Consider the following 111,649-nt stretch of genomic DNA (forward strand, 5'->3'; position numbering starts at 1 on the left):
TTTGCTCCCCACGCTTTCGCGCCTCAGCGTCAGTTACAGGCCAGAGAGCCGCCTTCGCCACTGGTGTTCCTCCACATCTCTACGCATTTCACCGCTACACGTGGAATTCCGCTCTCCTCTCCTGCACTCAAGTCCCCCAGTTTCCAATGACCCTCCACGGTTGAGCCGTGGGCTTTCACATCAGACTTAAAGGACCGCCTGCGCGCGCTTTACGCCCAATAATTCCGGACAACGCTCGCCCCCTACGTATTACCGCGGCTGCTGGCACGTAGTTAGCCGGGGCTTTCTCGTGAGGTACCGTCACCGCGCCGCCTTATTCAAACGGCGCTCCTTCGTCCCTCACAACAGAGCTTTACGACCCGAAGGCCTTCTTCGCTCACGCGGCGTCGCTCCGTCAGACTTTCGTCCATTGCGGAAGATTCCCTACTGCTGCCTCCCGTAGGAGTCTGGGCCGTGTCTCAGTCCCAGTGTGGCCGGTCACCCTCTCAGGCCGGCTACGCATCGTCGCCTTGGTGAGCCGTTACCTCACCAACTAGCTAATGCGCCGCGGGCCCATCCGCAAGTGGCAGCCGAAGCCGCCTTTCAACCAAAGACCATGCGGTCTTTGGTGTTATCCGGTATTAGCTCCGGTTTCCCGGAGTTATCCCGGTCTTGCGGGCAGGTTGCCCACGTGTTACTCACCCGTCCGCCGCTGACCAAACAAGAGCAAGCTCTCGTCCGGTCCGCTCGACTTGCATGTATTAGGCACGCCGCCAGCGTTCGTCCTGAGCCAGGATCAAACTCTCCAAAAGAAAGTTGATTGGCTTGCGCTTCGTTTCGTTCAGTTTTCAAGGAACGAGATTAGTCGATATAAATTGCTTTCTCTTGCAAGAACCAGTTCATCGAACTTATCTCTCGCAAGCAGCTTCTTTATATTAGCATAACATCTTTCCGATGTCAACCACTTTTTTCTTTCTCATCACCGCCGAACATCTTGTTCAGCAGCGACGCTATTTAATATACCACCCTAATCTCCAAAATGCAATACCTTTTTTTAAAATTTTTTTTGGTTTTTTTAAACTGTACTCTTCTCAAAAGTCCCCACTTCCCATTATCTTAATACGTAATCCTTCTCCTTGGCAACCTCTCTAATCCTCCACACAACGATATTCGTTGCGAACCCTTTTCTTGATCCCACCATCAATAGTCATTACACAAGAAAGCAAAATCGACAGTCCCACTTCTTCCCCGTATTATAAAAAAACGTTTAGAGATAGGCTCCTTCCTACCTTCTATAACTGAAACATCAAGCGGGGTTGTGTATGCCTCATTGTTGTTACCAAAAACCATAAAGGACAGTACCTGATCTTTCTTACACCATAACTGATCAGTTTTGTTCAAAATGAATGAATACGCCCACCGGCGGACGCATACATTTCAATATAATATGTTGTTTTCAAGGAGGCATCTAGACTTTGATCCGCATTTTAGCTTTACCGTCCGGTTTGAGCCCGTCTTACTCGTCTTCCCTTTCGAAAAACGAGCAGGCGATCCTAAACGCTCTTATTTCTTCGCCCGTGCTGTACACATATCCAAATGAACAACAGCTGCGATTTGAAATTGCGCTGCGTGCTAACATCGTCCAAGCTGCAGTCGACTTAGCAAAGAGCCGGGCGCGGTTTGCCATTTTTCGTTTTTCACGCTGCAACAGCGAGTTTTGGGAGCGGGACGAGCGAGGTGGTTTTCAGCTGCGACCGGGCATCCCTCCTTCAGAGGCCATCAAAGACATTTTCGTTAACAGTGAACGATACGCCTTTGAATGTGCAACTGCCATCGTCATCGTCTTTTACAAAGCCGTGCTCGATACGATTGACGTATCAGCGTTTAATCGCCTGTTCGCCGATCTACTCCTGTATGACTGGCATACTGACCGCGATCTTGGCATCCATACAAAAAAGGGAGAACACTTTCTCCCTGGGGACTGTCTTTATTTTAAAAACCCGGAGTTCGATCCGACGACGCCGCAATGGCAGGGGGAAAATACGATTTACTTGGGCAACGGCTTGTTTTACGGGCATGGCATCGGCATTCACCCAAAAGAGGTCATTATCGATGCACTCAATCGGAAGCGAAAACCGGGAGCGACGAAATCCGCCTATCTTCTCCCCCAAATTACGCAAGTCAACTTCACGTATTTGTCCCAATTCGCCCGCCCGTTGAACGAATTCCGCTTGCCGCTCCGCCCATCGTTTATCATCGGAACGTTAGGGTCCGCTACTTTCTTGTATCGTTAGCGGCCCTTTTTCGTTTTTCTCCCACAAATACAAGCCAATTCCTGTTAAAATAAAAATACCGCCGATCCATTGAAACAGGCGGATCTGTTCGTCAAACAGCCAATACGCCAAGGCTGAAGCGCCAATAGGTTCCAATAAAATGGCCATCGACACGGTCGATGCGCTCACCCATTTGACTGCCCAGTTCATTACGGAATGGCCGAACAGTGTCGGGATGATGGCTAAAGCAAGAAAACAAAGCCAGTCGGTCGGTTGGTACGCTGTTAGGGAAAAGCGGGATAGTACGGTATACAAATACAATGTCGCAGCGCTGATGCCATAGACGATATATGTATACGTCATAAGCGACAATCGCTGGCGCAATTCTTGACCGAATAGCCAGTACGCTGTCACCATCGCGCACGCCAATAATGCCAACACGTCCCCATACAGCGCTTCTCCACTGGCGCGAAAGTCGCCCCAGCTGATGAGGATGCTTCCGACAATGGCCAAAAGAGCGCTCCCGATCGCACCGATCGTTAGCCGTTCACGGAAAAAGATCGCTCCTCCAGCAAAAGCAAACAGCGGCTGCAACGTCACAAGCACGACTGAGCTCGCAACAGAGGTATAGTCGAGCGATTCAAACCAAAGAATAAAATGAAACGCAAGTAGCACGCCGGAACAAACGGAAAACAACCAGTCGCGCCGGGAGATGCGCTTTAGTTCATCGATATGACGGAGACAAAACGGCGTCATGATCACGACGGCGAAAAAGAGCCGATAAAAGGCAATAACCGCCGATGGCGCTTGTGACCATTTGACGAAAATGGCCGATGTCGACACAGCGAGCGCACCGATCAATAAGGCGACATACGCCTTTGCCGAACTTGGCGGTTTCATCTCTCCATCTCCTTGCCAACTGTTTTCTTACATTATATCACGAACGAGGTGAGAAAAATGGTGTTCGATCCGTTCCTCAAATTAGGGATTTCAGCCATCCTCGGGTTGATTATCGGGCTGGAACGGGAATTGAAACGAAAACCAGTCGGTTTAAAAACGTGCCTTGTCATTTCGATTTCCAGCTGCTTGTTGACGATCGTTTCGATTGAATCAGCGTACATCTTCCCATCGAAAGACCATATTACGATGGATCCGCTCCGTCTGGCCGCCCAAATCGTATCCGGGGTCGGTTTTTTAGGAGCTGGCGTGATTTTACGCCGCGGTAACGACAGCATCACCGGATTGACGACGGCTGCGATCATTTGGGGGGCCGCGGGCATCGGGGTGGCCGTCGGCGCAGGCTTTTATTGGGAATCAGCGTTCGGTGTGGCGCTGCTCATTGTCAGTGTCGAACTCATTCCATTTTTAATTAATTTTTTCGGACCGAAGCAGCTGCGTGAAAAAGAAGTGATGCTGCAAATTACGGTCGCCGATGAAAACAATATTACGAAAGTGATTGATCATTTAAAACAGCAGCACATCAATATTAAAACGATGCGCATTAAAGATGTGGAAGAAAACCAGCATTTATTGAAACTAAGGGCTGTCGTCGACCAACGACGCTCGACCGCTGACATTTATTACACCATCCGCTCCATTGACGCGATCGTTCATGTCGATATTGAAAGCGGCTGATAAAAAAAGATTGCCAACAGCCATTCATCTAGATATAATAGGAACTGGACAAATCATCCATATTCTTTTGGGGCATTAGCTCAGTTGGGAGAGCGTCGTGCTGGCAGCGCGAAGGTCACCGGTTCGAGCCCGGTATGCTCCATTCACCAACCCCTTGCGTGGCAAGGGGTTTTTGTTTGACCGGGAAAGGTCTCACACCGAAACGCTTCGTCGACGAATCCGCGGCCGTAATCTCCCAACGAACGGCGGGCGGCAAAGTCACATGCGAGAGACGCCCGCCGTTCCCTTCATCCCATGGAGATCGTCTTTCAGGATGGTTCTTTATATTTTTTTAAGCGCTCCTCGAGCTCCCGGCGCGCTTGTTCGATGTCAAAGTCGTCATCTTCCGGCTGGCTGTAGTCCATGTTCAGCCAATCCGGCACGATCTCTGTGCGGATCGGCTTCCGCATCGTTCGACTGCTCTCCGTTGAAGAAGAGGTAGACCGTTGGTTCAGCCGCTGCTTTCGAAACGCAAGCCGTGCCGCACGCACTTCGTCGACCGTTCGATACCCTTTTTCCATCCAGTCGCGCAAGATCGTCTCGACGTACACCCACCGTTTCGCCCCGTTTTCCACCGCAATTTTTAACGCTTCTAAGACTAATTCCTCGGACGTGTCATCCACCCACATATTGATTTTTTCCCGCAAATATCCTCCGATCACCCCAAATCCGTTTTGCTCATAGAAACGAACAATCTCCTTGTAGGCGCGCACGCGCTCGTCATCTTCTTTCTCTTCTCTGTTCCTCTCTGATGTGATCTCTGTCGTATTCTCTGGTATCGGGCTGTTCACATTGAGCACCCCGATTGACCAATTTGACCAGCTGGACGGATCAGTTTGAACAGATGATCGGGCGATTTCGCCCGTCGGCCGCCCGTTTTGGGCAGATGGACGGTGGATTTCATCCATCGACCGCTCATTTTGGACAGACGGCCGAACCCATTCATCGACGGATCGTTCAGTGAAAACCGGCAAATCGCCCACTTCATCTGCTGGCCGCTCATGTTGAACCGATGAATGGGCAATTTCATCCGCCAGCTGCCCGATGGGAACGGGTGGGCAGGCCATTTGCTCTGTCGCCCATCTATTTTGAATCGACGGATCCTCCGATTTCCCTTTCATCCATCCATATTGAACTGATCGATCAGCCAATTCATCACTCAGTTGTCCATGTTGAGGAGGTGGATCGGCCGTTTCACCTGCCATTTGTTCGTTTTGGAAAGATGAACAAGCGATGTCGCCCTCTGTCCGTTGATTTGGCATCGTCAGAACGATCGGCATGCCATCAAAAGACGCCCCACGGTCGTCTCGAGCGATGGAAGCGGCATCGGAACCTAGCCCCTTGCCGTCTTGAACGGTTGACGTGCCTCCTTGAGACATCGGCATGCAATCTGGAACAGTTGAATCGCCATCGTGGGACATCGACGCACCATAAGAAACAGTTGCAAGGCGATCGAGAACGGTTGAACCGCTGTCCCCCGCTGGGCCGCCATTCGCCCCCGGTGGCTGTTCCTTTTGCCTGACTAGTATTTTTTGCGTCCATTCGGCCAGTTGGTTGTAATCGATCCGATACCATTTCGTTTTATCGATTTTGGAGCGGTTAAAATTCGCCGAAACGATGATCCCGAGCTTTTCGAGCTTTGTGATGATCCGGCGAATCGTGCTTTCCGACCAAAACGGGAATTGCTTCTGCCAATCTCCATACGTGTTGTACACCCATTTGTAGCCGTCACGAACGTTTTCACTTTTCTCAAGCCAATAGTGCAATTGCTGCACGATAATGCTTTCGTTCAATCCGATCGCCACAGCGAGCTGTGGTAAAATGATTAACGGCTCGTCGTCTAAAAGCAATTTGGTCATCGTCCCTCTCCCCCTTCATAAACGATGAATGAAGAACTCGTTCGCAGCGAAATTGCTTTATGATTGCTCCCTTTCTTTGATAAACTTTATTTCGAATGTCATCAAATCACCTAATGGCGCGACAGCAGCGATTTTAGCCCGATTTCACGCTGAAAAACGCCAAAAATACGCCAAAAACGGTTGAATATGCGTTCAAAGAGCAAATCGACATGTTCCGTTGCTTTCATCGCGTCTTTGCTGAAACAGCAACACCTTTTCGATCGGAGGGAGAGCTTTGAAACAAACTGCGATTTTGTTTTTTTGCCTGATGATTCTATTTCCCGCTTCCGTTTTCGCCCATCCAGGTACATTGGATGAATTGGGCGGGCATTTCCGCAACAGTGACTGCACCTACTTGTTGCACGAACCGACCGCATTGGCGAAGCAGGCGAAAACGAAAGAAGAGCTGGTCAAGCTCATTCAAAAATATAACGGCAATGAACGGTGCAAAAGGAACCTCACTCCGGAACGGATTGACTTAGACGGCCATACGCTCGGGGGAAAAGAGGACAATGCTTCGCTGCGGCTTGGCCGGACATACAAAGCGGCATTGGTGAAGTGCATTGACGGAGACACGGCCAAATTCCGTGTGAACGGCCACGTGTATACGACGCGCTTTTTGTTCATCGACACCCCAGAAAGCACCATCGAAGTCGAACCATACGGAAAAGAGGCGAGCCAGTTTACGTGTTCCCGACTGAAAAAAGGGGACATTGTGCTTGAAACAGATGGAAATACGTTGTTTGACAAATACCAACGGCTGCTCGCCTGGGTATGGGTCGACGACCGCCTGTTGCAAGAAGAGCTCGCTAAAGCCGGGCTAGTCGAGGACTTTTATGACTATGGCGATTACAAATACGAACAACGCATCCGCAAAGCATACGAGGAAGCCAGACAAAATGGCGTCGGCATATACAGTGGGCACTCTGCCGAGGAGAAGCCGAAAGTCGATTCGAAAACGAAAGCAGAGCCGGCGCAAACCAATCCGCAGACCGAAGAGGAGACGAACGAAGCCGATCGTGAACGTAACCGTGAGCAAGAAGAACGAACTTCGGAACCATCAAGCGGCCTCGTCCTTTATACATTGCTCGGCGCAGCGGCGGCTGCAGGGGTGTATTGGCTCATCCGCCAGCTGAAATGACGACCGCCAACACCAAAAAGACCTGTCCGACACGGACAGGTCTTTTTTCATCGAAAGCAAGTTGCCGGTTTTGCTTCAAAAGTTGCTCGTTCCCGCCTTGGCTTTGAAAACAGCTTCCTTAATGATTTCCGTAAACAAATGTTTCCCTGTTGTTTCTTGTCATTGCTTCGGAAGCAATTCTTCAACACCGGTCTCATTGGCCATTCGCTCCGGCTCCATCCCGAGCCGACGGAAGCCGTATTTTTCGAGGCGCATGATTTGCTCATCGGTCAATTCTGTGTACGCAATGACCGACGGTGTGCCAGACGATTTGTAAATCAAGTTGCCGGTCACCGGGCATTGAAACGCGTCGGCGACAAACCCCTCCCCGTCTTGAATCGTAAACAGCCGGATGGGCATCACATTCATGTTATTCCCTCTTTCCATACATCGTCATGATTATAAGTGCCCGATCCATCACCATTTTATACGAGCCGTTTGCCGACGATGACTAAATCGCGCTCAATGCCGTCAAGCTCAGCAACGCGCGGAAAATAGCCCCACCGTTCAAACCCGAAGCGAGAGAACAGCCGCAAACTCGGTTCGTTATGGGCAAAAATAAAACCGAGCAGCGTCTTCATCCCAAGCGCCGGCGCCTTGTCGATCGCCCGCTTGAGCAGCTTCGTCCCAAGCCCTTGACCGCGGTGCGATTCGGCAATATAAATGCTCACTTCGGCCGTATGGCGGTACGCCGGGCGGCCATAAAACGATTGGAAACTAAGCCAGGCGCAAATGACACCGTCATCTTCGACTACCCAGAGCGGCCGATGGTGCGGGTCGTGCGCTTCAAACCACGCTCTCCGGCTTTCCACTGACACCGGCTCCAAGTCCGCCGTCACCATCCGGCTCGGAATCGTTTCATTATAAATGCGGACGATTTGCGGCAAATCCGCCGCCGTTGCATCACGAATCAACCATCGCTCCATTTGGCATCCCCCTTTTTCCATCAGCCTTTCATTTCAAAAATCAGAAACATCACTATGTACAGCGAAAGAACACGAAACGCCAGCTCGTTTTGTATCATGTCGCTTGCGGCGTTTCTCAGCCCGTGTTCCCAAATGACGCGCACTCCTATTTTATCAGAAATGGGGGATGTTCGCGCCTTCTTCATATGTTCACCTGTGCCTCGCTTGTTATTGACGGCGCGCCCGCACCGCAAAGCGACTGTCCCCCGCCCAATCACCCGTGTCCCCCATTTAGGACGGCTGGCCGTTTCTTTCTCCAAGACGCAGCCCGCTCTCCCACGAAGGCCCCGCCTTCCTCCGACAAAGGCAAAAAAACGGCGTGAGTTCGGTCATCCCAGACTCACGCCGTTTTGTGTTTACCAAAACGGCAACGCCCATCTGCAAAACAACACAACCGTCTTCTCTTACGTCACCCCAATGAAGCGACAACGTCGAATGACGAAGGCATGAACATTTCTTCCTCTAACGCAGCGACAAAGCGGCGTCCAACGATCGGCGAGCATCCCCGCCTATCGAAGTCAAGACGCGAGCACTCGTCACTCGCTTGCGGAAGCGCCTTTTTTCTTCCACTTCATCAAGGTCTCATAAACGATCGGGACAATGATCAGGGTCAAAAGTGTAGAGCTCGTCAATCCACCGATGACGGTCACACCGAGTCCTTTCGAAATCAACGCCCCGCCTTCCATTCCAAACGCAAGCGGAAGCAACGCGCCGACGGTCGCAATGGCCGTCATTAAAATCGGGCGCAAGCGCGTTCCGGCCGCTTCCAAAAGCGCCTCGCGCGTCGACAATCCGTCGCGTTCTTTATGAATGACGCGGTCGATTAAGACGATCGCATTCGTCACCACAATCCCAATCAACATCAACATGCCGATCAGCGCCGATATGCTGATGGTTTCGTCAGCAATAAACAGAGCCAGCAGCGCACCAATGACGGTAAACGGCAGCGAGAACAAAATCGTAAACGGCGCCAGCCCGCCACCAAACGTGACGACAAGCACAAAATATACGATCGCTACGGCAGCGAGCATCGCCAATCCGAGCTGGGTGAACGCCTCTTCGATATCTTCGGTGACTCCTCCCATGTGGACATCGACATTGGACGGAACGCGCAGCTTGTCGATGGCCTTTTGCACGTCTGCCGACACAGCGGCGACGTCTTTCGTTTTCACTTCCGCCGACACGCTCGCGTATACCCGGCCGTCATAGCGCTGAACCTCACTGTACGTATGTCCTTTTTTCAACTCGGCCACATCTTCAATCAGCACTTGAATACCGATCGGCGACACGATCGTTTTCTTCATCAAATCACGAATATCGTCGTATTGCTCTTTTTCCGTTGCAATGTAGACGTTGAGATCTTCACCATCTTGCTTAACCGTCGCAATCGCTTGGCGCTCGCCATTCTCGGACAACGCTGCGGCGATTTGTGCAGCAGTCAGCCCGAATTCACTTAATTTTTTCTGGTCGGCGACAAGCGTATATTCTTCAAACCGGGCGGACATGCTTGTTTTCACATTGGTCAACTCATCATGATCGCGCAAAATGTCCGCTACTTTCTCAACAATCGGCTCGATTTCTTCCATTTGATCCCCGTACACGTTAAGCTCAATCACATTGGATGTCCCGGTGCCCGAAACGTCCTGGCTTTGCCATTCCCCTTTGTCTCCGCGCTCATCAAGCGCCTTCATCACTTTTTCCTTCTCTTCGGCAAAGTTTTTCACATCGGGGTCATACTCGACATAAAACAGCGCTGCATTGTCCTGACCCGGGTTCATCGGGTTGCCCCCGCCGACAGACAGTTGAATGTTCTTTACTCCGTCGCGCTTCTCGAAAAACGCCTCCACTTCTTTAGCAATGCGTTCCACTTGATCCACCGTTTGCCCCGGAGCAGGACTGTACGTAGCAACAATCATTTTTTGCTCATCAGATGGCAAGAAGCTGACCCCAACATACGGGACGAGGAACAAACTTGCAACAAGCAGCAACACGGCTGCGCCGCTCACGATGAGTTTATGATCCAACGACCAACGGAGCACCGTTTTATACCAAGACGCCAAGAGGCTTTTTCTTTCCTTTGCCCGGACGCGTTTCGCTGCCACGCCATTGCGGAACAGCCAGTGAGCCAACGCCGGAACAACGGTAACCGCAACAATTAGCGAGGCGAGTAACGCAAACACAATCGTTAGCGCAAACGGCAAAAACAGCTCGCCAACCATCCCTTTGACCAATCCGAGCGGCAAAAAGACGGCCACCGTTACAATCGTCGACGACGCGATCGGGATAAACATTTCTTTCGTTGCCGAGACGATCAGTTCTTTTCCAGTGAGCGGTTCATCCGGCAATGTCATGCGCCGGTAAATGTTTTCCACAACAACGATCGAATCGTCAATGACGCGGCCGATCGCCACCGTCATGGCGCCAAGCGTCATGAGATTGAGCGTAATATCCATCTCATACAGCAGCAAAATCGCAATCAACAGCGACAGCGGAATCGACACGACGGAAATCAACGTCGTGCGGATGTTGCGCAAAAACAGGAAAATGACAATGACCGCAAACAGTGCGCCAAACACTGCTTTGTCCACCATCGTGTTCACCGAATCTTCAATCGGCTGCCCTTGGTCAAACACAGTGATAATGCGCAACCCGTCATAGCGCTTCTCGAGATCTTTGATTTTTTCCTTGACGGCGTTGACGACAGTGACCGTATTAGCGTCTTGCGCTTTCACGATTTGCACGCCGATTGACGGTTCACCGTTCGTCCGCGAAATCGATTCTGCTTTAGCGACGACTTCCACTTCAGCCAGATCGCTCAACGAAACAGAAGGAATCGAAGGAGATGTACCTGCTTGGCCAGAAGCGGCGCCTTGCGTTTGGGCCGCTGCTCCTTGACCTGCCGCCATTCCTTGCATCTGACCGGCCGCTCCCATTCCTTCGCCGCCTGCCATCGGTGACTGCGCTGCTCCATTAGCAGGGGCGATCGGAATGCGGAGCGCTTTTAAGTCATCGACCGTGACGATGCGTCCGTCGATGACGACCGATTTTTCCGTATCTCCAAACGTGTACAGACCGAGCGGAAGTGAAACAGCGGAAGCTTGAATGACGTTGATGACCGATTGTTCAGTCAGCCCATACTGCTTCAACTTCTGTTCATCGAATCGAATGTTCACTTCTTGCATTTGCTGGCCAGCGACTTCAACCGAATCAACGCCGTCGATGCCCTCCAATTCCGGGACGACATGACGCTCAACCGTTTCTGTCAGCTCAGCTAACGATTCGTCCGGATTGGTCACGCTTAATGAGATGACCGGAAAAGCGGAAAAGCTAATCCGGGAAACGTCCGGCTCCTGCGCCCCATCAGGCAGCTTCAAATGACTAAGCGCCTCTTTCACTTCATTTTGCGCTTTTTCCATATCTTTGTCGAACTCATATTCAATTTGTACAAACGATGCATGTTGAAAGGAAGAGGAACGGACAACCGTGACACCGTCCAAATGTTCGACCCGCTGTTCAATCGGCTCCGTCACCTTCTTGGCCACTTCTTCCGGCGTAGCCCCCGGATAGACCGTCGAGACGGAAATGAACGGAACGTTAATGTTCGGGATCGTTTCGAGTTTCATGTTCATTCCCGAATACAACCCCGCCACAGCAACAATAATCGTCAAAATCCAAATGGCGAGCTTATTATTGAGCGAAAACTGAATGACTTTCCTCACGCGCTTCTCCCCTTTAAATCCATGATCATATTGGTTCCACTTTCCTATGACTATACGGTCACAAGTTATATACTAATTGACCAAATGGTCATTTGTCAAAATTGGAAACCCACCTCATCTGATTGCTGAACATCGATCCGACATGCTGCTATGTATTCGAGCCCATTTCTAGGTCAACCATCCCGTCTTTTCTTCATTCAGGTTCCACCTTATCACACACCTCCCATCTTTTGTTATGCTCTAGCGACATATTTTTAGTTACGACTCAAGACGTATTTTGGATTCAACTGTGTAAAAAAGACATGGATGATCTTGTTTCTGCGGTTGGCTTTTGTTTTTTGACCGTTAAAATTGCGTGAACAGCCACGCGGCGAATACATCCGGTTGGGACAATCCGGCAATCGCCACGTAGATAAGCAAAACAAAGGATATAAGAAAAGCAAGATGGAGGATATGTGCAGTTACCGTATGGAGCTTGAAAAAGTGTCAGGCTCATGCTCCTTTTTCACTTGATTAGATGACTCATCGGCAGGAAATAAAAAGTCCTTGAAAGAGCGCCCGCTCCATCAAGTCCCCAAACCATTTCCTAACTATGTTGGTTTAATAGCTTCTTTTCATTGTTTGACTACATGTTCTATCCATTCTAATTACAGATGTGAATCCAATAGCGGGAAAATCAAATTCCGTATGTAATTGAACAAAGTCTTCTTTCTCTTTTTCGGATGCATTCGTACTCCTAAAAACAAGCAAAGCGTTCTAAGACATCCTTTCATTGCTTCATGGATAAAATTAACTAACGCTTGTTACGGCGACCCCATGTCTTGATGAAACGTTCCAACTAAAAAGTCAGCTATTCCTCAAAAGCTGATGATGATTCATTGATTCTCCCCTTATATTGATGTTTCTCCTTTATTTAGTTGAATGGCCTGTTGGAATAACTCTACCTTTTTCGTCTTTTTTAGCACAATATTTGCTCAATATTAACTCTGGTTTCGACGGGACATTTATTATGAGAAAAAAGAGTTAACGAAGCGTATGCAATTACAACAGGAAGTGCAACAAAAAGATACATGGGAGCCCCTTGATTAGTTATACAATGCCTTTGGATTTTAGTTATTCGGGCCATCGAATAAAAAATGGAAGGATCTACGAGGTCCTTCCCGAGAATTTTACACTGATGAGAAAAACATAGTCAGATTTGTGATTTTGAACTGAAATAATTGGAAAAAGACAGTTCAAAATAATGTGCTATATAAATTGAAATAAAGGTTTTCTCCCGTTCCACGGCGAATAAATACAAAGAGAAAATAGGGGAACGGAGAGAAAATATGATGCCAAATCACAAAGACGAGATCGAAAAGTTGTCCACTGCCATGAAAGAAGCAAAAAGTAAACGAGCATATGAACGCTACCAAGCGATTTATCTTCATTTGCAGGGATATACCAAAGGAGAAATCGCAACGATTATTGGTCGATCCAAGAAAACTATTTATAACTATATTCATGCCTACGCCCAGCGCGGTCTTGATGGACTGGAGATGAAATACTCACCTGGCGCCCCACGTCGATTGACCCCTGAGCAGGAAAAAGAGCTGGCTTTGATCATTGAACATCAGCTCCCCGTAGATGTGGGATTCGAAGCAAAATATAATTGGACGCTTGCGATAATCGCTGAACTCATTCAACAAAAGTGGGGGCCAACATACACGCTTCGCGGAACAAGTGACATTCTGCATCGGTTAGGGCTAAGCTATACGAAACCGACCTATACACTAGCCAATGCCGATGAAGAGAAACAAAAAGAATTCGTCGAAATCACCTTCCCTGAAGTAAAAAAAAACTGGTAGATGGGAACATCGCCCATGTCCTCTTTCAAGATGAGTCGATGATTCGTGATTACCAAGCGATTCAAAAAACATGGTTTGTCAAAGGAAAACAACGAATCATTCCGACGTTTGGAAAACATCAAGGGCTGAAGCTGATTGGCACGTTGAACTACGAAACAGGGGAAGTGTTTTGCATCGAAGAAGAATGCTATGACGCGGAAACATTTCTTCGATTTCTTCAACTTGTGTTAGAACGCTATCCCACAGGCAAAATAGTGATGATTTTAGATAACGCTCGAATTCACCATGCCAAACTCATTCAGCCATTTTTAAAAGAACACGAAGATCGGTTAGAGCTCGTCTTTTTGCCACCATACAGTCCGCAATTGAACTTGATTGAAGGGCTATGGAAATGGCTGAAATCAGACGTGATTTACAACGTGTTCTATTCGAGTGTGCAAGAAATTAGAAAGAATGTCCAAGCCTTTATTCAGCGAATCAACCAGAAACCAGAACAAACGATCGATCGTTTGTGTGTTCAGTTGTAAATCTTTAATTCAACTTATATAGTTACATTCTCATTTTTAATCTTAGCTTTTGTAAGATGTCTTTTTCAACATAATATACACCTTGACCGTCGGTATGACTTCCATACATCATTTGCCCATTAAAACACCAACAAAAATCCGCCCTCATTCAATGAGAGGGCGGTTCATTCGGGTGGAAATCGACACAAAGGCCCCGACGTCTTTTATGACAAGAAGGCGGTAAACGGTGGGGGAACGATTGCTGTCTTGCATCTACACAGGACCGAAACAAAGGCTGTCTTGGCTCATTCGGTTAGTGGGCGGCTTCTCCCTTTTCCTCCAGTTCGGCCACCGGCACGTCCCGACGCTCATTGAGCCGGCCGTCGCGCAAATGGACAGTTGCCATTTGGTTTTCTTCGTCATACCCGTCAATCCAAACCGATACCCCGTTGTAATACACAGGAATATCGGCAGGTGATGAAACGATTTGTTTTACACGGTTCATGTCCATAACCCACTATCCCCTTTCACTGACGTTTCGTTTCCTAGTATGGAAAAGAACAGGAATGTTTATGCAAAAACCGTCCACACTAAAGAAGGAATCAACCAAAAGAGGGATAGATGATGAAAATGAGGAACTTGCTTGTTTCCTATTGGCGGATGTCAACCGTTCTCCGTCTGTTCGCTATCGCGAGCGCCATTATCGTCTTGTTTGGTGCACTGATGCATGTGATTGAGCCGGAGACATTCCGCACCATCTTTGATGGCATTTGGTGGGCGAGCGTGACGACAACGACGATCGGCTATGGGGATATCGTTCCGAAAACGCTCGCGGGAAAGCTTGCTGCGATAGTGCTTATCGCCCTCGGCACTGGAATCATCGCTGCTTATTTCGCTTCGATATCGGCAGCAGCAGCTTCTCGGGAAACGGCGCATACGAACGGGCAGCTTCCATATACAGAGCGGGGACACGTCATTATTGTCGGTTGGAATGAGCGGGCACGCGAAATGCTGCTTCGCTTCGCTAGACAAGATTCGCTGCCCCGCTTTGTCCTGATCGACGCTACTGTACCGTCCCATCCGCTTCCACACATTCCTTTTCATTTTATTAAAGGGTCGGCACACGATGATGCGGTGCTCGAAAAGGCCAATATTGGCCATGCCCAGTTTGTGATCATTACCGCCGACCCGCATAAAGCAGAAGAGGACGCCGATACAGATACGATCGTCGCGCTGCTCGCTGCCAAGAGCCTCAACCCGTCGGTGTATGCCATCGTGGAAATATTGACCGCCCGCAATGTCCAAAACGCTTTTCGCGCCGGAGCGGATGAAGTGGTTCAAACGAACTTGCTGGCGAGCACTGCGATGGCGGCCAGCCTTCGCTCACCGGGAGTCGCCGGCGCCATCGAGAGAATGCTCGGTCGATTTGGCGAACAAACCTTGCGCCTTCTCACCCCCACCGAGCAACAAATCGGCCAGCCGTTCACCACCGTCCAGCAGCTGCTGCTTGAGCAAAATATCACGCTGCTTGGCGTCATCCGCGGGGACAATGGGAACCTTTCCATTTTGCCGCAGCGCCCGATCGAAGAACATGATCGCCTGTTCGTGTTTGTTCCTTAATCGAGCAGGAGGCGTTCCAGATCTTGAACGAGCGCTTTGCCGACGGAAATATATTGCTCCGGAACGGTCGCATCCGGGTCTTGCGGTTCGGAAAACTGGTTGAATGCCGCTCCCACATTGCCAACATCAGCAAAATCGTCAATGCCGCGCTGATATTTATGCGCAAGCAAAAACGGACGCCCGAGCTCGACCGTTGTGCCATGTGAATCGAGCTGTCCATCAACTGCTTGAAACGGCACGCGCAAAAATTGGTAACCTACATGGTCAGCGATTTTATAGTCAAAATAGCCATGATCGTAATCCCAGCCGCCGCCAATCACATAACCGAGCGGCTTTAATTTTTGCTCTAAATCATAAAGTTGAAACTGCTTTCCTTCTAACCGTGATGGAATTTCAATCATGCACAACCCCTCCTTTCCTTTTATCGTTTCCCGTTTAGCGGCAATTATTTGCCCATCCCAGACTCTGGCACTTGGCGAAAAATGGACTGATGAGATGCAAACAAAGCCATGCAGAAACGATGGACTGTCTTTCAATGGCAACATGCCGCCGCGGAAGGAATTCATCGTTTACCATTTCTGCCATTCGCCTTCAACGAGCGTCAAAGTCATGAACAAAAAACGCCTCTTCCCCCGACTAAAGGAGAAGAGGCGTTGTTCGTTTCGATTCACTCTGGAAAATGCGGCCGAAACCGGCCGTACATGTCGAGAAAAAGCGGCTTGACCATCCTTTTGTTATTTCAACCGTTTCTCCAGTTCGTCTTTCAGCTCTTCGTAACCCGGTTTGCCTAAGAGGGCGAACATGTTTTTCTTGTACGCCTCAACACCTGGCTGGTCAAACGGGTTCACCCCGAGCAAATAGCCGCTCATAGCGCATGCCTTTTCAAAGAAGTAAACGAGATAGCCAAACGTGTATTCATCAAGCTTCGGCAAGGTGACAACCAAATTCGGCACGCCGCCGTCCGTATGGGCGAGAAGCGTCCCTTCGAACGCTTTCGTGTTGACGAAATCGACCGTTTGGCCGGCTAAATAGTTCAGCCCGTCTAAGTCGCTTTCTTCCGCTTCGATGACCAATTCATGGCGCGGCTCTTCAAGTTTCAGCACCGTTTCAAACAAATCACGGCGACCTTCTTGAATGTATTGACCGAGCGAATGCAAGTCGGTCGAGAAGTCAGCCGAAGCCGGATAAATGCCTTTTTGGTCTTTCCCTTCGCTTTCGCCGAACAGCTGCTTCCACCATTCAGCGAAATAGTGCAAGGCTGGTTCGTAGTTGACGAGCAACTCGATCGTTTTTCCTTTGTTGTACAAAATGTTGCGAATGGCCGCATATTGGTAAGCAGCGTTTTCTTCGAGCTCCGAGCGGCTGAAGTCTTCGCGCGCCTTCGCTGCCCCTTCCATCATGGCGTCGATGTCAGCACCGCTGGCAGCGATCGGCAGCAATCCAACCGCCGTCAACACTGAATAGCGACCGCCGATGTCATCCGGAATCACAAACGTTTCGTATCCTTCCTCGTCAGCGAGCGTCCGCAGTGCGCCGCGTGCACGGTCGGTCGTTGCGTAAATGCGGCGGCGTGCTTCTTCTTTGCCGTATTTGTCTTCAAGCAGCTTGCGGAAAATACGGAAAGCGATCGCCGGCTCAGTCGTCGTTCCTGATTTAGAAATGACGTTGATCGAGAAGTCTTTTCCTTCAAGGAAATCAATGACATCTTTCATATACGTCGAGCTAATGTTGTTGCCGACAAAGATGATTTGCGGTGTGGACCGCTTCTCTTTCGGCAAGGCATTGTAAAACGAATGATGCAGCATCTCAATCGCCGCACGCGCCCCAAGATACGAGCCGCCGATACCGATGACAAGAAGGACATCAGAGTCTGATTGAATTTTTTTCGCCGCTTGCTTGATGCGCGCAAATTCTTCTTTATCATAGTTGACCGGCCAGTCTAACCATCCTAAAAAGTCATTGCCGACTCCAGTTTTTTCATGGAGCGAATGGTGTGCGACTTTCACCGCATCGCGCAAGTATGTAAGTTCGTGTTCACCAAAAAAAGCGAGCGCTTTGGAATAGTCGAAACGAATATGGGTCATTCAATTCTTCCTCCCATTCAATAATCATTGCCTTCTTTCACTTTAGCGGAACGGACAAGGGAAATCAAGCGATGCTCTCGAGTGAAAACGGATTCAATTCCGACAATTTTTTGCCGATCTATACGGCTTTCTTCGGCAGCCAACGTGCGATGGTCGGGGCCGCTACATTTGACATGTGGCTGCCATCAAAAAAGCCGACCCAGCATTCAAGTCGCCGGCCGGCTTTGAAGGTTTCTTATAAAGACGCACGCAAAATGGCGAGCACATCATCACGATTTAACGTTTTGAAACGGCCAAACTCACCAAACGCCATCGCTTTATCCGCCATCAGCTCGAGATTTTCCTCGCCAATGCCATAATCAGCCAAGCGAGACGGCGCCCCGAGGCTTGACCAAAACGCGCGCAACCGCTCGATGCCTTCAAGCGCCACGTCGCGCTCCGTTTTGCCCGTCGGATCGACGTCAAAGACGCGCACCGCCAGTTGGGCGAAACGGCTGACATTTTCATCAAGCACATGTTTCATCCAGTTCGGGAACAAAATGGCCAATCCCCCGGCGTGCGGGATATCGTATACAGCAGAGACCGCATGCTCGATATCATGCGTCGCCCAATCACCGCGCACGCCCATTTGCAGAAAGCCGTTTAAGGCGATCGTGCCCGAGTACATGATCGTCTCGCGCAGCTCGTAGTTCTCTAAGTCGTCTACCAATTTTGGCGCCGCCTCAATGACCGTTTTTAACACTGCCTCGCACATCCGGTCTTGCAGCGGCGTGTTCGGCGTATGATGGAAATATTGCTCAAACACATGGGACATCATATCGACGATGCCGTAAACGGTATGGTCTTTCGGCACCGTCATCGTGTACGTCGGATCCAAAATCGAAAATTGCGGGAATGTCACCGGGCTGCCCCAGCCGTATTTTTCTTTCGTCTCCCAATTGGTGATCACCGATCCGGCGTTCATTTCCGATCCGGTCGCCGCCAGCGTCAGGACCGTCCCAAACGGCAACGCCTCAGTGACAGTCGCTTTTTTCGTAATGAACTCCCACGGATCGCCATCAAACTTCGCGCCGGCTGCAATCGCTTTCGTACAGTCGATCACACTGCCGCCGCCAACGGCAAGCAAAAATTCAATTCCTTCCCGTCTGCAAATGTCTACCCCTTTTTTGACGGTCGAAAGGCGCGGGTTCGGTTCGACGCCTGGCAGTTCAACGACTTCGGCGCCAATGTCCGTCAATAGGCTCATGACTTCATCATATAGTCCGTTTCGTTTAATGCTGCCGCCCCCATAGACAAGCAGCACTTTTTTGCCATATTTCGGCACTTCTTCTTTGAGCTGCTCAATTTGTCCTCTCCCAAAAATGAGTTTGGTCGGATTGCGAAACGTAAAATTTTGCATTATGTATCTTCCTCCTTTTGCTTCTTATTATGGGGACAGACGTCGTTGTTGTAAAGCCGGACGCTTCGACGGCAAATCATGCATATTTTCTGCGGCTATGATTCATCCTATAAGTGACTGAAGGAAATTTTTCAAAGGAGGTATACAGGATGGGAACATGGCAACGCATTGCCTTGTTGTTGACAATCATTGGTGCGATCAATTGGGGACTGATTGGATTTTTTCAATTTGATTTAGTTGCCGCCATTTTCGGTGGACAAGATTCGGCTTGGTCACGCATTATTTACAGCCTTGTCGGTCTCGCCGGCTTGGTCAACTTAGCGTTGTTGTTCAAGCCGGCTGAAGAGCTTGAGCGCACCGAACCAAACCCGACACGCACATGACGGGAGACACTCACCGCCTGGCGGTGGGTGTCTTATTTTTTCGGTAAATCTTCCTTCTTGGATTGCTCAATCCATTCACGCAACTTTTCTTTTAACGGACGAAAGCCAGGTTCAAACGACATTTTCATGCGCGTCTGGCGCTTTTGCTTCTCTCTACCTGGCTCAAGCGCCTTTAAGGACAGGCTCGCTCGCCCTGCCTTATAGTCGACATCGAGCACTTTGACGGTCACTTCGTCACCGACATGGACATAATCGCGCACATTTTTTACAAAGCGGTGCGAAATTTCTGAAATATGAATGAGCCCTTGCATGCCGCCCTCAAGCTGGACGAACGCGCCATATGGCTGGATGCCTGTCACCTTCCCTTTCACAATCGCTCCTCGTTTCATCGTTGGCAAGCAAAACACTCCTATTGGCTAGTTTCATCTACGTTTCTGTATTATAACATAACCGGAAGGGAAAACCCAAAAAAAGATGTCCTGCCCATGGCAGAACATCGTCGATTACAAGCGTTCCAAAAACCGTTTCATCCGCTTAATTGCTTCCTGCAGCTGCTCAAGCGACGAAGCGTACGAACAGCGAATATAGCCTTCTCCGCTTGTACCAAAGACATTGCCAGGGACAACGGCCACTTTTTCTTCCAAAAGCAACCGCTCGGCAAACTGTTCGGACGTCAAGCCGGTATGGCGAATGGATGGAAACGCGTAAAACGCGCCTCCCGGCAAGTGGCACGGCAACCCGATTTCATTGAGCGAGGCGACGAAATAATTGCGCCGCCGCCGGTAGCTGTTGCGCATTTGTTCGACCTCGTGCTCCCCGTTGCGGAGCGCTTCAAGGGCGCCGTATTGCGCCATCGTCGGCGCACACATCATCGCATATTGGTGGATTTTCAACATCGCCTGCAAAAGCTCTTCCGGCGCTGCCGCAAAACCGAGCCGCCAACCGGTCATCGCAAATCCTTTGGAGAAGCCCGAAATCAAAATCGTCCGTTCGCGCATGCCGGGAACAGCAGCCATGCTTGTATGCTCACCTTCATACGTGAGCTCGGCGTAAATTTCGTCGGCAATGACCAGCAAATCATGCTTCTCCGCCAAGCGGGCGAGCGCTTTGAGTTCCGCTGGGCTAAGCACCGTTCCGGTCGGATTGTTCGGCGAACAAATGATCACGGCCTTCGTCCGCTCAGTGATCGCTCGTTCGATGTGCGCCGGCATGAGCTGAAACCCGTCGGCGCCAGACGCATGGACGATCACTGGCGTCCCGCCGGCGAGCACAACAAGCGGTTCATAAGCGACAAAACTCGGTTCCACCACGATCACTTCATCACCTGGATTGACAATCGCCCTTAGCGCCAAATCAATCGCTTGGCTCGCCCCAACCGTCACTAAAATTTCTGTCTCCGGACGGTATTCCACATGAAACTTGCGGCGCAAATAGGCGGCGATTTCTTGGCGCAGCTCGAGCAAACCGGCGTTGGCTGTATAGGACGTATAGCCTTGCTCGAGCGACAAAATGCTTGCCTCGCGGATGCTCCACGATGTGACAAAGTCCGGTTCGCCGACACCGAGGGAAATGACACCGTCAAGGCTCGAAGCGAGATCGAAAAACCGGCGGATGCCGGATGGCTTTAAGCTGGCAACCGTTTCTGACACATACATTTTTTTCGTTTGCGGATTCATGGTGCCACCACGATGCGACGATCTTGATCTCCTTTGTCGAATATCGTGCCGTCATGTTTATATTTTTTCAAAATGAAATGGGTGGTCGTCGAAATGACGGAATCAAGCGTTGACAGTTTTTCCGAAACAAACTGGGCGACTTCCGCCATCGACCGCCCTTCAATGACGACCGACAAATCATAGGCGCCGGACATTAAATACACCGATTTGACTTCCGGGAAACGGTAAATGCGCTCTGCCACCTCATCAAAGCCGACGCCGCGCTTCGGGGTGACTTTCACATCGATCATCGCCGTCACCCCTTCGTGGCCATCGACCTTCCGCCAATCGACAAGCGTCGTATACTGGACAATCACGTTCGCCTCTTCTAATTTGTGGACGAGCGCCTCTGTTTCTTCCACCGGCAAATCAATCATTTTCGCCAGCACATCGATCGGAGTCCGCGCATCTTTTTCCAATATTTCGATAATTTCCAGTTCTTTATCGCTCAGTTTCACGGAACATCCCTCCCTTTAAACCGTTTCGCTAAACCGACAGCCCGGCTGACCGTCGTCATGCCGGGAATGAACAAGATGCCATCCGTTTCAGCTCGAGCAGCCGATTAGCAAGTTTTAGGCAGTCGCGAAAAGGAATTGTTTTGTCAAACGCGAATTCATATATAGACTGAATGCAAGCAGCGAGCGTGTGGGCATCATCCGTATGATATACGGCCTGAAGCACGTCAATCGCTTCTATCTCGTACGCGTCATTTCCGTAGCCGAACGGATCCCAGGCGCCAATGGTCTCAAGAAGCAGCCGGTTCAATTGTTGTCCGTCCATGCGCCGCCATCCACCTTCTTTCTTGATTGGGATATACCAATTATAAGCCATCGACCTGAAAAAAAGAAGGGAGAAGATACGATGTTTTCATTTGACCAAGTCATCGACCGCCGGGGCACGCAGTCGGTGAAATGGGATGATGTTGAGCGTTTGTTCGGCCATAAAGATGTGTGGCCGATGTGGGTCGCCGACATGGATTTTCCGGCTCCCAAAACCGTACAAGAAGCGCTGCAAGCGCGAATAGAACACGGAATTTTTGGCTACACCGTCATTCCTGATTCGTTGAAAGAAGCGGTGGGCGAATGGCTCAAACGTCGCCACGAGTGGGAAATCGATCCGGCCTGGCTTGTGTTTGCCCACGGTGTCGTGCCGGCGGTCGCCGCTGCCATTGAGGCGTTTTCAGAGCCTGGAGACCGCGTCGTTGTCTTTTCCCCCGTTTACCGGCCGCTGTTTGATCTCGTCCGCCGCCATGATCGCACGCTCGTGCTTAGCCCCCTTCGCTTGACTGAAGACAATTATGTCATCGACTGGGACGACTTGGAGCGGAAACTGCCCGGAGCAAAATTGCTCATCCTCTGCCACCCGCATAACCCCAGTGGCAAGGTGTGGACAAAAGAAGAACTCGAACGGCTTGGGGAGCTATGTTTCAACCATGGCGTCTTCGTCCTTTCCGACGAAATTCACGCCGATTTGACGTTCCCACCCTATCGGCATATTCCGTTCGCCTCCCTCCATCCGGAGTTGGCGGCGCAAAGCGCCACGTTCCGTGCGCCGACGAAAACGTTCAACCTCGCCGGCTTGCAGGCGGCCGAAGCGATCATTCCCGATGAGTCACGGCGTCGGGCGTTCCGCCGCGTCCAACAGCGGCAAGGGTTTTTCACGCTCAATGCATTTGCCATTGCCGGAGCGGAAGCGGCTTACCGCCATGGCGAGGCATGGCTTGACGCCTTGCTTGCGTATTTGCAGCAAAACATCGACACAACCATCGCCCATCTCGCAGCGGAACTGCCCATTCTTCGCCCCATCCGCCCGCAGGCGACCTATCTCGTCTGGATCGACGGCCGTGGTCTCGGCCTGTCCGAAGCCGAACTCAAAAAACAGCTTCTCGAAAAAGGAAAAATCGCCGTTGAGTTCGGCAGCAAATTCGGGGCGGAAGGGAGCGGCTTCCTCCGTCTGAACGTCGCCTGCCCGCGCTCGACGCTAGAAGAAGGACTGCGTCGGTTGGTTCTCGCGCTGCGCTAGATCATGCCCATCCATCGGCATGAGGTGGGAGTCTTAAACGCCACGTGTCGTTTGTCGCTCCTCAATAAAAAAGGTGTCCCGTTGCTTATGTTGGGACACCTTTTTATGATCTCAAACCGCGATGCCTCCCCCGGAAGTGCAGGAGAGAGCGTTCAAGATGACTTGATTTTCCCGCAGGCGATGCGCTCGTCGGCATCTCCCGCCGGTTGGGTCATGCCGTCGTCTTTCTTGGCATGAATAACGATTGACGTTCCGTCCTTCGTCAACAACGACCCTTTTTCTCCTTCTTTTAACGTCACGTTCGGCGCCGTCAGTTCGACGTTGACCGTGCCGTCCTCTTTGACAATAATGTTTGGCAAATCACCGGCATGCGCGCCTTCTGGGTGGAGAAGTCCGTGCTTTTTCCCGTCAGGGTTGTAATGTCCGCCAGCCGATTGAAAATCGGGCGGCTCGCAACTTCCTTTTTCATGAATATGAATGGCATGCTCTCCTGGCGGAAGCCCTTCTAAGTCAAGCTTCAGCCGGACTCCCTCCGCTTGTTCCGTCAGTTCAATCGTGCCAATCGGATCACTGTCGGCATTGATCATCTCCACCGTCCGACTCATACCGCTCTGTTGGCCGCAGCCAGCTAAAACGAGCGCCACAGCCAAAAGAATCCCATATTTTCCCTGCAACACAAAACTCCCCCCAGCATGGCAGATGTTACCCGCCAGTATTGCCGAAGGGAGCCCATTTTATACATCCGACCTCGGCCCGGACTCGTCCTTGTTGCCATACAGCTCTTGCTCGAGCCGTTCCGCTTCTTTCTCTTGACGACGCGAAATGACAATGATGAGCCGCATCGTGAACACCGCAATGAGCAAAAACACGGTCATTGAAATGACCGCGGGAATATACTCCCTCTTATCTTCCGGAAAGTATAAAAATAGATTCAGCACCCATGGCCACATCGTTAGACAACCTTTCTGACTCAAAATCGTCCATCCTCATTATAGCACAAAAAAGCTGCCACCAATACAGCAGCTATAAAGCGAATTTTTTCCGCAGCTGGGTGAAATCGATCCGCTCCCCAATCGTCGGCGGCTTTGTCTTCGCCAAATATTTTTTATCGTTTTCAATGAGCCGGAAAATCGTATACGCGGTAAATGCGTCATCGAGCGCACAATGGGCTTTTCCAATCCCTTCGTTTCCGTACTCTTGCACAGCCTTGCGCAACGCCGTTTGATTTTTGTTGCCGAAAAAGCGTTTATACTCCATGGCCAAATCGCGGTGCTCTCCGGTAAATGGAAATTCCACTCGCGCCGACTGGCAGTTTTCCCGGAGCACTTTCATATCCATGTTTCCCCACGTTACAACCGTCGTCGGGCGCTCGCGGTCATATTGCCGAAGCAAGGAAACGAGCTCATAAAAACTCATTCCGCTGTCAATTTGCTCTTGGGTGATATTGAGAAACGACTTGCACCGGTCGGTGAGTTGCGGAAAACGGAGCGGTTTCACATAAGAGGAAAATTGGCTCACGATTTGCTCGTCAACGACCGCTACAAGGCCAACTTCAATAATTTCCGGAGAAAACCCGTTCGGGGTCGTTTTTGTTTCCGGCATCGTAAATTCAAAATCGAGAAACAAATATTGCGGGACGTCCATCATCGCTTCCCTCCTTTCCGCACAGCCACAGTCCGTCTTACTATTATTATATCACGGGAAAGCGATTGTTTATTTCTTTTTTCAGAAAATGGCGAAAAAGAGGCGGATGTCGGAAAAAACTTGACTGCTTTAAGAGAAAGAAGGACATCCCGCTATTTTGATTTTGTCTCCTCACTTTGCACGTTTTGCTAGTTTTTCTCTCTGTTTTGCCAAATCATCACGAACCGTCCCTTCCCATGGCCGAACCCCGGAGTAGTATGCGGCACGGCTAATCAAATGAGCCGACACCGGGGATGTTAAAAAAATAAAGACAATGGCCAGCAACAAACGGGAATTGAAATGGTGGTGCTTCAACCAAAAGTAAAATAACGTCCCCGTTAAGATGAAGATCATTCCAAGGGTAGTGCTTTTGCCAATGGCATGGCTTCTCATATAAACGTCGGGAAGGCGGAGGGCGCCGATGGCGGAGATCAACGTTAATAGCGCACCAGCCATGACGAGCAATACGATCAACCCATCAATGATTTCCGTCACGTTCAATCACCACCCCTTTTTGCAAAAACTTGGCAAACGCCGCCGTGCCAAGAAACGCCAAAATTCCGATCAACAAAATAATTTCTAAAAACACACTCGTCTCTAACACGATTGAAAGCACCGCCACAATGCCTGCAAGACAAATCCCGATCGCATCAAGCGCAATAACCCGATCCGCCACGGTCGGTCCCTTGACGACCCGATAGAGGAAACAAACAATGGCGAGCGACAAAAGAGCGAGCGCGATATAGAACATCACGGTCATCGACTCACCTCCAAAATCGTTTTTTCAAACGATGTCTTGATTTGCCGGATGACTTCGTCCACATCCGGCGCATCAATCGCATGAATATAAATCTCTTTCTTGTCATCAGAGACGTCGACTACAAATGTCCCGGGCGTCAATGTAATCAAGCTGGATAACAATGTAATTTCCCAGTCTTTTTTCACTTCAAGCGGAAAGGCGAAAATGCAAGGCTTTATGTTCAACGACGGAGAAAGGACAATTTTTAAAACCGCCCAGTTGGCCAACAACAATTCTTTGATGAAAATGAGCGCCAACTTCCCGATCACAAACAACGGTACGACATAAAACCGCGTCGAGAAATATCTTCGCAGCGCAAAAATGATGCCTAAACCAAGGAGATATCCAATGACAAACGATGACCCGCTAAATGAATCAGCAAGAAACATCCAAACGAACGCCAATAGAACGTTGAGCAGCAATTGCTGTGCCATTTGCCTCTACTCCTTCAGAACGGACTCAATATACAGCGACGGATCTGCCAACGTCGCCGCCGCTTGGGCGATGTATGGACGAACAAATTCGGCCCCGATCCCGTATAAAACGGCCAAGGCAAGAAGCGCGACAATCGGCACATACAGCGGGGCGACTCGTTTTTGCTCATATCCGCGCGCTTCTCCCCAACAAGATTGAATAAAAATTTTCATGACCGAATAAAGCACGAGTAAACTGGACAATAACACAATCAGTGCGAACAGAAGCTGTCCTTTTTCAAACGCCGCCCGAATAATCAGCGCTTTTCCGATAAACCCGCTAAACGGAGGAATGCCGCTAAGCGCAAGAGCGGTAAGGAATACGGCCCAGCCAAGCAACGGATACGAACCAAGCAGCCCGCTAAACCGTCCGAGTTGATTCGTTCCTGCGACATACGCGATCGCACCGACAATAAAAAAGAGCGCAGTTTTCATCACCATGTCTTGCAGCAAGTAAAAGATCGTGCCTTCCATACTTTCTTTTGTCATTAAAGAAATGCCAAACGCCATCACACCGATAGCCGCGACAATGTTATAAATGGCAATTTGCCGCATATCGCGGTAAGCCACCGCACCAATGACGCCAAGCACAATGGTCGCCATCGCCAACCACGCTAAGATGGTATGAGTATAACCGATATCTTGGCGGAAAATCAGCGAAAAAGTACGCAAAATCGAATACACACCGACTTTCGTCAACAAGCCGCCGAACAACGCAAGCACGGCCGATGGCGGAGCAGAATAGGCTCCTGGCATCCAAACATAAAACGGAAACAACGCCCCTTTTAACCCAAATACAATGAGAAAAAGCAAACAAATGACCGTCAACACGGCTGTGTTTTCCGCTCCAGAAATCCGTACGGCTAAGTGCGCCATATTCAATGTGCCGGTCACAGCGTACAAATAGCCGACGGCGATGACAAACAACGCGGAAGAAAACACATTGATGATCATGTATTTCATCGTTTCCTGGAGCTGGATTTTGGTGCCGCCGTGAACGAGCAGTGCATACGATGACATGAGCATCACTTCATAAAACACGAATAAGTTAAAAATATCCCCTGTACTAAACGCCCCGTTCACTCCGACAATGAGGAACTGAAAAAAAACATAGTAGTACATGGACGCCTGCTTCGAGTCAATCGTGTAAAAGGAATACAATAGACCAGCAAGCGCGATCACGCTCGTCGTCAACACTAACAGCGCCGAAAGCATGTCGGAGACGAGCGTAATCCCAAACGGCGCCGGCCAGTTTCCGACGTCGAGCTTTTGCACCCCTTCATGATCGACAAGGCGCACAAGCCAAGCGCCCGCAGCGATGAGCGCCCCCGCTGAAACGAGGGAAATCACCTTTTGCGCCTTCAACGATTTCACACAAAAAATCAAGATAACCGCCGTCGTCAATGGAATGGCAATCGGAAAAATTACTGCATTAGTCATGGTCTTCCTTTCCCCTCATTTGTTCAATGTTGTCCGTTCCAATCTCCTGATAAGAACGATACGCCAAAACGAGCAAAAAAGCCGTGACACCAAAGCTAATGACAATCGCCGTCAAAATAAGCGCCTGCGGAACGGGGTCGACATATTGTTCCGCCTGCACACCAAGCAACGGCGGTGCTCCTTTTTTCAATCCTCCCATCGTCAATAAAAGCAAATGCGCTCCGTGGCTTAACAATCCTGTGCCGATAATGATCCGAAGCAAACTTTTGCTCAACATTAAGTACGTGGCACCGGCAAACAAACAGCCGATGACGATAATCATGACGACTTCCATTTATTCTTCCTCTCCTATCGTTTCGATAATCGTCATGGTGACCCCGACAACGACGAAATAGACTCCTAAGTCAAACAAGACGGCCGTATGGAGCGAAACATCTCCAAGCAACGGCAGCATGACATGGCCGTGAGCATGCGTTAAAAATGGGACATCGAATACAAGGCCGCCAAGCCCCGTTCCTAAGGCAAACAGCAGTCCGATGCCAATGAGCGTCCGATAAGAAATAGGGATCATCGATCGGACCGTTTTGATGTCAAACGCCAACAGCAACAAAATGATGGCACCGGCGGTAACGAGGCCGGCGATGAATCCGCCGCCCGGATAATAGTGGCCGGCGAAAAAAAGCTGAATCCCGAACAAAATGATGATAAACGTGACAACGGCCGTCACCGTCCGCAAAATGAGTTCATTCATACTTGCCGTTCTCCCCTTTCGGAGCTTTCAGCTTCACTAAGGCGTAAATGCCGAGCGCCGCGATCGCCAGCACACAAATTTCAAATAGCGTATCAAATCCGCGGAAGTCGACTAAGATCACGTTAACAATATTTTTTCCAGCCGCTTTTTCATACGCGTTTTCGATATGGTATTGGGCAATCGACGCAAAGTTTTTCTCGCTGTACGCCAACAGGGCGATCACGCTGACCAATGCGCCGACGCCAAGCGAAATGAGGGCGTTCCCAAGACGGAAACGGACGCCTTTCTCATGGCGGCTAAGCTTCGGCAAGTGATAGAAACAAAGCAAAAACAGAGCGACGGAAATCGTTTCAATGACAAGTTGGGTTAATGCCAAGTCAGGCGCCCGGAAGAGCACAAAGAAAAGCGAGACCGTATAGCCGACCGAACCTAAAGCGATAATGGCGACAAGGCGTGATTTGGCCACTAAAGTCGTCACCGTTCCGACCAAAGCTGCCAACACCAACATCAGTTCATGGACGCCCACGTCCGCTAAATGGCTTAACGAAAACTCCCCATCCACTTTCAGAACGATCGTCACAATAAGCAACGCGAGCATCGCGGACAAAATATACAAGAAATACGTCCGAACATACCCGGTCATGTAACGGCTTGTCAAGGAATGAGACCGCTCTTCCATCTGCCGCACAACCGTGTCATATAAGTGATTCAATGAAAGGCGCTGCGAAAACGCACCGTACACGCGCTTCCATGAATCAAACGTCCGATACAGCAACACGCCAAGGACAATCACTCCGATGGTCATCCATACTTCGATCGTCCATCCGTGCCAATGGCTAATGTGCACAGAAAGCCCTTCCTGGCGGAACACACCGTTGACAATGGCATCGGCCGCCGGAGCAATCACCGCATTGGACAACACATTCGGAAACAGTCCGAAGCCAATGACAAGGACAGCCAAAACGACCGGCGCCACAAGCATCCCCACCGGAGCTTCATGCGGCTGTTTCGGCCATTCGGAAGGCTTCGGGGCGCCAAGAAACGTTTTCCCAACAAAAAGAAGACTATATAAAAAGGTAAACACGCTTCCTACCCAAGCGAGCACCGGAAATAAGATCCCCCAGACATCAAGCGAAAACCAATGGGCGTTCGCCACTTGCACCATCGCAGCAAAAAACATTTCTTTGCTTAAAAATCCGTTAAACGGAGGAACACCCGCCATCGACAACGAACCAATGACCGCAATTGTAAATGTGATGGGCATGAAGCTAAGCAAGCCGCCAAGACGCCGGATATCTCGCGTCCCGGTCTCATGATCGACAATGCCGGCAGTCATAAACAAACTTCCTTTGAACGTCGCATGGTTGATCAAGTGAAACACCGCTGCAACCACGGCTGCCATATACAAGCGGCGATCACTCGGATCACCATGAAAGGCCAGCGCCCCAGCGCCGAGCAACGACATAATCAACCCGAGCTGGCTCACCGTCGAATAGGCGAGCAACCCTTTCAAGTCTGTCTGGCGGGCGGCATGAAATGACGCCCAACAAAGCGTCGCCATTCCAATGCCCATCACAAGCCAAACCCATAGCGAAGAAACAGCAAAAATCGGGGTGAAACGAGCCACTAAATAAATGCCGGCTTTCACCATCGTCGCCGAATGTAAATACGCACTGACTGGGGTGGGCGCTTCCATCGCGTCCGGAAGCCAAATGTAAAATGGAAACTGCGCGGATTTGGTGAACGCGCCAAGCAAAATCAAGAGCATCGCTGGCAAGAATAACGGATGTTGCGGCCACGCATCCGCCATATCGATCCAGTCACGAATGCTGTACGACCCTCCGCTCATGACCGAAAGCAATAAAAATCCACCAAGCAGAGACAGCCCGCCAAGCACGGTGATGAGCATGGATTTTTGGGCCCCGTATCGGGAACGTTCACGCTCATTCCAGTAGCCAATCAGCAAAAAGGATGAAAACGATGTCAATTCCCAAAACAGATAGAGCGCCATGGCGTTGTCTGAAAGAACGACGCCAAGCATCGCTCCCATAAACAAAAGCAAATACACGTAAAAGTGACCAAGTTTTTCCTTTTCCTTTGGCAAATAATAAATCGAATACAACACGACAAGAGAGCCGATCCCTGTGATTAACAGCGAAAAGAGCAAGCCTAACCCATCCATATAGACTTGAAAATCCATTCCGAGAGACGGAATCCAAGGGATCGTTTGTCCGTAGGGTTCAAGAGGGAGATGTTGAATAAAATACACAAACAATAAGACCGGAAGAGGGAGCACAAACCATCCAGTATGAATCGAACGCACATATTTATACAAAAACGGAATGAATAAAGCGAAAATCAGTGGTGAAACAATTGCTAAGTTTAACATAAACCATCCTCCTTCCCTAACTAACCAACTGTCATGTTTCCTTTTCCCCCTCGCATCGCCCCGCTTATCCTACTTCGTATTGTATCATAAACTCCCGCCTCTGTCGGCACAACGGTCTGCTGGAAATCAAGTCAGACTCTCGCCGCCTACGTATGTACGAAAAATTCCCCAAAAAGTTTCACCTTTCGCTGCCAATCCCATTGTTTCTATGGCACCGGCTTGCAGCGCAGCGAGTATATAAGTATTGACACTCCACACGCCTAAAGACGCGGGATTCTTGGATCGTTTGCTTATTGCTTTATTCAGCTCGGGATGATCCAACAGCCAATTGGTAAATTGGGTGTTGATCTCAGTCATCTGCTCGTATATCTCCTGTTTCGATTTGGTTGGCTTGTGAAGCTCCATCCAATTTTAAGGTGATCGCAGGCATCTTTTTACCTCCTGATGTTTATGATAGCATTAGGCTCGCTTTCATTCCGCCCCTAAAGGAGTGGGCTTTCTCGCTCGCGGGTCTGTAATCACGTAGGAAAGGAGGAGCCATCGAATGTTTTATTTCCCGCACCCGTCGGCATGGGCAAGGCAGTATCCGCCAATCGACCCTTCTATCTTCTCCCAATCGGCCGTCACCGCCCAGACACTCATGAACGATGTTGGAGTCATTTTAAAAAGGCTGGCCGAATCGCGTCCATTTGCCGCCTCGGTCATGTCCGCCGCCCAAGAAGGGAAAACCGAAGAAGTGAACCGCCTCATTCGTTCACTCGGCATCCGCTCACAAACCGAAGTGTATTTCAATCCCGACGGCATCCGTCTGACGCTGTCGCCCCCTCCTGGAGCTCCTCGATGTTGCCAGCTCGTCATCGGCTTGCGTTGGAATGTGTTTCCGCCTTTGCGCCGATAGCCTTCGCCATCGCGGCGGCAAGCGAAATAGGAGGAAATGGTTGGCGAGCCGTCGCTTTTCGCCTTCATCACTTTGGCCGCCGTTGGACGATGAGCGGCCACACTCGATGCGACAACACCGCTTCCACCCGGGCGCTGGAAGCGGGCTGTCGTTGGCGTCTTGCCGCTCCAGAAGCCTTTTTCACACAAAAACAGTTCTTGCTGATGACGTCGTGAACAAAAAAAGACGGCGATCGTCCCATCCCCGTCCAATGTCTTGGCGAACTCGCCGGCCTCTTCCGTTTCCATTGCGCATCCAATTGCGTGCGTCGATAGAAGATATCACCGAAAATGATCGTGACAACGAAATCAACATCATCAGCTTAACCGCCTTGTAGTCTAAAAAGCGCAGCATTTGTTCTTCAAACATGTAAACGAAAGAGGTCCGATCCATCCGTGCTCCTTCACGCATTGTCGTTTTCATCAAACGGCTGCCGCTTGCCGATTTCCGCCGGGGTGCGCAAATCGTAGCCGTCGTCATTTTTGCTTGTATGAATGATGTCTTCGTTTGCCCCCATTTTGCTCGCCCATCTTATCTCCTCATCAGGCATAAACCGCTCCATCGCGATCCCTCCTTTCGTTTTCCTTGCTCTCATCGCCCTTGATCCGTTTATGTCGCTCCTTCTCGCAACATGGCAGCTTGAGGACAGCGCTTTTGTTTAGCATGCCCCGCGGCGAATCACATCATCCGTCGAAAAAAGAGGATTGACAGTCAACCGTTTGTTCGATATGATTTTGTTAACTTAAAAACAAAAGGAGGTTTACATATGGACGGACAACAGACTTCCCTTCGCCCGCTCGATATGACGCTCGCCGCCATGTTCGTCGCCTTGATGGCAATCGGTGCAAACATCACGTCATGGGTGCCGTTTCTTGTTGTCGGCGGCGTGCCGATCACGTTGCAAACGTTCTTTTGCGTGCTTGCCGGTGCCGTATTAGGGCGGCGGCTCGGTGCGGTCGCAATGACTGTGTATATGCTCGTCGGCCTTGCGGGCGTACCGGTGTTCGCCGGCCTCAACGGCGGATTATCGATGATGTTCAAACCGACATTTGGCTTTATTCTTTCATTTATCGCCTCCGCTTATGCGACCGGTTGGATCATCAATCGCGGCCCGCAGCCGGCGTCAACCGCCCGCTTTATCACCGCAGCGCTCATCGGCATGGTGATCAACTATGTCATCGGCACGAACTGGATGTATATGGCGTATCAATTATGGGCCGAAGCACCGGAAGGGTTGTCGTATCAAATGGTGTGGGGGTGGATGCTCGCTCCGCTGCCGAAAGATATTGTGTTATCAGTCGTCGCCGGTTTGATCGCCCCACGTCTTTGTCGGGCGATTGGCCGATCCGTTTCCGCAAGCCGGCCCGCCGCATAAAAAAACGCGCCTGTTTATAGCAGGCGCATCTCTCGTTAGAAAAACAAATTGAACACTTGGTATAGAAAAGCAGCAATTAACGCCGAAATCGGCAATGTGATGATCCATGTGAGCACAATCCGGCGGGCGACGCCCCATTTGACTCCTTTCACCCGCTGAGCGGCACCAACCCCCATAATCGCCGAGGAAATGACGTGCGTCGTACTAACCGGCAGATGGAACGTGGTTGCTGAAAAAATGATGAGTGCGGATGATAAGTCGGCTGCTGCCCCGTTAATCGGGCGGATTTTCATGATCTTTCCGCCGACCGTTTTAATGATTTTCCATCCACCGACGGCTGTCCCAAGCCCCATCGCTGTAGCAGCGGAAATGCGCACCCACTCAGGGATGTCGGTCGTCGCGTGATATCCGCCGGCGATCAATGCCATCGTAATGATCCCCATCGCTTTTTGGGCGTCGTTCGTCCCATGCGTATACGCCTGCAATGAGGCGGTTACGATTTGAAACAGCCGAAAACCTCTCGTCGTGCTGTATAAGTTCGCGTTTTTAAAGATAATGCGAAAAATCGTCATAACGACAAAGCCGACTGCTAACGCCAAGAACGGCGAAAAGATGAGCGATTGTAAAATTTTCAAAAATCCGCTGTAGTTTAAAATCCCAAACCCAGCCGCGGAAATCGCCGCTCCGGCAATCGAACCGATCAGCGCGTGCGAGGAGCTGCTCGGAATGCCGTAATACCAAGTAATCAAGTTCCAAGCGATCGCTGACGTGAGGGCGGCTAAAATAATGACCGGTCCGTTTTCTAAGGCAAATGGATCGACGATGTCTTTCGTAATCGTTTTGGCCACGCCCGTAAATGTCAAGGCACCAATGAAGTTCATCGTAGCAGCTAAAAAGATCGCGCGGCGCGGCGTGAGCGCTCTTGTCGATACAGAAGTGGCGATGGCGTTGGCTGTGTCATGGAAGCCGTTAATAAAGTCAAACGCCAGCGCAAAAACGACAATTAATACCGTCAAGACAAGGATCATATCCATGAAAACAACGTCCCCTTTTATGCGTTGCGCATGATGATCGTTTCAAGCGTATTGGCGACATCTTCACAGCTATCGGCAATCTCTTCAAGCATTTCATAAAGCTCTTTATATTGGATGAGCTTAATCGGATCTTTTTGCGTCACAAACAAGTTTTTGATCGAAGCGCGCAAAATTTCGTCACATTTTGTTTCATAGTCTTTAATCTTAATGGCGTGTTGACGCATATCGAGCAATTTTTTATGCGAAAGCAGCTCTAAGGCATGCACAATTTCGATCGTGCTTTGATAAATGTAGTCGAAAAACTTCACCATATGTTCGTCAATATCCGTAAACGAGAACATTTCGAACCGAGCCGAACATTGCTCAAAGCCATCAAGTACATCGTCCATTTTCATTGCTAATTGGTGGATGTCTTCCCGCTCAATCGGCGTAATAAACGTTTTGTTTAAATGAACGACGAGTTCATGGATGTATGAATCGCCTTTCCGTTCATACTCCTTCATGACGCGGGCGAATTCTTTCAAGTCGCTCACACTTTGAATTTTATACTCAACAAAATATTGAGCCGCTTCCTTTACATTTTCGGAGATCGTGAACAACATGTCGAAGAAAACGTCCTTTTTTGGCGAAAAAATCATACCGGACACCCTCCATTGTTGGAATCAAAAAAAAATCACCGCTACCTATTTTAACAATTTCAACTTCATTTACAATAAGCAAATAAGAAACTTTACACGAAATTTACATTCCCTTTACGTTTTGTTCGCCTCTTTGTACTATGTAGCGTGCCAAAAGAAAGCTGGAGCTATGCAACTTCGCTCCAGCTCTTCAACCGCTTATTCAAATCGTTCGACAAACGCCGTCAGCGTTCGCACCATTACACCCGTCGCCCCGGCTGGGCCGAGATCACCGTCTTTCTTCGTGGTCGCCGTGCCGGCAATATCTAAATGCACCCACGGTGTGTCTTCAGCAAATTCGCCGATGAACGCCCCGCCCATAATCGCGTGCCCTTCACGTCCTGGAGAATTGTTTAAATCAGCAATTTTGCTGCTTCGCACCCGCTCGCGGTCTTTTTCCGTAATCGGCAGCCGCCAAATGAATTCCCCGGTCTCCATGGATGCTTCCAGCAGCTGTTCAAACAGCGCTTCGTTGTTCGTCATCGCACCGGTTTTATCCGTGCCAAGCGCAACGATCACTCCGCCGGTCAACGTAGCAACATCAATCAAATAACGAGCGCCATGCTGTTTCGCGTAGGTGATCGCATCGGCCAAAATGAGCCGTCCTTCAGCATCCGTGTTTCTCACTTCAATCGTTTTTCCGGAAAGCGATGTAATGACGTCATCCGGCTTAAACGCCTCAGCACTAATCATGTTGTCGGTTGCCGGAATGACGGCGAGCACGTTTTGCTCCGGACGGAGTTCGCCGATCGCTTCCATGGCACCGAGCACCGCGGCGGCGCCGCCCATATCTGTTTTCATGTCGATCATGCTGTCGCGCGGCTTCAGGCAATATCCTCCCGTATCAAATGTCACCCCTTTGCCGACGAGGCCGATCACGTTCTCCCATTGCTCTTTTCCTTGGTATTTTAGAACGATCAGCTTGGGCGGCTGCTTTGACCCTTGATTGACCGCCAATAGCGCGCCCATACCGAGCCGCTCCATCTCTTCTTTTTCCAAAATTTCATAGTCAAAATCGTACCGTTTCGCCAACTCCACGGCATAATCAGCCAAATCGGATGCCGTCAGCAAATTGCCCGGCGTATTGACGAGCGTGCGCGCTGAGTTGGTCGCCTTCCCGTACACGGAGCCGACAAATAAGCTTGCCTCGATTTCTGCCGCATCGGCCGCCGTATATACGGTGAGCGATTCAAGCGCATAGTCTGGTTCCGACTTTTTCTGCTTATAGCCTGGGAACTCATATGTCGCCAAATAGTACGCCTCAGCTAACGCATGCGCCGCCTCGTTCGGATCGACCGTTTCTGTCGTAAATGTGTCAAGAGCGATCGCGGCCTCGGTCCGTTTCGCCTGCTTCCATGTGCGAAACAGCTTGCCGAACACTTCACGAAGCCGTTCAAACGTCAGTTCTTCTTTTTTGCCAAAACCAACAAAATACAGCCGCTTGACTCCGGTCGGCAACATCGTATGAATGGTGGCAATGCGCCCCCGTTTGGCGGAAATGTCGCCTTCTTTCCGCAGGTTGGACAACTGTCCACCGAGACGGGAATCGTACTCGCCGGCAAGCCCAGACCACGAATCTTTCCCCTCAAACAATCCAATAGCCAACGCCTCGTGCACCACTTCTGCCGATGACCATGGTTTTACCGTAAACATTCTTTCATCCCTTTCATGGTGATTCATTCCATTTCTCATTATAGCGAAACATGGCGATTATTTCGATTGTCTAATGGATTTTCCCTCTTTTCTTTTACTAGAAAAACGGAAGGGAAAATGATGAGACAAGGCGAATGAGTAAAAAAACGATGGATGAAGAAAGGACTAGCGCCCATGAGAATCGTTTCTCTTTGCCCGAGCAATACGGAAATGCTCGCCTACCTTGGCCGGCTCGATGATGTCATCGCCGTTGACCAGTCTTCCGACTGGCCGCCCGCAGTAAAGCAGCTGCCAACCGTCGGGCCGGATTTGCGCATCGATATGGATGAAGTCGAGGCGCTCAAACCGGATCTCGTCGTCGCCTCCTTAAGCGTGCCTGGGATGGAGCGCAACGTCGAGGAACTCGCGCGCCGCCGCCTTCCCCATCTCGTGCTGGCACCCCATTCGCTTGACGACATTGCCTCTGATCTCCTTCGATTGGGGGAAGCGCTCGGTGAAAAACAAAAAGCGGCTGAACTGGCTCGCCGCTACCATGAATGTCTGAACGAGTACCGCGAACGGGCAGCCGCTGTCACCGAACCGGCCCGCCTGTATTGGGAATGGTGGCCGCGCCCATTGTTTACCCCAGGCGGTGCCAACTGGCTGAGCGAGCTCAGCGAACTCGCCGGCGGACGCAATATTTTCGCCGACTGTGCCAAAGCGAGCGTCCAGACGGAATGGGACGAAGTCGTCGCCCGCAACCCGTCGCACATTTTGCTTGTGTGGGTCGGCGTGCAAACAAAAAAAATGAACGCAAATGCCGTGACCAAGCGCCCAAACGCAGAACAAACCGAGGCGGTCCGCACCGGACGCATCCATCTGCTCGAGGAGGCGCTTTATTGCCGGCCGTCGCCACGCCTGCTTGTCGGATTAAAAAAATTAGCGCCGCTGTTGCATCCGGCGCTGTTCCCTCCCGCTGACGACAGCGACCCGCTCTTCGATCGCTGACGGGCGGGAGCCCCTCTATTAACTTTTCGACTCTAAGTATTGCTGGCGGAACACTTGCATCGTTTCATCCTCATTCAGCCGCGTCAACTCTTCCTCGGACAACGTGCCGTTTCCTTTTTGCACAATGTAAACTTTCACTTTCTTTTTTCCCCAATATTTATATACATCTTCGACCGTTTCATAGTATAAGTCAATGCGGTGGCCTTTGATCGCCCCGCCTTTATCGGCTACAACACCGAAGCCATAACCAGGGATAAACAAAATCGTGCCAATCGGAAAAATGCTTAAATCCGCCGCAATCGTTGAATAAAGGTCACGTTTCACACGCACTCCCGAGTACGTAATGCCGTACTCAGGATGATCAGGGGTTTTCCCGGTCGATTCGACGCCGGCCGTATAGCCGGTGGCTATGACTTCAACCGACGGATATTTCGACCAGTCAAACTGTTCCTCAAGCCGCGGGGCGGATCCGTTGTTGCTTTTGGCGCTTCCTTTCACTCCCCGATCCGGTTCATGATCTGCTGGTGAACCAATAAGCAAGGGACGGAGAACTGTGTTTGCTTCAACCCCGGAAATGGATTGAAATGTAGAGAGCAACGCCATGATGAACAACAGCGTCATCGCGATTCGGCGTGCCATTTGCCTAAAACAATCCAATGTCCTCAACTCCTCCCACATCTCTATTTATCTCCATCCAAAATCGAAATATTCATTGCAAGAAACACAAAAAACGAAAAACTGTTTTTTCAGAAACATCCGTTTCCGATTTTTGTTTCTCTCCTCGCATCATAAAGGCTTTATTCACCGAAACATTCGCCTATCCATTGAGCACGAAAACGGCCATGGGCGCATACGTTAAGCAAAAATAAAAACGCCCCCGCTTGCGCGGAGGCGCTTTAAAACATTTGATATCCTTTTGCCCTTAACGTCCGAATCGCCCACCCAGCACAAAGAGCGCCGGCAAAGCCGCTAGACAAAATCAACAAATCGGCGGCTGCCAATGAAGTGATTTTCCGGCCGAGTGCTGCGAACGAATCAGACGGTGCGGTCAAATAACGAGTCCAAGGCACATCGTCAATAATGAAGATCGCGACGATCGGAAAACAAACGGCCATAATCCATGTCATGCGCAGCAACATATTTAACAAAAACCCAATGCCAAAAAATAAGACGAAAAATAAAAGCATAGAAATCAGCACAACCGGCAAACTCATTTGCATCCGCCCTCAAACCTCCCTTACACTCTTTTTCAGTGTACTGGATGGGCGGATGACAGTCAATGTCAATGCTTGTCGTCTTCTTCTGGCTCACTTCCTGTTCCTTGGCAACCGTAGCACGTCTCCGAGCCGCCTAGTAAGAGCTGGACGTACCCGTGTCCCTCACAATACGGGCAAGCGTTAATCGTAACCGTTCTTCTCATTGATGTCCCCTCCACTTCTTTTCTGTTAATATATCAAAATTTTCTGTAAAAACAAACAACGATTCTCCCTTATTTTTGTTCATGTAAGCGAATACATCTGCATCTTACTTTTGTTTTCTTGATTATTCTTTATATTTTGATGATTTAAAATAAAGGCGGTATTTCGTGTACCCGAATGGATCACCTGGGTTTAAGCCATCATGGGGGGAAAGAGAGGCCAACGGTTCCAACGCCAACAAATAGCGAATCAGCCCTGATGTCGCTGGATCGTTGCTAAGCGCCTCTTTACTTAAAAACGCTGCTGCATGCAGCTCATCTTTCTGCACGGTAATGTCTTTCGAGCGCGGACGAAGAAGAAAAATGGCCATATTGTCACTGATTTCTTCATTGATGACACCGGTGCGCAAGCCGAGAAAGGCGACCGGTTCGGCGTCGATCCCTGTTTCTTCCTTCACTTCCCGGACAGCTGCTTCATCAAGCATTTCCCCCGGCTGGACAAACCCGGCCGGCAGCGACCATTTTCCTTTCAGTCCGCTATATTTTTTCTTAACGACAAGCCACTCCCCTGCTTCATTGATGACGAGCCCGGCTGCCGCAATCCATACGTTTCCGCGTTTGTTGTTCATTGTCCTCATCCTTTTTCCATATCGTTTGACACGATTTGTATTTCGACAAAGAAGCGGCCGTTCCCTGTTTTTTGCCATAACAAAAAAGCTTCCGCCATCGCGGAAGCTTTCGTGACCGATTAGAAAAATTTAAATTTCCCTTTTTTCATGACAAGCGACGAACCGCCGATTAAATACAAGGCGCGGTTGTCAATCACTTTTTTCATGAAGCTAGCCTTCGTTCCCCACAATTTTTTGCCGAATACAACACCGATCGCATCATCATGGCCAAGCGAGCAGACCGTCCCTTTAATATCGGGTTTGAACGACTCGAGTTCCCCTTGACCGCGGATGAGCACGGCCAAGTTTTTCGCACACAGCTGGCCTTCTTGCATTGCGATTTGAGCCGTTGGCGGATACGGACGGTTCGTTTCTTCATTAATGATGAGCGCACAGTCACCAACGACGAAAATGTCTTCATAACCAGGAGCGCGCAAGAACGGGTCGACTTTAATGCGCGAGCGCATCGTTTCAAACCCGGATTGTTCAAGAACGCTGCTGCCGCGGACGCCAGCGGCCCAAACGACGGTACCCGCTTTAATTTCCTCGACTTCGTCACCTTTGGCGACAATGATTCCATCCGGTGTGCACTCTTTAATCGCCGTGCCGATTTTAAATTCGACCCCTTTGCGTTCAAGCTGGCTGACCGCGTATTCAACAAGCTCCGGATCAAAGCCTGGCAACGCCGTCGGCGCCGCTTCAACGCAAATGATGCGCACTTTGTTCGGATCAATGTCATACTCGCGGCACAACTCCGGAATCCGGTTGACGAGTTCGCCTAAAAACTCGATGCCGGTGAACCCTGCCCCGCCGACAACGATCGTCAGCCGCTCGTCTTTCTTTTCCTCTTCCACATTGTACGTCGCAAATTGATACTCAATATGTTCGCGAATTTGCCGCGCTGCATTGACATTGGCGATCGAAAATGCGTATTCTTTCAATCCTTTAATGCCGAACGTTTCCGATTCAAACCCAAGGGCGATGACAAGGTAATCGTACTCCAATTCGCCATTTTCGAGCAGCACTTTCTTTTCATTCGGAGCGATTTTTGTGACAGTGTCTTTAATAAATTTTACTTTGTTTCGGTCGATGACATCAGCGATCGGATAGCGGACGCGGTCATGGTGCAACGTCCCAGCCGATGCTTCATGAAGCCAAGTTGTCTCATAATGATAGTCATGCTTGTTCACTAACGTAATATTCGCCTCGTTCACCCCGATAAGCTTTTGCAGGCGAACCGTAGTCATGAGTCCGCCATAACCGGCCCCTAAAATGACGACATTTGGTTTTCTCACCTGAATCACTTCCACCCTTTTTAATTTTTTTCCACGCGTTTCTTATAGCTTTTGCTGCTATCCCCGTTTTTATTGAACGAAGTTTGTGAAAATATTCACGTTATTCTACAAAAAAATGTCGATAGACTGTCACAAAAAATTAACAATCTCTCCACAACAATATTAGTTCTTTTTGCTCCTCTTTTCAAGCCTTTTTTTCGACTGCATCAACAAAAAAATTGAACGTTATAACCGCCTACATTTATGGTAAGATAAACTTGTAGTGCCATTATTTTATGCAGGGAGGAATGTCGGTGAGAGAAGATCGGAACGTGTATGATGTAACGGTGATCGGCGGCGGGCCGACTGGGATGTTTGCTGCGTTTTACGGCGGCTTACGCCAAATGAACGTGAAGATCATCGAAAGCCTTCCTCAGTTAGGTGGGCAACTGGCCGCTTTATATCCGGAAAAATACATATACGACATCGCTGGATTCCCAAAAGTGCGCGCCCAAGAACTCGTTGATCAACTGAAAGAACAGCTAAGCAGATTTTCGCCCACCATTTGCTTGAACCAGTCAGTGGAAATGCTGGAAAAACAAGAAGACGGAACGTTCAAACTCACAACAGACAAAGAGATCCACTATTCGAAAACCGTCATTATCACCGCTGGAAACGGAGCTTTTCAGCCGCGTCGGCTCGAGATTGATAGCGCTTCCCAATATGAAGGGAAAAACTTGCATTATTTTATTAGCGACTTACAACAGTTTGCTGGGAAGCGTGTGCTCGTCTGCGGCGGGGGTGACTCGGCAGTCGACTGGTCGCTCATGCTCGAACCGATCGCTGCAAGCGTCACGATCGTTCATCGCCGCGATAAATTCCGCGCCCATGAACACAGCGTCGAGCAGCTGATGAATTCGCGCGTACAAGTGAAAACACCGTACGTGCCCGCTGAATTAATCGGCGATGAACAAGGCATCCGCCAAGTCGTCCTCGAACATGTGAAAGAAGGAGCGAAAGAAACGATCGATGTTGACGCCGTTATTGTCAACTACGGTTTTATTTCCTCGCTCGGTCCGATCAAAAACTGGGGGCTTGACATCGAAAAAAATTCGATCAAAGTCAACTCGCGGATGGAGACGAACATCCCGGGCGTATATGCAGCCGGCGACATTTGCACATATGACGGAAAAATTAAACTGATCGCCTGCGGCTTCGGCGAAGCACCGATCGCCATCAGCAGCGCCAAAACGTATATCGACCCGACGGCACGGATGCAGCCGGCACACTCGTCGTCCCTTTTTTAAGCAAAGAGCGTCCCGAATGGGACGCTTTTTCGTTCATGCACGTTCGCCTTCGTTGGCGGCCGCCTCTTGTTCGCCGTCCTTTCTAGCCACAAGAGCGGGCAACTTCTCTGTCTCCTTGTTTACGGCCTTTTCCTTCCATGCCATTTGGAACTCTCCCATAGACCGCTTTCGCCAACTGAGTGAATCGGCTTGCTTCCGACAGACGAAATCAATAATGGTGAGAAACCGGTTTGTCGCCTCGATATTGTCAACCGTTTAACATTGCTCCGGCGTGCCGGCGTTTGTGGCCGTGCGGAATGACGAGCCGCAGCCGCATGTTGCAATGGCGTTCGGGTTATTGATCGTAAACCCGCCGCCAAGGAGCGACTGTTTGTAGTCAATGACCGTGCCGCGCAAAATGGGGGCGCTGTCGCGGTCGATCAAAATTTTAATCCCGTGCTGTTCCAATTCGATGTCATCATCGTTCCGCTCGTGCGCAAACCCCATGCCGTACGACAGCCCGCTGCAGCCACCGCCATGGACGCCGACGCGCAAATAGGCGTTTTCCTCTTCCTGCTCTTTCATCATGTCTTTAATTTGAAACGCTGCCGCTTCCGTCAGCGTAATGATCGCTTCGGTCATACCGATCCCTCCTTACTTATAGTATATCGTTTTGTCTTTCGGATGCTCAACCGTTCTGCCCGCCTCGGTAATAATACACACCGGTGCACACCGTTTCGGCTGGGCCGGTCATGCGCACTTTTCCGTCGTGTCCCCAGGTGATCGTCAAATCCCCGCCAGCTAAGTGAACGACCGTTTCCACCCCACGCGCCGTTTTGCCGTTTAACACAGAAGCAACAACCGCCGCACATGCCCCGGTGCCGCACGCCTGCGTGACGCCTGAGCCGCGCTCCCAAACGCGAAAGTGAAGCTCTCGCTCACTGACTACTTCGACAAATTCGACGTTCACCCCTTCTGGAAAACGGGCATCCTTTTCGACGACTGGGCCGAGTGTAGTCACTGGTGCCTTTTCAATATCATCCACATAAAAAATGACGTGCGGGTTGCCCATCGATACAGCCGTAATTTCATACTCACGACCGTCAATCGCAAACGACTCGGCAACGACTTGCTCCGCTTCCGGTCCGGTCATTGGAATGGCGCTCCGCCGAAGGCGCGGCTCGCCCATATCGATCGTCACGCTCGTCACCTCGCCGTTTTCCACGGTCACTTCAGCCTCGACGAGCCCGGAAAGCGTTTCGATTAAAAACGAGCGGTCACGGACGATGCCATGCTCGTAGGCGTATTTCGCCACACAGCGCAAGCCGTTGCCACAGTTCTTTCCTTCCGAGCCATCGCTGTTAAAAATGCGCATTTTCACTGGCGCTTGCTCCGATGGGCAAATGAGAATGAGGCCATCGGAACCGATGCCGGTGTGGACATCGGCCACAGAGCGGGCGATCGCCGGCAGGTCTTCTTCCGGAAGCGTTTCACGGAACAGATCGACGTATATATAACTATTCCCCAACCCATGCATTTTCGTAAACGAAAACGAGTACACGGTATGCCCCTCCTCATGATTTTCACTTTCTTATGTATAACAATACCGCCCCTTGGACAAAATGGGAATATCCCCCGTTTTTTCATATACATTGAAGAGGATGCCACCTTGTGGGCATCCTCCTTTTTACGTTAAAACATCGGGTTTTCCTCAAGATGCCGATAAATATTTTCCACAAGCTGCTCTGGCGTCTCACCGCTGACAAACTCGCCGTTCACGAGCGCAAACAACGTATCGGCGCAACGCGTGCAATAGCTTAAGCAGCTGTATTCGATAATATCCAAATTCGGATCTTTTTCGAGTATTTCCATCGCTTTCTGCGATCCGCTTGCTAAGTTGCTGATGCAAAACTCGATGATTGGTAAGATCATGGGTGTGTTCACCTTCCTGATTCCCATCGTAGCGGTTTTTCGCCACGGCGTCAACGAACATGCTCGCTAGGCGGTTGGACAGAAAAATTGTTGTTCTTTTGTCACAATTTCGCTATACTTTTTTATGGCATTGGCGGCTTGAGAAACTGAACAAAAGGGGACTTTAGCCATGAAACATCTCGTACTGCTTGGCGGGGGATACGGCAATATGCGCATTTTGCAACGCCTTCTCCCGGATGGAGTGCCAAACGACATTCATATTATCCTCATTGATCGCGTTCCATACCATTGTTTAAAAACAGAATATTACGCTTTAGCCGCAGGGACCATCAGCGACCACCATATTCGCGTCCCATTTCCGGAACATTCACAACTTACATACCAGTTTGGCGAAGTCGTCTCGATCGACCTCGACAAACAGCTCGTCCATCTGAAGGATGGAAACTCCATCCGTTACGACGAACTTGTTATCGGGTTGGGCTGTGAAGATAAATACCACGGGGTGCCGGGCGCTGAGGCATACACGTACAGCATTCAGTCCATCGACAAGGCGCGCGCTGCCTATGAAGCGCTGAACAACTTACCGCCAAAAGCAACGGTCGGCATCGTCGGCGCCGGCTTAAGCGGCGTTGAGTTGGCAAGCGAACTGGCGGAAAGCCGCCCGGACTTGCACGTGAAGTTGTTTGACCGCGGGGAACGCATTTTGCCGATGTTCCCAAAACGGTTGAGCGATTACGTTGAACGATGGTTTGTCGAACACCACGTCGAAATCGTCCGCCATTCGAATGTCACGAAAGTCGAGCCGGGCGTCTTGTACAATCATGATGAGCCGGTGCCTTGCGACGTCATCGTCTGGACGGCCGGCATTCAGCCAAACCGCGTCGTCCGCGAACTGAACGTGGAAAAAGATAAACAAGGCCGCGTCGTACTGACAAAACAGCATTACATCCCTGGCTATGAAAACGTATACGTCGTCGGCGACTGTGCGAGCTTGCCGCATTCGCCAAGCGCCCAACTCGCTGAAGCACAAGCGGAGCAAATCGTTCAAGTGATGCAAAAACGGTGGAACGACGAAGAGCCGCCGAGCGAATTCCCGCCGATCAAATTAAAAGGCATTCTCGGTTCACTCGGCAAAAAGCATGGCTTTGGCCTTGTCGCTGACCGCCCGCTTACCGGCCGGGTGCCGCGCCTGTTAAAGTCAGGCGTTCTTTGGATGTATAAATACCATAACGGCTATTAAGCCATCTTACAGAGCTAGTGATGGAATGGCAAATGCGGCACAAAAACAGTGTTTCTCTACATTCAGAAAACTGGATGTTTGCCACAAACACCTTTCATGGAAATAATCATTGTTTGCTGATCTGCCAGGCGGCCGTCTAACCGGGAAGGCAGCGGGGAATCCCCCGCTGCATGGCCTTGCCGCTATGATGAACGATAGCCGTACTTCTCCATTTCAGCATAAATGGCTTTCAATCGCGGATTGCCTTCTGCCACAACCGTTCCCTCAACAACAACGACCGGGTACACCCAGTCCTCCTCGACGATCGTTTGCGCCAACGAGCGTTTCGCTTCATCGTCAGCCGGCGGATGGAAAATATCAACATACACCATGTGAAACGGCTGATCCGGGTATTTGCGGCGCAGCGCAGCCTCCAGCCATTCGTACGTCTCTTTCGACGACGGCAGCTGCACGCACGACGGGCAAATCACCTCGGCGCCATACACACAAATTTCAACCGGTTTGAACGCCATCATTGTCACCCTTTACGAAAGTAAAATTTATCATTAGATTTTTTCGGATACCATGATTATAATAAAAAGTAAGGAAAGGAGTCGATGGAAATGACGGACCAAGAAATTAAAGAACAAGTGCAAGAAGTTTTAGATAAACTCCGCCCGTTCCTGCTTCGCGACGGCGGTGACTGCGAACTTGTCGATGTGGAAGACGGCGTTGTAAAACTCCGCCTTCTCGGCGCATGCGGCAGCTGCCCAAGCTCGACGATCACATTAAAAGCAGGAATCGAGCGCGCCTTGTTTGAAGAAGTGCCAGGCGTCGTTGAGGTCGAGCAAGTGTTTTAATCTCAAAAAAATCCGAACAGCCCACCGCTGTTCGGATTTTTTTACGCCTCAAGCGCCAGTTTGTACACGCGGCTACCGTGCGGTTCGATAGCGAGCCATGTGACTTCGCAGGCAGGGAAATGCGGGCGCAGCTGCCGTTCAAGCTGTTCGCCTTTTCCCGGTTCAGCGAACACAAGCACCGTCGGTCCCGCCCCGCTTAACGCGGCGCCAATCGCCTCGTATTCCTCAGCCAGCGCATGGGCCCGCTCCAATTCCGGGACAAGTGATTTTCGGTATGGCTGGTGAAACAAATCGGCTGCCATCATGCGACCCGCTAGTTTCCAGTTTTTCGTCAACAACGCGGCGACAAGAACATTGCTGATGGCGCTCGCCTCGACCGCTTGCTGCCTCATCCATTGTTCAGGCAACTGCCCGCGCGCTTTTTTTGTTTCCAATTCATACGCCGGGATAATGGCGACAAGTTCAATAGCCAATTCCGGAACATGAACGACGTCCACACCCGCTTCGCGGTAGCAACCGATGACCAATCCGCCGTATAGCGAGGCACCGACATTGTCGGGATGGCCTTCATAACGAGTGGCTAGTTCCATTTTTTGTTCGCGCGTCAATCCTAATTCAAGCAGCGCATCAGCAAGCTCAATACCAGCGACGACCGCTGCCGCACTGCTTCCGAGCCCCCGCGTAAACGGAATATCGCTGTATACATCCACCTCACAGCTCGGCAGCTGACGGCCATGCGCTTTCGCCGTCTCATTGGCCACTTTGTATACTAAATTGTCCGTCCCGCGCGGAATGTCGCTTACTTCCGCTGTTTTTGGCGTAAACGACCACGTTCTCGCCAGGCGGACGTCAAGCGTTAAGTAACGGGAGACGGCGAGCCCAACCGAATCGAAGCCGGGCCCTAAGTTCGCCGTACTTCCCGGAACGACGATTTTTAACATCTCATCTTCTTTCATGTATGAACAACCCCTTGCAAATGCTCCAGCACGACTTGTTCATCGTTCGGCAGCACGATCGGTTCAATCGCTGCGGTATCGAGGGCGACGGCCGGGTCTTTCAAGCCGTTGCCGGTGAGAACCGCGACAACGAGGCTGCCGCGCTCGATTTCATTCCGCTCGCGCTGTTTGATCACTCCGGCGATGGCGGCGCATGACGCCGGCTCGGCAAAAATGCCTTCTGTCCGCGCGAGCCGTTTGTAAGCTGCTAAAATTTCCTCATCGCTCACTTCATCGATTTTTCCACGCGATTCGTTCGCCGCTTGGACCGCTTTCTGCCAGCTCGCCGGGTTGCCGATGCGAATTGCCGTCGCAATCGTTTCCGGCTGTTCAATCACTTGATTGCGGACAATTGCCGCTGCTCCTTCCGCTTCAAAACCGCGCATTTGCGGCAGTCCCGTTCCTTTTGCTTCATGATACTCCTTAAACCCTTTCCAATAGGCCGTAATGTTGCCCGCATTGCCAACCGGGATGGCGAGCACGTCCGGCGCGCGTCCAAGCTGGTCGCACACTTCAAACGCTGCCGTTTTTTGCCCTTCAATGCGGTACGGGTTGACCGAGTTCACCAGCGTGATCGGCGCTGTTTCACTCAGCCGACGCACCATACTGAGCGCTTCGTCAAAGTTGCCTTCAATCGCAAAAATCTCCGCTCCGTACATGGCGGCTTGTGCTAGTTTGCCGAGCGCGATTTTCCCATTCGGGATGACGACAAGGCAGCGCATCCCGGCGCGTGCGGCATACGCGGCGGCGGAAGCGGACGTATTGCCGGTCGATGCACAAATGATCGTATGGCTTCCTTCCTCTTTCGCCTTCGCCACCGCCATCACCATGCCGCGGTCTTTAAACGAACCGGTCGGGTTCGCTCCTTCCACCTTGACGTATAACGTAATGCCGAGCTCTTCCGACAGACGCGGCAGCGGGATGAGCGGCGTATTCCCTTCGCAAAGTGATAGTCTTGGCGTTGCTTCTGTCAGCGGCAAAAAGTCACCGTAGGTGTCAAGCAGCCCTTTCCATGCCATTACCGTTTCTCTCCTTCCACCCGATACGAGCTTTGCACCCGCTCGACGATTTCTAAATCGCTTAACTGCTGTAAAATGTCTTCATAGTCTTGCTGCGAGGCGTCGTGTGTCACAATCACGATTTCCGCCAAGCCGTTTTCTTTCAACGGCAATTGCAAAATTTTCTCGAAGCTCACCCCGCGCTCGGAAAACAGCGTCGTAATTTTGGCAAACGCGCCGACTTGGTCTTTGACATGAATGCGCAAGAAGTATTTCGAGAAAATTTCCGCCGGTGCTTTCAACTGTTTTTCATATTGCGGCGCGACGGCATAATGGCCGTTGACGCCAAGGCGCATGTTTTTCATTACCGCCACCAAGTCAGAGACGACTGCCGTCGCCGTCGGCAAGCTGCCAGCCCCCGGTCCGTAAAACATCGTTTCCCCGACTGCCTCTCCGTACACATAGACAGCGTTATATTCATTATGGACGGAAGCGAGTGGATGAGAATCAGGAAGAAACGTCGGTTGGACGCTCACTTCCACCTTGTTGCCATTACGCTGGGCGATGCCGATGAGCTTCATCGTATAACCGAGCCGCTTCCCATAATTTAAATCTTCTTCCGTTACATGAGTAATGCCCTTAACTTGCACATCGTCCAAGTCGATGTCCATCGAAAAGCCAAGGCGGGCTAAAATCGCCATTTTCCGTGCCGCATCAAGCCCTTCGACGTCCGATGTCGGGTCGGCTTCGGCGAACCCGAGCGCCTGCGCTTCCGCCAGCACTTCCTGATAGGAAGCACCGTTTTGCGACATTTTCGTTAAAATGTAGTTGGTCGTTCCGTTGACAATTCCCATCATCTTCGTGATTCGGTCCGACGCCAACCCGTCGACCAAGCTGCGCAAAATCGGAATGCCGCCGGCGACGCTCGCTTCGTAAAACAAATCGCAATGGTGTTCAGCTGCCACCCGAAGCAATTCCGAACCGTAAACAGCCATTAAATCTTTGTTCGCCGTCACCACATGTTTTCCTTGGCGCAGCGCCCGCAACAACAGTTCCTTTGTCTCCTCAATGCCGCCCATCACTTCAATAATGACATCAATATCCGGATCATCAATTACATCCGCAGCGCTCGTCGTCAACAACGCCGAATCGACGGCAACCTCGCGCGGTTTCTGCACGTCACGAACGAGGATTTTTTTCACCTTCACCGGACAACCGACTTGGTGAATCAATTTTTCTTGGTGGTTTTCAATAATTTTGACTACACCGCTTCCGACCGTTCCTAATCCTAATAATCCAACAAAAATTGGCTTTTCCATCCTTACCGCCCCTTCTGTTTACGTACAGTAGACATCTGTATTTTTATAGTAGACATTATAAAAGACGATCTGCCATTTGGCAATGAAAATTTTTACGATGGCTGATTCACCGGCGTCAATGGCGACCGTCCTTCAAGAACGGCAATGATGTTGTCGCGCGCCAGCGTCATCATAGCGCGTCGCGTTTCGTACGTCGCGCTGCCAATATGCGGCAAAGCGACGACGTTTGGAAGCGAAACGAGCGGATGATCGGCCGCAACCGGTTCTTTTTCAAATACGTCCAATCCGGCCGCGGCGATCTCCCCACGAACGAGCGCCTCATACAGCGCTTGTTCATCGACGACCGCGCCGCGCGCCGCGTTAATGAAAATGGCCGACGGTTTCATTTGCCGAAACGCCTCGCGGTTAAACAAATGACGCGTCTCCGGGGTGAGCGGCGTCAAGCAGACGACAAAATCACTTTCCGTCAACAAATCGAAAAACGGGCGGTAGACCGCGCCAAGCTTCTCTTCCGCCTCCGGACGGCGGGAACGATTGTGATAAAGCACGTTCATATCAAACCCTTTCGCCCGCTTGGCCACCGCTTGTCCGATGTTCCCCATGCCGACAATGCCGATCGTTTTATGATGAACATCGGCGCCAGCAAGCAAAAACGGACTCCAGCTTTTCCATTTTCCTTCTTTCAAAAAATCAGCTGCTTCTACAAGCCGCCGGGCGGTCGCCAATAACAGCGCAAACGTCAAATCTGCTGTGGTATCGGTTAACACATCGGGTGTATTGCAAACGACAATGCCGCGCTGGGTGGCCGCTGGCACGTCAATATTGTCATAGCCGACCCCCATATTGGCGACCACTTTGAGCGCCGAGCCAGCAGACAACACACCTTCGTCGATCGGATCGGACACCATCGGCAAGATGGCCGTCGCCCGTTTCGTTTTTTCCACGAGCACGTCGCGCGGCACAGCCACGTCTTCATGCGGCCACATCTCTACTTCTGCGATGGCCAAAAGCGGTGCAACAACGTCTTCTGGCAGTTTTCGCGTAATAAAGACGTACGGTTTTGTCATCAAGCAGCCCCCCATATGATTTTTTCTAAATCTTATCACAACTTCTACCAAAAAAAAATGAGAAGTTGTCCCGGCTGCGACCGGCAGGAAAGCATCGCGGTTCGCTTTGGCTCAAAAAAAAAACGGGAATGTCTTCCCGTTTCTACGCCGACGGCAGCCACTCGATCACCGGCAAGCGCACGCGTTCTGAGATGCCGGCGATCTCAGCGAACGAAGCCAAAAACCGTTCATACTCATGCGACCCATCAAGCAAACGATGCAGCTCGCCTTCATAGCGCACCTGCTCATTCCTATCCACAGCGGTATAATACGATTCCACGCACTCAAAATACGGAAGCGGAAACAACAGACGGGCGTAAATCAATCGCCAAGCAAACGGCGACAGCGGTGATAAATGTCCGTAATCTTGGAAAAACTGGCGCACCGCCCGTTGGCATCCAAGCCCGCGCTGATGGTACAAATGGCGAACCCATTCGGCTAAATCGCGGGCGCAATGGTCGTACACCCAATCAATCGGCAGCTTCGCCTCTGCCCCTTCGACCCAACCGGCTTGCGGCAGCCGCTCATGACAAAACGCCGCATAATCGATGCGGAGCGGTTCCTCATCGAGCTCCGTATCTGCCACGTATTGTATGGCGTTTTCCGCCAAGCCTAAATAATACGGGAACGATTCGATAAATAGCCGGTCAAAGGGCGACGCCGGCCCCGTTGCCAGCATGTTCGCCCAAAACGCCTCCATTTGGTCGATCCGCTTCGCCCATAGTTCCCGCCATTGGCCGATGCGCCGGCAAGCGGTGATCGGCAGCGGACAAGAGCGCCCGTATTCATGGATCACCGCCAACTCGCGGCCGAGCGAACGAAAGCGAGCGGTCGGAAGCGGCGCCCGAACAAGTGCCATCGGCTTTCCATCCCAAGTGGCGATATACGTTCCGGACGTCGTTTTGACTAGCTCCCCTACGCTGCCCACTCCTTTCGTCCGCAAATAACGGCTCATTTGTTGGCGCTCTTCCATCTCTGCTTCGCTCCGCCCGTCAGCTGGAACGATCAGAAAGCGCTCCCGTTTATGCCAAACCGCTGTATGTGTCCCTCTTCGTTCTAGCCGCTCGACGCGCATCCCGTACTGTTCATACACCCATTTTTCCATCGCCGCACCTCCGTCACGATGGGGTTCATGATCGTCTTTGGGCCAAACGCCATCGCTCGTCAACCGTTCCAACCATCCTCACGCTTTCTCACCACATCTTTTTGTCACACGCCGGCCAAGCAGAGAACTCCGATGATGGTGCGACAAACCGTCTCCCCTTCCTTTTTTGGCGAAAGGGGCTATTGTTTATATATGCAGGCCGATGAGCATTTTTCTTTATATGATGGACTGTTTTATGACATGATACATATATATAAGAAACGACTTTTAAAAAGAAATAGGTGACTTACATGAGTGAATTCATTATGAACAATTTAGAACAAATCGCCCGCCGCTGGTTGGAGGAGCGGGGGGTAACCGTGGAAAAAATAGCGGAACTTGTTTATTATTTGCAATCGAAATACCATCCGGATTTAACGATGGACGAATGCGTCGAAAACGTCAATCGCGTCATCTCGAAACGTGAAGTGCAAAACGCCATTTTAACCGGCATTCAGCTTGATAAGCTCGCTGAGAACGGCCAGCTGGATGAACCGCTGCAATCGATCATCCGCCGCGATGAAGGGCTGTATGGCGTCGATGAAATTTTGGCCCTTTCCATCGTGAACGTCTACGGCTCCATCGGGTTTACGAACTACGGATATATCGACAAACAAAAGCCCGGCATTTTGCAATACTTAAATGACAAATCGAACGGTCAATGCCATACGTTTTTGGATGACATCGTCGGCGCGATCGCCGCGGCAGCGTCAAGCCGTTTAGCGCACCGGGCCGCCAATGCTGAATAAAAAAGCACCGCTCCCCTGTCTTTAGGAGGGCGGCGCTTTTTTTACAACCGTTCAAGCCACTCACAAAGCGAATCGGCCGTATATGTCGGCTGTTGTTCATAACGGGCGAGCATCTCCTTCGTTGTGACGCCTGTATGGACCAAAAGCGTATCGATGCCCGCATTCATGCCGGCTAAAATATCCGTTTCGTAATAGTCGCCGATCATCAGAACCTCTTCTTTCGGAACACCAAGCACTTTGAGCGCCTGTTCCATGATGATTTTTTCCGGCTTGCCAATAAACGTCGGCTTCACTTGCGTCGAAACGGTGACGACTGACGTAATGGCTCCATTGCCTGGCAATAGCCCGCGCTCCGTCGGCAAGGCGATGTCACCGTTTGTCGAAATGAACATCGCGCCGTTGCGGACAGCAAGGCAAGCGACGGCAAGCTTTTCGTATGTAATTTGCCGATCGATGCCGATCACGACGACAGTCGCGTCCTCACCAGCAAAACGAAACCCTTTTTCCGCCAAAGCCGTACGGATGCCTTCCTCGCCGATCACGTAAACAGACGCGTCCGGGTTTCGCTCAAAAATGTAGTTCGCTGTCGCCTGGCTGGTCGTAAAAACGTGCTTCTCTTCCGCCGGCACGCCGAATGTGCGCAACTTTTCCGCCACTTGCGCCGGCGTGCGCGACGAGTTGTTGGTCACAAACAAATACGGAATGCCGCGGCGGTGGAGTTCATTGACAAACTCGCGCGCTTCGGCAATGCATTCCGTGCCGCGGTACATCGTCCCGTCTAAATCGATCAAATAGCCGCTATATCGTTTCAATGTATTCGCTCCCCTTCTTCTGCCATGATGTCAATCGTTCGTTCTCTGCTTCTCGATGAGCTTCAACGGTTCGAAAAACCATTTTCCACCATCCTTGAAACCGTTCCTTGGCCGAATGTCAGCCAACGACGAATCCGGCGCTGAAACGCGCCCCCAAGGTGGATCGTATTGAGTCTTCATCCCATTGTGTGACGATGCGATCGATCAATTACGAAACGCCGACACGGGACCGAGCTCATTTTCGAGATAATCGCGCACCGCCTTCGGATACGCTTCAAGCGCCGACAAGTGTGCATCGATGCTGGCGCGCAGTTTCGCATGATCAACGTTTGTATATTCATGAACGAGCATTTTCCGCTCAGCAATGAACGCTTTCAACTGTTCGGCGTCCGCTGGCGCAATCACTTGCTCGTCGGCTAAAATGTCGATAATGTCATTATAGCTGCCGGGGTCGCGCATAATAAAGCCGTCAATCATCGCATTGCCAACATCCAAAATCGCTTCAATGATGACATGGGCGATCCGTTCAAGCGCCAATCGTTCAAACGGCTCATCCCAACTATCCCGCATTTTGTAATAAGCCAACATTTGCTCCATGCAACCAAGTCGTTCTTCCATTTTTTTTCGATCGACAAAATACATGGGTGATCCCTCCTTTTTTTCTTACGCACATCCCCTCCCCTTTTCGCCGTCCGTCTGTTATGATGGATAGAGACGAAACCATAGGGGGGCTCAAAATATGGGCGAACGGTTCTACTTGTACGACGACACCGTCAATGCGGCGGTTCGTTTTGTCAGCTTTGTCGGCGAACGGCAGCGGTTCGATTTGGCCTTGATGGAAACCGATCGTTTTTATGGCAAATATGTCGTGCTCGATTTGCAAAGCAACCGCTTTGCTATTCTCGGCCGCGACGATTTAGAGGAGCCTGGTTATTTAGAACACGCCTACCAGCTGGACGAACAGGACGCCAACGACTTGCGCGCCTTTTTGGCCGAATGTCTTTCATAACCTTCCTCTGTTTTGGGCATCTTATGAAACAACCCGGCACCAAGGAAGGTGAGACGAATGGCGGAACGGGAAACCTATGCCGATTTTTCCGTCGTCGAAAAACAGCGCAATTTTTTAACAGCTGAAGAATTCCCGGAAGGGCCGTATGGCTCACCGCGTCGCGACGACGCTCCAGTCGAGAATAAAAGCACGCCTTGGAAAGAAGGGCAACGGTATTACAGCGCCTTTAACTATGAGTTTAAGTCGTTCCACCAAAACATTCCAAGGCGCGACCCGGCGGCCCACCCGCCGCACGACGATCCGCGCAAAAGCGAACAATTTCCGTACAACGAAGGCGAATGAGCAGGCAGCCGCTCCAAGTGGGCGGCTGCTTTGTATGTTTGCTGACCGTCAGCCGCCGCTCCGGCCTCAGCCTGCACTCCGTTCGGAACCATCTTTGTTGCCCAGCACCGTTGCGCTGCAATCCGGCCACACCATTACCGCTTCACTTTGCGCAACACAAAATAGGCGCAGCCGAAATTGCAATATTCATACAAATACTCCGACAGTGTGCTAATTTTTGTATCGTATGTCGCCTTTTGGTTATGGTCATCGAAAAAGCCGCGCAAGCGAAGCTGATTGTATCCCCAGTCGCCGACAATGTAGTCATACTTTCCTAAAATATCCGCATAACGGGCGCGAAACGCTTCCTCGTTAAAGCCATTTTTTACGTTTTCAACCAGTTCGTAACAATGGTTGTTAATGCAAATCACCGCTCTCACCTTGCCTTTCCACTTTCATCATAAACGATGCACCGCACCCAATCAATGACGGTTATGAAACAGAAGACCGTGTGCCACTCTAAAAGCGAAGGGGGTGCTGACGATGAAACGATCATGGTTGGCCGTTGCATTCGGAACGGCTGTCGCCCTAGCCGGCTGCGCACAGACGGCTCAGGACGAAAATACCAACGTCTACAAGCGGAGCGGCAATACGATCAATGTCACCGACCGCAACGAATTGTATAATGAAAAAGGAGTACCAAATGGCGATGACACGCCGCTAAACAACTTTGGCTACGTCCGTCATCAAAAAAGCCCGACCCTCGGTGATGTGAACGGCTATAATAACATGCCGTCATTCAACCGCGAGCAAGCGGCCGATATCATTAGCAAGTTGTGCACGCAGCTGCCGAACATCAAGGACGTCGCTACGCTAGTCACGGATGAGGAAGTGCTTGTCGTCTATGACGCTGATACAAACAACCGGGAACAAACAGCCGATCAAGTGAAAAAGACGGCGCTTTCTGTCGTTCCCCGTTACTACCATGTGTATGTCGCCGACAATCCTCAGCTGATGAAGGATATTGAGCGTTTTGGACGCCTTGATTCAAATGCGCGCAACATCGATCAACTTCTTGACGCGACCATCCAGCAAATGTTGAAATATCCGCAAGGGAAAAAACTGAACGACGGGGAAAATGAAAACGGCGAAATGATCAATGAAACAAACGACGAGCTCGATCGCGACTTCCGCGACGGCACACCGCGGCCGACGCCGAAAGGACGCTAGGGCAAAGAAAACGGTCTGCCTTCTTGACGAAGAGGCACGACCGTTTTTCATTTGCGTAGCTGCTATTATGCCTTCAGTTGCCGCGCCTTTGCTGCTTCGTTCACCTGCTCGTCAGCATGGTACGATGAACGAACGAGCGGGCCGGCCTCGCAATGGCTGAATCCTTTGCTTAACGCGATTTCTTTTAGCTCTTGGAATTCATCAGGATGGTAATATTTGACGACTTTCAAATGTTTTTTCGTCGGCTGCAAATATTGACCGATCGTCAAAATATCGACATGGTTGGCGCGCAAATCGTCCATCGCCTCAATAATTTCCTCTTTCGTTTCCCCAAGACCGATCATGATGCTTGATTTCGTCGGAATATCCGGCTGCAGTTCTTTCGCGCGCCGCAAAAATTCAAGCGAACGCTCGTACGTCGCGCGGGCGCGCACCCGCGGCGTCAGGCGGCGCACCGTTTCGATGTTATGGTTTAAAATATCAGGACGGGCGTCCATTAACGTTTTTAAGTTTTCGTACACCCCACCCATATCAGACGGCAACACTTCAATCGTCGTAAACGGGTTTTTCCGGCGGATGGCACGCACCGTTTCCGCAAATACCGCCGCTCCCCCATCTTTCAAATCATCGCGAGCCACAGCGGTGACAACGACATGTTTTAAGTTCATGATGCGCACGGATTCGGCGACGCGTTCCGGTTCTTGCCAGTCCAGCTCGGTCGGCAGCCCCGTTTTAACGGCGCAAAAGCGGCAGGCGCGCGTACAGACGCTGCCTAAAATCATAAACGTCGCGGTCCGCCGTACTGCCCAACATTCATGAATGTTCGGGCATTTCGCTTCCTCGCATACAGTATGTAAACGGTTTTCCCGCATCAACTTCTTCAATCCGGTATAATGTTCGTTCGTATTCAGCTTGATTTTTAACCAATCTGGCTTGCGGACATGTTCTTCCTTCGTCGCCATTGTTCTCACTCCAGTTATGCATGATTGTTCAGTTCTCATTATAATGAAAAGCGCGGGAAAACACAAAAAATAAGACGTTTTTCCCTTTTCTACTTTTTAACATTTATGAATTTCCCTTTTCTCCCCCAAACTAAACATATGAAACGGGCGAAAAGGGGGGATCCACGTGCACCGATGGCTTGTCGCCATATGGGTGGCGACGATTGTTTTCATTGCCGCCGGTGCGGCTTCCGCGGCCGAAAATGAGGACGCCGTATACGAACGGCGCATGGAGTTGTATAAAAAGGCGGAAGCCGTTTCGCTCATTCCGTGGTATTACTTTGCGGCCATCGACCAATATGAACGGAACATCCGTCAAGTGCGCCGCGACTTGCCAAAGCCAACCGGTGTCCTCGGCATTTATATCAAACCGGAACTATGGGCCGGTCCACTCAATAAAAATCCGCTCGATACAAACCCATTCACGATTTCCCAGTTCGGTGGGTTAGGAGTCGACGGGAACGGCGATGGTGTGGCGCGGGCGGATGACGACGAGGATGTGATCATGGCGATAGCCCGTTATTTGCAGACGTACGGCATCGACCATCGCCATATAAAAATCGCGCTTTGGAATTATTACCAACGCGCGAAAGCTGTTGATTTGATTTTAGGGAAGGCAAGAATTTACAAAAAGTATCAAACACTGAAATTGGACGACCATGTGTTTCCATTGCCGTTGCGGGCGAATTACAGCTATCGCGATACATGGGGCGATGCACGCGGCTGGGGAGGGCGTCGCATCCACGAAGGAACCGACATTTTCGCCGGCTACGGCGTGCCGGTGCGTTCGACATGCTACGGCATTGTGGAGCTGAAAGGATGGAACAAATACGGCGGTTGGCGCGTCGGCATCCGCGACATTAACAACACGTACCATTATTTCGCCCATTTAAACGGCTTCGCCGCCGGGCTTCACGAAGGGCAAATCGTGGAACCGGGAACCATCATCGGCTCGGTCGGCAGCTCCGGCTACGGCCCGCCGGGCACGGCTGGAAAATTTCCGCCCCACCTCCACTACGGCATGTATAAAGACAACGGCTACACGGAGTGGTCGTTTGACCCGTATCCGCATTTAAAAGCATGGGAGCGGGCGGAGCGTCAGCGGCAAAAACGCCGCTGACATCCCCCGCCATGCACAGGGAACCTTCCTTCCACTGCCATAAAAAAAGATGTCCGCATAGCGGCCGGTCGCATTCGCCCCCACACGGCCTTCGACCGCCATATAAGAAAGGGTGTCTCGTTGCTTTTGAGACACCCTCTTTCGTCTGATCGCCCTTTGCCATCAATGTCCGCCTAAATACGCTTGTTTTACTTGTTCGCTCGCCTGCAGCTCGCTCGCCGTTCCCGATAGGACAACGCGGCCCGATTCGATGACATAGGCGCGATCCGCAATGGAGAGCGCCATATGGGCGTTTTGCTCGACAAGCAAAATCGTCGTTCCAGATTGATTAATTTCTTCGATAATGCGGAAAATCGTTTTAACGAGCAACGGCGCAAGCCCCATGGACGGCTCATCTAAAAGCAGCAGCTTCGGACGTGCCATGAGCGCGCGGCCGATTGCAAGCATTTGCTGCTCGCCGCCCGAGAGCGTTCCAGCCAGCTGCTTGCGCCGTTCTTCGAGGCGCGGGAACAGCTCAAACACTTTGGCAAAATCTTGTTGAATGCCTTCTTTATCTTTGCGCAAAAATGCGCCAAGCTCCAAGTTTTCTTCCACTGTCATGTTCGCGAACACGCGCCGCCCTTCCGGCACATGGGAAATGCCTTGCTTGACGATCGTCTGCGCCGCTTTGCCGGCAATGGATGCTCCCTCATAGACAATATCGCCGTGCTTTGGCTTCAATAAGCCGGAAATCGTTTTTAGGAGCGTTGTTTTCCCGGCGCCGTTTGCACCAATCAAGGTGACGATTTCCCCGCTGTTTACTTCCAGTGATACGCCTTTTAACGCATGAATATTGCCGTAAAACACATCAATTTGCTCAACTTTCAGCATCGTCACGACACCTCCTCGCCAAGGTAAGCCTCGATTACTTTCGGGTTGTTGCGCACATCTTCTGGCGTGCCGTGAGCGATCAACTGGCCATGATCAAGCACGTAAATGCGTTCGCATATGCCCATCACCAGCGACATATCATGCTCAATCAACAAAATCGTCAACGCAAACTGTTCACGAATAAAGGCGATCAAATTCATCAGTTCTTTCGTTTCCTGCGGGTTCATACCGGCAGCGGGCTCGTCAAGCAACAAGAGCTTTGGTTGCGCTGCGAGCGCCCGAGCGATCTCCAACCGGCGCTGCTGGCCGTATGGCAAGTTTTTCGCCTGCTCGTGCATAACCTCGTCCAAGTTGAAAATTTTCAAAAACTCGATCGCCTTTTCCTCCATTTCTCTTTCTCCGCGAATATGAGACGGAAGCCGGAGGATGGAGCTCATCATCGAATGGCGGGCATGCGTATGATAAGCAACTTTCACGTTGTCAAGCACCGACAGCTCGCCGAATAGACGAATGTTTTGGAACGTCCGGCTGATCCCTTTGCGCGTAATTTTATATGGCGGCAAGCCGTTCAACGTTTCGCCGTCTAGTATAATCCGCCCTTCCGTTGGCACATATACTCCGGTCAATAAGTTAAACAGCGTCGTTTTCCCAGCGCCGTTCGGACCGATAAGCCCGATGAGTTCCCCATGATACAGCTCCATGTCCACACCAGAGAGCGCTTTGAGCCCGCCAAACTGGATGCCGATCCCTTCTGCTTTAAGCAACGGTGTTCTTGCTGCCATGGTTCATTCCTCCTTGCGCCGTCTTCCGCCATTTCAAGAGCGAAGTCAGTTCTTTCTTGCCCATCAGCCCAGTTGGACGGTACAGCATGACAAAAATCAAGACAAGGCTGTAAATGATCATCCGTGTTTCCGGATAGTTTTGCAAAAACGTCGAAACGATCGTCAACAAAACCGCCGAGATGGTTGCGCCAGACAAGCTGCCGAGCCCGCCGAGCACGACAAAAATCAAAATATCAAACGATTTTAAAAAGCCAAAGTTCGATGGCTGAATAATGTAAAAGTGATGGGCGTACAAAGCCCCGGCAATGCCGGCGAAAAACGAACCGATCGCAAACGCTGCGACTTTGTAATACGTCGTGTTGATCCCCATCGCATCGGCAGCGATTTCATCCTCACGGATTGAGATGCACGCCCGCCCATGCGTCGAATTCGTAAAATTGGCGATGACAATGATCGTGATCAACAAGCACGCGAACACCCACGGCCATGTCGTCATATGGGTCACTGTCATGCCGCTCGCTCCGCCCACATAGTCGATGTTCAACAAAACGATGCGGACAATTTCGCCAAACCCAAGCGTCGCGATGGCCAAATAATCGCCTTTTAAGCGCAAGCTTGGCACACCGATGATAAGACCAGCGAGCATCGCCGCCACCCCGGCTACCAATACCCCGACGGCAAACGGCAGCTGCAGCTTCATCGTCATAATCGCGGAGGCGTAAGCGCCGACAGCGAAAAAGCCGGCATGACCAATCGAAAATTGTCCGGTAATTCCGATAATTAAATGGAGACTGGCCGCCAAAATCACGTTAATCGCCATAAAAAAGAGGGTGTTCACATAAAAGATGTTTAACGTTCCGCTTGTAATCAGCCACTGGACAACGGCGAAAAAGGCGAACGCCAATATGATGGAAACCCAAAACCCACGTGTCCGCTTCCAAGTTGCCATGTTCCATACCATCCTTTACACTTTTTCTCGTACGTTTTTCCCAAACAATCCGGCCGGCCGGAAAATGAGGATGAGAATTAAAATGATGAACGCCACCCCGTCACGCCAAAGCGAATAGCCAAGCCCGCTGACGAGCGATTCGATAACGCCAAGCAAAAGCCCTCCTACCATCGCGCCCGGAATGATGCCGATCCCTCCCAACACGGCGGCGACAAACGCCTTCAAGCCTGGGAGAATGCCCATCAGCGGGTCGATCTTCGTATAATAAATGCCAAAAATGACGCCGGCTGCCCCGGCGAGCGCCGAGCCGATGGCAAACGTGGCCGAAATCGTATTGTCGACGTTAATCCCCATCAATCGAGCCGCTTCCGCATCATGCGAGACGGCGCGCATCGCTTTCCCGATTTTCGTTCGGTGAACGATGAATTGAAGAAGGATCATTAAGACGAGGGACGTGCCGAGGATGAATAGCGACTGGCTGCTAATGACGACGCCAAACAGCTCCAAGTTCTGCTTTGGAAGCAGCGTACCCGGATACGCTTCCGGCTGTGCCCCGCGCAAATAAATCATCACGTACTCGATCAAAAGCGAGACACCGATGGCCGTAATGAGCACAGCAATGCGCGTCGCATTCCGCAGCGGCTTGTAGGCGATCCGCTCAATCGTCATCCCAAGCACCGCGCAAACTGCCATCGCCAACAACAGCGCTGGAAAAAAGCCGACACCAAGCATCGTCACAGCGTAAAAACCAACGAATGAACCAATCATAAAGACGTCGCCATGGGCGAAGTTAATGAGCCGGACGATGCCATACACCATCGTATATCCAAGAGCGATCAGCGCATAAATGCTGCCTAACGAAATGCCGTTCACTAGCTGTTGAATGAGTTCCATGATTGCACGCTCCTTAACGAAAACTCGTCGTTTGCCAAAAGAAATGCTGGACAGGAAGACGTCCCCCAGGGGGACGCCCTCCCCCGCCCATGCACTCCATCCAGCCTTTCATTACGGGTTCACTTTTGTTTTGAATTGTTGCTGCCCATCTTTGTATTCCAAAATGACTGCCGATTTGATCGGATCGTGATTTTCATTGATCGTGAATATACCAGTCACCAACTGCAAATCTTTCGTTTGTGCCAGCGCGTCTTTAATTTTCACCGGATCGGCGCTGCCAGCCCGTTTGATGGCATCCGCCAGGAAGTAAGCCGTATCGTAGCCAAGCGCGTTAAAGGCATCCGGCGCTTTATTGTATTTCGCTTCGAACGCTTTGACGAACTCTTGAATTTTCGGATCCGGGTCACCGGATGAATAATGGTTGGTAATATACGTATTGTTCAACGCATCTTTGCCGGCGATCTCAATCAACTTCGGCGAATCCCAGCCGTCGCCGCCCATGATCGGCACGTTCAAACCAAGCTCACGCGCTTGTTTCACGATGAGGCCGACCTCTTCATAATAGCCCGGCAAGAACAAAAATTCCGGATTGGCCGCTTTAATGTTCGTCAGCGTGGCGCGGAAGTCCGTATCTTTCGCCACATACGCTTCTTCGGCAACAATTTTGCCGCCGCCGGCTGTAAACGTTTCTTTAAATGACGCAGCCAGCCCTTTCGAGTAATCGCTCGCGCTGTCGATCAAAATCGCCGCACTTTTCACTTTCAAGTCATCCAATGCGAATTTTGCCGCCACCGTTCCTTGGAACGGGTCGATAAAGCATGTCCGGAAAATGAAATCATTCACTTTTCCGTCTTTGGTAGTAATCGTCGGGTTCGTACCGGACGGCGTAATCACCGGCACTTTATTGTCATTGGCGATTTGCACTTGAGCGAGTGTGTTCGTACTCGTTGCCGAGCCGACAATCGCAACGACTTTATCTTGGCTGATCAACTTGATCGCGCCGTTCGTCGCTTCGGCTGCTTCCGATTTGTTATCGACTTTGACAAGTTCTAACTTTTTGCCATTGATTCCTTCTTTGTTGATTTCATCAAACGCCAGCTCGACCCCTTCAGCGATCGACTGTCCGTACGAAGCGACCCCGCCGGACAGCTCGAGGTTGGCGCCGATTTTAATGACATCCCCACCTCCACCGCCGCTGCCGCCGGTCGAGCCGCTGCTTTGTTCGTTGCCGCCGCAGCCGGCCATGAGACCCGCTGTCAGCATGAGCGAGAAAAAGACACCTGCTACTTTTTTCTTTTTCACTCGTTTTCCCCCCATTGTTCATAATGTTCTGTCATCGGAGTGCGCAGTTTAACGGTATCGGCGAAAAACCCTCTGCATGCGCACTTGTAGTCGTGAAGGAGCGGTTGCATGAGAAACCACCCTTCTTTTGAACCATTACTTTTGACCCCCCGACTATCACATCCCCTCTACCAATTACATAAATAATAAAACTATTTTCAATTTAATATAATATTACAAAATTTATTCTCTCTCGTCTAGCTCTTTTCTTTTTGAAAATGAAAAAGCTGTTTCGCTCTGAACAAATAGTGGCGAAACAGCTGAATAATAATTCACGGGAATAACACTTTCTTCGTATAATTTTTCCATGTTTCTCCCAAAAACATTCCCCGTTCTAGCGCTTCGGAAGCTGAAGGGAAGGGCCCACAGGGCCGCCGCCTTTGTTGTAAAACTGCGGTACTTCTCCTGGGATAAAGCGCATCACAAGCGGCAAATCGGTCGTCACGGTGGACACTTTCGAAGCAAATGGAATGATTACTTGAATATCGACAGCAACATGGATATCTACTTCAATAAAAAAGTTGTTAATATCATACGCATGAATTTGTTTCTTCACTTCGGAATCCACATTTCCAACGATTTGAAACTGGACAGGAATGCGCGGGCCGAGATTTGCTAATAACGCATTGTTTGTCACTTGTCCGAGCGGAATGTAGTAAATGATACCGCGGCTGTCTCCTTGCACCGCCTCAACTTCAGGGAGCACCATGCGTTCAATCTGCCCTTCCGTCGCCGCCTTTAAACTTTTCATCACATGATCGTCCGTTTCTTCTAAAATGCGATTGATAACTTCGGTGTTGAAATCAACAGACACGATTTTTCCGTTACGATCTTGTTGAAGGGTGACAATTTGTTGAAATTCGGGATTTTCTTTGCTGAACTGTTGCTCAAGCGCATTATTGATCACTAAGTTGGCAATCCGCTTCGTTTCGGTTTCTGCTATTTTCATCAGCACGGGCTTAATGCCTTTATTCACAATCCAAAGGCTTGCCGCTGTCGAAAACATAAAAAAAACGAATGTCAATAAAAGCACGTAGCGGAACGGAAGCGGACCTTTTCGCAATAATCGGGGGCGCGCCAAAATAGAAATCCCTCCTTTACAAGCTATATGTATGCTTGTAAGGAGGGATTTTTTCACCGCATTTTCAACAACGCGTCTTTTCCTTTCATTCCCGGTTTAATGCCAAGCTGTTCAGCAGCAATGGTCACCGACTCAAGCGGTGCTTCAAGCAGCTGCTCAATCGTGCGCACCCCAACCGCCCGGCCGGCGATAATGCCGCGGTCGCGCAACTTTTCGTTCAATAAAGCGACATCGAGCGCTCCGCACATAATATAGCCTTTGTCGCTCGCCACCGCCAGCAAATTCGTCTTCGGCAGCTTCACAGATACGGCAATAAACGGATATCCGTCAATGATGATCGGCGTCACTTCCACCATTGCCGCAGTCACACTCCTTTCCATACTTCAATGTATGAAGCATGGAAAAAGAAGTGCCTGCCTACTGCGCTAATTTCCAAGCCAGCACGTCGCGCAAAAACTCCGGCATGTAGTACGTTTTTTCCTCGGCCCGTTGGATTTGCGGGTAAAAATGGCCAATCGCAAACATATCGGTCGTCGCCACTTCATACCACCGCTCCGGGTCGAGCGGTTCGCCGTTAATCGTGATGCGTCGGATATGCCATTGTCCATCTTCTTCAAGTTCCGTCTCGATGTCCACTCCGTCGTACACCATTTCCCCCATCACTTCGCCGCGGAAGCCAAATCCTTTAAACCGTAAATGTTTCATCCGCTCTGTATTCGCCTCAAGCATGATTTCTTTGAGCTCCGCTCCGCGCAGCTTCACTTTGCACGGGTTGAGCGGGTGCGGGCAGATGCGGTGCAAATGCTTTTTCGTCACCAGCCCTTTCGAAAGCGGCTCAAGCAACACGCCGGCGTTGACCATCCCGATTTCGGCCTGGCACCATTCGCGCAAAGCGGAAGCAAGCAGTTGAGCGAACGGTGACGGAGCGAACCAGTTGAGCGGCAAATCTTCTTTAAGTTCGGTCACTCGTTCGGCCTCAAGCCGTGCCAAGCTCTCTTGTTCGAGGCGGCGAAGATGTCGCTCTGCCTCTTCGGAACGGGACAACGTCTCCACATCGACCACCGTGGCGGACGCCTGAGCCAAACGTTGCCCTTCCACCTCGAGCTTGACGACGCCGACATATTGTCCGTATTTTCCCGCCGCGCAAAGAAGCGCGCCGTTGACTCGCTTCCCTTCCGGAAACAGGTGATGGGTGTGGGAGCCTAAAATCAAATCGATCCCTGGTATCTCGGCCGCCATCCTTTCATCTTCATGCACGCCAAGATGAGAGAGCACGACAACGCAGTCCGCCTGTCGTTTCACTTCAGCTACCGCCGCCTTCAATATCTCAAACGGCGAGGCGATGTTCCAGCCGAGCTGTTCGTAAAAGTTCGTAAATGGAGCGGTCACGCCGACAAGCCCGATGCGAAACGTTTCCGCTGCCCGCACCACCGTGTACGGAAGCGCCCACGGAGGCCGTGAACCGTCGCGGCGGAACAAATTGGCGACAACAACGGGAAACTGCGCCCGTTCGTACAGCGTATCGAGCTCGTGGTAATCAAGCGTGATCCCTTCGTTGTTGCCGATCGTCACTGCGTCATACCCGAGCTCGTTGAGCAGCTCGACGTTCGCTTTTCCTCGCGTCGCCTCGGTGATCGGATGAACACGGTCGAGAAAATCGCCAACATCAAATAAAAGCATCGCTTCGTTGCGCGCGCGATGCTCCTTCCTCCGTTCAGACAAAAAGCGGGCGATTTGCGGCCAATGCTCGAAATGACTATGCACATCGTTCGTATGGTAAATATAGATCGTTTGCTTCAATACGCTCCCCTCCTCAGCTACGACAAACTTTCAATCACAAGACGAAGGCCAAGTAACACGAGCACCATTCGCAGCACAACGACAAGCGTCCGGCTTTGCATTCGCTTATTGATCCACGCCCCCGTCTTGGCGCCGATCCATATTCCCGGAATAAGGGCTAGGGCAAATCCCCACTGCACGTTGCCCAACGCCATATGGGTTGTCGAACCGACAAGTGATGACAAAAAAATCAGCAACATGGACGTCGCCACCGCCACATGCGGCGGAAAGCGGAAGAGAACGATCATCGCTGGCACCATGAGCGAGCCGCCACCGATCCCAAACAAGCCGCCGAAAAACCCGACAGCCACGGCAATGGCAATCGCTTTGGCTGGATCATAGCTGTACACAGCCGTTTCCCCGTTCCGTCCGGTATACGTGCGCACCACTTTCCGCCTCCACCACGGTGGACGGGCTGTTTCCTTGTTTTCTGGAGCGGACACGGTCAACTCCGACCCGCTTTCCCTAGCCGCCGCCCCCTCTTCTGACGCCTGCGCCTTCGTTTTCTTTTGGCTTAGTGACAAAAAAAGCGACATGGCCATTAAAAACAGCCCAAAATACAACGAAAAACGATCAACGCTCAACGTATTGTTCACCCACGCGCCAATCACCGTTCCTGGGATACTGCCGAGGCAAAACAGCAGCCCGCTTTGGTAATCAACCATTTTATCCTTCATATACGACAATGTCGATGATAAGCCATTAAAAATAATGACGACGAGCGACGTGCCAACCGCCACTTGCGGCGTCACCGCCGACAGCCAGCCGAGGGAGCCGAAAAACAGAAGCGCCGGCACGATGATTACCCCACCGCCAAGGCCGGCCAAGCTCCCGACTGTTCCGGCGACAAAACCGATCAACAGAAGCAATGCGTAAGCCATCTTGCCTCCCCCTCTTCAAAACAAATCAAGCTGTCGCGGCGCAAGACCGGTATATTCAATGCCGAGCAGGCGAATGAGCTGCTTGGCATTATCGGCGGCATCCCCGCCGGAATTGTTGTTAAACAACACATAAATATGTGTCGTCTTCTCCTTCAATGCCTGGATATGGTTCACCCATTCGCTTAGCTCGCGCTCATTATAGCGGTACAAATAGCGAACCGCCCGCCAATTGTCTCCGGCCGTCGCTTTATTCCAGCCGTGCACGTTGCGGCCGTGCAGGCGGATGAGCGTCTTTTCCCGATCGGTCGGATGCAAGACGGTCGGCACCGATCCTTCCCCCGCTTGCGGCTCATCGCAAATGCTGTGAATCCAGCCTTCCTCTTCCATAAAACGGAGCGTTTTATCGTAAAACCGGGGCGAAAACCACGACTGATGCCGAAATTCTAAAGCGACAGGCACCGCTCCCATCCTCGCCTTGACCCAGCGCAAATAGGTGACATGCTCGCGCCGGCAATCGAACCACGGCGGAAACTGAAACAGCACCATCGCCAGTTTTCCCGCCTCTTGAAACGGCGCAATCGACTCCAAAAATGCAGCAAACATCTCTTCCTTATTCGCATATGGAATCGGCCCCCGCTCATGCCCGGTCATCCCTTGATACGCTTTAACGATAAATTGAAACGACGGCGGCGTTTCCCGAATCCATTTTTCCACATTCGCCCGCGGTTGAATGGCGTAAAAGTACGAATCGACCTCGACCGTCGGAAAATGGGCCGCATATTCCGGCAGTTTGTCCTTCGCAGCAAGGCCCGGCGGATACAAGCTGTCATGATCGCCCCAGCCGGTCAGTCCAATATAAATCATGGCCATCACCAGTTTATTCAGCTTTCAGATATTTTAACTATACCATAAGCAGGTCGGCCATGAAATCAAAACGACTATTGGCACGTTGCTCTAAGGGGAAATGGCCTGTGACGCGGCAAGCAACGTTATTCTTGCGTCAAGTAATTGAAATGTTTATCCGTGATATAGGTGAGATCAATATCAAAATTCATCTTATCTAAGATCGGTTGAATGTACTCGATTAAATGTGTGCCAACCCCAAAATAATCAGGGAACTTCGTAATATAAAACGAATGATTATTATCACAATCGGGCTTATGTTCAACTAACCCTTCGATGACCTCAAGGATTCGGTCCACCATATGTTGTTCTAATGTTTTCTCTGAAATGATGACCGTGTGGATATAATTCTCCGCGCCTTCAAATGAATCCTCATCCTCGATTCCCTTTAAAATGGGAAAATCATCGAAAACACTAGGTCTCCTGTAATCCAAAATCAATAACATACAAACCGTTTCACCATCTTGGTCATCTAAACGAAACAACTCCAGATCTCGCAACTTCAACATTCTGATCAATTTCCACATTCCTATCATCTCTTTCACGTTCCACTCTCTTTTTCATCGTTATATTTTCAAAATAATGAAACATCACCAATCCGATTATAGATCATAACAAAATATTCATAAATAACCATTCCTTCACAAATCTGAAATGGACGATCATCGTTATGGACGCTTTTAGCACGGATAGAGCATGCCAGCATAACAATGACCGCTGACAACCAACTCCATGTGACTCAAAAAGATGAGACACTGGAGTTGGATCAGCGGTCCCCGAAAAAAAATGAAGGGTGCAGCGCTTGATTGTGGGCGCTGCACCCTTCTTATAATCAGGATTATCCAATGCGTCCTTCCATGCCAAACTTGATTGCTCATATAGCCCCTCACCAATATATATGTTAACCTAAGGGACAAGGGGCTGCCCCAAAACGCGCTCGCATTTTCGGTGAGCCCCAGACTTTTTACATGTGCTTTTACTTGACAGGCACTTCCTCTCGATCATTCTCATTCCATTGTATCGGTGTTAATCTCTTCTATCATCTCTTCTTCTTAACCCTAATAATCCTGCTAAACCAAGCAACCCAATCCAACCCCAATCTGTATCGTCATCGTCATTATCATCAGCAACGTCTTCATTTTGAGCCATGTGAACGATTTTGTTTGTATTGTTATCGACGTCCATGTTGTTATTTTGAGCATAAACAGCTACCCCACAAAGCATCAATGTAACTGATAGAACACAAAGGGAATGAAGAATCTTTTTTAACACAGGTTTTCCCTCCTTTTCATAATGGTTAACTTTGGTATGTGCAATCAAAAGAACAATTATTTCATTCTGTAGATACAAGGAGGCAAATTTAGGGGAACTTTTTCAAAACACAAATGCGTGCCTTCATGAACAAAAAGTAAAAGCTTGCGTTACGCAAGCTTTTAGCTAAACATATGAACACCCTTTTTTAACAGTTCGAATTTTTCACATTGAGCGGCGGCGGAACGAGCCAACCTTTTTCTTTGTTCATTCTAAGCAGTTTCGCACCATATTGCGCTTTTTTCATGTGAAATTGCCCATACATTAAAGCAATATCTTCCCTGATGCACTGCCCCATAATCGTGCTGCATGCCACTAACCCCTCTGCAATATCTTTACTCAGCATCGCGGCAATTTCCGGGTCAGTAAATCTCGCTCCTGCCGGAATATCTTCCAAGCATGCTTTTGGCCGTTCCGGAGGAGATGGCGGAAGTGCTACTCCATTTTCTTTTAACAAAGCTTCCGTTTCTTGGATTTCCGGTTTTAGAACGTTTTCGATGCTATCTTTATAAATGCTAGTTTAAGAATGTACAAAAGTGATTGGATAAGAATGTACAATTTTGATTTTAACATGCATACTGATTTCGAGGTGAAATGGTGTGCATGTAAATTTGAAAATCACAACAGAGATTGAAATTCATAGTTTATCAGATTTGCCAAAATTTAAAACCCTTATGGAGAGTTTGGGAATGAAAATTAATAAGAGTCAATTAGCACGAGATCTCAATGTAGATAGGAGGACGATTGATAAATATTTGAATGGTCTTATCCCAAAAAAGACACGAAAAAGAGGGTCTAAGATTGATAAATACTACGATGTGATTTCTCAATTGCTTTCAAAAGAATCGAAACAAATTTTTTATTATAAACGGGTTCTTTGGCAGTACTTGAAAGACAATCACGGCTTAGAATGTTCCCAATCAGCCTTTCGGGCCTATATTTCTCGGAAACCAGAGTTTCAAGCATATTTTTCTGAGGGTAAACGGACAAAACCGGTTGGTCAGGTCGTTCGTTATGAAACGGAACCTGGAGAACAAGCGCAATTTGATTGGAAAGAAAATATTCGATACGTAACGAAAGAAGGGGAAATATTAAACGTTAATATAGGGGTATTTCTTCTGTCTCATTCACGATTTCGAACTTTTTTATTAACACTTTCAAAATCGCAGAGTGTGTTGATGTCCTTTTTGATGGAGACGTTTGAAAAGATTGGAGGCGTGCCGAAAACCATTGTCTTTGACAATATGAAGACCGTCATGGATGAAGCGAGAACGGAGTATTCGAAAGGGGTGGTCAATGAACGGTTTGATCAATTTGCCAAAGATTGCGGATTTGACATTCATCCGTGTAAAGCCGGTAGGCCTTATACCAAAGGGAAAGTGGAAGCCACGATGAAGCTAATCGATGAAATTCATGCCTATCAAGGTCAATTTTCATATGAGGAACTTCAGAATTTTGTTCAATCCCTTTGTGAACGGATCAATCATAGCTATCATCAAGGAACGGGAAAAATCCCTATCTTAGCCTTTGAACAAGAAAAGAATCTCTTACAACCCCTGCCAAGGAATGAAATAAGAGATTCTTACAAAATCAAACATACACTTGTAAAAGTCAATTCAGCGGGAATGGTTACCTATAAAGGGAATCAATATTCCGTCCCTGCTGAATACAAAGGAAAAACAGTTGGATTACAAGTGTATGATGACCATATTTACGTTTATTATAACATGCATTTGATTACTCAACATAGGATTAGTTCAATAAAACTGAATTATAAACAAGAACATTACATCGAAACCTTGTCGAGGGGATTACCTCATCACCCGGATATTGATGAGCTAGCCAAGAAGAATTTACTTGCGATTCATGAGGTGTATAAAAATGAATAGTAGTTATCAACAATTAATTCAAAACTTAGAGTATCTCAAGTTAAAACAAATGATTTGTCACCTGAATGAAACCATTGATTTTAGTACGAAAAATCAGCTGTCGTTCGTTGATACACTAGTAAAATTAACGAATTATGAAATTGATATGCGTGAAAGAAATATGATTAACTCGATGGTTAAGGTGGGGGCTTTCCCTCACCTAAAGGAATTAAAAGATTTCGATTTTGACTTTCAGCCTTCAATCAATAAACAACAGATTCTAGATTTTACGACATTACGGTTTATTGAAGAGAATGAAAATATTGTTTTTTTAGGTCCAAGTGGCGTTGGAAAAACCCACTTGGCGACTGCGATTGGAATCGCAGCTGCCAAAAAGCGGACAAGTACGTATTTCATTAAATGTCACGAACTGATTTTACAATTGAAGAAAGCGAAAATGGAAAATCGTTTAGACAATCGTTTAAAACATTATGGAAAATACAAGCTATTAATCATTGATGAGATTGGCTATTTGCCGATTGACAGAGAAGATGCAAAATTGTTTTTCCAGTTGATTGATTTACGGTATGAAAAGAAAAGCACGATATTTACTACCAATGCCAATTTTAAGGATTGGGGGGAGGTATTTCAAGATTCAAAGCTAGCCAATGCCATCCTAGATCGTATTTTACATCACGCGACCGTGATTAATATTGTAGGGGATTCATATCGAATAAAAAATCACTTAGAAAGAGAAAAAGAAAACGAGTAAAAATGTACATTCTTAAACAGTCAAAAGTGTACATGTTTATCTTGACATTTACAATCTTCAATAAAATGTTTTAAATCCTCATCACCTGTATGGTTGAGTAACGTTTGATATCCGGACAATAATCCTTTAGCGGTCAGTAAATACGACCATACACCAAATACTTCTCCATAATGCATCGGTTCTTCTTTTGGATTGCCACTTAAAATTCCCATAATTAACCCTCCTAACAAATTCATGGATCACCCTTCCCGTAGATAGTGTGGATGGATGGAACTAAATTATGCAAAGAAAAGTGGGGGTTTCAAAAAGCTGATTTTATTATTGGAAAAACAGTGGAATTTTGTATAAAAACTGCTCAGTGATGGCACTGTCAAGAAGTTTGGGAAGACATGATACAGTCAACCAACCTTTTCTCCTCCAGGAATCGACTGCGCAAAATTATGTATAAATTATAAAAATTTTAAATAAAATGCTATAATTGATAAAAAAGGAGGAGCTTAGACAATCATGAATAAATATCAAAAACTGTCCATCGGGATTATGATTGGGGTTCCACTATTCTTTTTCCTAGTCAGCATGTTTACTGGAAAATGGGGGTTTTTCCTTTGGAGTGTGCCGCCAAGTTTGATCAGCGGTATGGTGGGGTTTTTCGCTTCCAAAAACGCCAATCAAAATCCCGACCATTCACAACAAAATTGACCAGAACGCTGTGAGAAAGGCGTTCTTTTTTATGCTGATATTCCTGGGTGGTACAGTTTGAACATAGAATAGCATTGCTTTCCCATTTCCTTGAAACTTAATGGAAATAAAAACGCCACCCAATCGGGTGACGCGCTGCTTCAACATATCCCACGACATCATCATAACCTTGTCCAAAGCAAAACAATCTGTCATTTTTCTGCCGCAAAGTGGCTATTTGTTCCTTGCTTTACCAACGGATTTCCCGTTTCTTTCATCGTTGATCCGAGATTGTTGCATTATTGTTAAGTGCACTTAATAGAGCAAGATTATCATATGGAGGGCCACTTGTTGTACCAACAAGCAACACAATATCAAATTCGTTCGGCGGGGTTCCCCATGAGTTTCCTAAGAAGGTTGTAAATGCACGATCTACTAAAAATCCTCCTTTTGTGTTGTAAACAACATTATTGTTAATGGAGCCTGTCACATTCGGGTTAATATACATTCCTGTCCTTAACGAATAGAACGTATTATTCATGACCGAAATAGCAAGTCCTCCTTGAGATACAACGGCTCTGTTTACAATCCAGTCGCTCATGGGCGATGATTGAGGTGGTCCGTAAATGGTATTATTGATGATCGTCGTGTTATTCCCGCCAATTTGGATAAATTCTTTTTGATAAGGAATATCGCTTGTCATCGTTAAACCATCGATTGTCGTATTCGGCGCAGTAATTCGCATGGCAATTATATCCGCTTGCAACAATAGAAGGGTGCCTGGTTGACCTTTTAAAGTAATTCCAGCTTTATTGACGACAATTTGTGATGTAATGGGATACGTTCCACTTAAAATATGAACCGTTCCGCCTGGATTTACTGCGGCAATTCCTTGAGGAATGGTTCCAAAAGGATTTGCTCTACTGCCATTTCCACCAACAGCTCCAGCTTGAACATAAATATGATCGAAATCAACGACCTGATTGACGGCTTGATTCAAGGAGACTTGGACACTGGCAACGGAAGGATAACCTGAGGCAGGCCGGTTGTTTAGCAATTGTTGGATCACATCGTTTTTCGCTGCTTCGGATAGCCTGTTATATTCTGTAAGGTTTAAGCCAAGCAACGGGTTTTCAATGGCCGCCCTCATTTCCGGAACAGTGGTGGCGGCATTGACCACAGCTAAACTGATCACTTGATTGATGGCTTGATTCAGGGCAGCTTGAATACGGGCAACAGAAGGATAACCTGAGGCAGGCCGGTTATTTAGCAATTGTTGGACCACATCGTTTTTCACTGCTTCAGATAACCTGTTATATTCTGTAAGGTTTAAGCCAAGCAACGGGTTTTCAATGGCCGCCCTCATTTCCGGAACAGTGGTGGCAGCATTGACCGCAGCCAACGCCATGTCGGATGGCAGGGGCCCATGCACTCTCACAATTCGCATATTGCTACAACCACATCTTATGCTCACCCGTTGCGCCTTTTTTCGTTCCCCATGTTTTGACAATATCATTTCACCTCCTTTACTCTATTTATATATGAGCGTCATCATACATGAGTGACATGTGAAGAGTTGGCGTTGTATTTTCGACCCTGACGCGGAAGAACATGTTCGTCTGCTCATTTTCGTGTGTCAAATCTGTCTCTACGAACAGAACATCGTTTGCGGCGCATCCCCGTAGAAAGGCTTCTTCCGCTGCCTAATCCCCCATTTCTCTGTTTCTCGTTTGTGACTACGAAAAACCCATTTTTAAACGCTCTAGATGCTTGACTCTCCTATGCGAGGTTGTCAATCAAGCCTGCATGCATCCCGCGGCTGGTAAAAGACACCGATTCATCTCCCGCTTACGCATGGGTATGAGACTTCTCGGTTCAGGAGAAAAAAATGACCGCTGACACCCACTCCATGTGACTCAAAACATTGAGGATGAGACACTGAAGTGGGATCAGCGGCACTTGAAAAAAATGATGGGTGCAGCGCTTCGTTTGAACGCTGCACCCTTGATATGATCAAGATTATCCAATGCTTCCTTCCATTTCAAACTTGATCAAGCGGTTCATCTCGACGGCGTATTCCATCGGCAGCTCTCTTGTGAATGGCTCGATAAAGCCCATAACGATCATTTCCGTCGCTTCCTGTTCAGAAATGCCGCGGCTCATCAAGTAGAACAGCTGCTCTTCCGACACTTTCGACACTTTCGCTTCGTGCTCAAGCGAAATATTGTCGTTTAAAATTTCGTTATATGGAATCGTATCAGATGTCGATTGGTTGTCGAGAATGAGCGTGTCACATTCGATGTTCGAACGCGAACCGGACGCTTTGCGGCCGAAATGGACGATGCCGCGGTACGTGACTTTCCCGCCTTGTTTGGAAATCGACTTCGAAACGATCGTGGACGATGTGTTCGGCGCCAAATGGATCATTTTCGCCCCAGCATCTTGGTGCTGGCCTTTGCCGGCGATGGCGATCGACAGCGTCAAACCGCGCGCGCCTTCACCTTTTAAGATGACAGCCGGATACTTCATCGTCAGCTTCGAGCCGATGTTGCCATCGATCCATTCCATTGTCGCGTTTTCTTCGCAAACGGCGCGTTTCGTCACCAAGTTGAAGACGTTGTTCGCCCAGTTTTGAATCGTCGTGTAGCGGCAGTACGCGCCTTTTTTGACGATGATTTCGACGACCGCGCTGTGGAGCGAGTTCGTCGTGTAAATCGGTGCCGTACAGCCCTCAACGTAATGGACGTGTGCTCCTTCATCGACGATGATGAGCGTCCGTTCAAACTGCCCCATGTTTTCCGAGTTGATACGGAAATACGCTTGCAGCGGCGTTTCGACTTTAACGCCTTTCGGAACGTAAATGAACGAACCACCCGACCAAACAGCCGAGTTCAACGCCGCGAACTTGTTGTCCGTTGGCGGCACCACTTTCGCAAAATGTTCGCGGAACAAGTCTTCGTTTTCTTTCAGGGCTGAATCGGTGTCTTTAAAGATGACGCCGAGTTTTTCCAAGTCTTCTTTCATATTATGGTAGACAACTTCCGACTCGTATTGCGCCGAAACCCCGGCCAAATATTTTTGTTCCGCCTCTGGAATGCCGAGCTTATCAAACGTCGCTTTAATTTCCTCCGGCACTTCGTCCCACGAACGGCCCGATTTTTCCGTCGGTTTGACGTAGTACGTGATCTCATCAAAGTCCAGGCTCGACAAGTCGCCGCCCCATTGCGGCATCGGTTTGCTGTAGAAAATGTCGAGCGCTTTTAAGCGAAACTCGAGCATCCATTGCGGCTCGTTTTTCATGCGCGAAATTTCTTCGACGACTTCGCGCGTCAGCCCGCGCTGGGCGCGGAAGATGGAAACGTCCTTATCGACGAAGCCATACTTATATTCGCCGATTTCTGGTGCTTTTTTCGCCATCGTGGTTCACCTTCCTTCATCTTAATGGTCATGCAACCCTTTTTCGAGCGCTTTCCACGCCAATGTCGCACATTTAATGCGGGCCGGAAATTTCGAAACACCTTGAAGCGCCTCGATGTCGCCAAGATCGAGCGAATCGTCGTATTCCTTGCCTTGAATCATGTCCGAAAAAATGTGAGCGAGCCGAAGCGCTTCTTCGACGTTTTTCCCTTTAATGGCCTGCGTCATCATCGACGCTGACGACATCGAAATCGAACAGCCTTCCCCTTCAAATTTGACGTCAGCGATTTTTCCGTCCTCCACTTTCATGGTCAAATGAATGCGGTCGCCGCACGTCGGGTTGTTCATGTTGATATCGACGTTCGTCCCCTCAAGCACGCCGCGGTTGCGCGGGTTTTTATAATGATCCATAATGACTTGGCGGTAAAGCTGGTCTAACGGATGATTAGAAGACATGGCTGAAGTACTCCTTCGCTTTCTGTAATGCAGCGATAAACGTATCGATTTCCTCTTTCGTATTGTACAGGTAAAAGCTCGCCCGGGCGGTTGCGGTCACGTTAAGCCATTTCATCAACGGCTGGGCGCAATGGTGGCCGGCGCGGATGGCGATTCCTTCCGCGTCAAGAACCGTCGCCACATCGTGCGGGTGCACCCCTTCGATGTTAAACGTCACAAGCCCGGCCCGTTCTTTCGGCCCGTAGACGGTAACGCCTTCGATGTCAGCCAGCCGTTCGAGTGCATATTGCGCCAACTCGTGTTCATGAGCGGCGATGGCGTCCAACCCGACTTGTTCGAGGAAATCGATGGCCGCACCGAGACCAATCGCGCCGGCGATGATCGGCGTGCCGCCCTCAAACTTCCACGGCAGCTCTTTCCATGTCGAGTCATACAGCTCGACAAAATCGATCATTTCGCCGCCAAACTCGATCGGCTCCATTTGCTCCAACAGTTCTCTTTTTCCATATAATACGCCAACTCCGGTCGGTCCGCACATTTTATGGCTGGAAAACGCGAGAAAATCACAGCCGAGCTCTTGAACATCAATTTTCATGTGCGGAGCGCTTTGCGCCGCGTCGACAACGACAACGGCGCCGCGATCGTGAGCGATGCGGGCGATCTCCCGAACCGGATTGACCGTGCCGAGCACGTTCGATACATGGGCGATGGCAACGATTTTCGTCGCCGGCGTCACCGTTGCCTCGACATCCTTGAGATCGATCGTTCCGTCTTCTTGCAGCGGAATATATTTCAATGTCGCTCCGGTCTGTTTCGCCGCTTGTTGCCATGGAATTAAATTGCTATGGTGCTCCATGTACGTAATGACGATTTCATCGCCTTCTTTGACGTTGGCGCGCGCATAACTCGAAGCGACCAAGTTGAGCGCCGTTGTCGTCCCGCGCGTAAAGATGATCTCTTGTGCCGATTTGGCATTAAGAAACCGACGCACTTTTTCGCGCGCTCCTTCATACGCATCGGTCGCCTTCGTTCCGAGCGTATGGACGCCGCGATGGACGTTCGAGTTGTACTCGCGGTAGTAGCGGTCGAGCGCTTCGATCACCGGCAGCGGTTTTTGCGATGTCGCCGCACTGTCAAAATAAATGAGCGGATGGCCGTTCACTTGTTGATGCAAAATGGGAAACAACGAACGAATTTCTTTCACGTTCATGATTGAACTTTCCTTTCAATCACTTCGATTAATTGTTTTTTCACACCTTCAAGCGGAATCGCTTCAACGACTGGCGCCAAAAAGCCATGGATGATCAGCCGTTCAGCTTCGTTTCTCGGAATGCCGCGGCTCATTAAGTAATACAATTGAATAGGATCGACGCGCCCGACTGATGCCGCGTGGCCTGCCATGACATCATCTTCATCAATGAGCAAAATCGGGTTCGCATCGCCGCGCGCTTTTTCGCTTAACATCAACACGCGCGATTCTTGCTCGGCGTTGGACTTCGACGCGCCGTGCTCAATTTTGCCGATGCCGTTAAAAATCGAAGTGGCGCTGTCACGGACGACGCCGTGTTTTAAAATATAACCTTCCGTATGTTTCCCGTAGTGAACGACGCTTGTCGTAAAGTTTTGCACTTGCTCGCCGCGGCTGACGACAACCGTTTTCGTATCCCCGAACGATCCGTCACCGATGAGGCGAGTGATATTTTCCGACACGGTGTTGCCGTCATTCATCAGCCCGAGCGCCCATTCGATTCGCCCGTCGCGCCCAGCAACGCCGCGTCGGTTGACATACGTCGTCACGCCTTTGGCCAAATGGTCGACCGCGGCGAAAAAGACGCGCGCGTTCGCATTGGCAAATACCTCGGCGACAATATTGACGACCGCTTTTCCTTCATCGCTCGCCGATAAATAGTTTTCAACGAATACGACGCGGCTGTTGTCTTCTGCGACAACGATGACGTGGTTAAACAAGCCGATGTCGTCCTCGTCTTGAATGTAGACGGCTTGGAGCGGTGTTTCGATTTCGACGTTTTTCGGAACGTACACAAACACTCCGCCGTTTAACAGCGCCGCATGCAGCGCGGCAAGACGGTGCTCATCCGGCTTAACCGCATCGGTCATGAAATATTTCTTCAGCAAATCGCCATGTTCCCTAGCAGCCGTGAAAATATCGGTGAAGATGACTCCTTTTTCTTTCAACTCATCAGAGAGCGAAACATACGCTGGTGTATGGTTGCGCTGCACATATAAATTTGTCGTTCCTTCGCCCGCTTCAATCAGCGCCTTGACCGCCTCCGGCAAATCATCAAGGTTCGCATACGGTGCGCTGTCGACCACATGGCGGCCAAAGTCAGTAAAGTTCCACTTGTCAATTTTCGTTTTGTCCGGTTTCGGCAGCGGCAGCTGTTCCGCTTTCCCGAGCGCTTCGAGGCGTCGCTCGGTCAGCCAGTCCGGTTCGCCGCGTTCGCTTGAGAACGTGCGGATGTATGTTTCATCGAATGGGATTTTCGTTTCTGTCGCCATAGTCCTCCTCCTAACGCTTACGCTTCTTGCCCGACCGTTTCGTCTTCGATGCCCAATTCTTTCTTAATCCAATCGTACCCTTCCGCCTCAAGCCGCTGTGCCAGTTCCGGACCGCCCGATTTCACGATGCGCCCTTGCATCATGACGTGTACATAGTCCGGGGTGATGTAATTCAACAACCGTTGATAATGGGTAATGATCAAACAGCCGAATTCGCTGCTGCGCATTTCGTTAATGCCTTTGGCGACGATTTTTAATGCGTCAATGTCCAATCCAGAGTCGATCTCGTCCAAAATGGCGATTTTCGGCTCAAGCATCATCAGCTGTAAAATTTCATTCCGCTTTTTCTCCCCGCCCGAGAACCCTTCGTTCAAATAGCGGTGCGCCATATCCGGGTTCATTTCCAAAAACGACATTTTTTCATCGAGCTTGCGGATAAATTTCATGAGCGAAATTTCATTGCCCTCACCAAGACGAGCGTTGATGGCTGACCGCAAAAAGTCGGCGTTCGTCACCCCGCTGATTTCGCTCGGATATTGCATCGCCAAAAACAAACCGGCACGCGCCCGCTCATCTACTTCCATCTCAAGAACGTTTTGGCCGTCGAGCGTAATCGTGCCTGCCGTCACCTCATATTTCGGATGGCCCATAATGGCCGATGACAGCGTCGATTTCCCCGTTCCGTTCGGACCCATAATGGCGTGAATTTCCCCGCCTTTAACTTCCAAGTCAACCCCTTTTAAAATTTCTTTTCCTTCCACTGATACGTGGAGATTTTGAATCGTTAATACGGCCATAAAGCATACCTCCAGTTTTTGCGTAAAAATAATGTAAGCTCGCTTTTGACCCAGCGATTGTTCATTCTCATTTTATTCTCATTACAATCTTATAACAAATGAAAAGTGTTCGCAACTTTTCCGCTGCCTTTTCCACTGTGTACATATGTAAAACTTACCCATAGAAGAGAGGGAATTGGACAACGCTTTTTATATTTTACACGAAAACGACCTATTTGTACGAGTTTTTACAAAAAAAAGCCGGCTGAAATCATAAGGCGCCGGCTGAAATCGAATGTGTTTGCCAACAAAAACACCATTGCTGGCGTCTAATGGGTCGTCCGCAGCTCACGGACGCATTCCTGCACGAGCGTCACCGTTTGGCTCATTGCCGCACCGCCGCCAAACGCCGCCGCCACTGCGCACGCTTCCAAAATTTCTTGTTCCGATGCCCCTTCATCAAGACATCCTTTCGTATGGTAAATGGTGCAATATTCATCTTGGGTAGCTAGGCTGATGCCAAGGGCGATCAACTGCTTTTCTTTTTTCGTCAACGCTCCCTCGGCAAAACAAGCCTCGGTAAACGCATGAAACCGTTCAGCAATCGTCGGCATCTTTTTCGTAAACGTTCCGATTCCTTCCTTATAATGAAGAAGTGCAGCTTCGACGGATGTCTGTATTCCGTTGTTCATCTTCGGTTTCCTCCTTCTTTTTCCATATTGAACCGAGAAGATTCCATCCCGCCTCCTGAGCAGAAGCGGAGAAGCGTTTCATGCCTTTTTAGTATGCATGGAGGAAACGGAAATGAAACACCGAATCATACAGAAAGCGAATGGAAAAACACGCCGTTTCCGAAGCGCCAACATCGGCGCCATCGCACCATCGCTTCGTTGGAAAGAGGGAAATCGCGTTCGCTCGGTCGTCTTCGTTTTGACTGCTGCGTTCGCCCCGTTTTTGGCATGGATCGCCATCGGCAACATCGTCGGTGAACAAGGCGATGGCACATTCAGCTTGGCCGTGGTGATCACCTGGCAAAACTGCCTGATCATCGTCATGCTCGCTGCCGTGTTAGAGCGCTTGAACCGTCAGTGATTCAGGAGAATGTCTCAACAGCAAGACATCCTTTTTCATTGTCCGCTATAAGGGCGGGGGAAAAAGACGGTTCATTAGAGAGACCTTGTTCGATCGGTTCTCTTTTCTGATCAAGTACCGTCTGACACCCATGAATTTCTTCTTTCCCTCTGCCGTGTTCCACAAGGGCAGAACGTCGGCTTCGTTGTTCAAAAAAAAACGGGAGCGAAACGCTCCCGTTGATTACTTGTTTTCCGCTGCCGGAATGACAGCGCCTTTGTATTGTTCGGTAATGAAGTCTTGAATTTCTTTCGATTGCAGCACTTCCACCAATGTTTTAATTTCTTTCCGGTTTTCATCGCCTTTGCGCACGGCCACAATGTTGACGTACGGGTTGTCTTTCGGCGATTCGACGGCGATTGGGTCTTTCGCCGGATCCAAGCCGGCATCAAGCGCATAGTTCGCGTTGATCAGCACGGCATCGCCTTCCCCGTTTTGATAAACTTGCGGCAGCAATCCAGCGTCTACATCGGCTTTAAACTTTAATTTTTTCGGGTTTTCCACGATGTCGTTAACCGTCGCTCTCGTTTTGTCGACGCCTTCTTTCAGCTTGATGAGCCCTTTTTCTTGGAGCATCGATAAAATGCGGCCATGGTCGGCAACCGAGTTGCTCATAATGATCGTTGCGCCATTTGGCAGTTCTTCGACGCTTTTATATTTTTTGGAGTACAAGCCGATCGGCTCGATATGGATGCCGCCAACGTTAACGAAATTGTAACCATGTTCTTCCATTTGTGCTTCTAAGTACGGGATATGTTGGAAATAGTTAGCGTCAATATCTTTGTCCGCCAATGCTTTGTTTGGCAAAATGTAGTCTTGGAACGTGATAATTTCCAAGTCTATGCCTTTTTCTTCCAACAGCGGTTTCGCTTGTTCCAAAATTTCCGCATGCGGCACGTTCGACGCACCGACTTTCAGTTTGACCAACTCGCCGCCTTTATCCCCGCCAGCAGCGTTTTCGTCCTTGTTGCCGCCGCACGCTGCTAAAGCGAACACCAAGACGGCAGCCAACAAAGCACCAAGCCATTTTTTCATTTCCTTCTGCCCCCTTTATCGTTTATCAATTTTCGAAGTGACAAAGTCACCGATAAACTGAATGACAAAAACGATGATGAGCACCAACACGGTCGCGACAAACGTCACATCGTTATGACTGCGCTGGAACCCTTCCAAATACGCCAAGTTCCCCAGCCCGCCGGCGCCAACAACGCCAGCCATCGCCGTGTAGCCGACAAGCGACACAGCGGTGACAGTAATCCCGGAGACAAGCGCCGGAAGCGATTCTGGCAACAGGACTTTCCAAATGATCGTCCATGTCGAGGCGCCCATGGCCTTCGCCGCTTCAATGACCCCCTTGTCAATTTCGCGGAGGGCGATTTCGACCATACGGGCATAAAACGGAGCTGCACCAATGATGAGTGCTGGCAGTGCCGCATTCGCCCCAAGCATTGTCCCAACAAGCCATTTAGTAAACGGGATGAGCAAAATAATTAAAATAATGAACGGAATGGAACGAAAAATATTGACGAACGCAGCAATGATCATATTGGCCAACCGGTTTTCCCATAGGTTTCCCTTCGCCGTTAAAAATAAAAGCAGCCCGAGAACAATCCCAATGACGAACGTCGCCGCGACCGCCATCCCGGTCATGTACAACGTCTCGACCGTCGCCGCCCACATCGTCTCCCATTGCACGTTCGGCAGGAGGTTAGCGAGCATCATGAATCACCTCCACCGCCACTTGCTGGCTGCGAATATAGTCAAGCACCCGGGCGATTTCGTCCGCCGCGCCGTCGATGTGCACAAACAGCACACCGTAGGCGCCTTGATGAGTTTGCGAAATTTTCCCTTGCAAAATGTTGATCTCAACCGTAAATTGCCGAACGACTTGCGTGATGAGCGGCTGGCCAGCTGCTTCGCCGACAAATGTCAACTGCGCGATCACCCCGTTCGGGTATTGGCCGAACAAATGGGAAACCGCCTCTTCCGTTTCCTCCGGTTCGATCAGTTGTTGAACGAACCGTTTCGTAATCGGCTGTTGCGGGTTGCGGAAGACGTGCAACACTTCGCCTTGCTCGACGATTTTGCCGCTTTCCATCACCGCCACGCGGTCACAAATTTTACGGATCACATGCATTTCGTGCGTAATCAGCACGATCGTCAGCCCGAGCCGCTTGTTAATATCGACAAGCAAGTCCAAAATCGCATCCGTCGTTTGTGGATCCAATGCCGATGTTGCTTCATCGCAAAGCAACACTTTCGGGTTGTTGGCAAGCGCCCGAGCAATGCCGACCCGCTGTTTTTGTCCGCCGCTTAACTGCGACGGATACGCGTCTTCCCGCCCGGCGAGCCCAACAAGCTGGATGAGCTCATCAACCCGCTTTTGCCGTTCCTCTTTCGGAACGCCGGCGATCTCGAGCGGAAACGCAATATTTTCCCGCACCGTACGCGACCAAAGCAAGTTGAAGTGCTGGAAAATCATCCCGATTTCTTGGCGCGCCTTGCGCAGCTCCCGTCCTTTAATGCGCGCCATATCGCGGCCGGCGACGACCACCTGGCCGCTCGTCGGCTTTTCCAGCCCGTTTAACAGCCGGATGAGCGAACTTTTCCCCGCGCCGCTGTAACCGATAATCCCGAAAATTTCCCCTTCGCGAATATCGAGCGACACATTGTCGACAGCTGTTACCGATCCATTCGCCGCATGATAAATTTTTGTCACTTGTTTAAGTTGAATCACCGTTTCACCTTCCTTCTTCCCAAGGCAACAGAGCGCAAAAAGAAAACCTTTCTGCCCGCAGAGAACAGAAAGGTATTTGTCTACCGTTCCGTCTCTTATCTCTCAAAGCAGGCCGCTTTGTGTGAATTGGCACCTTTTCAGCAGACTCGCTGACGGTTGCCGGGCTTCATTGGGCACATCCCTCCACCTCTCTTGATAAGAGCACAACCATTTGCCTATTCAATTGATTACGAGTGTGATTGTATCATTGTATGTCGAACGGTGTCAACAAAATTTTTTACCCAACATGACGATACGGCTTGGCCAAATGGAGGAGAGATTCAAGCAGCAACATGTGGCGAAAGCTTCCCGACACAGACACTTCTTGCAGCCGGACGAGCTGCTGCAGCTTCAGCTCGCCGCTCAGCAGCGATTCAAGCGCTTTCTTTGAACCGCGCACCGTTAACGTGTGGCGTTCGTCATTTCCTATCTCTGGGGCAGTCGGCTCCTTGCCGATCGCCAACAAAGCAACACCTTCTTCACTCTCAAACCGAACATACAACTGCTCATCCGGCAAAATCGGCAACAAATGACGCAACGTTTGCATCCGTTCCATAAACTGTCCCACTAACTGATGCATTTCCATTGACCATCCCCCCCATTTCCCTTTGTTCCCTTTATTTCCATACGGAGGGGGAGGAATCCTTTACAAAAATCTCGACAGTCATTGTGGCGAACCAACGCTATTTTTGTCATTTCCAAAGAAATATGTCAAATGGCGTCAAAAAAAGGCAGGTAGTCAGCGCGGCAACCGAGCTTGAATTTCCTCATACAAGTACGGAACGGAATGAAACGCATACCATTTGCCCACCATCGTTCCGTCCACAAAAAGAAGCAAGCAAGGAACGCTTTCAATTTTCCAAACGACTGCTTGCTCCGGGATATAATTCACGTCTGTTTCGTAAAACGGCAGCGCCGGAAACAACTCCTCCACCACCGTCAACATTCGTTTCGCCAGCTGGCACGTGCCGCACAGCGGGGTGTACAAATAAAGAGCCATAAGCGGCTGTTCAGTGATTGTCTGTTGTATCTCTGTTCGTTCAATCGGTTTCACTCGCCTCTTCCCTTCATTAACGAGTCGATGCGGACGTCAAAATGGGCGCGCAGCAACACTTGGGCTAAATGCCAACGCGGAGCAGCGGCCACTTCGCGGTACGTCCGGTCAATATAAATGTGTTCCGCTTCCGGAAACATCCGTCGAAATTGCCGGCGCAGCTTTTCTCCTGCTTCATCAGCGTCTGCCAGCACGTACACGTCCTGACCCTCAAGCTCGTCGGCCAGCTCCTCAAGGCGCGAATCACTGATCGTGCCGTTCGTACAAATAATGACGACCGGTTCGTTCAGCACGGCTGACACTTTTTGTTTATCCGATCGCCCTTCTACAATAATCACTTTTTCTGCCCGTCGCATGTCCGACCCACCTAACTTCAAAAAAGGTTACCATATTGTATGCTCTGCGCCAACAAAAAGTTGAAAAAAAGCAACGGCCATCCACCGTTGCCTTTTAACACCAACCCGCCTCCCCGTCGCAATCGACATATTTTTGATCCGGTTCAACGGTAGCGGTCACATCTTTATAGATTTTTCCGTTCTGCTCGGTATACCCGTTTTTCAACTGAACGCCCGCTGCCGGAAGAGGAAGACGTCCGATGAGCTCGCCTTCCTCGTACAAGTCCAGCGAGCGGCCGTTCAGCTTGCCGGTTACCCGATCCGTAATATCGATGCGCGTTGATTGCAGCGCCATCGGGAGCCCCCCTTTTTAATCAAGTTCCGGTATGTATAGGGTGTCTGGATCGGGGGCGAAGATTGCAGGAACGTTTATCCTTCGTTCACCATCGCCGCGTATTGTTCAGCCGTCAACAAGTTGTCGACTTCGCTTAAATCTTTCGGTTCAATAACAATCATCCACGCTTTTTCATACGGCGATTCGTTCACATATTCCGGATTGTCATTTAACGATTCGTTCACTTCGACGATCGTGCCGCTGATCGGCGCATACAGTTCCGAGACGGTTTTCACCGATTCGACGCTACCAAACGGCTCATTCGCCGTAATTTCCGTTCCAACTTCCGGCAGCTCAACAAACACGATGTCGCCAAGCTCTGATTGGGCAAAATCGGTAATGCCGATGCGCACTTTGTCTCCTTCGACGCGCACCCACTCATGCTCTTTTGAATAGCGAAGTTCTTTTGGCGTGTTCATGGAATCCCTCCATTGCGACAAATTATCTCCTTTTTCATCATAACCGATTTTGGACAAAAACTCACCGAGTTCGTCGCATTTTATTAAAATTTTTTATCTTTCTGCCGACAGGCGTCCGGCGAAAAACAAAATTTTTTATCTTTCTGCCGACAGGCGTCCGGCGAAAAACGATTCGTACTCTTGCTCGCGAAACCCGACAACAACCCGTTCGCCGCCCGTTAAAATGGGCCGTTTTACTAGCATCCCGTCCGAAGCAAGCCACTCAAGCATCTCTTCTTCCGATGCGCCGTTAAGCTTGTCCTTTAATCCGAGTTCGCGGTATTTCATCCCGCTTGTGTTAAAAAATTTTTTAAGCGGCAACCCGCTTTGACGGTGCAAGCGTGCGAGCTCCTCTTTCGTCAGCGGCTCATCGACAAGATGCACCGTTTGCACCTCGATCCCGTGCTCATCAAGCCACCGCTTCGCCTTCCGGCACGTCCCGCATTTCGGATACCAATACAACGTCAACGCCATGGCCGTCCCTCCTCTAGAACTGTTAACGGAAACAATTGATCGGTTGTCCCCGTTTTTCCGAACCATTGCTATCTGCTTCTGACAGAAAGAAGTACCAGGACAAACCTGGTACTTCCTATTATCACACAATATACTGTTCCGCTTCAATGAGGGCTGCAGCCGCTTCGCGTTTTTTCGCGATCACGTTGATCGGGGTATGACGCGTCAACCGACGGAGAGCGGCGAGCATCATCCGAAGTGTGTCGCCTTGCTCCACGGCAACGAGCGTTTCTTTCGCATGGGCTTCGATTTCATTGAACGCCTCTTGGCAGAAAATTTGCGTATACAACACTTTTTGCTTGTTTTTCTCTTCCCCGCTCGCTTGAATCGCTTTTTCTGTGCGCAAAAGCGCCGATTCCATCGCATAAATGTTGGAAACGATATCAGCGATATTGACAAGCACTTCTTGTTCTTCCTCGATCCGTTGACCGTATTTTTGCACCGCTAAGCCAGCGACCATCAAAGCGATCTTTTTCGCGTTGCGCACCAAATATTTCTCTTGCTCAAGCACCCCTGAACCCGGTTCCTCGGCCGTCATCATCATGAGCTCTTCTTGCAGCTGTTGCGCTTTTTGGAAGAGCGGCAGCTCGCCTTTCATGGCTTTTTTCAAATACATGCCCGGCACGAGCAGGCGGTTGATTTCGTTCGTCCCTTCAAAAATGCGGTTAATGCGCGAATCGCGATAAGCGCGCTCGATTTCATACTCTTGCATAAAGCCGTAGCCGCCGTGAATTTGTACCCCTTCATCAACAATGTAATCGAGCACTTCAGTGGAGAAAAACTTGTTCAATGAGCATTCGATCGCATATTCAGCGATGGACTTGGCAATTTCTTTGCCGTCCTTCGCTTTTTCCGCATCAAGCAAGCCCATCCGTTCATCGAACAAACCGACCGTGCGGTAGACGGAGCTTTCCGCCGCGTACAGCCGCGCTGCCATCGTCGCGAATTTTTCTTGCGTCAGCGTAAACTTCGAAATCGGTCGCTTGAATTGCTGGCGTTGGTTGGCGTATTTCAGCGTGATTTCAAGCGCCCGTTTCGCCCCGCCGACCGCCCCGAGACCGAGTTTATAGCGGCCGATGTTCAAAATGTTGAAGGCGATGACATGGCCTTTGCCGATTTCACCGAGCACGTTTTCTTTCGGCACCGGCACATCTTGCAAAATGAGCGTCCGTGTTGACGAGCTTTTAATCCCCATTTTCTTTTCTTCCGGACCGGTTGAGACGCCCGGGAAGTCGCGCTCGACGATGAACGCGGTGAAATGCTGGCCGTCCACTTTCGCGTAAACGACAAACACATCAGCGAAGCCGGAGTTGGTGATCCATTGTTTTTCACCGTTTAAAATGTAATGCGTCCCTTCGGCGTTCAATTTCGCCGTCGTTTTTGCTCCAAGCGCGTCGGAACCGGAGCCCGGTTCGGTTAAAGCGTAAGCGGCAATCTTTTCTCCAGTCGCTAAATACGGCAAATATTTTTGTTTTTGTTCTTCCGTACCGAACAAGACAATCGGCAGCGATCCGATGCCGACGTGTGCCCCGTGCGAAATGGCGAAACCGCCGGCCGGCGCCATATGTTCGGCAATGATGGCAGAGCTCACTTTGTCCAGTCCTAACCCACCGTACTCCTCCGGGATATCGGCGCTTAACAGCCCAAGTTCGCCCGCCTTGCGAAGCAGTTTCACCGAGCGGTCAAACTCATGGTTTTCGAGATGCTCGAGCTGCGGAAGCACTTCGTTGTTGACGTACTCTTCCGTTGTCTTGGCGATCATTTGATGCTCATCGGTGAAATCTTCCGGCGTAAACACACGCTCCGCCGGAATGTCCTCAATTAAAAAGCTGCCGCCTTGAATCGCATTTTCGACCGTTTTTGCCATTGTTTCTTTTCCTCCCCCAAATATCGTGTGATTGCCCGGGCGGCAGCGCCGCCCGCTTCATTTTCTATTGACTTCACATCACAGCAGTTCAAAGACGCCTGCGGCTCCCATGCCGCCGCCAATGCACATCGTAACAATGCCGAACTGGACGTTGCGGCGCCGCATTTCGTAAAGCAACGACAAGGTCAACTTCGCGCCAGTGCAGCCGAGCGGATGGCCAAGCGCGATCGCCCCGCCGTTGACGTTGACGATCTCTTCATCGAGACCAAGCTCGCGAATGACTTGGACCGATTGAGACGCGAATGCTTCGTTTAACTCGATCAGGCCGATATCGGACAGCTCAAGACCGGCCAGTTTCAACGCTTTCGGCACAGCCGCGACCGGACCGATCCCCATCACTTCCGGCGGCACGCCGGCGACGGCGAACGAACGAAACTTGCCAAGCGGCTTCAAGCCGAGCGATTCTGCTTTTTCGCGATCCATGACCATCACCGCCGCGGCCCCGTCGCTCATTTGCGACGCGTTTCCTGCCGTGACCGTGCCATTGACGGCAAACGCCGGGCGCAGTTTCGCGAGCGTCTCCATGTTCGTGTCCGGGCGCACCCCTTCATCTTGCGTAAAGACCACTTTCTCTTCAACGAGTTTGTTGTTTTCTACTTTGCGCACCGTCACTTCTACTGGTACGATTTCCTCATCAAATTTCCCCTCGGCCAGCGCTTTCGCCGCCCGCTGATGGCTGCGCACAGCAAACGCATCTTGGTCCTCACGGCTGACGCCGTACTTTTTCGCCACTTGCTCGGCCGTATGCCCCATCGACATGTAATATTCTGGCGCTTCTTCCGCCAAGCGGGCATTCGGGCGGACGACATGCCCCATCATCGGGACCATGCTCATCGATTCGACTCCGCCGGCGATGACCGTATCGGAATGACCAAGCATCACCCGTTCAGCTGCATAGGCGATCGCCTGCAAACCGGACGAACAATACCGGTTGATCGTGATCGCCGGCACGGTATACGGCAGACCGGCGAGCGCCCCGATGTTGCGGGCGACATTGAGTCCTTGCTCCGCCTCCGGCATGGCGCAGCCGATAATTAAGTCATCGATATTCCCGTCATAGTTTCCTGCTCGTTTTAGCGTTTCTTTGACGACAAGCGCTCCCAAATCATCCGGCCGCACATGAGCGAGCGTCCCTTTTTTCGCTTTCCCGACCGGTGTGCGCGCTCCTGCGACAATCACCGCTTCTCTCACGCCAATCCCCCCTCAACATTCATCCGCCTTAGTTGCGGAGCGGTTTTCCTTTGACAAGCATATGTTGCATTCTCGCTTGCGTCTTTGGCTCGCCGATCAAGCTTAAAAACGCTTCGCGCTCAAGGTCGAGCAAGTATTGTTCATCCACTTCCGTTCCGTATGGCACGTTGCCGCCAGCCAAGACGTACGCCAGCTTTTTGGCAATTTTCAAATCGTGCTCGCTAATGTAGCCGGAATGGAACATCGATTGCGCGCCAAGCAACATGGCGGCATAGCCGCTTTCGCCGGCCACCGGCACTTTCTTCCTTACAGGCGGGCGATAGCCGTCTTCATATAAGGCGAGCACCGCTTGTTTCGCTTCGTAAAGGAGATGATCGCTGTTCATCGTAATGCCATCGCGGCTGTTTAAGAAGCCGAGCTCACGCGCTTCAGCCGCTGACGTCGACACTTTCGCCATAGCGATCGTTTCAAACGTTTTGGCAGCCACTTTAACATAATCGACATCCGCACCGTTTGGCAGGCTGTTCAACCGTTTGATGTACAACTCCTTGTTGCCGCCGCCACCCGGAATCAAACCGACGCCGACTTCCACAAGCCCCATGTACGTCTCGGCCGCTGCCTGGATGTGAGAAGCTGCCAAGCTCACTTCCGCCCCGCCGCCTAACGTCATGGCAAACGGTGCAACGACGACCGGCTTCGGATTGTACTTCATCTTGAGAAGCGCTTGCTGGAACTGCCGAACTGCCAGTTCGAGTTCAAAGAAGTTTTCGTCCTGCGCTTCCATCAACATCATCGCGAGATTCGCGCCGACGCAGAAGTTTTTCCCTTGGTTGCCGATGACAAGTCCTTTGTAGTTGCGGTTCACTTCATCAAGCGATTCGTTGATCATTTGCACGATGTCGGTGCCGATCGCATTGTTCGGTGAATGGAACTCAAGGAGCGCCACGTCATCACCGAGATCAATGAGGCTTGCGCCGGCGTTTTTCTTGATGACGCCGCGCGTCTCTTTCAGACGACGGATATGAACGATTTTTTCGTTTTCTTCCACTACTTTATAGCCGTCAGGCGCATAATAGAACAATTGGCCGTTCTCCGTTTTATAGAACGCCGTGGCGCCATCGGCAAGCATATTTGTAATCCATGCCGGGATGTCACGCCCTTCAGCCTGCATTTTCCGCACCGACCGTTCCAATCCGATCGCATCCCACAATTCAAACGGGCCTTGTTCCCAGCCGAACCCCCATTTCATCGCTCGGTCGATCGCCACGATGTCATCAGCGATCTCACCGACGAGCTGAGCGGTATACAGAAGCGTCGGCGCGATGATGTTCCATAAAAGCGTGCCCGCGCGGTCACCGTCGGCGTACACGAGCGTTTGCAGCTTGGCGGACGCACCCTTTGCCTGCTTCGCCATCTCCACCGCCGGCGTGACCAACTTTTTGCGTGGTTCGTATTGCATCGTGATGTAATTGAGCTCGAGAATGTCTTTTCCTTGTTTGAGGAAAAAGCCTTGTCCGGATTTGCTGCCGAGCCAGCCGTTTCCAAGCATCGCTTTCATGAACTCCGGCACGCGGAACGCATCTTTTTCTTCTCCCTCGACGTTTTCATACACGTTGTTCGCAACATGTACAAACGTATCGAGTCCGACAACATCAAGCGTGCGGAACGTTGCGCTTTTCGGCCGTCCGATCAGCGGTCCAGTGACCGAATCGACTTCACCAACGCTATACCCGCCTTCCATCATCTCACGGACCGTGACAAGCAGCCCATACGTGCCGATCCGGTTGGCGATAAAGTTCGGTGTATCTTTCGCCATGACGACGCCTTTGCCGAGCACCTCCTCGGCGAACGTTTTCATATAGGCGACGACATCCGGGTCTGTCTGCTCGGTCGGAATAATTTCCAGCAGCTTTAAATAACGCGGTGGGTTGAAAAAGTGCGTGCCTAAAAAATGCTTTTGAAAGTCCTCCGAACGCCCTTCCGCCATCGCTGCAATCGAGATGCCGGACGTGTTCGAGCTGACGATCGTTCCCGGCGTCCGCACTTCATCAACGCGGGCCAACACACTTTTTTTCACGTCTAAGTTTTCAACGACGACTTCAATAATCCAATCGACTTCAGCGAGCCGATGGAGATCATCTTCAAAGTTGCCCGTTTCGATGAGCGCAATGTTGTCTTTCGCCATGAGCGGCGCTGGTTTTTGTTTCAACAGTTTTTGCAGCGCTTGATTGGCGAGACGGTTGCGCACTTGTCGATGCTCAAGCGTCCATCCTTTCGCTTCTTCTTCCTTCGTTAATTCCCGCGGCACAATGTCAAGCAACAGCGTTGGGATGCCGACGTTTGCCAAATGAGCGGCAATGCCCGAGCCCATGACGCCAGACCCAAGCACAGCAGCGCGCCGAATGCGTTTCACCATTCCTGTTCCCCCTTACACCATTGAATGAGCCGTCATTCATTTTTCGGTGAAAAAAATAAATCTGAAAACGTTCTCTACACTTAAATATATAGTATGTTATTAATTTTCGCAATATATTTGCTGCACATTTTTTCCCACATCGCAGCTCGGTTTTTGTTCATACTAGGAAAAGGAGGTGAAGGTGATGGCTCGGTTGAAAAAAAATCCGTCAAAAGGCGGCGTTAGCGCAGCAAGCGTGAAAGGAAACGCCGGCCCGACGGTTGAAGCGGACGGCGGCGGCAAACAGACAAGCCAAAACCAACAGTATAAAAAGCACAATATGCAAGGGGACTAAACGCCGGCGGCGTTTAGTCCCCCTCTGATGCATAACGCAGGGAAGTCATCGGCCAAAGCCGATCGTACCAACAAAGGCGGCGCTCCCGCCGCCCTCCGCCTCCCCTACTTCCGAATAATCCCTTTTAAGACGAACGCTACATTGGCCGGACGCTCAGCAAGCCGGCGCATAAAATAACCGTACCAGTCCGTTCCGTACGGGACGTACACACGCATCGTATACCCCTCGCGCACCAGCTCGATTTGGCGCTCCGGGCGGATGCCGTATAGCATTTGAAACTCGAACTGGCTGTTTGGAATGTTGTATTCCTTAACAAGCTGCTTTGTATATTCAATGATGGCGTCGTCATGCGTCGCCACCGCCGTATAGTTGCCGTTAAGCAAATGTTGTTTAATGATCTTTTTAAAATTTTCATCCACATCTTTTTTTTCTGGGAACGCCACTTCCGGCGATTCTTTATATGCCCCTTTGACGAGACGCAAATTCGGGCGGTATGACTTTAAATCTTCAATATCTTTTTCGGTTCGGTATAAATACGCCTGCAGCACCGTGCCGACGTTATCGTACTCTTTTTTCAACTGTTTAAAAATATCGAGCGTCTTTTGGCAGCGCGAGTAGTCTTCCATATCAATCGTCACAAACACGCCACGCTGCTTCGCCACATCTAAAATGCGGCGCATATTGCGCATCACAAGGTCATCGGAAATATCAAGCCCCATCGATGTCATTTTCAACGACAGTTGCGAATTTAATTTCTCCCGGCTAATCGCCTCAATCGCCTCAAGACAGTGCCTTGCCATCTCGTTTGCTTCCCGCTCATTGTCGACAAACTCCCCTAAATAGTCGACCGTGACGGCTAACCCTTTTTCGTTTAGCTGGCGGATGACACGCACCGCATCATCAATCGTTTCGCCGGCGACAAATCTTGAAGCGCCGAAGCGGAGGCCGTATTGCTTCGCCAACTTCGTCAACGTTTTATTTTTCGACAGGAACAAGAAAAAGTCTCGCATTAGCTGCTCCACAGTTGTAAGCCCCCTTGTTTGAAAACGCATTCACATCTTTATTGTACCACGTTTTCACGTCATTGAATATGTTTTTTCCCTGCTGTTTATTTTTTATTTGTGTATAATTTTCCACTCACTGGATAATCTACAAGCGAACAATGAGTGAAAGGAGCAAAAGACGATGCAGCAGCAACCACAAATGAATCCACAAACGGCGATGCCGCAACCGCCGCAAATGGTGTCATCGAAAGACGCCATGTATTTTTCCGATATGATGTCGTGGAATTTGCTGGCAGCCAAAAAAGCGCACTTTTTCGCCTCGCAATGCCGCGATCCCGAGGTGGCGCAGGCGATCGAGCGCGCCGGACAAATGCATCAGCGCCATTACAATATGATTTTGCGCCATTTACAAAACCCACCGCAACCGCCAGTCATGTAATAAGGAGGAGCGTCGCATGAACACAAGACAAGTGCAAAATCCAGAAACACAAGTGCCAAAAACACCGCAAATGAATGAGCGCGACTTTTTGAACGATATGTTGGCGACGGAAAAGTATATGACGTTGTCCTACAGCGTGTTTTTGCATGAGGCGAGCAACCAACCGTTATATCAAGATATGATGAACATTTTTACAGAAACGCAAAATTGCCAGCGTGAATTGTTCAATTTAATGTTCAAAAAAGGTTGGTACAAGCTCGAAGCAGCCGATCCGCAAAAGCTTCAACAAACATACCAACAGTTCCAAGGATATACAAACCAGTTCCCTTATCAAGGAAATCAACTGCAGTGAAGGGAACAAACGGGGATGCCCGCTATTGCGTGCGGACATCCTCTTTCACGTCTGAAAAGCAGAAATTCTGAACACGAAGGGGGAGAGGGATGACAGCTCCACCTCCATCCGTATGGACAACACTGCAAATATTAGGGAGCTCGACGGATTTCCAAACAAAAGTGTACCGGAACGATACAGCCGGTCTCTATCTATGGGTGTCGTATGTCGAGCCGATGGTTGATATGGAATTTGTTGCTCGCTCTATTTTTCCTTACTTGTTTCATTGTCCGTTTTCATCTTTAGAAGAGATCCACCGAGCTCTTCCAATCGACGATGCATATATTTCTAGCGACCCTAATAATGTGAAGGAAAAATTGCTCGAGGGATATTTATTCATCCGCCTTCATGAAACGGACGAAACCGGGCTGCTCGTAAAGGCGCAAAAAACATTGGAGCGTGCACTCACCGTTCCCGAAGTAGAATTTAGCGTCGTTGGTCCGAAAGAGTCGTTTATTGAATCGTTGGAAACGAATTTATTTTTATTGCGCAAACGAATTCCGATCGACCGTTTGACGGTCAAAATGACAACGGTCGGAACGTTGTCAAAAACGAAAGTGGCGGTTGTTTATATTGATGGCATTGCCAATCCCGACAACGTCCAAACGGTTCTTCAGCGCATCGAGGAAGTGGAATTTGACGAGATCATTGACAGCTCTTATATCGTGCAAATCATTTCGGACAATCGACACTCTCCCTTTCCGCAGCTGCTCGATACGGAGCGCCCGGACCGAGTCGCTGCCGTACTGGCCGAAGGAAAAGTGGCGATTATGGTAGATGGATCGCCACACGTATTGATCGGTCCAACGACGTTAGTGGAATTTTTTTCATCCTTTGAAGACTACTTTCTCAATTGGACGGTCGCATCGTTTTTCCGTCTCATCCGCCTGTTTTCGGTCACCTTTTCTATTTTGATTACGCCGATGTATGTAGCGACGTTGAACTATCATTACGAATTGATTCCAAAAGATTTACTCGGCACCTTAATTACATCGAGAAGGGAAATTCCGTTCCCGCCTATTTTGGAAGTGCTGTTTCTCGAACTGACGATTGAGCTATTAAGGGAGGCCGGGGCACGGCTCCCCACAAAAGTCGGCCAAACGATCGGTATCGTCGGTGGGATTGTCATTGGAACCGCTTCTGTTGAGGCCGGTTTGACAAGTAATGTTTTGCTCATCTTAGTGGCGCTCGCCGCATTGGCTTCCTTTACTACCCCCGTTTATAAAATCGGGAACACGATTCGCTTGATGCGTTTTCCATTTATCCTGTTCGCCGAGATATGGGGGCTGCTTGGCGTTGCCTTTTGTTTTTGTATTATCGTGACCCATCTGCTTTACTTGACTTCGCTCGGGCGTCCGTTCCTTTCCCCTTTATATCCGCCGCGTTGGCGGGATTTAAAAGACGCGTTGGTCCGCCTGCCGTTTACAAGCCAATCCAAACGGCCGGAAACATTGCGAACCGAGCAGCCCATTCGCTTTGATAGGAAAAAGGCAAAACAAAAACGAGACATCGACGAGTGAAAAACTGACAGGAGGACGACGATGGCTTCTGTTGCCGAACGTCTACAAGTTTCACCTTTCATGACTTTTTTTATCATTATGTCCATGCAAATCGGTATCGGAGTGCTCGGGTTTCAACGGATCATCGCGGAAACCGCCGGACATGATGCGTGGATTTCCGTCCTGCTGGCCGGCGCTTCGTCCCATCTCATTCTCATCTTGATATACTGGCTGTTGCAACAAGCAGATGGCGATTTCGTCCTCCTTCATCAGCGCCTTTTCGGCCGCTGGGTTGGAGGAGTCCTTTCGTTATTGCTTGTCCTTTACTTTGCCATCATACCGTTTGTCGTTTTGAACACATATATCGAAGTGGTTCAAGTATGGATGTTTCCTGACTTGAAAACATGGGAATTTTCCCTCGCATTGTTTCTTCTTTGTTTATACATTACGTTTGGCGGATTCCGGATCGTTGTCGGCATTTGCTTTTTTTTCCTGATCATTCCGAGCTATTTAGTGTTTACCTTTTGGTTTGTCCTTGATTATAGCGACTTTTACCAGTTACTTCCGATCTTCGATCATTCCCCTTCAGCCATTTTGAAGGCAGCGAAGCAAATGACATTGACGATGCTCGGATACGAAACGGTTTTGTTCTTTTACCCTTTTATAAAAGGCGGAAAGCAATCGGCCAAATGGGCGCATGCTGCCGTACTGACGACGACATTGTTTTATACGTTGCTTACCATATTGACGTTGGCCTACTTTAGTGAAAACCAACTGCAGCGGCAAATTTGGCCGACGTTAATGATGTGGAAAGTGGTGGAATTGCCGTTTATTGAACGCTTCGAATATATCGGCATCGCCAACTGGCTGCTGATTATTTTGCCGAACATCTGCTTAGGCTTATGGTGTTCCTCACGTATATGCAAACAACTTTTTTCGATTCGCCAAAAAATGGCTTTACTAGTCATTACAACGATTTGTTTTTTCTGTACGTTATGGATTGACGACCGCGCCGAAATCGATTTCGCCAACACCATTTTAAACAGAGCCGGTTTTTATTTTCTCTATATATGGATTCCTTGCCTCGCAGGCATCACGTATATCGTAAAGAAAGTGAGAGGAAACGTATGAGCATGCGGACCGCTCTGTTGATTGGGGTCACCGTTGTCCTCCTTTGTGGCTGTGTTCGCAAAGAAATTTTGGATGATATCAATATTGAAAGCGCGGTCGGATTTGATGAGGCAGGAAAAGAGAAAATTCGGGGAACCATTGTCATTCCCGTTTACAAAAGAGGGGAGACAGCGAACAAAACGTTGACAACGGTTTCCTCCACAGCGAAAGACGTGCTTGAAGAACTGCAATACAAAACATCCGAGCCACTCGTCAGTGGAAGCATTGAGATCGCCTTGTACGGAAAGCAACTAGCCAAACAAGGAATTTTTCCTTTTATCGATCAATTCCGTCGTGATGCAAGCATCGGGACGAGACTGTATTTAGCAGTGGTCGATGGGACGGCCAAACATTTGCTAGAAGGAAATTACGGCCGGCAAGGAAACGGTATTTATCTCTCCAACTTACTAAAACAAAATATAGAGCGGCGCGATTTGCCAAAAACCAATTTACATTTATTTTTAAAAACGTACTATGCTGATGGAAAAGATCCTTTTTTACCCTATATACGCCGGGTTGGTGAAGATGTACAAGTGATTGGCGTTGTTCTCTTTCGCGGCGATCGGGTAGTCGATACAATTGGGCAAAGTGACATGTTCTACTTTAAAATCGTAGCTGACGGCTATAGTGAAGGCACCCATACGGTCCGATTAAACAATAAAAAATACGTATCAATTAAAAATATCTCGACAAAACGGACCATTTCCTTTTCAGGGCCAAAAACTCGTCCGCATATTCATGTTCATATTGCTCTTGAAGGAATCGTACGCGAATATAAACATGGGCCGTTCACGTCCGCTGTCCGCCGGTCTGTCGAAAAAACGTTTGAACAACAAATTCGTTCGCAAACGGAGGCGCTTCTCCGTCGTTTTCAAGAAAAGCAAATCGATCCGATCGGCTTCGGTGATCTGGCTGCGAGCCGTTACCGCCAGTTTCGCCACCGCGATTTTTATAAGCATTACAGCCAACTTCCGATCCGTATCACCGCTGACGTGACGATTCGCAACACCGGAATCATCGAATAAGCATCCCTGTTTGACCGACGGGATGCTTATTCTTCATGGCTCGTTTTAATACCACCAGCCCGGATACGGTGGATACGGCGGATATGGCGGGTACGGATAAAACGGACGCGGGGTGAGGGCACCACCGATCAATCCACCTAAAAACCCGCCGATCAAAGGAGCACCGAACAACAAACCTGGAAATGGCATCTCTCTTTCTCCTTTCCTCCATGAATAAGAATGCGGTACTTTATTCATATGCGCACAATAAAAAAAGAGGGTGGGCTGTCCGCCCAACCCCTTCTCCTTTTTTTCACCACCAAATCGGGCCATACGAATACGGATAGAAATACGGCGGGAACAATGTGCTGCCGAGCAATCCGCCTAAGAACCCTCCAAAAAACGGCGAGCCAAAAAACGGATATCCAAACGGTCGCCCAAAGCCCCAGGGTCTCCCAAAGCCCCATGGGCGCCAAACGCGTGCATCGGCCATCTCGATATGGTTCACTTTTCTTCCCTCCTTCCCTTAGTCTCACTGTATGTATGATAAACACCCGTTGTTTAGGCTCGCACCCAATCGCCCAAAAAGAAACAGGCGACTATCAAGCCGCCCCAGCCTACATCAGTTCTACACGCACTTGTTCTGACAAACAGGCGATCGAGTCAAACAAAATGCATACGGCCTCATCCATTTCTGCTTCACTCATAGAGAGCACCGGGATGAACATCAATACCGGACCGAGCGGACGGATGATCAATCCGCTTGGGCGCGCCTCAAGAATGATGCGAATCACAACCATTGCGGTGCGCGGAAAAACGACTTTCGTCGCTCGGTCTTTGACGATTTCGATGCCGCACATCAATCCTTTTTGCCGACTTCAGCATCTCATATAGCATTTCTAGCCAATGGAAGGCAAGAGTGCTTCGCACGTTCGTACAAGTGGGTAGTCGCCAGCTCCCGCTTCACACTTCGTCAGAAGTGAAGCGGGAGGCGTTGACACCAATCTGGTTCCGCAAACGCTTTCCCATCTTCAGCCACCCCAATTTAAACAAATTGACGCTCATCCCAAGACGTTCAAACGCCAGCGCGAACATGGACGTGACGACGGTTTTTCCGCCCCTATTCCGGTAATAGAGGCCGTCTTTCCCATTTCCCCCCTTTGCAGTTGGTTTTTATTTTGACGATACCACTCATTTTGTTAATCTTTAATTTATATAAGTTTACATACAAGTAAGAGGCAGCCTGTACCCGCCTCTTACTCCTCTTCGTTCAACAAAGCGAATAAGTGTGGCAGCTCCTTGTCATGTGTCACTGCCTCCCACCGATGTAGGCTTTGCACTTCTTCATTTTCCAATAAAGAAGCCAACATCCGCACAGCTTCAACAATATGAGCTCCTTTATTCAACATGACACATTGCGCCTGCTTCCCTAACGATACATCCGAGATTTCCGCACGCGCTGGCATCCCCTTTTTCGCTAGCTGTTCAAGCACTTGCGTCGCCCAAATGACCGGAACATGAGCCGCCCGGCATAGCGCCAAAATCTCTTGCTGGGTGACGGCCATATGTTCAAATCCGACTTCAAGCGCTAAGTCACCGCGGGCGATCATCACACCGAACGCCGGGAGCTTTAACCCTTCAAGCAAAATGCGGGCTAAGTTTTGGAGCGCCTTCCTCGTTTCAATTTTCACAATCACCGGGAGCGAAGAAGCCCCGTGCTTTGAAAGCAAGCGATAAAGCTTCCGCAAGTCATAAGGTGTATGGACAAATGACAGTCCGACCATATCGGCATGCTTAGCGATGAACGGAATCAATTCAAGATCGCGGTCGGTAAGCCGCGGAACGGTCAACTGGATGAACGAGTCAGGAAGATGAATGCCCGTCCCTTGCTTGATCGTTTTCTGCTTTCCTCCATCGGCAATGACTTTTGCCTCGATGCACCATTCATGAACCTTGACGACCCTGGCTAAAATTTTGCCATCGTTTAAATACAACCGATCTCCCGCCCGCACGTTGCGCCATGCTTTCGCCAATGTGGTTGTCATCTTTACGCCTTGTTCGGCCTTTGCAGCCGCAAATTGGGCTTCATCGAAATAAATGTAGAGTGTCGTTCCAGTTTTGACAAGTGCTTTCATCGGAATGAACAACGTGGAAGAAAGAGTAAACGATACCGACCCGCCCCACAATTTCATCCCATTTTGCACATAGGCCGTTCGCGAAAGCAGAACTTTAAAACAAGACGGTCCTATCTGTTCCATCACCTTCAATTTTCGTTTTTTCCCACGCACATCATTGAAAAACAGTTCGTCCCCTTGTTCCACAACTGCTTCCTCTTCAGCCGTCAACTCCAAGATGAACGAAACATCATGAGGAAGCGGGGAAAACAGGTTGGAAGAGTCGAAAGAAATGATACCGACCAACGGTTGAACCGACTCTCCATATTCATTTTTCTGTACTGCCAACTTCACCGGTCCTGTATTCACGGCAAGACGGTCGACCCGAATCTTCGGGCCCGGTAAATCCATGTAGATGCGGCAGCGCTTTCCCAACAGTTGTTGTTGCAAACGCTCTTCCGCCTGACGGATGACAGCGGCCAACGTCTCCCATGTTTCCGGCGAACCGTAGGCGCAATTAATACGGGCAATGTCCATGCCGTACAAAAGCAACCGCTCCACGATGTCCGGATGATCGATCCACGCTTCGTCCATTGTCACCATGATGCGTGTCCGCCGGGAATGGCCCCGTGGGCCAAACATGGCTTCCACCTGTTCATCAAGCAGCCGTTTCGCTTCTCTTCTTTTCACCTTTCGGATCTCTTCCCTACGATCAAACGGCGTGCGCAAATAAGTCAAAAACTGTTCCATGGCCGCGATGAGATGAGATTCTTGCCCAGCGAGCAGCAAGCCCTCTTCTTCAAGTGCCTCCATTAAATCTAACGGCATATGCTCGTTCATATATAAATAAGCAAGCAACTGATCCCGGCTTTCTTCACGGGATGAAAGTGGAAAATGTTTTCGTTTTTGTGCGACCCATTCGACCAACGCGTGGTAAAAGGCGGCTAATCGGGCACCTAAATCCCGTTTGTCGTGCATTCGTGGCACCAACCCTCGTGAAAAATGCGGTTTTATTTCTATATATTCGCCGCCGCCAAAAATCAGGACAGAAAAAAAACCGACGTCATTCGCCGGTTTTCCACTTGAACACTATTACGTCCTTTTTCACCATACTATTTTTGAACAACCAATTTCATTCCACATTGACAAAGCAACGAATGCTTCAGCCGCCGTATAGGCTGATGGCATTGTTCACAAATCTTCGTTTTACTCATTCGTGCTTCTCTCCTTTGTCATCCCCCTCTGCTTTCTATTATACACACAACTTTATTTAAAGTAAATATAATTTGATAATAAATATCATTTTATAAAACAAATCGTTTGGACTATGTTTCCAACTATGCTACACTGTTTATAGTGTTAATATTCAAACAAAAGGAGGCTGTAAACATGTACGACATTGCCATCATCGGTGCCGGACCGGCAGGAGCGAGCGCCGCGCTTTTCACCGCTAAGGCAGGCAAGAAAACAATCGTGTTTGACAACGATAAAAGCATCACCAAGCGTGCTTGGATCGAAAACCATTATGGCGTCCCGGAAATCAGCGGTCCCGATTTAATCGAAACAGGCAAAAAACAAGCGGCCAAGTTTGGTGCGAACCTAGTGACAGCGCAAGTGACGGACATTCAAAAAACAGAGAGCGGATTCCGGCTCGACACCGACAATGGTTCATATGAAGCGAAACATGTCATTTTCGCTACCGGAGTGGCCACCGATCTGGCAGAAAAAATCGGTCTGCGCACGAAACCAGCCACCGAACCGCGCATTAAAACTGTCATTGCCGTCGATGAAAACGGCAAAACGAACATCGACGGCATTTGGGCGGCCGGCACCGTGGCGGGCACTAGCGTTCATACGATCATCACCGCCGGTGACGGCGCCAAAGTCGCCATTAACATTATTAGCGAACTGAACGGCGAACGGTATGTCGACCACGATGTACTGAAAAAATAACAAAAAAGCTGTCCGAAAAAAGTTGCCTTCCTTCTATCGATGCATTGAGCGCATATAGACGACGATGAAAAAGGGTGTCCCGTTATTTTGGGACACCCTTTACTCTCATATGAACCGAATAACAGATGCCTCGGCTAGCTGCCAGACACCTGCCTCATCCTTATTGGCCAATGCTTCGATATTTTCCTTCAAAAAATAAGAGCGGATCGCCTGGTTCATCTTTCATCACAATATGGGTCACTTCGCCGAAATAAAGCGTATGGTCACCGGCGACGTACGTGCTGTGCACACGGCATAACACATTCGCCATCGCATCCGGCAAAATCGGGTGGCCGTCCACCCATTCAAACGCCACATCCCGTTCTTCCTTCAGCTGACCCGCAAACAAACGCGACAAGTCTTCTTGGTCGCGTGTCAAAAGATTGACCGCAAACTTCCCGGTTTGCTTGACGATGTCATGCATCCGCGCTTTATGGCCAATCGAGACGACCACCAGCTTCGGATCAAGCGAAACGGACATAAACGCGTTCGCCGTCATCCCTTTCACTTCCCCTTGAAATTCGGTCGTCACGACCGTCACACCAGTTGCGAATTTCCCCATCGCGTTGCGAAATGTACGATCATCCATCGGTTCTCCCATCCTTCCCTTTTCATCATCTCGTTGTTCTCTTTTGTGATAAAGCAACGCTCATACAGCTTGACGTTTGCTGCTCCCAACAGGCCGATGAAAAATCACTGTGTCCTTCCAGCAATCATTGTTTATTGCTCTAAACATCCGATTTTCTCAATGCGAGAAATCTTTTTTACATTTGCGATTTTCCATCACTAGCCTACTAGGCAGGCGGTTAGCCGTTAGGCGCCTGTTTCAGACAAGCCGATGCTCGATTCCCCACAGGCAAATCTATCCTCATCATAGCAAAAACCAAGCAGGGAAACAACGACGGTGCACCATCAGCCATAACCGTACTGAAGATGTCCTTGCTTAAAGCCGGCTGCCTTCTTTCCAGCGCCTGAACCGTTTTCCCATTTGATGCGCAAGAAGGCGGCTACGACTTCGCTATTGACACTACTCCTTTTCTTCAATGGCAGCACAAGAAAATGACGAGCCTGCATCCATAGATGAAAACGCAACGGCTTGTCCCCAAAGTGACAGATGATGTCATCGCCCATCGCAACCGCAAGAAAAAGGCAGGCCTCATCCAGATGAGCACCTGCCTTTTAGTGGGGTTACGACGCTGTTTGTTGCGCCCGTTCCCGTTTTCCGGCTGCGTATTGAATGGCAAACATGGCAGCAAATAAGACGAGTCCGACGATGTCGCTGATTGTTTCCGGATAAATTAGCAACAACCCTGTCACAACCGCAATGATGCGTTCAACAATGTTAAGCTTCCGGTACCAAAAGCCGATCATCCCCGTGCTAATGGCTAACATGCCGACAAACGCGGAAAAGACGACCCATATCAAATTTGGAATGGTTGTATCGATCATTAACAGCGCGGGTGAAAGCACAAACATATACGGGATGATAAACGCAGAAATAGCTAACTTTGATGCATTCACACCAGTCCGTAGCGGCTTCCCTCCGGAAATGCCGGCCGCCGCAAACGCCGCAAGCGCCACCGGCGGCGTAATATCAGCAATAATGCCAAAGTAAAAGACGAACAAATGAGCCGCCAATTCCGGCACGCCGGAAGCGATGATTGCTGGCGCGGCGATCGTTGACGTAATGACATAGTTCGCCGTCGTCGGTGACCCCATGCCGAGAATAAGCGATGTCAACATCGTGAAAAATAGCGTTAAAATCAAAATCCCGTTCGACAAATCGACTAACCCGTTCGCCATTTTTAAGCCAAGACCCGTTTTCGTGACGACCCCGACGATAATCCCAGCCGCCGCTGTCGCCGCCGCCACAGACAACGCACTTCTCGCCCCTTCAACTAAAGCGTTGATGATGTCGCGCCATCCTAACCGCGTTTCCTTTTTCAACGCGCTGACCGCAATGATCGCAACGATCGACCAAAGCGCGGCTCTCATCACACTCATTCCGCTCATCAGCAGCAAAATAACGATAAGGATCGGAATGAGCAAGTAAATTTTTCCGAGCACTTCCTTCCGGTTCGGCATTTCTTCCTCTGTCAACCCGCGCAACCCGATTCGCTTCGCTTCAAAGTGCGTCATCATCCAAATGCCGGCGAAATACAAGATCGCTGGGATCGCTGCCGCTTTCGCGATCTCCCAATACGAAATGCCGCCGATAAACTCCACCATCAAAAACGCAGCTGCTCCCATGACCGGAGGCATGAGCTGACCGCCGGTGGACGCCGTCGCCTCCACAGCGCCGGCAAACTCTTTTCCATATCCGAGCCGTTTCATCATCGGAATCGTAAACGATCCGGAAGTAACGACGTTCGCCACTGAACTGCCGCTGATCGTTCCTTGCAGCGCGCTGGAGAACACCGCCACCTTCGCCGGACCGCCGATTCGTCTCCCGGCGACAACGAGCGCCAAGTCATTAAAGTATTCCCCGACACCCGTTTTTACCAAGAAGGCACCAAACAATAAGAAGACGAAAATGTATGTCGCCGATACGTACAGCGGCGTGCCGAAAATGCCTTCCGTCGTAAAAAACATCGTTTTGACGAGCCCTTCCAAATTGACGCCCCGATGGGCTAAAAATCCCGGCATATATGGGCCGAAATAGGCATACAGCAAAAATAGCGACGCAATGATCGTAATCGGCAGCCCAACCGCCCGCCTCGTCGCCTCAAGCACAAGCAATACGGCGACCAACCCAACCGTAAAGTCGAGCGGCGTCATAATGCCGATGCGTTGGACGATGTCATCGAGCATGAGCGGCAAATACGCGCCAACTCCGATCGACAACAGCGATAAAATGATATTGACGATGCCGACGTTGGTGCGATGAAGATTTTTTTTACGCGCTGGAAACAATAAAAAGATAAGCGACAGAGCAAATCCTAAATGAATGGACAATAAAATTTGTTTTGGAAGCGTTTGAAAAATAGAAGCATATAACTGAAAGAGCGAAAAGGAAAGCAGCCCAAAAAAGACAATCCAGCCGAGAGGACCTTTCAATTTGCGCGTCGCTGCTTCCGGATCATATTTTTCCATCAATTGTTGTTGCTCTTCGACAGATAGTTGTTCAAACTTCTCAGCCAAACAACTTCACTCCCTTCCAGCATTGAAACAATGATAGTCGCGTCACCTTGATGCAGACAATGGAGCCGGGAGGGATGACTGTTTTTAACGTCACCGTCTTCCCTTGATAAACGACACGATGGTTGGCGATAACTCGTCCAACGCTCAACCAGATGGATGGAAATTTGCGCTCCATGCCAGTAATATAGTATTTTCCATCGCGAAACGTAAAGGTTTCCCTTGACTCCGCGTTTGCCGGCATCCCGACCGCCGTATCCTCATAGGTGAGAGCGATTTGTTCAATCGTCCCGTCAGCCAGCACTTGATACGTCTCCTCCACCTCCGAACGGTGAATCGAATGCGTATAGCGAATCGCGAACGTGTCCCCTTGAGAAATCGGAATATACGCAGCAACCTGACCTCCCTTTTCAAACGCCAACACTTGGCGGAAAGGAAGGAAAAAGACGGCAGCCACCGCTAGGAGTACACTGGCCGCTAGGATCCGTTTTCGCATCAGCCGCCCCCCTCAGTGGCGGAAATAAGGAAGGGCTGGCGCCATCACTCAAGCCAGTCCTTCCCGCAACATTGTTATTCCGCTTTAACTCCTTTTTCATCAAAATATTTCTTCGCCCCTGGATGAAGCTCGATCGACATGCCGTCCAATGCATTTTCTAGCTTGATTTGTTGGGCTTTGGCATGTTTGACCTTATCCAAGTTTTCAAAAATCGCTTTGGTAATGTTGTAGACCGCGTCTTCCGGCAAATCCTCCCGAGCGACGAGCATCGCGCGCACGGCCACCGTCGGAACCGTTTCCGCTAGCTTATACGTGCCTTGAGGCACTTCGTCTTTCGCATAGTACGGATACTTCTCGATCAGCGCATTGATTTTGTCTTCAGCGATCGGTACAATCACAACTTCTTCCGTTGCTGACAAGCTTTCCACCGCTCCTGTCGGCGTTCCCGCTGTAATAAAGGCGGCGTCAATCGTGCCGTCTTGGATGCCGGAGACGGAATCATCAAACGACAAGTTGCGCGCTTTAATATCATCCAACGTCATGCCGTGAACTTCCAAAATTTGTTCCGCGTTTGCTCTCGTTCCCGAGCCGGCTTCCCCAACGGAAACCACTTTCCCTTTTAAATCTTCAACGGACTGAATGCCTGATTTTTTCGTGGTCACGATTTGAATCGTTTCCGGGTAAAGGGTCGCAATCCCTTTAACGCTTTCAATTTTCTCTTTAAACATGAGCTTTCCTTCCGTCGCATATGTCGCGATGTCGGTTTGAGCAAACGCAACTTCCGCATCGCCCGCATCCAAAATGGCCATGTTTTCCGCCGATGCACCAGAAGTGATGGCATTCGCATCAATGCCGGTTTCATCTTTGATAATGTCAGCAAACGCGCCGCCAAGCGGATAATACGTTCCACCCGTTCCGCCGGTAGCAATACTGAGGAATTTCACATCGCTGTCTTTCTTCCCATCGGCTCCTTCCTTCTCCGTCCCCCCATTACCATTTCCACAAGCGCCAAGCAACAGTGATAGAGAAAGAACAGCCACGGCACTTGTAAACCACTTTCGTTTCTTCAATCCTACCATCCCCTTTCTTTTTTCATCTCCTTTTACGATTATATTGTACAATCGATATTTTCACAACTATCATATTATTTCCATGGTTATTTTTTATCAGTTATCAACAAGTCTATTTTTCTTACTTTTTTATTTTATGCCGGTATAAATATCCCAAAGATCGCTTCTCCATGGTGCAGATTCATTAGAACAATGAACAGACTAGCGACAAGGGGGAAACCATTTCCGGTGAAAAAAGAAGAAACTTCGCCTCTGTGAAGAGTGCTCATTCTATGAATCTATCGCGGAGCAAAAGGGGGAGTTCTACACGTAGATGACTGAGAAACTCTTTCGTGCGTAAACCTCTCTCAACTTCTTCACGAAACAGCAGATGCCTAGCCGGCTATCCGCCGGCCAGCACACCTGCCTCATCCTTATTGGCCAATGCTTCGATATTTTCCTTCAAAAAATAAGAGCGGATCGCCTGGTTCATCTTTCATCACAATATGGGTCACTTCGCCGAAATAAAGCGTATGGTCGCCGGCGACGTACGTGCTGTGCACACGGCATAACACATTCGCCATCGCATCCGGCAAAATCGGGTGGCCGTCCACCCATTCAAACGCCACATCCCGTTCTTCCTTCAGCTGACCCGCAAACAAACGCGACAAGTCTTCTTGGTCGCGTGTCAAAAGATTGACCGCAAACTTCCCGGTTTGCTTGACGATGTCATGCATCCGCGCTTTATGGCCAATCGAGACGACCACCAGCTTCGGATCAAGCGAAACGGACATAAACGCGTTCGCCGTCATCCCTTTCACTTCCCCTTGAAATTCGGTCGTCACGACCGTCACACCGGTTGCGAATTTCCCCATCGCGTTGCGAAATGTGCGATCATCCATCAGTTCTCCCATCCTTTCCCTTTTCGTAAACTTCGTTTGCACAGCTAAAGGACAGAGCCTAAAGCGATGGCCGTCCCATCATTTCGATGTTATACGGCAAAGGCCCTCCTGATCATGGTAAATAAAGAAAGCAATCATAACCACTATCGTCCATGGCCCGCCGATCCGAGATACGCCTCGGCCACCCGCTCATCAACAAGCAGATCAGCGGCTTTCCCGTTTGCCACGATCCGACCGCGTTCGAGAACATACGCATAATCCGCCGTTTGCAGCGCAGCGCGCACGTTTTGCTCGACAAGCACAATGGCGGTATGAAGCTGGTCGCGCAATCGCTTCAGCAACTCCATCATTTCTTTAACGATGAGCGGCGCCAACCCGAGCGATGGTTCGTCAAGCAGCAACAGTTTCGGTTTTGCCATTAAGCCACGAGCGATCGCCAACATTTGCTGCTCCCCGCCGCTTAACAATCCACCTGGGCGATCAAGCATCGTTTTCAATTTCGGAAACAACTCAAGTACTTGCTCGTAATCGCGCTTTACTTCATGAAGATCGCGGCGATAGCGACGATAGGCCCCAAGAAGTATATTATCCTTGACAGACAAGCCATCAAAAATTTGCCGTCTCTCTGGAACAAGGCAAATTCCTCTTTCGACGACTTGTTCCACCTTTCCATACGGGAGCGGTTCATTTTCAAAGAGAATTTCCCCTTCCTTCGGGGCATAAATGCCGGCAATTGTCCCAAGCAACGTACTTTTCCCCGCCCCGTTGGCTCCGACGACAGCGACAATTTCTCCTTCTCTCACTTGCAGATCTACCTCTTTTAACACGTGCAAATGGCCATGATGCACATGGACGTTGCCAACTATCAACATGGCGCCGCCTCCTCTTCACCTAAATACGCCTTAATGACATCCGGATGGCGGGCGATTTCTTCCGGTGTCCCTTCGGCGATTTTTTGGCCGTAATCGAGGACGACAATTCGATCGGCGACCGACATGACCGTTTCCATATCATGCTCCACGAACAAAAACGTGATCCCTTGCTCCCTCATCGCCAACCATACATCAACAAGCTGCTTTGACTCTTGCGGATTGAGCCCGGCCATCGGTTCGTCAAGCAAAATGAGCGAAGGGCGGGAGACAGCAGCCCTGGCAATTTCCACAAGCCGCTGTATCCCATATGGGAGCGTTCCCACCTGCTCCATCGCCAAATCGACCAATCCGACTTGCTCGAGGCAGGCGAACGCCTCTTCCCGCGCCCGTTTCTCCTCTTTGACCGTATGCGGCAAGCGAAAACCGGCGCTTATGATCCCGCTTTTCAAACGCGGATGGTATCCGACCATCACGTTTTCCAATACGGTCATATCGGCAAACAGCTGCAAGTTTTGAAACGTTCTTGTCATGCCAAGCATCGCCAGCTCATCCGGCCGCTTGCCATTGACCGTCATTCCGCGAAAACGGACGACACCATCTGTCGGCGGAGTAATACCGCTGATGACGTTGAACAATGTGGTTTTTCCTGCCCCGTTCGGCCCGATCACAGCGACGATGTCTCCTTTTTTCACCCCAAATGACACACGTTGCACCGCCTGAACCCCGCCAAATGATTTGGACAATTGTTCGACTTCCAACAGCATGGCGCTCATCCGTTCCCTCCCCCTATCGAACGCGCCTCATGGCGTTCGGTCGTTGCTGTTGTTCCTGTCTGACTTCCAGCCGTTGTTCTAAATCGTTTCATTCCCTTTTGCACGGCGCCTGTCAATCCGCTAGGCATGTAAATAAGCATGATAATAAGCAGCAAGCCAAAAAAGACGATTTCAAACTCCCCGCCGGCATCCGGCATCAATATTGGAACGACCGCTTTTAGCCATTCGCCTAAGCAAACATAAACAGCAGCGCCAACAAGGCCACCCCATACGCCCGCCGTTCCGCCAATGACGACCATAATGAGAAAATAAATCGAAGGAACGATACCAAATAAGTCCGGGTTGATAAACGTCACATAATGGGCATACAAACTGCCGGCAACCGAAGCATACATGGCGCTAAGCATAAAGATTTGCAGCTTGTATTTGGTGATGTTCACCCCAAGTGAACTGGCCGCCACTTCGCTTCCGTGAATCGCCCGCAGCGCCCTTCCGACCCGAGAGCGGACGATGTTATGGGCAAACCATAAACCGGCAAGGACAAACAGCCAAACAAGGTAATAAAACTGAATATCGGTCTGCAAGGACATCCCCAATACGCTAATCGGCGGAATACCAAAAAAGCCGTTTAACCCTCCGGTGATCGCTTCCCACTCCTTAAACAGCGTAAACATAATGACACCAAATCCTAACGTCGCCAAGGCTAAATAATGCTCACGCAACCGAAACACCGGGATACCCACGACAAACGCCACCAAAGCGGCCAATACCGCCCCAACTGCCATCGCTAGCCAAGGCGGCCATCCTGCATGAGCGGTCAAATAGGCAGACGTGTAAGCGCCGACACCATAAAAAGCGGCTTGGCCGAGCGAAATTTGCCCAGCGTATCCCATCAACAGCGTCATCCCTGTACTGACTAGCGCATAGACCCCAATGATAATGAGCGTGCTCAACAAATAATTGTTTCCTGCCACAAGCCAAGGGAAACCAAGCCAGGCGGCCACCAAAACGAGCAGCACTAGCCGCCTTCGTCCACCTTTGATCCGTTCATCCCGCTCCAACGCCATCCCTCCTTATACCCGTTTCCCTGTCATTTTCGCAAACAATCCATTCGGCATGACAAAGAGCACAAGCAACAGCAACCCGAAACTAACCGCGTCTTTATATCCAGAAGACAAATACCCTTCGGCAAACGATTCGAGCAAGCCGACAAGAAACGCGCCCGCGATCGCGGCCGGAGCGTTCGTCAATCCACCGACAACAGCCGCGATAAATGCTTTCAACCCGATCATAATCCCCATATCATATGAGGCGCCGGAGATCGGGGCGATGACAATCCCCGCCAAAGCACCAAGTCCCGCGCTGACCGCAATGGCGCCAAGGGACATTTTGCGGATGTCAATGCCCATCAGACGAGCAGCAAACGGATTGATCACACAAGCGGTCACCGCTTTCCCAAAATACGTCCGGTGAAAGAACAAGTGTAACCCGATAAAACTAGCGAGCGAAATGACGATCGCCCAAACGCTTTGCCATTGGAGCACCGCCCCAAACATCGAAAGCGATCCACCCCCAGCAAACGGGCGCAAGGCATACGGATCCGTCCCCCAAACAAGCAAAGCGATCCCGCGAAAGACAAATGATGCGCCGATCGTAATAATAATGAGCACGGCGACAGACGAATGACGCGCCGGCTGAATCGCCAACCGCTCAAACAGTCCGCCGATCACCATCGCAGCCATCATGCTCAACCCGATGGCAAGAACAAACGGCACGCCGCTGTTGACCAACGCAATACAAATCAGGGCGCCTAACATCGCGAAATCACCTTGGGCCAAATTCAAAATGCCGGTCACACTGTACGTAATGACAAATCCAAGCGCCACTAATGCATAAATGCTGCCGATCGTCAGCCCAGAAAACAGCAGCTGCACAAACTGGCTCCATGCTTCCATCAGCTTTGTCCTCCCCCATTGGCTAGGTGAAACAAAAGGGAATTAGCATCCTAATTCCCTTTCACTTTCTTAATCCTCTGCCAGTACGAATTTTCCATCTTGAATCTGTACCATCACCAAACTGTCAGCATCCAGCCCGGTATGATCGTCTTTCGACATCCGGAACACACCTGAGATGCCGACAAAATCCGTTGTCTTTTCCAACGCTTCTCGTATATTTTCTTTGTCGGTTTTCCCTTCTTTGATGGCGTTCATCAACAGATGGAACGCATCCCAAGCATGCCCGCCAAATGTCGTCGGTTCATAGTTGTACGTTTTCTCAAACTGTTCTTTATAGGTTAATAGCGTCTCCTTTTGTGGATCGCTGTCCGGGAGCTGATCAGCCACTAAAATACGCCCAGCAGGGAGAATGACGCCGTTCGCCGCTTCGCCAGCCAAATCGATAAAGCTTTTTGTACCAACACCGTGGCTTTCAATAATCGGCACATCAATGCCCAACTCGCGGATATTCTTCGTCACAACTGCTGATTCTTGCGCTGTTCCCCAGACGACGATCGCCTGTGGATTGGCTTTTTTCACTCTTGTCAACATCGCCTTTGCATCGTCGACTGTCGCCTCAAATTCCTCTTCAATCACAGCTTTGACTCCGTACTCCGGAGCATAGTGCGCAAATTCGCTATGCCCGCTTGTGCCATAGGCATTGGCGACGTTGAGCCAGGCGATGCTTGTCCAGCCTTTTTCTTTCAAAAAGCTGAGCAGTTTCTGAATGACGATGTCATCTCCTTGGGCTGTTTTGAATGTCCAATGGCGTGAGGACCCATCGCTTGGGTTGACGATTTGTTTACTTGCTGCGAGGGAAATGTACGGAATGCCTGCCTTTTCGATGAGCGGGATCATAGCTAGGGAGTTGCCACTGATCGTGCCGCCAATCAGCGCCGTCACTTTGTCTTGCTCGATCAGTTTTTTCGTGGATAATACGGCCTCGTTTTGGTTGGACTTGTCATCATAGGCAATCAACTTGATTTTCTTTCCATCTATACCGCCTTGTTTATTCCATTGCTC

122 protein-coding genes, 1 tRNA gene, 1 rRNA gene, 3 pseudogenes and 1 riboswitch (2 of these 128 running past the window's edge) are annotated in these 111,649 nt (G+C 50.0%); of the genes and pseudogenes, 29 read left to right on the top strand and 98 right to left on the bottom strand.

The window, feature by feature from the left end; genetic code table 11:
• Positions 1 to 791, bottom strand: a 16S ribosomal RNA gene (locus tag NSQ22_RS15525); it reaches 766 nt to the left of the window's first position.
• Between the two features lie 663 nt (positions 792 to 1,454).
• Between NSQ22_RS15525 and NSQ22_RS15530 the strand changes: the two genes are divergently transcribed.
• Entirely contained in the window at positions 1,455 to 2,273 is an 819-nt protein-coding gene (locus NSQ22_RS15530) for a protein-glutamine gamma-glutamyltransferase (RefSeq protein WP_008881779.1), read from the top strand.
• Here NSQ22_RS15530 and NSQ22_RS15535 read toward each other — a convergent pair.
• Positions 2,244 to 3,152: a DMT family transporter gene (locus NSQ22_RS15535; RefSeq protein ID WP_008881780.1), complete on the bottom strand. Its 909-nt coding sequence runs from the start codon at positions 3,150 to 3,152 to the stop codon at positions 2,244 to 2,246. The two genes, NSQ22_RS15530 and NSQ22_RS15535, sit on opposite strands and share 30 nt — an antisense overlap.
• Before the next feature lie 57 nt (positions 3,153 to 3,209).
• Here NSQ22_RS15535 and NSQ22_RS15540 point away from each other — a divergent pair, with 57 nt between their 5' ends.
• Together NSQ22_RS15540 and NSQ22_RS15545 are read left to right on the top strand one after the other, a co-directional pair.
• Entirely contained in the window at positions 3,210 to 3,887 is a 678-nt protein-coding gene (locus NSQ22_RS15540; protein WP_008881781.1) for an MgtC/SapB family protein, read from the top strand.
• Between the two features lie 69 nt (positions 3,888 to 3,956).
• Positions 3,957 to 4,029 (top strand) — tRNA-Ala (locus tag NSQ22_RS15545).
• Positions 4,030 to 4,195: 166 nt separating this feature from the next.
• Here NSQ22_RS15545 and NSQ22_RS15550 read toward each other — a convergent pair.
• Positions 4,196 to 5,785: a DnaD domain protein gene (locus NSQ22_RS15550; RefSeq protein WP_099233220.1), complete on the bottom strand. Its 1,590-nt coding sequence runs from the start codon at positions 5,783 to 5,785 to the stop codon at positions 4,196 to 4,198.
• Between the two features lie 307 nt (positions 5,786 to 6,092).
• On the opposite strand from NSQ22_RS15550, the gene NSQ22_RS15555 reads away from it, so the two are divergent.
• Positions 6,093 to 6,965: a thermonuclease family protein gene (locus tag NSQ22_RS15555; protein WP_099233597.1), complete on the top strand. Its 873-nt coding sequence runs from the start codon at positions 6,093 to 6,095 to the stop codon at positions 6,963 to 6,965.
• A 159-nt stretch (positions 6,966 to 7,124) separates the two neighbouring features.
• Here the strand turns inward: NSQ22_RS15555 and NSQ22_RS15560 are convergent, their stop codons facing one another.
• The 4 genes from NSQ22_RS15560 to NSQ22_RS15575 all read right to left on the bottom strand — a co-directional run bounded on the left by NSQ22_RS15560 (position 7,125) and on the right by NSQ22_RS15575 (position 11,688).
• Complete coding sequence (locus NSQ22_RS15560) at positions 7,125 to 7,373, bottom strand: hypothetical protein (protein WP_008881785.1); 249 nt, start codon at positions 7,371 to 7,373, stop codon at positions 7,125 to 7,127.
• A gap of 56 nt (positions 7,374 to 7,429) precedes the next feature.
• The gene (locus NSQ22_RS15565; protein WP_008881786.1) at positions 7,430 to 7,930 is read right to left on the bottom strand and encodes a GNAT family N-acetyltransferase; all 501 of its coding nucleotides are present in this window, start codon (positions 7,928 to 7,930) and stop codon (positions 7,430 to 7,432) included.
• 20 nt (positions 7,931 to 7,950) lie between these two features.
• Positions 7,951 to 8,229: a hypothetical protein gene (locus NSQ22_RS15570; protein ID WP_011888101.1), complete on the bottom strand. Its 279-nt coding sequence runs from the start codon at positions 8,227 to 8,229 to the stop codon at positions 7,951 to 7,953.
• A 276-nt stretch (positions 8,230 to 8,505) separates the two neighbouring features.
• Entirely contained in the window at positions 8,506 to 11,688 is a 3,183-nt protein-coding gene (locus NSQ22_RS15575; protein WP_087960205.1) for an efflux RND transporter permease subunit, read from the bottom strand.
• 1,328 nt (positions 11,689 to 13,016) lie between these two features.
• Here NSQ22_RS15575 and NSQ22_RS15580 point away from each other — a divergent pair.
• Positions 13,017 to 14,062, top strand: a protein-coding gene (locus NSQ22_RS15580; protein ID WP_076611651.1) for an IS630-like element ISBs2 family transposase whose coding sequence is annotated in 2 segments (ribosomal slippage) — positions 13,017 to 13,520 and positions 13,523 to 14,062 — 1,044 coding nt in all. Because the reading frame shifts where the segments join, the coding sequence is not laid out codon by codon here.
• A 292-nt stretch (positions 14,063 to 14,354) separates the two neighbouring features.
• On the opposite strand, the gene NSQ22_RS15585 is transcribed toward NSQ22_RS15580, so the two are convergent.
• On the bottom strand, positions 14,355 to 14,552 hold the full coding sequence (locus tag NSQ22_RS15585; protein WP_008881789.1) for an H-type small acid-soluble spore protein: 198 nt from the start codon (positions 14,550 to 14,552) through the stop codon (positions 14,355 to 14,357).
• Positions 14,553 to 14,665: 113 nt separating this feature from the next.
• On the opposite strand from NSQ22_RS15585, the gene NSQ22_RS15590 reads away from it, so the two are divergent.
• Positions 14,666 to 15,661 (top strand): potassium channel protein, encoded by a 996-nt coding sequence (locus NSQ22_RS15590; protein ID WP_044742691.1) that lies wholly within the window; start codon positions 14,666 to 14,668, stop codon positions 15,659 to 15,661.
• Here the strand turns inward: NSQ22_RS15590 and NSQ22_RS15595 are convergent.
• The 3 genes from NSQ22_RS15595 to NSQ22_RS15605 all read right to left on the bottom strand — a co-directional run bounded on the left by NSQ22_RS15595 (position 15,658) and on the right by NSQ22_RS15605 (position 19,144).
• Complete coding sequence (locus tag NSQ22_RS15595; RefSeq protein WP_011888104.1) at positions 15,658 to 16,062, bottom strand: YugN-like family protein; 405 nt, start codon at positions 16,060 to 16,062, stop codon at positions 15,658 to 15,660. The two genes, NSQ22_RS15590 and NSQ22_RS15595, sit on opposite strands and share 4 nt — an antisense overlap.
• Before the next feature lie 333 nt (positions 16,063 to 16,395).
• Positions 16,396 to 17,745, bottom strand: coding sequence for a glucose-6-phosphate isomerase (locus NSQ22_RS15600; RefSeq protein ID WP_008881792.1), 1,350 nt, complete (start codon positions 17,743 to 17,745; stop codon positions 16,396 to 16,398).
• A 235-nt stretch (positions 17,746 to 17,980) separates the two neighbouring features.
• The gene (locus NSQ22_RS15605; RefSeq protein WP_008881794.1) at positions 17,981 to 19,144 is read right to left on the bottom strand and encodes an iron-containing alcohol dehydrogenase; all 1,164 of its coding nucleotides are present in this window, start codon (positions 19,142 to 19,144) and stop codon (positions 17,981 to 17,983) included.
• Positions 19,145 to 19,293: 149 nt separating this feature from the next.
• On the opposite strand from NSQ22_RS15605, the gene NSQ22_RS15610 reads away from it, so the two are divergent.
• Positions 19,294 to 19,527 carry a DUF378 domain-containing protein gene (locus NSQ22_RS15610; protein WP_008881795.1) on the top strand — a complete coding sequence of 78 codons (234 nt, stop codon included), beginning with the start codon at positions 19,294 to 19,296 and terminating at the stop codon, positions 19,525 to 19,527.
• A 32-nt stretch (positions 19,528 to 19,559) separates the two neighbouring features.
• On the opposite strand, the gene yugI is transcribed toward NSQ22_RS15610, so the two are convergent.
• The 4 genes from yugI to NSQ22_RS15630 form a co-directional block, all read right to left on the bottom strand.
• Entirely contained in the window at positions 19,560 to 19,925 is a 366-nt protein-coding gene (gene yugI, locus NSQ22_RS15615) for a S1 domain-containing post-transcriptional regulator GSP13 (protein WP_008881796.1), read from the bottom strand.
• 105 nt (positions 19,926 to 20,030) lie between these two features.
• Positions 20,031 to 21,203, bottom strand: a complete 1,173-nt coding sequence (locus tag NSQ22_RS15620; RefSeq protein WP_008881797.1) for an aminotransferase — start codon at positions 21,201 to 21,203, stop codon at positions 20,031 to 20,033.
• Entirely contained in the window at positions 21,200 to 21,700 is a 501-nt protein-coding gene (locus NSQ22_RS15625) for an Lrp/AsnC family transcriptional regulator (protein WP_008881798.1), read from the bottom strand. Before NSQ22_RS15625 ends, NSQ22_RS15620 begins: the two co-directional genes overlap by 4 nt.
• A 55-nt stretch (positions 21,701 to 21,755) precedes the next feature.
• Positions 21,756 to 22,073, bottom strand: a complete 318-nt coding sequence (locus NSQ22_RS15630; protein ID WP_223812907.1) for a DUF1871 family protein — start codon at positions 22,071 to 22,073, stop codon at positions 21,756 to 21,758.
• Between the two features lie 30 nt (positions 22,074 to 22,103).
• Here NSQ22_RS15630 and NSQ22_RS15635 point away from each other — a divergent pair, with 30 nt between their 5' ends.
• Positions 22,104 to 23,264, top strand: coding sequence for a PatB family C-S lyase (locus NSQ22_RS15635; RefSeq protein WP_339263794.1), 1,161 nt, complete (start codon positions 22,104 to 22,106; stop codon positions 23,262 to 23,264).
• Positions 23,265 to 23,416: 152 nt separating this feature from the next.
• On the opposite strand, the gene NSQ22_RS15640 is transcribed toward NSQ22_RS15635, so the two are convergent.
• The 13 genes and pseudogenes from NSQ22_RS15640 to NSQ22_RS15700 all read right to left on the bottom strand — a co-directional run bounded on the left by NSQ22_RS15640 (position 23,417) and on the right by NSQ22_RS15700 (position 32,298).
• Positions 23,417 to 23,941 carry a superoxide dismutase family protein gene (locus NSQ22_RS15640; protein WP_008881801.1) on the bottom strand — a complete coding sequence of 175 codons (525 nt, stop codon included), beginning with the start codon at positions 23,939 to 23,941 and terminating at the stop codon, positions 23,417 to 23,419.
• Between the two features lie 57 nt (positions 23,942 to 23,998).
• Entirely contained in the window at positions 23,999 to 24,214 is a 216-nt protein-coding gene (locus NSQ22_RS15645) for a hypothetical protein (RefSeq protein ID WP_008881802.1), read from the bottom strand.
• A gap of 73 nt (positions 24,215 to 24,287) precedes the next feature.
• Positions 24,288 to 24,908 carry a 3'-5' exonuclease KapD gene (gene kapD / locus NSQ22_RS15650; protein WP_171355403.1) on the bottom strand — a complete coding sequence of 207 codons (621 nt, stop codon included), beginning with the start codon at positions 24,906 to 24,908 and terminating at the stop codon, positions 24,288 to 24,290.
• A gap of 171 nt (positions 24,909 to 25,079) precedes the next feature.
• A complete protein-coding gene (gene mnhG, locus NSQ22_RS15655; RefSeq protein ID WP_049756697.1) occupies positions 25,080 to 25,403 on the bottom strand; it encodes a monovalent cation/H(+) antiporter subunit G in 324 nt (107 codons plus the stop codon).
• Between the two features lie 22 nt (positions 25,404 to 25,425).
• Positions 25,426 to 25,707: a Na(+)/H(+) antiporter subunit F1 gene (locus NSQ22_RS15660; RefSeq protein WP_008881805.1), complete on the bottom strand. Its 282-nt coding sequence runs from the start codon at positions 25,705 to 25,707 to the stop codon at positions 25,426 to 25,428.
• Positions 25,704 to 26,180, bottom strand: a complete 477-nt coding sequence (locus tag NSQ22_RS15665; RefSeq protein WP_008881806.1) for a Na+/H+ antiporter subunit E — start codon at positions 26,178 to 26,180, stop codon at positions 25,704 to 25,706. The genes NSQ22_RS15660 and NSQ22_RS15665 overlap by 4 nt, the downstream gene beginning before the upstream one ends.
• A gap of 6 nt (positions 26,181 to 26,186) precedes the next feature.
• Positions 26,187 to 27,659, bottom strand: coding sequence for a Na+/H+ antiporter subunit D (locus tag NSQ22_RS15670; RefSeq protein ID WP_008881807.1), 1,473 nt, complete (start codon positions 27,657 to 27,659; stop codon positions 26,187 to 26,189).
• A complete protein-coding gene (locus tag NSQ22_RS15675; RefSeq protein WP_008881808.1) occupies positions 27,652 to 27,993 on the bottom strand; it encodes a Na(+)/H(+) antiporter subunit C in 342 nt (113 codons plus the stop codon). The genes NSQ22_RS15670 and NSQ22_RS15675 overlap by 8 nt, the downstream gene beginning before the upstream one ends.
• Positions 27,994 to 28,410: a Na(+)/H(+) antiporter subunit B gene (locus NSQ22_RS15680; RefSeq protein WP_008881809.1), complete on the bottom strand. Its 417-nt coding sequence runs from the start codon at positions 28,408 to 28,410 to the stop codon at positions 27,994 to 27,996.
• Positions 28,403 to 30,799, bottom strand: a complete 2,397-nt coding sequence (locus NSQ22_RS15685) for a Na+/H+ antiporter subunit A (protein WP_008881810.1) — start codon at positions 30,797 to 30,799, stop codon at positions 28,403 to 28,405. The genes NSQ22_RS15680 and NSQ22_RS15685 overlap by 8 nt, the downstream gene beginning before the upstream one ends.
• 285 nt (positions 30,800 to 31,084) lie before the next feature.
• Positions 31,085 to 31,229 (bottom strand): annotated as a pseudogene (locus NSQ22_RS15690) (transposase); the annotation flags it as partial.
• A 119-nt stretch (positions 31,230 to 31,348) separates the two neighbouring features.
• On the bottom strand, positions 31,349 to 31,984 hold the full coding sequence (locus tag NSQ22_RS15695; protein ID WP_190300671.1) for a hypothetical protein: 636 nt from the start codon (positions 31,982 to 31,984) through the stop codon (positions 31,349 to 31,351).
• A 155-nt stretch (positions 31,985 to 32,139) separates the two neighbouring features.
• Positions 32,140 to 32,298 carry a hypothetical protein gene (locus NSQ22_RS15700; RefSeq protein ID WP_008881813.1) on the bottom strand — a complete coding sequence of 53 codons (159 nt, stop codon included), beginning with the start codon at positions 32,296 to 32,298 and terminating at the stop codon, positions 32,140 to 32,142.
• Positions 32,299 to 32,502: 204 nt separating this feature from the next.
• On the opposite strand from NSQ22_RS15700, the gene NSQ22_RS15705 reads away from it, so the two are divergent.
• A complete protein-coding gene (locus tag NSQ22_RS15705) occupies positions 32,503 to 33,111 on the top strand; it encodes a biotin transporter BioY (protein ID WP_008881814.1) in 609 nt (202 codons plus the stop codon).
• A gap of 35 nt (positions 33,112 to 33,146) precedes the next feature.
• Here the strand turns inward: NSQ22_RS15705 and NSQ22_RS15710 are convergent, their stop codons facing one another.
• The 3 genes from NSQ22_RS15710 to NSQ22_RS15720 form a co-directional block, all read right to left on the bottom strand.
• Entirely contained in the window at positions 33,147 to 34,145 is a 999-nt protein-coding gene (locus NSQ22_RS15710) for an inorganic phosphate transporter (RefSeq protein WP_008881815.1), read from the bottom strand.
• Between the two features lie 17 nt (positions 34,146 to 34,162).
• Positions 34,163 to 34,783 carry a DUF47 domain-containing protein gene (locus tag NSQ22_RS15715; RefSeq protein WP_008881816.1) on the bottom strand — a complete coding sequence of 207 codons (621 nt, stop codon included), beginning with the start codon at positions 34,781 to 34,783 and terminating at the stop codon, positions 34,163 to 34,165.
• A gap of 198 nt (positions 34,784 to 34,981) precedes the next feature.
• Positions 34,982 to 36,475, bottom strand: a complete 1,494-nt coding sequence (locus tag NSQ22_RS15720; RefSeq protein WP_029761683.1) for a leucyl aminopeptidase — start codon at positions 36,473 to 36,475, stop codon at positions 34,982 to 34,984.
• Between the two features lie 174 nt (positions 36,476 to 36,649).
• Between NSQ22_RS15720 and NSQ22_RS15725 the strand changes: the two genes are divergently transcribed.
• Positions 36,650 to 37,462 carry a cobalamin-binding protein gene (locus tag NSQ22_RS15725; protein WP_081157348.1) on the top strand — a complete coding sequence of 271 codons (813 nt, stop codon included), beginning with the start codon at positions 36,650 to 36,652 and terminating at the stop codon, positions 37,460 to 37,462.
• Between the two features lie 18 nt (positions 37,463 to 37,480).
• Here NSQ22_RS15725 and NSQ22_RS15730 read toward each other — a convergent pair whose 3' ends face one another.
• The 5 genes from NSQ22_RS15730 to NSQ22_RS15750 form a co-directional block, all read right to left on the bottom strand.
• Positions 37,481 to 38,140 (bottom strand): 3D domain-containing protein, encoded by a 660-nt coding sequence (locus tag NSQ22_RS15730; protein ID WP_008881819.1) that lies wholly within the window; start codon positions 38,138 to 38,140, stop codon positions 37,481 to 37,483.
• A gap of 218 nt (positions 38,141 to 38,358) precedes the next feature.
• Positions 38,359 to 38,682, bottom strand: coding sequence for a YuiB family protein (locus tag NSQ22_RS15735; RefSeq protein ID WP_008881820.1), 324 nt, complete (start codon positions 38,680 to 38,682; stop codon positions 38,359 to 38,361).
• Positions 38,683 to 38,744: 62 nt separating this feature from the next.
• Complete coding sequence (locus tag NSQ22_RS15740; RefSeq protein ID WP_008881821.1) at positions 38,745 to 38,882, bottom strand: YuiA family protein; 138 nt, start codon at positions 38,880 to 38,882, stop codon at positions 38,745 to 38,747.
• 122 nt (positions 38,883 to 39,004) lie between these two features.
• Positions 39,005 to 39,508, bottom strand: coding sequence for an NUDIX domain-containing protein (locus NSQ22_RS15745; RefSeq protein WP_011888115.1), 504 nt, complete (start codon positions 39,506 to 39,508; stop codon positions 39,005 to 39,007).
• Between the two features lie 119 nt (positions 39,509 to 39,627).
• Entirely contained in the window at positions 39,628 to 40,851 is a 1,224-nt protein-coding gene (locus tag NSQ22_RS15750) for an NAD(P)/FAD-dependent oxidoreductase (protein WP_008881823.1), read from the bottom strand.
• Between the two features lie 284 nt (positions 40,852 to 41,135).
• On the opposite strand from NSQ22_RS15750, the gene NSQ22_RS15755 reads away from it, so the two are divergent.
• Positions 41,136 to 42,128 (top strand): NAD(P)/FAD-dependent oxidoreductase, encoded by a 993-nt coding sequence (locus NSQ22_RS15755; protein ID WP_008881824.1) that lies wholly within the window; start codon positions 41,136 to 41,138, stop codon positions 42,126 to 42,128.
• Between the two features lie 255 nt (positions 42,129 to 42,383).
• Here the strand turns inward: NSQ22_RS15755 and erpA are convergent, their stop codons facing one another.
• The 3 genes from erpA to NSQ22_RS15770 all read right to left on the bottom strand — a co-directional run bounded on the left by erpA (position 42,384) and on the right by NSQ22_RS15770 (position 44,039).
• Positions 42,384 to 42,749, bottom strand: coding sequence for an iron-sulfur cluster insertion protein ErpA (erpA, locus tag NSQ22_RS15760; protein WP_008881826.1), 366 nt, complete (start codon positions 42,747 to 42,749; stop codon positions 42,384 to 42,386).
• Positions 42,750 to 42,795: 46 nt separating this feature from the next.
• Positions 42,796 to 43,668, bottom strand: coding sequence for a diaminopimelate epimerase (gene dapF, locus NSQ22_RS15765; protein WP_078172654.1), 873 nt, complete (start codon positions 43,666 to 43,668; stop codon positions 42,796 to 42,798).
• Between the two features lie 131 nt (positions 43,669 to 43,799).
• Positions 43,800 to 44,039: a YuzB family protein gene (locus NSQ22_RS15770; RefSeq protein WP_008881828.1), complete on the bottom strand. Its 240-nt coding sequence runs from the start codon at positions 44,037 to 44,039 to the stop codon at positions 43,800 to 43,802.
• 169 nt (positions 44,040 to 44,208) lie between these two features.
• Here NSQ22_RS15770 and NSQ22_RS15775 point away from each other — a divergent pair, with 169 nt between their 5' ends.
• Positions 44,209 to 45,279, top strand: coding sequence for an NAD(P)/FAD-dependent oxidoreductase (locus NSQ22_RS15775; RefSeq protein WP_029761688.1), 1,071 nt, complete (start codon positions 44,209 to 44,211; stop codon positions 45,277 to 45,279).
• Positions 45,280 to 45,461: 182 nt separating this feature from the next.
• Here the strand turns inward: NSQ22_RS15775 and NSQ22_RS15780 are convergent, their stop codons facing one another.
• Positions 45,462 to 45,791, bottom strand: coding sequence for a YuzD family protein (locus NSQ22_RS15780; RefSeq protein ID WP_008881830.1), 330 nt, complete (start codon positions 45,789 to 45,791; stop codon positions 45,462 to 45,464).
• An 84-nt stretch (positions 45,792 to 45,875) separates the two neighbouring features.
• On the opposite strand from NSQ22_RS15780, the gene NSQ22_RS15785 reads away from it, so the two are divergent.
• Positions 45,876 to 46,118 carry a NifU family protein gene (locus NSQ22_RS15785; protein WP_011232431.1) on the top strand — a complete coding sequence of 81 codons (243 nt, stop codon included), beginning with the start codon at positions 45,876 to 45,878 and terminating at the stop codon, positions 46,116 to 46,118.
• 41 nt (positions 46,119 to 46,159) lie between these two features.
• On the opposite strand, the gene thrB is transcribed toward NSQ22_RS15785, so the two are convergent.
• The 5 genes from thrB to yutH form a co-directional block, all read right to left on the bottom strand.
• Positions 46,160 to 47,074 carry a homoserine kinase gene (thrB, locus tag NSQ22_RS15790; RefSeq protein ID WP_087960212.1) on the bottom strand — a complete coding sequence of 305 codons (915 nt, stop codon included), beginning with the start codon at positions 47,072 to 47,074 and terminating at the stop codon, positions 46,160 to 46,162.
• The gene (thrC, locus tag NSQ22_RS15795) at positions 47,071 to 48,132 is read right to left on the bottom strand and encodes a threonine synthase (protein ID WP_087960213.1); all 1,062 of its coding nucleotides are present in this window, start codon (positions 48,130 to 48,132) and stop codon (positions 47,071 to 47,073) included. Before thrC ends, thrB begins: the two co-directional genes overlap by 4 nt.
• Positions 48,132 to 49,430 carry a homoserine dehydrogenase gene (locus NSQ22_RS15800; protein WP_008880200.1) on the bottom strand — a complete coding sequence of 433 codons (1,299 nt, stop codon included), beginning with the start codon at positions 49,428 to 49,430 and terminating at the stop codon, positions 48,132 to 48,134. The genes thrC and NSQ22_RS15800 overlap by 1 nt, the downstream gene beginning before the upstream one ends.
• Before the next feature lie 92 nt (positions 49,431 to 49,522).
• Positions 49,523 to 50,497 (bottom strand): D-glycerate dehydrogenase, encoded by a 975-nt coding sequence (locus NSQ22_RS15805; RefSeq protein ID WP_087960214.1) that lies wholly within the window; start codon positions 50,495 to 50,497, stop codon positions 49,523 to 49,525.
• A 142-nt stretch (positions 50,498 to 50,639) separates the two neighbouring features.
• Positions 50,640 to 51,641: a spore coat putative kinase YutH gene (yutH, locus tag NSQ22_RS15810; protein WP_171355399.1), complete on the bottom strand. Its 1,002-nt coding sequence runs from the start codon at positions 51,639 to 51,641 to the stop codon at positions 50,640 to 50,642.
• 290 nt (positions 51,642 to 51,931) lie between these two features.
• Between yutH and NSQ22_RS15815 the strand changes: the two genes are divergently transcribed.
• A complete protein-coding gene (locus tag NSQ22_RS15815; RefSeq protein WP_008880203.1) occupies positions 51,932 to 52,429 on the top strand; it encodes a phosphatidylglycerophosphatase A in 498 nt (165 codons plus the stop codon).
• Positions 52,430 to 52,470: 41 nt separating this feature from the next.
• Here the strand turns inward: NSQ22_RS15815 and NSQ22_RS15820 are convergent, their stop codons facing one another.
• Both NSQ22_RS15820 and NSQ22_RS15825 read right to left on the bottom strand, forming a co-directional pair.
• Positions 52,471 to 53,241 (bottom strand): TIGR01457 family HAD-type hydrolase, encoded by a 771-nt coding sequence (locus tag NSQ22_RS15820; RefSeq protein ID WP_008880204.1) that lies wholly within the window; start codon positions 53,239 to 53,241, stop codon positions 52,471 to 52,473.
• A 204-nt stretch (positions 53,242 to 53,445) separates the two neighbouring features.
• Positions 53,446 to 53,883, bottom strand: a complete 438-nt coding sequence (locus NSQ22_RS15825) for a DUF86 domain-containing protein (RefSeq protein ID WP_011888125.1) — start codon at positions 53,881 to 53,883, stop codon at positions 53,446 to 53,448.
• A gap of 97 nt (positions 53,884 to 53,980) precedes the next feature.
• Between NSQ22_RS15825 and NSQ22_RS15830 the strand changes: the two genes are divergently transcribed.
• On the top strand, positions 53,981 to 54,250 hold the full coding sequence (locus tag NSQ22_RS15830; protein ID WP_008880206.1) for a DUF3055 domain-containing protein: 270 nt from the start codon (positions 53,981 to 53,983) through the stop codon (positions 54,248 to 54,250).
• 57 nt (positions 54,251 to 54,307) lie between these two features.
• The gene (locus NSQ22_RS15835; protein ID WP_008880207.1) at positions 54,308 to 54,592 is read left to right on the top strand and encodes a hypothetical protein; all 285 of its coding nucleotides are present in this window, start codon (positions 54,308 to 54,310) and stop codon (positions 54,590 to 54,592) included.
• A 134-nt stretch (positions 54,593 to 54,726) separates the two neighbouring features.
• Here the strand turns inward: NSQ22_RS15835 and NSQ22_RS15840 are convergent, their stop codons facing one another.
• Positions 54,727 to 55,002 carry a YutD family protein gene (locus tag NSQ22_RS15840; protein ID WP_029761691.1) on the bottom strand — a complete coding sequence of 92 codons (276 nt, stop codon included), beginning with the start codon at positions 55,000 to 55,002 and terminating at the stop codon, positions 54,727 to 54,729.
• A gap of 112 nt (positions 55,003 to 55,114) precedes the next feature.
• On the opposite strand from NSQ22_RS15840, the gene NSQ22_RS15845 reads away from it, so the two are divergent.
• Positions 55,115 to 55,801 carry a YhcN/YlaJ family sporulation lipoprotein gene (locus NSQ22_RS15845; RefSeq protein WP_008880209.1) on the top strand — a complete coding sequence of 229 codons (687 nt, stop codon included), beginning with the start codon at positions 55,115 to 55,117 and terminating at the stop codon, positions 55,799 to 55,801.
• A 65-nt stretch (positions 55,802 to 55,866) separates the two neighbouring features.
• Here the strand turns inward: NSQ22_RS15845 and lipA are convergent, their stop codons facing one another.
• Entirely contained in the window at positions 55,867 to 56,763 is an 897-nt protein-coding gene (gene lipA, locus NSQ22_RS15850) for a lipoyl synthase (protein ID WP_008880210.1), read from the bottom strand.
• A 166-nt stretch (positions 56,764 to 56,929) separates the two neighbouring features.
• On the opposite strand from lipA, the gene NSQ22_RS15855 reads away from it, so the two are divergent.
• Entirely contained in the window at positions 56,930 to 57,922 is a 993-nt protein-coding gene (locus NSQ22_RS15855) for a M23 family metallopeptidase (RefSeq protein ID WP_008880211.1), read from the top strand.
• Between the two features lie 162 nt (positions 57,923 to 58,084).
• Here the strand turns inward: NSQ22_RS15855 and NSQ22_RS15860 are convergent, their stop codons facing one another.
• The 13 genes and pseudogenes from NSQ22_RS15860 to NSQ22_RS15920 all read right to left on the bottom strand — a co-directional run.
• Positions 58,085 to 58,792, bottom strand: a complete 708-nt coding sequence (locus tag NSQ22_RS15860) for an ABC transporter ATP-binding protein (RefSeq protein ID WP_011888126.1) — start codon at positions 58,790 to 58,792, stop codon at positions 58,085 to 58,087.
• 2 nt (positions 58,793 to 58,794) lie between these two features.
• Complete coding sequence (locus tag NSQ22_RS15865) at positions 58,795 to 59,574, bottom strand: ABC transporter ATP-binding protein (protein ID WP_008880213.1); 780 nt, start codon at positions 59,572 to 59,574, stop codon at positions 58,795 to 58,797.
• Positions 59,549 to 60,523: a branched-chain amino acid ABC transporter permease gene (locus NSQ22_RS15870; protein ID WP_008880214.1), complete on the bottom strand. Its 975-nt coding sequence runs from the start codon at positions 60,521 to 60,523 to the stop codon at positions 59,549 to 59,551. Before NSQ22_RS15870 ends, NSQ22_RS15865 begins: the two co-directional genes overlap by 26 nt.
• A gap of 15 nt (positions 60,524 to 60,538) precedes the next feature.
• The gene (locus tag NSQ22_RS15875) at positions 60,539 to 61,417 is read right to left on the bottom strand and encodes a branched-chain amino acid ABC transporter permease (RefSeq protein ID WP_008880215.1); all 879 of its coding nucleotides are present in this window, start codon (positions 61,415 to 61,417) and stop codon (positions 60,539 to 60,541) included.
• A 111-nt stretch (positions 61,418 to 61,528) separates the two neighbouring features.
• On the bottom strand, positions 61,529 to 62,719 hold the full coding sequence (locus NSQ22_RS15880; protein WP_035499339.1) for an ABC transporter substrate-binding protein: 1,191 nt from the start codon (positions 62,717 to 62,719) through the stop codon (positions 61,529 to 61,531).
• A gap of 373 nt (positions 62,720 to 63,092) precedes the next feature.
• The gene (gene yunB / locus NSQ22_RS15885; RefSeq protein ID WP_008880217.1) at positions 63,093 to 63,839 is read right to left on the bottom strand and encodes a sporulation protein YunB; all 747 of its coding nucleotides are present in this window, start codon (positions 63,837 to 63,839) and stop codon (positions 63,093 to 63,095) included.
• Between the two features lie 53 nt (positions 63,840 to 63,892).
• Positions 63,893 to 64,195: a DUF1805 domain-containing protein gene (locus NSQ22_RS15890; RefSeq protein WP_008880218.1), complete on the bottom strand. Its 303-nt coding sequence runs from the start codon at positions 64,193 to 64,195 to the stop codon at positions 63,893 to 63,895.
• A gap of 61 nt (positions 64,196 to 64,256) precedes the next feature.
• Complete coding sequence (locus NSQ22_RS15895; RefSeq protein ID WP_011888129.1) at positions 64,257 to 65,639, bottom strand: bifunctional UDP-sugar hydrolase/5'-nucleotidase; 1,383 nt, start codon at positions 65,637 to 65,639, stop codon at positions 64,257 to 64,259.
• 17 nt (positions 65,640 to 65,656) lie between these two features.
• Positions 65,657 to 66,559, bottom strand: coding sequence for a sulfite exporter TauE/SafE family protein (locus tag NSQ22_RS15900; protein WP_008880220.1), 903 nt, complete (start codon positions 66,557 to 66,559; stop codon positions 65,657 to 65,659).
• Between the two features lie 15 nt (positions 66,560 to 66,574).
• On the bottom strand, positions 66,575 to 67,423 hold the full coding sequence (locus tag NSQ22_RS15905; protein WP_029761694.1) for a DUF72 domain-containing protein: 849 nt from the start codon (positions 67,421 to 67,423) through the stop codon (positions 66,575 to 66,577).
• 125 nt (positions 67,424 to 67,548) lie between these two features.
• Entirely contained in the window at positions 67,549 to 67,998 is a 450-nt protein-coding gene (locus NSQ22_RS15910) for a hypothetical protein (protein WP_008880222.1), read from the bottom strand.
• A gap of 490 nt (positions 67,999 to 68,488) precedes the next feature.
• The gene (locus NSQ22_RS15915; RefSeq protein WP_008880223.1) at positions 68,489 to 68,734 is read right to left on the bottom strand and encodes a WGxxGxxG family protein; all 246 of its coding nucleotides are present in this window, start codon (positions 68,732 to 68,734) and stop codon (positions 68,489 to 68,491) included.
• A gap of 187 nt (positions 68,735 to 68,921) precedes the next feature.
• Positions 68,922 to 69,278, bottom strand: a pseudogene (locus tag NSQ22_RS15920) (DUF3231 family protein); the annotation flags it as partial.
• A gap of 94 nt (positions 69,279 to 69,372) precedes the next feature.
• On the opposite strand from NSQ22_RS15920, the gene istA reads away from it, so the two are divergent.
• Positions 69,373 to 70,662, top strand: a complete 1,290-nt coding sequence (gene istA, locus NSQ22_RS15925; RefSeq protein ID WP_108437782.1) for an IS21 family transposase — start codon at positions 69,373 to 69,375, stop codon at positions 70,660 to 70,662.
• Complete coding sequence (gene istB, locus NSQ22_RS15930) at positions 70,655 to 71,413, top strand: IS21-like element helper ATPase IstB (RefSeq protein ID WP_060476369.1); 759 nt, start codon at positions 70,655 to 70,657, stop codon at positions 71,411 to 71,413. The genes istA and istB overlap by 8 nt, the downstream gene beginning before the upstream one ends.
• Positions 71,414 to 71,433: 20 nt before the next feature.
• On the opposite strand, the gene NSQ22_RS15935 is transcribed toward istB, so the two are convergent.
• The gene (locus NSQ22_RS15935) at positions 71,434 to 71,625 is read right to left on the bottom strand and encodes a DUF3231 family protein (protein WP_081157644.1); all 192 of its coding nucleotides are present in this window, start codon (positions 71,623 to 71,625) and stop codon (positions 71,434 to 71,436) included.
• Between the two features lie 295 nt (positions 71,626 to 71,920).
• Between NSQ22_RS15935 and NSQ22_RS15940 the strand changes: the two genes are divergently transcribed.
• On the top strand, positions 71,921 to 72,112 hold the full coding sequence (locus NSQ22_RS15940; RefSeq protein WP_008880225.1) for a hypothetical protein: 192 nt from the start codon (positions 71,921 to 71,923) through the stop codon (positions 72,110 to 72,112).
• A gap of 253 nt (positions 72,113 to 72,365) precedes the next feature.
• On the opposite strand, the gene NSQ22_RS15945 is transcribed toward NSQ22_RS15940, so the two are convergent.
• The 7 genes from NSQ22_RS15945 to NSQ22_RS15975 all read right to left on the bottom strand — a co-directional run bounded on the left by NSQ22_RS15945 (position 72,366) and on the right by NSQ22_RS15975 (position 79,952).
• Positions 72,366 to 73,499, bottom strand: a complete 1,134-nt coding sequence (locus NSQ22_RS15945) for a hypothetical protein (RefSeq protein WP_223812908.1) — start codon at positions 73,497 to 73,499, stop codon at positions 72,366 to 72,368.
• Positions 73,500 to 74,110: 611 nt separating this feature from the next.
• On the bottom strand, positions 74,111 to 75,508 hold the full coding sequence (gene sufB / locus NSQ22_RS15950; protein ID WP_008880227.1) for a Fe-S cluster assembly protein SufB: 1,398 nt from the start codon (positions 75,506 to 75,508) through the stop codon (positions 74,111 to 74,113).
• Positions 75,509 to 75,529: 21 nt separating this feature from the next.
• Complete coding sequence (sufU, locus tag NSQ22_RS15955) at positions 75,530 to 75,964, bottom strand: Fe-S cluster assembly sulfur transfer protein SufU (protein ID WP_008880228.1); 435 nt, start codon at positions 75,962 to 75,964, stop codon at positions 75,530 to 75,532.
• Positions 75,954 to 77,174: a cysteine desulfurase gene (locus NSQ22_RS15960; protein WP_099233214.1), complete on the bottom strand. Its 1,221-nt coding sequence runs from the start codon at positions 77,172 to 77,174 to the stop codon at positions 75,954 to 75,956. The genes sufU and NSQ22_RS15960 overlap by 11 nt, the downstream gene beginning before the upstream one ends.
• On the bottom strand, positions 77,171 to 78,484 hold the full coding sequence (sufD, locus tag NSQ22_RS15965; protein ID WP_008880230.1) for a Fe-S cluster assembly protein SufD: 1,314 nt from the start codon (positions 78,482 to 78,484) through the stop codon (positions 77,171 to 77,173). The genes NSQ22_RS15960 and sufD overlap by 4 nt, the downstream gene beginning before the upstream one ends.
• Before the next feature lie 17 nt (positions 78,485 to 78,501).
• Positions 78,502 to 79,281, bottom strand: coding sequence for a Fe-S cluster assembly ATPase SufC (sufC, locus tag NSQ22_RS15970; RefSeq protein WP_011888136.1), 780 nt, complete (start codon positions 79,279 to 79,281; stop codon positions 78,502 to 78,504).
• 308 nt (positions 79,282 to 79,589) lie between these two features.
• The gene (locus NSQ22_RS15975) at positions 79,590 to 79,952 is read right to left on the bottom strand and encodes a carboxymuconolactone decarboxylase family protein (protein ID WP_060476228.1); all 363 of its coding nucleotides are present in this window, start codon (positions 79,950 to 79,952) and stop codon (positions 79,590 to 79,592) included.
• 112 nt (positions 79,953 to 80,064) lie between these two features.
• Between NSQ22_RS15975 and NSQ22_RS15980 the strand changes: the two genes are divergently transcribed.
• Positions 80,065 to 80,352 (top strand): hypothetical protein, encoded by a 288-nt coding sequence (locus NSQ22_RS15980; protein WP_236927476.1) that lies wholly within the window; start codon positions 80,065 to 80,067, stop codon positions 80,350 to 80,352.
• A 222-nt stretch (positions 80,353 to 80,574) separates the two neighbouring features.
• Here NSQ22_RS15980 and NSQ22_RS15985 read toward each other — a convergent pair whose 3' ends face one another.
• The 12 genes from NSQ22_RS15985 to NSQ22_RS16040 all read right to left on the bottom strand — a co-directional run bounded on the left by NSQ22_RS15985 (position 80,575) and on the right by NSQ22_RS16040 (position 91,455).
• Complete coding sequence (locus NSQ22_RS15985; RefSeq protein ID WP_081157404.1) at positions 80,575 to 81,426, bottom strand: MetQ/NlpA family ABC transporter substrate-binding protein; 852 nt, start codon at positions 81,424 to 81,426, stop codon at positions 80,575 to 80,577.
• A 15-nt stretch (positions 81,427 to 81,441) separates the two neighbouring features.
• Positions 81,442 to 82,110 (bottom strand): methionine ABC transporter permease, encoded by a 669-nt coding sequence (locus NSQ22_RS15990; RefSeq protein ID WP_008880234.1) that lies wholly within the window; start codon positions 82,108 to 82,110, stop codon positions 81,442 to 81,444.
• Positions 82,100 to 83,128, bottom strand: a complete 1,029-nt coding sequence (locus tag NSQ22_RS15995; protein ID WP_081157405.1) for a methionine ABC transporter ATP-binding protein — start codon at positions 83,126 to 83,128, stop codon at positions 82,100 to 82,102. Before NSQ22_RS15995 ends, NSQ22_RS15990 begins: the two co-directional genes overlap by 11 nt.
• A gap of 92 nt (positions 83,129 to 83,220) precedes the next feature.
• Positions 83,221 to 83,330, bottom strand: a riboswitch (SAM riboswitch).
• Positions 83,331 to 83,405: 75 nt separating this feature from the next.
• Positions 83,406 to 83,753 carry a hypothetical protein gene (locus tag NSQ22_RS16000; protein ID WP_008880236.1) on the bottom strand — a complete coding sequence of 116 codons (348 nt, stop codon included), beginning with the start codon at positions 83,751 to 83,753 and terminating at the stop codon, positions 83,406 to 83,408.
• 153 nt (positions 83,754 to 83,906) lie between these two features.
• The gene (locus tag NSQ22_RS16005) at positions 83,907 to 84,221 is read right to left on the bottom strand and encodes a thioredoxin family protein (RefSeq protein WP_008880237.1); all 315 of its coding nucleotides are present in this window, start codon (positions 84,219 to 84,221) and stop codon (positions 83,907 to 83,909) included.
• Positions 84,218 to 84,577, bottom strand: coding sequence for a toprim domain-containing protein (locus tag NSQ22_RS16010; protein WP_008880238.1), 360 nt, complete (start codon positions 84,575 to 84,577; stop codon positions 84,218 to 84,220). Before NSQ22_RS16010 ends, NSQ22_RS16005 begins: the two co-directional genes overlap by 4 nt.
• A gap of 94 nt (positions 84,578 to 84,671) precedes the next feature.
• On the bottom strand, positions 84,672 to 84,911 hold the full coding sequence (locus NSQ22_RS16015; RefSeq protein WP_008880239.1) for a YusG family protein: 240 nt from the start codon (positions 84,909 to 84,911) through the stop codon (positions 84,672 to 84,674).
• Between the two features lie 74 nt (positions 84,912 to 84,985).
• On the bottom strand, positions 84,986 to 85,369 hold the full coding sequence (gene gcvH, locus NSQ22_RS16020; RefSeq protein WP_008880240.1) for a glycine cleavage system protein GcvH: 384 nt from the start codon (positions 85,367 to 85,369) through the stop codon (positions 84,986 to 84,988).
• Between the two features lie 135 nt (positions 85,370 to 85,504).
• On the bottom strand, positions 85,505 to 85,882 hold the full coding sequence (locus NSQ22_RS16025; RefSeq protein ID WP_081157406.1) for an arsenate reductase family protein: 378 nt from the start codon (positions 85,880 to 85,882) through the stop codon (positions 85,505 to 85,507).
• 121 nt (positions 85,883 to 86,003) lie between these two features.
• On the bottom strand, positions 86,004 to 87,788 hold the full coding sequence (locus NSQ22_RS16030) for an acyl-CoA dehydrogenase family protein (RefSeq protein ID WP_008880242.1): 1,785 nt from the start codon (positions 87,786 to 87,788) through the stop codon (positions 86,004 to 86,006).
• Between the two features lie 78 nt (positions 87,789 to 87,866).
• Positions 87,867 to 89,039 (bottom strand): acetyl-CoA C-acetyltransferase, encoded by a 1,173-nt coding sequence (locus NSQ22_RS16035; RefSeq protein WP_008880243.1) that lies wholly within the window; start codon positions 89,037 to 89,039, stop codon positions 87,867 to 87,869.
• Between the two features lie 28 nt (positions 89,040 to 89,067).
• Complete coding sequence (locus NSQ22_RS16040) at positions 89,068 to 91,455, bottom strand: 3-hydroxyacyl-CoA dehydrogenase/enoyl-CoA hydratase family protein (RefSeq protein ID WP_099233212.1); 2,388 nt, start codon at positions 91,453 to 91,455, stop codon at positions 89,068 to 89,070.
• A 184-nt stretch (positions 91,456 to 91,639) separates the two neighbouring features.
• On the opposite strand from NSQ22_RS16040, the gene NSQ22_RS16045 reads away from it, so the two are divergent.
• Positions 91,640 to 91,789, top strand: coding sequence for a YuzL family protein (locus tag NSQ22_RS16045; protein ID WP_008880246.1), 150 nt, complete (start codon positions 91,640 to 91,642; stop codon positions 91,787 to 91,789).
• A gap of 104 nt (positions 91,790 to 91,893) precedes the next feature.
• Here NSQ22_RS16045 and NSQ22_RS16050 read toward each other — a convergent pair whose 3' ends face one another.
• On the bottom strand, positions 91,894 to 92,811 hold the full coding sequence (locus NSQ22_RS16050; RefSeq protein ID WP_029761818.1) for a proline dehydrogenase: 918 nt from the start codon (positions 92,809 to 92,811) through the stop codon (positions 91,894 to 91,896).
• A gap of 163 nt (positions 92,812 to 92,974) precedes the next feature.
• Here NSQ22_RS16050 and NSQ22_RS16055 point away from each other — a divergent pair, with 163 nt between their 5' ends.
• The 5 genes from NSQ22_RS16055 to NSQ22_RS16075 all read left to right on the top strand — a co-directional run bounded on the left by NSQ22_RS16055 (position 92,975) and on the right by NSQ22_RS16075 (position 97,317).
• Complete coding sequence (locus tag NSQ22_RS16055) at positions 92,975 to 93,232, top strand: hypothetical protein (protein WP_008880248.1); 258 nt, start codon at positions 92,975 to 92,977, stop codon at positions 93,230 to 93,232.
• A gap of 16 nt (positions 93,233 to 93,248) precedes the next feature.
• Complete coding sequence (locus tag NSQ22_RS16060; protein ID WP_008880249.1) at positions 93,249 to 93,584, top strand: spore coat protein; 336 nt, start codon at positions 93,249 to 93,251, stop codon at positions 93,582 to 93,584.
• 89 nt (positions 93,585 to 93,673) lie between these two features.
• Complete coding sequence (locus NSQ22_RS16065) at positions 93,674 to 95,143, top strand: spore germination protein (RefSeq protein ID WP_008880250.1); 1,470 nt, start codon at positions 93,674 to 93,676, stop codon at positions 95,141 to 95,143.
• Positions 95,144 to 95,164: 21 nt separating this feature from the next.
• Positions 95,165 to 96,253 (top strand): GerAB/ArcD/ProY family transporter, encoded by a 1,089-nt coding sequence (locus NSQ22_RS16070; protein WP_008880251.1) that lies wholly within the window; start codon positions 95,165 to 95,167, stop codon positions 96,251 to 96,253.
• Positions 96,250 to 97,317 (top strand): Ger(x)C family spore germination protein, encoded by a 1,068-nt coding sequence (locus NSQ22_RS16075; RefSeq protein ID WP_339263831.1) that lies wholly within the window; start codon positions 96,250 to 96,252, stop codon positions 97,315 to 97,317. The genes NSQ22_RS16070 and NSQ22_RS16075 overlap by 4 nt, the downstream gene beginning before the upstream one ends.
• A 45-nt stretch (positions 97,318 to 97,362) precedes the next feature.
• Here NSQ22_RS16075 and NSQ22_RS16080 read toward each other — a convergent pair whose 3' ends face one another.
• From NSQ22_RS16080 to NSQ22_RS16095, 4 genes and pseudogenes are all read right to left on the bottom strand, one after another.
• Positions 97,363 to 97,506 (bottom strand): hypothetical protein, encoded by a 144-nt coding sequence (locus tag NSQ22_RS16080; RefSeq protein ID WP_008880253.1) that lies wholly within the window; start codon positions 97,504 to 97,506, stop codon positions 97,363 to 97,365.
• A gap of 103 nt (positions 97,507 to 97,609) precedes the next feature.
• Positions 97,610 to 97,789 carry a hypothetical protein gene (locus NSQ22_RS16085; protein WP_216367040.1) on the bottom strand — a complete coding sequence of 60 codons (180 nt, stop codon included), beginning with the start codon at positions 97,787 to 97,789 and terminating at the stop codon, positions 97,610 to 97,612.
• 124 nt (positions 97,790 to 97,913) lie between these two features.
• Positions 97,914 to 98,202: pseudogene (locus NSQ22_RS16090) on the bottom strand (adenosylmethionine--8-amino-7-oxononanoate transaminase); the annotation flags it as partial.
• Between the two features lie 350 nt (positions 98,203 to 98,552).
• Complete coding sequence (locus tag NSQ22_RS16095; RefSeq protein WP_339263832.1) at positions 98,553 to 100,388, bottom strand: pyruvate kinase; 1,836 nt, start codon at positions 100,386 to 100,388, stop codon at positions 98,553 to 98,555.
• Positions 100,389 to 100,799: 411 nt separating this feature from the next.
• Here NSQ22_RS16095 and NSQ22_RS16100 point away from each other — a divergent pair, with 411 nt between their 5' ends.
• Positions 100,800 to 101,363 carry an FAD-dependent oxidoreductase gene (locus NSQ22_RS16100; protein ID WP_008880257.1) on the top strand — a complete coding sequence of 188 codons (564 nt, stop codon included), beginning with the start codon at positions 100,800 to 100,802 and terminating at the stop codon, positions 101,361 to 101,363.
• Positions 101,364 to 101,523: 160 nt separating this feature from the next.
• Here the strand turns inward: NSQ22_RS16100 and NSQ22_RS16105 are convergent, their stop codons facing one another.
• The 11 genes from NSQ22_RS16105 to NSQ22_RS16155 all read right to left on the bottom strand — a co-directional run.
• Positions 101,524 to 101,991: a flavin reductase family protein gene (locus NSQ22_RS16105; protein WP_008880258.1), complete on the bottom strand. Its 468-nt coding sequence runs from the start codon at positions 101,989 to 101,991 to the stop codon at positions 101,524 to 101,526.
• Between the two features lie 323 nt (positions 101,992 to 102,314).
• Entirely contained in the window at positions 102,315 to 102,533 is a 219-nt protein-coding gene (locus NSQ22_RS16110; protein ID WP_100660716.1) for a hypothetical protein, read from the bottom strand.
• A 57-nt stretch (positions 102,534 to 102,590) separates the two neighbouring features.
• A complete protein-coding gene (locus tag NSQ22_RS16115; RefSeq protein ID WP_087960219.1) occupies positions 102,591 to 104,543 on the bottom strand; it encodes a TRAP transporter permease in 1,953 nt (650 codons plus the stop codon).
• Positions 104,536 to 105,036 carry a DUF1850 domain-containing protein gene (locus NSQ22_RS16120; protein WP_081157630.1) on the bottom strand — a complete coding sequence of 167 codons (501 nt, stop codon included), beginning with the start codon at positions 105,034 to 105,036 and terminating at the stop codon, positions 104,536 to 104,538. The genes NSQ22_RS16115 and NSQ22_RS16120 overlap by 8 nt, the downstream gene beginning before the upstream one ends.
• Before the next feature lie 74 nt (positions 105,037 to 105,110).
• On the bottom strand, positions 105,111 to 106,115 hold the full coding sequence (locus tag NSQ22_RS16125) for a TAXI family TRAP transporter solute-binding subunit (protein ID WP_171355346.1): 1,005 nt from the start codon (positions 106,113 to 106,115) through the stop codon (positions 105,111 to 105,113).
• A gap of 404 nt (positions 106,116 to 106,519) precedes the next feature.
• Positions 106,520 to 106,987: a flavin reductase family protein gene (locus tag NSQ22_RS16130; RefSeq protein WP_008880258.1), complete on the bottom strand. Its 468-nt coding sequence runs from the start codon at positions 106,985 to 106,987 to the stop codon at positions 106,520 to 106,522.
• Between the two features lie 143 nt (positions 106,988 to 107,130).
• Entirely contained in the window at positions 107,131 to 107,859 is a 729-nt protein-coding gene (locus tag NSQ22_RS16135) for an ABC transporter ATP-binding protein (RefSeq protein ID WP_008880263.1), read from the bottom strand.
• Positions 107,853 to 108,632, bottom strand: a complete 780-nt coding sequence (locus NSQ22_RS16140) for an ABC transporter ATP-binding protein (RefSeq protein ID WP_078172662.1) — start codon at positions 108,630 to 108,632, stop codon at positions 107,853 to 107,855. Before NSQ22_RS16140 ends, NSQ22_RS16135 begins: the two co-directional genes overlap by 7 nt.
• Complete coding sequence (locus tag NSQ22_RS16145; RefSeq protein ID WP_171355348.1) at positions 108,629 to 109,699, bottom strand: branched-chain amino acid ABC transporter permease; 1,071 nt, start codon at positions 109,697 to 109,699, stop codon at positions 108,629 to 108,631. The genes NSQ22_RS16140 and NSQ22_RS16145 overlap by 4 nt, the downstream gene beginning before the upstream one ends.
• 6 nt (positions 109,700 to 109,705) lie before the next feature.
• Positions 109,706 to 110,587, bottom strand: coding sequence for a branched-chain amino acid ABC transporter permease (locus tag NSQ22_RS16150; RefSeq protein ID WP_008880266.1), 882 nt, complete (start codon positions 110,585 to 110,587; stop codon positions 109,706 to 109,708).
• A 69-nt stretch (positions 110,588 to 110,656) separates the two neighbouring features.
• Positions 110,657 to 111,649: the 3' portion of an ABC transporter substrate-binding protein gene (locus NSQ22_RS16155; RefSeq protein ID WP_008880267.1), read on the bottom strand. It continues 177 nt past the right edge of the window; 993 of the gene's 1,170 nt are visible here — the last part of the coding sequence; its start codon lies beyond the right edge, outside the window; its stop codon occupies positions 110,657 to 110,659.

Source organism: Geobacillus sp. FSL K6-3411 (genome assembly GCF_037965715.1).
Classification (GTDB): Bacteria; Bacillota; Bacilli; order Bacillales; family Anoxybacillaceae; genus Geobacillus; species Geobacillus thermodenitrificans.

What these genes read in the sequence shown, in the direction of transcription:
- NSQ22_RS15540 (WP_008881781.1), top strand. Translation starts at nt 3,210, where the DNA reads ATGGTGTTCGATCCGTTCCTCAAATTAGGGATTTCAGCCATCCTCGGG.
- NSQ22_RS15900 (WP_008880220.1), bottom strand. Translation starts at nt 66,559, where the DNA reads ATGGCTTACGCATTGCTTCTGTTGATCGGTTTTGTCGCCGGAACAGTC.
- NSQ22_RS15675 (WP_008881808.1), bottom strand. Translation starts at nt 27,993, where the DNA reads ATGGAAGTCGTCATGATTATCGTCATCGGCTGTTTGTTTGCCGGTGCC.
- NSQ22_RS16125 (WP_171355346.1), bottom strand. Translation starts at nt 106,115, where the DNA reads ATGGTAGGATTGAAGAAACGAAAGTGGTTTACAAGTGCCGTGGCTGTT.
- NSQ22_RS15670 (WP_008881807.1), bottom strand. Translation starts at nt 27,659, where the DNA reads ATGACTAATGCAGTAATTTTTCCGATTGCCATTCCATTGACGACGGCG.
- sufC (WP_011888136.1), bottom strand. Translation starts at nt 79,281, where the DNA reads ATGGCCGTATTAACGATTCAAAATCTCCACGTATCAGTGGAAGGAAAA.
- NSQ22_RS16140 (WP_078172662.1), bottom strand. Translation starts at nt 108,632, where the DNA reads ATGAGCGCCATGCTGTTGGAAGTCGAACAATTGTCCAAATCATTTGGC.
- NSQ22_RS15875 (WP_008880215.1), bottom strand. Translation starts at nt 61,417, where the DNA reads ATGGAACTCATTCAACAGCTAGTGAACGGCATTTCGTTAGGCAGCATT.
- NSQ22_RS15715 (WP_008881816.1), bottom strand. Translation starts at nt 34,783, where the DNA reads ATGATTTTTTCGCCAAAAAAGGACGTTTTCTTCGACATGTTGTTCACG.
- NSQ22_RS16105 (WP_008880258.1), bottom strand. Translation starts at nt 101,991, where the DNA reads ATGGATGATCGTACATTTCGCAACGCGATGGGGAAATTCGCAACTGGT.
- NSQ22_RS15535 (WP_008881780.1), bottom strand. Translation starts at nt 3,152, where the DNA reads ATGAAACCGCCAAGTTCGGCAAAGGCGTATGTCGCCTTATTGATCGGT.
- NSQ22_RS15565 (WP_008881786.1), bottom strand. Translation starts at nt 7,930, where the DNA reads ATGGAGCGATGGTTGATTCGTGATGCAACGGCGGCGGATTTGCCGCAA.
- NSQ22_RS15845 (WP_008880209.1), top strand. Translation starts at nt 55,115, where the DNA reads ATGAAACGATCATGGTTGGCCGTTGCATTCGGAACGGCTGTCGCCCTA.
- NSQ22_RS15600 (WP_008881792.1), bottom strand. Translation starts at nt 17,745, where the DNA reads ATGACCCATATTCGTTTCGACTATTCCAAAGCGCTCGCTTTTTTTGGT.
- NSQ22_RS15685 (WP_008881810.1), bottom strand. Translation starts at nt 30,799, where the DNA reads ATGTTAAACTTAGCAATTGTTTCACCACTGATTTTCGCTTTATTCATT.
- sufB (WP_008880227.1), bottom strand. Translation starts at nt 75,508, where the DNA reads ATGGCGAAAAAAGCACCAGAAATCGGCGAATATAAGTATGGCTTCGTC.
- NSQ22_RS15785 (WP_011232431.1), top strand. Translation starts at nt 45,876, where the DNA reads ATGGAAATGACGGACCAAGAAATTAAAGAACAAGTGCAAGAAGTTTTA.
- NSQ22_RS16130 (WP_008880258.1), bottom strand. Translation starts at nt 106,987, where the DNA reads ATGGATGATCGCACATTTCGCAACGCGATGGGGAAATTCGCAACCGGT.
- NSQ22_RS16095 (WP_339263832.1), bottom strand. Translation starts at nt 100,388, where the DNA reads ATGCACGACAAACGGGATTTAGGTGCCCGATTAGCCGCCTTTTACCAC.
- NSQ22_RS15720 (WP_029761683.1), bottom strand. Translation starts at nt 36,475, where the DNA reads ATGTTTACGGTAAAACCATGGTCATCGGCAGAAGTGGTGCACGAGGCG.
- NSQ22_RS15770 (WP_008881828.1), bottom strand. Translation starts at nt 44,039, where the DNA reads ATGATCTTACCAATCATCGAGTTTTGCATCAGCAACTTAGCAAGCGGA.
- NSQ22_RS15985 (WP_081157404.1), bottom strand. Translation starts at nt 81,426, where the DNA reads ATGAAAAAATGGCTTGGTGCTTTGTTGGCTGCCGTCTTGGTGTTCGCT.
- NSQ22_RS15605 (WP_008881794.1), bottom strand. Translation starts at nt 19,144, where the DNA reads ATGCAAAATTTTACGTTTCGCAATCCGACCAAACTCATTTTTGGGAGA.
- NSQ22_RS15595 (WP_011888104.1), bottom strand. Translation starts at nt 16,062, where the DNA reads ATGATTGAAATTCCATCACGGTTAGAAGGAAAGCAGTTTCAACTTTAT.
- NSQ22_RS15590 (WP_044742691.1), top strand. Translation starts at nt 14,666, where the DNA reads ATGAAAATGAGGAACTTGCTTGTTTCCTATTGGCGGATGTCAACCGTT.
- NSQ22_RS16120 (WP_081157630.1), bottom strand. Translation starts at nt 105,036, where the DNA reads ATGCGAAAACGGATCCTAGCGGCCAGTGTACTCCTAGCGGTGGCTGCC.
- NSQ22_RS16135 (WP_008880263.1), bottom strand. Translation starts at nt 107,859, where the DNA reads ATGTTGATAGTTGGCAACGTCCATGTGCATCATGGCCATTTGCACGTG.
- istB (WP_060476369.1), top strand. Translation starts at nt 70,655, where the DNA reads ATGAATAGTAGTTATCAACAATTAATTCAAAACTTAGAGTATCTCAAG.
- NSQ22_RS15550 (WP_099233220.1), bottom strand. Translation starts at nt 5,785, where the DNA reads ATGACCAAATTGCTTTTAGACGACGAGCCGTTAATCATTTTACCACAG.
- NSQ22_RS16060 (WP_008880249.1), top strand. Translation starts at nt 93,249, where the DNA reads ATGAACACAAGACAAGTGCAAAATCCAGAAACACAAGTGCCAAAAACA.
- NSQ22_RS16055 (WP_008880248.1), top strand. Translation starts at nt 92,975, where the DNA reads ATGCAGCAGCAACCACAAATGAATCCACAAACGGCGATGCCGCAACCG.
- NSQ22_RS15805 (WP_087960214.1), bottom strand. Translation starts at nt 50,497, where the DNA reads ATGACAAAACCGTACGTCTTTATTACGCGAAAACTGCCAGAAGACGTT.
- NSQ22_RS16000 (WP_008880236.1), bottom strand. Translation starts at nt 83,753, where the DNA reads ATGGAAATGCATCAGTTAGTGGGACAGTTTATGGAACGGATGCAAACG.
- NSQ22_RS15830 (WP_008880206.1), top strand. Translation starts at nt 53,981, where the DNA reads ATGGGCGAACGGTTCTACTTGTACGACGACACCGTCAATGCGGCGGTT.
- NSQ22_RS16100 (WP_008880257.1), top strand. Translation starts at nt 100,800, where the DNA reads ATGTACGACATTGCCATCATCGGTGCCGGACCGGCAGGAGCGAGCGCC.
- NSQ22_RS15935 (WP_081157644.1), bottom strand. Translation starts at nt 71,625, where the DNA reads ATGGGAATTTTAAGTGGCAATCCAAAAGAAGAACCGATGCATTATGGA.
- NSQ22_RS15725 (WP_081157348.1), top strand. Translation starts at nt 36,650, where the DNA reads ATGAGAATCGTTTCTCTTTGCCCGAGCAATACGGAAATGCTCGCCTAC.
- sufU (WP_008880228.1), bottom strand. Translation starts at nt 75,964, where the DNA reads ATGTCTTCTAATCATCCGTTAGACCAGCTTTACCGCCAAGTCATTATG.
- NSQ22_RS16010 (WP_008880238.1), bottom strand. Translation starts at nt 84,577, where the DNA reads ATGCGACGGGCAGAAAAAGTGATTATTGTAGAAGGGCGATCGGATAAA.
- NSQ22_RS15630 (WP_223812907.1), bottom strand. Translation starts at nt 22,073, where the DNA reads ATGGCTTATAATTGGTATATCCCAATCAAGAAAGAAGGTGGATGGCGG.
- NSQ22_RS15610 (WP_008881795.1), top strand. Translation starts at nt 19,294, where the DNA reads ATGGGAACATGGCAACGCATTGCCTTGTTGTTGACAATCATTGGTGCG.
- lipA (WP_008880210.1), bottom strand. Translation starts at nt 56,763, where the DNA reads ATGGCGACGAAGGAAGAACATGTCCGCAAGCCAGATTGGTTAAAAATC.
- NSQ22_RS15645 (WP_008881802.1), bottom strand. Translation starts at nt 24,214, where the DNA reads ATGTGGCCATGGGTGCTGAATCTATTTTTATACTTTCCGGAAGATAAG.
- NSQ22_RS16045 (WP_008880246.1), top strand. Translation starts at nt 91,640, where the DNA reads ATGGCTCGGTTGAAAAAAAATCCGTCAAAAGGCGGCGTTAGCGCAGCA.
- NSQ22_RS15585 (WP_008881789.1), bottom strand. Translation starts at nt 14,552, where the DNA reads ATGGACATGAACCGTGTAAAACAAATCGTTTCATCACCTGCCGATATT.
- NSQ22_RS15980 (WP_236927476.1), top strand. Translation starts at nt 80,065, where the DNA reads ATGAAACACCGAATCATACAGAAAGCGAATGGAAAAACACGCCGTTTC.
- NSQ22_RS15960 (WP_099233214.1), bottom strand. Translation starts at nt 77,174, where the DNA reads ATGAACGTGAAAGAAATTCGTTCGTTGTTTCCCATTTTGCATCAACAA.
- NSQ22_RS15870 (WP_008880214.1), bottom strand. Translation starts at nt 60,523, where the DNA reads ATGGCAACTTGGAAGCGGACACGTGGGTTTTGGGTTTCCATCATATTG.
- NSQ22_RS16145 (WP_171355348.1), bottom strand. Translation starts at nt 109,699, where the DNA reads ATGGCGTTGGAGCGGGATGAACGGATCAAAGGTGGACGAAGGCGGCTA.
- mnhG (WP_049756697.1), bottom strand. Translation starts at nt 25,403, where the DNA reads ATGGCTGGTGCGCTATTAACGTTGATCTCCGCCATCGGCGCCCTCCGC.
- NSQ22_RS16040 (WP_099233212.1), bottom strand. Translation starts at nt 91,455, where the DNA reads ATGGTGAAACGCATTCGGCGCGCTGCTGTGCTTGGGTCTGGCGTCATG.
- thrC (WP_087960213.1), bottom strand. Translation starts at nt 48,132, where the DNA reads ATGGCATGGAAAGGGCTGCTTGACACCTACGGTGACTTTTTGCCGCTG.
- NSQ22_RS16075 (WP_339263831.1), top strand. Translation starts at nt 96,250, where the DNA reads ATGAGCATGCGGACCGCTCTGTTGATTGGGGTCACCGTTGTCCTCCTT.
- NSQ22_RS16080 (WP_008880253.1), bottom strand. Translation starts at nt 97,506, where the DNA reads ATGCCATTTCCAGGTTTGTTGTTCGGTGCTCCTTTGATCGGCGGGTTT.
- NSQ22_RS16065 (WP_008880250.1), top strand. Translation starts at nt 93,674, where the DNA reads ATGACAGCTCCACCTCCATCCGTATGGACAACACTGCAAATATTAGGG.
- NSQ22_RS16015 (WP_008880239.1), bottom strand. Translation starts at nt 84,911, where the DNA reads ATGGCGCTGCAATCAACGCGCATCGATATTACGGATCGGGTAACCGGC.
- NSQ22_RS15560 (WP_008881785.1), bottom strand. Translation starts at nt 7,373, where the DNA reads ATGAATGTGATGCCCATCCGGCTGTTTACGATTCAAGACGGGGAGGGG.
- NSQ22_RS16150 (WP_008880266.1), bottom strand. Translation starts at nt 110,587, where the DNA reads ATGGAAGCATGGAGCCAGTTTGTGCAGCTGCTGTTTTCTGGGCTGACG.
- NSQ22_RS15700 (WP_008881813.1), bottom strand. Translation starts at nt 32,298, where the DNA reads ATGGAGCGGTTTATGCCTGATGAGGAGATAAGATGGGCGAGCAAAATG.
- NSQ22_RS15990 (WP_008880234.1), bottom strand. Translation starts at nt 82,110, where the DNA reads ATGCTCGCTAACCTCCTGCCGAACGTGCAATGGGAGACGATGTGGGCG.
- erpA (WP_008881826.1), bottom strand. Translation starts at nt 42,749, where the DNA reads ATGACCGAAGCGATCATTACGCTGACGGAAGCGGCAGCGTTTCAAATT.
- NSQ22_RS15710 (WP_008881815.1), bottom strand. Translation starts at nt 34,145, where the DNA reads ATGGATATGATCCTTGTCTTGACGGTATTAATTGTCGTTTTTGCGCTG.
- NSQ22_RS15835 (WP_008880207.1), top strand. Translation starts at nt 54,308, where the DNA reads ATGGCGGAACGGGAAACCTATGCCGATTTTTCCGTCGTCGAAAAACAG.
- NSQ22_RS15735 (WP_008881820.1), bottom strand. Translation starts at nt 38,682, where the DNA reads ATGCAAATGAGTTTGCCGGTTGTGCTGATTTCTATGCTTTTATTTTTC.
- NSQ22_RS15740 (WP_008881821.1), bottom strand. Translation starts at nt 38,882, where the DNA reads ATGAGAAGAACGGTTACGATTAACGCTTGCCCGTATTGTGAGGGACAC.
- NSQ22_RS15730 (WP_008881819.1), bottom strand. Translation starts at nt 38,140, where the DNA reads ATGTGGGAGGAGTTGAGGACATTGGATTGTTTTAGGCAAATGGCACGC.
- NSQ22_RS15745 (WP_011888115.1), bottom strand. Translation starts at nt 39,508, where the DNA reads ATGAACAACAAACGCGGAAACGTATGGATTGCGGCAGCCGGGCTCGTC.
- NSQ22_RS15945 (WP_223812908.1), bottom strand. Translation starts at nt 73,499, where the DNA reads ATGGCGTTGGCTGCGGTCAATGCTGCCACCACTGTTCCGGAAATGAGG.
- NSQ22_RS15780 (WP_008881830.1), bottom strand. Translation starts at nt 45,791, where the DNA reads ATGGCGTTCAAACCGGTTGAAATTTGTGTGTATGGCGCCGAGGTGATT.
- NSQ22_RS15890 (WP_008880218.1), bottom strand. Translation starts at nt 64,195, where the DNA reads ATGGTGGAAGTGACGCCGATCATCATTGACGGATATCCGTTTATTGCC.
- NSQ22_RS15975 (WP_060476228.1), bottom strand. Translation starts at nt 79,952, where the DNA reads ATGAACAACGGAATACAGACATCCGTCGAAGCTGCACTTCTTCATTAT.
- NSQ22_RS15910 (WP_008880222.1), bottom strand. Translation starts at nt 67,998, where the DNA reads ATGATAGGAATGTGGAAATTGATCAGAATGTTGAAGTTGCGAGATCTG.
- NSQ22_RS15660 (WP_008881805.1), bottom strand. Translation starts at nt 25,707, where the DNA reads ATGACCGTGATGTTCTATATCGCGCTCGCTCTTTTGTCGCTCGCCATT.
- NSQ22_RS16110 (WP_100660716.1), bottom strand. Translation starts at nt 102,533, where the DNA reads ATGGGCGATGACATCATCTGTCACTTTGGGGACAAGCCGTTGCGTTTT.
- yutH (WP_171355399.1), bottom strand. Translation starts at nt 51,641, where the DNA reads ATGGAAAAATGGGTGTATGAACAGTACGGGATGCGCGTCGAGCGGCTA.
- NSQ22_RS15555 (WP_099233597.1), top strand. Translation starts at nt 6,093, where the DNA reads ATGATTCTATTTCCCGCTTCCGTTTTCGCCCATCCAGGTACATTGGAT.
- NSQ22_RS15800 (WP_008880200.1), bottom strand. Translation starts at nt 49,430, where the DNA reads ATGGAAAAGCCAATTTTTGTTGGATTATTAGGATTAGGAACGGTCGGA.
- NSQ22_RS15665 (WP_008881806.1), bottom strand. Translation starts at nt 26,180, where the DNA reads ATGGCACAGCAATTGCTGCTCAACGTTCTATTGGCGTTCGTTTGGATG.
- gcvH (WP_008880240.1), bottom strand. Translation starts at nt 85,369, where the DNA reads ATGAACACGCCAAAAGAACTTCGCTATTCAAAAGAGCATGAGTGGGTG.
- NSQ22_RS16025 (WP_081157406.1), bottom strand. Translation starts at nt 85,882, where the DNA reads ATGGCGTTGACGTTGTATTGGTATCCGAAATGCGGGACGTGCCGGAAG.
- sufD (WP_008880230.1), bottom strand. Translation starts at nt 78,484, where the DNA reads ATGGCGACAGAAACGAAAATCCCATTCGATGAAACATACATCCGCACG.
- NSQ22_RS15775 (WP_029761688.1), top strand. Translation starts at nt 44,209, where the DNA reads ATGAAACATCTCGTACTGCTTGGCGGGGGATACGGCAATATGCGCATT.
- thrB (WP_087960212.1), bottom strand. Translation starts at nt 47,074, where the DNA reads ATGAAAGAAGATGAGATGTTAAAAATCGTCGTTCCGGGAAGTACGGCG.
- NSQ22_RS15635 (WP_339263794.1), top strand. Translation starts at nt 22,104, where the DNA reads ATGTTTTCATTTGACCAAGTCATCGACCGCCGGGGCACGCAGTCGGTG.
- NSQ22_RS15680 (WP_008881809.1), bottom strand. Translation starts at nt 28,410, where the DNA reads ATGAATGAACTCATTTTGCGGACGGTGACGGCCGTTGTCACGTTTATC.
- NSQ22_RS15940 (WP_008880225.1), top strand. Translation starts at nt 71,921, where the DNA reads ATGAATAAATATCAAAAACTGTCCATCGGGATTATGATTGGGGTTCCA.
- NSQ22_RS15705 (WP_008881814.1), top strand. Translation starts at nt 32,503, where the DNA reads ATGGACGGACAACAGACTTCCCTTCGCCCGCTCGATATGACGCTCGCC.
- NSQ22_RS15815 (WP_008880203.1), top strand. Translation starts at nt 51,932, where the DNA reads ATGAGTGAATTCATTATGAACAATTTAGAACAAATCGCCCGCCGCTGG.
- NSQ22_RS15620 (WP_008881797.1), bottom strand. Translation starts at nt 21,203, where the DNA reads ATGAATCCGCAAACGAAAAAAATGTATGTGTCAGAAACGGTTGCCAGC.
- NSQ22_RS15865 (WP_008880213.1), bottom strand. Translation starts at nt 59,574, where the DNA reads ATGGCAGCAAGAACACCGTTGCTTAAAGCAGAAGGGATCGGCATCCAG.
- NSQ22_RS15860 (WP_011888126.1), bottom strand. Translation starts at nt 58,792, where the DNA reads ATGCTGAAAGTTGAGCAAATTGATGTGTTTTACGGCAATATTCATGCG.
- kapD (WP_171355403.1), bottom strand. Translation starts at nt 24,908, where the DNA reads ATGGACGTCCCGCAATATTTGTTTCTCGATTTTGAATTTACGATGCCG.
- NSQ22_RS16070 (WP_008880251.1), top strand. Translation starts at nt 95,165, where the DNA reads ATGGCTTCTGTTGCCGAACGTCTACAAGTTTCACCTTTCATGACTTTT.
- NSQ22_RS16085 (WP_216367040.1), bottom strand. Translation starts at nt 97,789, where the DNA reads ATGGCCGATGCACGCGTTTGGCGCCCATGGGGCTTTGGGAGACCCTGG.
- NSQ22_RS16030 (WP_008880242.1), bottom strand. Translation starts at nt 87,788, where the DNA reads ATGGCAAAAACGGTCGAAAATGCGATTCAAGGCGGCAGCTTTTTAATT.
- NSQ22_RS15905 (WP_029761694.1), bottom strand. Translation starts at nt 67,423, where the DNA reads ATGATTTATATTGGACTGACCGGCTGGGGCGATCATGACAGCTTGTAT.
- NSQ22_RS15695 (WP_190300671.1), bottom strand. Translation starts at nt 31,984, where the DNA reads ATGGAAACGGAAGAGGCCGGCGAGTTCGCCAAGACATTGGACGGGGAT.
- NSQ22_RS15825 (WP_011888125.1), bottom strand. Translation starts at nt 53,883, where the DNA reads ATGTATTTTGTCGATCGAAAAAAAATGGAAGAACGACTTGGTTGCATG.